Here is an 82,196-nt window from a genome sequence, read left to right on the forward strand (position 1 = left end):
CTTTCTGGTGGACGATACAGGACTCGAACCTGTGACCCCCTGCACGTCAAGAGCTATGGTAACTTTTTTCTAATATTTTTTACCTGTTTCTAGTGATTTTCGTTCCATTCCATTTGCTTTTTAGCACTTTCCGCTTGCAGGGTTTCCACGTGTTCCACGGCTGTCTGTGACTGGTTGTGTGGTCAGTTTCTTCGGCCATCGGAGGAGTAGACAACATGGCTTTTCTCGCCTCCGTGGTTTTAGCACACTGTTAACAAAGAGAAATAAGCAAACCTTTACGTCGGGTCTTTCGGCATGATCCATATACTACTGCCGTGGGTACGCTTCTCTTGAATGGTCAGACAAATAGCTCTCTAAAACAGATGGACATCAATTCAACGTCTTATCGTCTGTACTGACCAATTGAAATTGACGTTCTGTTTCTGGTAAAGGCTGTGCTTATCAGAGCAAAAAAGAAGTGCAGCCCATAGTAGTAGGAACATGGTGCAGGTTTGCTCTTTATATCTTTACATATACAGGTTCCTACAGATTACTTCAACTTCTTCTCTTCTTATCATTTCATGAAGCATTTCAACTTTTGATGCAATTCTAGCCCTATGCTTCAAGAATTTCACTCCCGGGACAAGTGAATATAATGATTCCAAAAAATCTATCTCCTTTTGATAAGCTGGAACTAAGCTCCCACTACCACTCCAATGGTTAGGTATCAGCCTCAGCTCACTGAACGTTTCATAATCCTGATTGTTATCCAAAAATACTTTTATCGCATTTCTTCGCATATCCTCGTCAAGTTCACAAACAAGCTCGAAAATGTTCACTATTTTATCAGACGACAAATTATCAATAATAATATGACTCAACCATTCTCGCTGATGCTCTTTAATAATAGTGTCATTTTCTGCTTGTGCCAGAACATTCATAAAAGCATACTTGATTTTCCAGCTATACATCTCACCTCCTGGAAAATGGTAAAAAATATAATCAAAATATTGCTTATAGTTTTCCGACTTCCATAAAACACCGTTTCTGTGATAATCAAAGTCTAAGTGTTTTTCTGCTCGTTCCCAAAAAACTTTTGAATACTCTTGAATCCAACTTTCTCCTAATGATAGGAATTCGATCAAGAAAACTCCTTTTAAATCTTCAAGTCTGCTCTCCTTTAGCATATAGAAATATATTTCTTGCAAAAGCCCCTTGTTGCTTTTGAATAACTCTAGCACCTCTCTAGGCGTGTAAACTTGATCGTGAAACAACAACTCAAAATATATCCCTACGATATAAGGACTATAATTACGTTTACCATAAATAATAGCACAAGCTCTAGGATAAATATCGGGCTCAATGTTTAAGAACTTATCCAAAAATCTTAGTCGTCTATACGTAGATGATTGTATGGACTGGTCAGAATCGCTATTCAAGAAATCCAAAAGTTCTTGCATCATCTCTGGGACAACTCTCTGGTCTGGCAAAGTTTCAAAGAAACTAAACAGCCATTCATTCTTCTGGGGGAAATCAGCTTGTTTAAGATAAGATAGCAGCTGACCAGAATCCATACTTCGGTTTAGTACTTCTAATACCAATTTTGGATGAATCGTAATATTTCCTCCATATTGAATGAAAGCCCCCATAAACTCTCGCATACAAGCTTCATCAAATTGCTGAATAATTAATTCAAAACCTTCATTGATACTATATATACCATGCTTTGCCGATATATCTGACACAATATTATTCATTTTTTGAATTAAGCTCGGAATATCAGACATCACAATATTCCTTCCATATTCCGATAGCAGTGCATTTCTCTTGCTTTCATACTCTTCATATTTCAGTCCAGAGGACAAATAATCGTTTTCTAGGATCTGATATAACCCCCACTCATCTGTCGTCAATAATTCAGCCCATTTTTTACCGTATTCCACATTCATCTTTTTGCCATTGGTCAATAGTCTTTGAACAGTTTTAAGATAGCATATTCGATCACATCGCAAGATAGATAATAGCTGCTCAATGTATTCGACTTCCCAAGACACAATATCATAATCAGGTTTTCCATGAAGATATCCAGCATACGAATCGAGGAATAGCAATACACGATCATTCCAACCTCGATCTGAAGCAAGCACTATCAACATTTTCCAGCATATACTTCGATATGCAATAACTCCGTCCGATTGTTTAATGTCCATATGATAGAACACAAGTTTATGCCCTCTTTCCATTTCAGTATGACGAAATGAAAAGCCCAATAAATAAGTAGCCCACTGAAAGCCAACCGCCATTGCAGTAGCATTTCCTTCTAAGACCTCACTAAATATGTAGTCAGATATTTTCTTTTGGTTCCAATACTCATACTTATAGGAAGACCTATCTATACCATAAGAATTTTCCAACCATTTATATCCCGAAACAAGGGTTTCCGCTGTTTTCGAACAGTATTGCAAAAGCATCTCTATAACATACTGGAGATAATCACTGCCCTCGTATCCTTCCAAATACTCTAATACAGATTCATCATAGCAGAAAACATTCTTAGAAAAATCTACAGTACAAGCATTAAATTCTTCTGAATTAATACTTTCTATTATCTCCTGGGCCAGAAGAAAAGCTTCCTCCGGTCTAAAAACATGAAAGTCCTTAACAAATTCATTGTAGCATGTGTCACGAGAAGCTTTTAGATTGTCCCAAACTTTCAGTATCTCTTGTTTACAATATGCTCTAGTTTCACTAGATTCAAATAGATTAAGAATTGTACAAATGCTCTTCATAACACCATTGCGAAAACACTTATAACCTGTTTCTAAAACACCAGAAAGAGGAATTAGTTTTTTCTCGAAAAAAACATAGTACAGCATATAGTTTGCCAAACACTGATCAGATAACGTTGCAACCTGATCTAGTTGAATTTCGACAACCTCCAGTTTAGACAAACATAATATTTTTTCCTTAAAGTTTTCAGAAGTGATTCCATAATAATCCAGCAAGTCTTGAAGCGCCGACATGTTGTTCAATACCACCGCATTTATAATCGATAAAACACCTGCAGTAAAGCAAAGATCTTTATCAATTCCCAAAGAACCGCTTACATACTTTTCATAATATGCATCATATAACTGCGAAACATCTTTGATTGCTGTCAAATTTTGTTTCTCAATGGCCAGTTTCCCAGCCATATATGCAATCCTTGGATTACCTTCCGCAATGCGGATAATTTGTTTAACATAATCTTCATTGTAGATTTCCAGATTATTAAGGAATCCTCTAATCTCATCATCTGTAAAAGCAGGTATTTCAATGGTTTGAGGAAATGCATACTCTTTAACTGCAGAAAGCACCTTCCCCTTGGCATAATCTCTGACGGTTACAATAACCTTCACTTCATAGCCAAGATGCCCCTTTGTTGTATATGCAAGAATTTGACTTATATCTGCCAATTCATTTGCATCATCAATAAAGAAAAGATACTTTCCTGGCTGTTCAGTAGCAGAAACTAAGTCATCATAAAGCCCCAAATTGTTATTTTTCACACATAACAATTTATATCCCTTAGTCAAAGCTACATCTCGAATTACTTCTAAAACTAGTCTCGTTTTTCCAACTCCTGCTTTACCAGTAACGACTACTATAGGCTCCTTATCTAAAGCACTAATGATCTTTTCCTTTTCATTCTCTCTATATTGAAAAACAGTATTCAGAGGTGCTGCCATGCCATTTGCATCATACTGAGCAACAAAATCATCAACCGATAGGATTTGATTGGTGTCGATGTTTAATCCTAGATAATCTTTTGCTAAGGAACGATAACGATTATGCACTTGATTTGCAAGCTCATCGATTCCCCAAATTGTTAATACTATTCCTTGAGCTTCACACAGGTCATGAAGTGCTTTGTCATCTCCCGCACTTAGGTTTGAGGATGTATGGCAACATATAATTTCTTCAATATCCTCTGTCTTTAGTCCCGTTTTGGAGGTATCTAAACACTTATCAATATCTTCCCTAAGTTTAGAAAAGATACTTGTCTTCTGAATCGTATATGCTACGAATACATATTTACCGTTTTCTTTTCGAAAATATGTGTCTGGATTTCCTATGGTAGTATTACCTGTACCTGACTCCATACCATAACCATGTACTTTTCCATATCCTTGTTTAGAGATCAAGGTATCACAAAACTCCTGAAACGGAGCTGGAGCCAACTCTAGGATTCTTCTTTTTATATCTGTAATCTTAGGCATTGCATTCACTCCTTTTTTAATTTATCGTCGATTATTCTCTGTTTTTTGTTATCTAAAGTGCACATTTAGGTCGATAGTGATTTTTCAAGGCCAATTTCATAATGTGTAATGGTGTTGAAAAACTGCAATTGCAAGGGTATATCTAAACCATCACCTGCGCAACCGAAATTTTTTTCTAAAATCTAAAGAGCTGCTTTCCGTAGTACACTTCTCCCACTCCCCTGCTATACAACCAGCTACCAGTCTCCCATGTAGCTAACACAGAAGTCACGAACCAACTGTAAAATTATTATAGTAAATGAGTTCAGGAAACACAAGGTATCGATGCATTTCGACATACTGTGAAGCACAAAAACATCTTTAATCCGTTGGAAGTATCCCCTGTCGTGTATATATCGCCCCTCAAAACAATTTCGATACACTGTTATCAAAGATAAGAATATCATTCCATTAAGCATTCCAGCCCGGCCCGTCGTTCATTCGGGCCGGGCTGCTCTGTGTTTTCAGTTGTTCCGCTCTGAACTGCCCCCCATACCCCAGGCCAGCCAACCACTAGATCAGCCCTATTTATGGGATTGTTGCAGCTGCGAAAATGACCCTTGTGTATCATCAAATGGCATAATATAATGATTTCTAGAGAATCGGAAACCGTCTTCCGGCACATTGAGAGACCCGCCAAGGACAGCCAGTCGGAAGGCGATTTTGCCGGACTGTTTGATGACTTCGATGTGAACAGCAACAAGCTGGGGGCCACGGTAGCTAAGCGAAATTAAAAACTGGTGAAGCTGTTAGTGGTCGTTTCCAACATAACCTTAGATCGGGTTCTCGGCCGTTGAATACGATGATAGAAATTGACAAGATTATTGCAAGAATCGAGGTGTAACTCCATGCAGGACAAAGAAAATAAGTTGATTCGTTCTTCCGCTGCAGAGTACCTGACCTTTGTAGCCGCTACCGGTGATACACAGCAGAGCTTTGAAATGCGGTACGAGGACGAAAACATCTGGCTGACACAAAAGATGATGGCGACGCTATATGATGTGACCATCCCCACCGTCAACGAACACATCAAAAAAATCTATAAAGATGGCGAGTTGACGGAGCAGGCAACTATTCGGAAATTCCAAACAGTTCAAACCGAGGGAACCAGGCAGGTTTCCCGTGAGCTTACTCACTATAATTTGCAGATGATCATTGCGGTGGGCTTCAAGGTCAACAATGAAAGAGCGGTCCAATTCCGCAAGTGGGCAAATGGAATCGTCAAGGATTACACCATCCAGGGCTGGGTGATGGACGAGGAACGCCTGAAAAACGGCGGAACAGTTCTGACCGAGAAGTACTTTGAGAAACAGCTGGAGAAAATCCGGGAAATCCGTCTTTCTGAGCGGAAGTTTTATCAAAAGATCACCGATATCTATGCCACTGCGCTGGACTATGACCCCAGCGCCAAAGCCACCCGCAGATTCTTTGCAGCAGTACAAAACAAGCTGCATTACAGCGTCCATGGGCAGACAGCGGCAGAGGTGGTCTACAACCGTGCGGATGCCGAGAAAGAGCATATGGGGCTGACAAACTGGGACGGATACCCCGATGGAAAAATCCATAAATCCGATGTGGTAGTGGCAAAAAACTACCTGACAGAAGAAGAGCTGCACCAGCTGTCACGGCTGGTATCCGCTTATCTGGATTTGGCGGAAATGCAGGCGGAACGGAAAATCCCCATGACCATGGCGGACTGGGAACAGCGTCTAAATGGGTTTTTGACCATGTGGGATCGGGACGTGTTGCAGGATGCAGGGAAAATCTCGGCGGAAATGGCGAAAATCCACGCAGAAACAGAGTTTGAGAAATACCGCATTGTGCAGGATCAGCTCTATACCAGTGATTTTGACCGCTTCATGCTGGAGCACGGTGAGGGAATCATGGAATAAGACGGTTGGAGGAACTGATTCAGCAGCTTTGCCCGGATGGGCGCAGTTCGTGCATATCGGCAGAGTTGTACCTTATCGCCGTTTACAGAACGATTTTAGTACACTGTTATCAAAGATAAGAAAACCTCGCAAAAAGCAGGAAGGCCCGGCCCGTGAATTGACACAGGCCGGGTTATTCCATTTAGTCAAATCCTTCGAAATAGCGATTTTGAGTCAAAAGAGAATAGAGATGTTTTTTCAGCTCTGCTTCCCCAAACCAGTCACACGCATCCAACAAATCTTCCTGAATATCCCCTACATAGGCGCTCTGAAATAGCTGGCGGGCCAGACGGTCATCATGTTTCAGTTGTTTCAAAAGAGGAACCTGAACAAACTGATTTCGGCACAGATCGCACATATCCCATCTCAACAGCTGCTCGGCCACCTCCGGTTCCTGGAGGTGGCTTCCTGCTGTGTCCAACAGCAGCTTCATCATCTGAACTGCGGTCTGGGGGTCGCTGTCACCGACTTCACATAGGAGATCCTGGGTGTCCATATCCTCCAGCTCCTCCGCCGTCCATCGCCGGACAGCATCGGGGAAGTCCGCAATCAGCAGATCCCGGCAGGCCCACTCGTTTTCGGAGAAGTCCCAGCGGCGCACCATATCCACCAATTCTGTGCGGGTAAAATGGCGTGGCGGAGGCGTGCTGTCCTCCACAGAGACGGTGAAACTCAACGTAATTTTGGGTGTACTTTTTTTGGGGGCCAGCTTGGCCTGTTCAGATGGAAACAGAGAGGAAATGTTCCCAAAATCCCCACACCAGCCACACTCCCAGCGGTTTCCCCGCACCATGACAGGACTGCCGCAGTGCGGACATCGGATTGTTGCCATACACAAGCCCCCTTTCTTTACCACCATTGTAACCGTTATCTCCCGACGTGGCAAGTGTGGTGCCGACAGACGAAAAAGAAATTTACCTTGATGTAGTTGCAATACGTCTACGCTCATGTCAGCGATGAAATGCGCCAGAGAGCCGCTGACCGCATCGACCGGGGCATTGCCGGGGTGGAGCCGCCCCTCAATCCCAAGCCCAACAGGCCAGCCACAGCCACCCCCTTCCAGGCGGTGAAAGGCAAATACCGCAAGCCGGGAACCGGCTGTGTGAGCCAGATCAACGATCACCTCTGGGAGGGACGCTACTCCCCCAAGGTCAACGGCAAGCGCATGGCCCGAAACATCTACGCCCCCACGGAGGCGGAGTGTGAGGAGAAGCTGGCAATACTGATCGCTGAAATGAAACAGGAACTGGCAGCGCTCAAAGCCAGGCGTCCGGCAGTCTAAAAGAAGAAGGCAGCCCCTCCGGAAGGATGGCTTCCGGAGGGGCTGCTTTTGATCTGTCTGTGACTAACCTGTGGTCAAAACGAATATGTGGTCAAAGCCCGTCCCGTGAACACCTCGAAAAAGTAAAGAAAAACCGCTGTTTTCTTGCGAAAACAGCGGTTTTTATGGTGGACGATACAGGACTCGAACCTGTGACCCCCTGCACGTCAAGCAGGTGCTCATACCAGCTGAGCTAATCGTCCATTGCTCGCGGGAACGAATGCTATTATACATAATACTCCCTTTCTTGTCAACACCTTTTTTTCATGTTATACTTTTTTTATTCTATCCCGAGGTGATCGTATGAAATACGCTCTGATAACCGGCGCCTCCGGCGGCATCGGCGCCGCCACGGCCCGGGCCTTCGCCCAGGCCGGGTACGGCGTGGCCATCCACGCCCACCGCAACGTGGACAAGCTCCACGCCCTGGCCCAGGAGCTCTCCGCCCTCTCCGTGCCCGTGTTGGAGGTGTGCGCCGACCTGTCCGATCCCGGCCAGGCCAAAAGCATGGTTGACAATGTGTTAGAAAAATTTTGTCAACTTGACATTTTGGTTTGTTGCTCTGGCCTGTCCCATGTGGGTCTGGTCACGGACATTGACCCCCAGCAGTGGAAAACCCTCTTCGGCGTCAACGTGGACGGCATGCACTACTGCTGCCAGGCCGTACTGCCCCACATGGTCCACCGCAAAGAGGGGTGCATCCTCACCGTTTCCTCCATGTGGGGCCAGGTGGGCGCCTCCTGTGAGGTGGCCTATTCCGCCACAAAAGGTGCCGTCATTGCCTACACCAAGGCGCTTGCACAGGAAGTTGGCCCTTCAAATATTCGGGTCAACTGCATCGCCCCCGGCGTCATCGCCACCGAGATGAACGCCCATTTATCCCCCGAAGATATGGCCGCTCTGGCTGACGAGACCCCCTTGGGCCGCATCGGAACGCCGGAGGAATGCGCCACCTGTGCCCTGTTTTTGGCCTCGGAAGGGGCCTCCTTTGTCACCGGTCAGGTGCTGGCTCCCAACGGCGGCCTGGTAATCTAAGACATTTTGTCGTCAGTATGCAATACAATGGCCGTCCCACGTGGACGGTCATTGTTCATTTTATAGGTTGACAATCTTGTGGCCCAGGTCTATAATTGTCAACAATCTTACCGATTCTCTTGCAGCGTGTTAAATCGGTAAAATGGGAGGTTGTTACAATGAAAAAGAAGCAGATTGCAGCGATGCTCATGGCAGGCGCCATGTGTATGGGTATGCTGGCCGGCTGCGGCAACAAGGACAATACAGGCAGCAGCGACTCCAACGTGTTCACCGTGGGTGTGGTGGGCCCCCTCACCGGAGACGCCGCCATTTACGGTACCAACGTGGTCAACGCCGCTCAGATTGCTGTGGATGAGATCAACGCCCTGGGCGGTGACATCCAGTTCCAGCTCATCTCCGCCGACGACGTCAACGACCCCGAGACCTCGGTGAACGCCTACAACCAGCTGATGGATAAGGGCATGCAGATGCTGGTGGGCACTGTCACCTCCAAGCCCGCCCTGTCCGTGTCTCCTCTGTCCAATGAGGACCGGGTGTTTACCCTCACCCCCTCCGCCTCCGGTGACGACGTCATCGAGGGCAACGATAACACCTATCAGGTGTGCTTCACCGACTCCAACCAGGGCAGCCGCTCCGCCCAGTACATCGACGAGCACTTTGACGACGCCAAGATCGCCATCATCTATAAAAATGACGATCCCTATTCCCAGGGCATCCGGGACACCTTCGCCGCCGAGGCCAAGACCCGGGGCATGGACGTGGTCTATGAGGGCACCTTCGACAGCTCCAGCCAGACCGACTTCAACGTGCAGCTCACCGGCGCTCAGTCCGCTGGAGCCGACCTGCTGTTCCTGCCCATCTACTACACCCCCGCCTCCGTCATTCTGACCCAGGCCAACGCCATGGGCTACGCCCCCACCTTCTTCGGTGTGGACGGTATGGACGGCATTTTGACCGCTGACGGCTTCGATGCCTCTCTGGCTGAGGGCGTGTATCTGCTGACTCCCTTCTCCGCCGACGCCCAGGACGAGGCCACCCAGAACTTCGTGGCCGAGTACAAAGAGCGTCACAACGGCGAGACCCCCAACCAGTTCGCCGCCGATGCCTATGACGCCGTGTACATCCTCTACGAAGCCATTAAGGCCTCCGGTGTCACCCCCGACATGTCCAACGAGGAGATCTGCGACGGCCTCATCCAGGCCATGGGCGATCTGTCTGTGGCGGGCCTGACCAGCGCCGGGTCTGAGATGACTTGGGACGACAACGGCGCCGTGTCCAAGGACCCCGCCGCCGTCATCATCAAGGACGGCACCTACGTCACTCCCTGACGCAACCATCCAATCCGAATAAAACACAGGGCAGGCTGCCGGGCTCCGGCAGCCACTCTGTATTTCTATCCCAGAAGCCGGCACGGAACCCCTTCCGTTCTGGCTCCTGGAATAGAGGAGAAAAAGAGAGGATCGAGAGCTTATGGAATTTCTATCATACCTGATCACCGGTATTAGTCTGGGCAGCATCTACGCCATCATCGCCCTGGGCTATACCATGGTGTATGGCATCGCCAAGATGCTCAACTTCGCCCACGGCGACGTCATCATGGTAGGCGGCTATGTGGCCTTCTACTCCATGACCTATGCCAGCGGCTCCCTGTTGGGGGATTCTCCCTCGGCGGTGGCCACCGGGCTATCCACGCTGGTGTGCGTGCTGCTGGCCATGGCCGTGTGCACGGTGCTGGGCATCGTCATTGAGGGCCTGGCCTACCGCCCCCTGCGAGAGGCGGGGAGCCTGGCGGTGCTCATCACCGCCATCGGCGTGAGCTACTTTTTGCAAAACGCCGCCCAGCTGCTCTTCGGGGCCAACCCCAAAAACTTCACCCCCGTCATCAGCGGACAGCTGACCTTGTTCGGCGGCCAGCTGCGCATCTCCTATGTGGCTCTGCTCACCGTGGCCGCCTGTATCGTCATCATGGTGTGTCTGACCCTGTTTACCAACCGCAGCAAGATGGGTAAAGCCATGCGGGCCTGCTCCGAGGACAAGGGCGCGGCTCAGCTCATGGGCATCCACGTCAACCGCACCATCTCCATGACCTTTGCCATCGGCTCTGCTCTGGCCGCCATCGCCGGGGTGCTGCTGTGCTCCTACTCCCCGGTGCTGCTGCCCACCACCGGCTCTATGCCCGGTATCAAGGCCTTTACCGCCGCCGTGTTCGGCGGCATCGGCTCCATCCCCGGGGCCTTCCTGGGCGGCATTCTGTTGGGCATCATTGAGTCCATGGCCCAGGCGTACATCTCCACCCAGCTGTCCAACGCCATCCTCTTCGCCGTGCTCATCGTGGTGCTGCTGGTGAAGCCCTCCGGCCTGCTGGGCAAGTACGTGCCTGAGAAAGTGTGAGGTGGCGGATATGAAAAACTACTTCAAAAACATGAAAGCCATCACCAAGGTGGACTACGCCACCTATCTGGGCGTCATCGCCGCCTTTGTGATCGTGACCCTGCTCCAGTCCGCTGGAATGCTCACCCGCTCCATGACCGGTATGCTGGTGCCCATCTGCTGCTACATCTGTATGGCGGTGTCTCTGAACCTCACCGTGGGCATTCTGGGTGAGCTGTCCCTGGGCCATGCAGGCTTTATGAGTGTGGGCGCCTTCTCCGGCGTCATCGTGTCCATGAGCCTCCAGAGTTCTGTACCCAACGAGCTGGTCCGGCTGGTGCTGGCTCTGGTGGTGGGCGCCATTCTGGCCGCTGTGGTGGGCTTTGTGGTGGGTATCCCGGTGCTGCGTCTCCGGGGCGACTACCTGGCCATTGTCACCCTGGCCTTTGGCGAAATCATCAAGGGCATCATCAACTGCCTGCTGGTGGGCTGGGATGAAAACGGGCTCCACATCGCCCTGAACATCGACGGCACCAAGACCATGGACAGCCTGCACCTGGAGGAAGGTGCCATTCAGATCATCAAGGGCGCCCAGGGTGCCGCCGGCAACCACCGCATTGCCACCTTTACCGCCGGCTTTGTGCTGGTGATGATCACCCTCATCATCGTGCTCAACCTGGTGCGCAGCCGCACCGGACGGGCGGTCATGGCCATCCGGGACAACCGCATTGCCGCCGAGAGCGTGGGCATCAACGTCACCAAATACAAGCTCATCGCCTTTGTCACCTCGGCCGCTCTGGCAGGCGCGGCCGGCGCGCTGTTCGGCCTGAACTACTCCAGCGTCAGCGCCGACCAGTTCGACTTCAACACCTCCATCCTGGTGCTGGTGTACGTGGTGCTGGGCGGTCTGGGCAACATCTGGGGCTCCATCATCGCCACCGTGGTGCTGTACGTCCTGCCCGAGGCCCTGCGTGAATTCTCCGACTACCGCATGTTGGCCTACGCCGTGGTCCTCATCCTGGTGATGCTGGCCACCAACAACGAACGCTTCAAGGCGGCTCTGAGCCGTGTGATTCCCAAGAGAAGAAAGGGGGCCGCCGTCAATGGCTAAAAAGGTATTTGAAAAAGGGAAAATGGTCCCGGTACCCAGCCACTCCATCATCCCTGAGCGTGACCTGTACAAGTCCCCCATTCTGGAGTGCAGCCACTTGGGCATCGACTTCGGCGGTCTGGCGGCGGTGAAGGACTTCAACATCACCGTGGGCCGCACCGAGATCGCCGGACTCATCGGCCCCAACGGCGCCGGCAAAACCACCGTGTTCAACCTGCTCACCAAGGTCTACCACCCCACCCGGGGCACCATTCTGGTGGACGGCATGGACACCGCCGGAAAGACTCCCGCCCAGGTCAACCGCATGGGCATCGCCCGTACCTTCCAGAATATCCGGCTGTTTAACAACCTGTCCGTGGAGGACAACGTGAAGATCGGCCTCCACAACCAGACCCGATACAATGCCCTGTCCGGCATCCTCCGCCTGCCCAACTACTGGAAACAGGAGAAAATGGCCCACGAGAGCGCCATGGAGCTGCTGTCCATCTTCGACATGCAGGATCTGGCGGGTCACAAGGCCGGTTCTCTCCCCTACGGTGCCCAGCGGCGGCTGGAGATCGTCCGGGCCCTGGCCACCAACCCCTCTCTGCTGCTGCTGGACGAGCCGGCGGCGGGCATGAACCCCTCCGAGACGGTGGAGCTGATGGAAAACATCGTGAAAATCCGTGACACCTTCCAAATCGCCATCATGCTCATCGAGCACGACATGAACCTGGTCATGGGCATCTGCGAGGGCATCTGTGTGCTCAACTTCGGCCAGATCATCGCCAAGGGCACCGCCGAGGAGATTCAGAACAACCCGGTGGTCATCGAGGCCTATCTGGGCAAGCAGAAGGAGGGCTAAGGACCATGCTGAAAGTCAACAACATCAACGTCTATTATGGCGCCATCCACGCCATTAAAGGGGTGTCCTTTGAGGTCAACGACGGCGAGATCGTCACCCTCATCGGCGCCAACGGGGCGGGTAAAACCACCACCTTGCAGACCGTCTCCGGCCTGCTCCACTCCCGCACCGGCTCCATTGAGTTTATGGGGGAGAACATCATGGGCCAGCCCGCCCACAAACTGGTGGGCAAGGGCCTGGCCCAGGTCCCCGAGGGACGCCGGGTCTTCCTCCAGATGACAGTGGAGGAGAACCTGGAGATGGGCGCTTACAGCCAGCCCAAGTCCTCGGTGGCAGGTGGGCTGGAACGGGCCTATGAGCTGTTCCCCCGCCTGAGTGAACGCCGCCGCCAGGTGGCGGGCACTCTGTCCGGCGGCGAGCAGCAGATGCTGGCCATGGGTCGAGCCCTCATGTCCAACCCCAAGCTGCTGATGCTGGACGAGCCGTCCATGGGTCTGGCCCCCATCCTGGTGGAACAGATCTTTGACATCATCCGCTCTCTCCACAAGGCGGGCACCACCATTTTGCTGGTGGAGCAGAACGCCCAGATGGCCCTGTCCGTGGCCGACCGGGCCTACGTACTGGAGACAGGCAAGATCGTCTCCACCGGCACGGGCGCCCAGCTGCTCAATGATGAATCCGTAAAGAAAGCTTACTTGGGCGGATAGCCCTCCGAAATATGCAAGCATATTTCGGAAAAAGTTGCAGCCCGCTGCATGCACCCTTGGGTCAAAGGACGACCCAAGGCCACACTGGCGGGCTGAGAGGTGTTTTTTCCGATGCACATGTCCCCGAAAAAAACGGATTTCAATTTATTTTCCCGCCCCCGGGCGGGAAAACTCTGCCGAGGGCTTTTTACCCATAAAAGATCATTTATTTTTCTTGGTAAACTTGTGTTTTTTCCCCATCTGAGACGATGCAGAACCGAACTGAAGTGACCCCCAAAAGTTAGACAATATTTTCTATCAAAAATTGCCCTTTACTTCCTCTCTGCTCCATGGTATAATTTGTTAAAGCATCCAAATTTATAGGGCGTATGAGGTGATTCCCATGTACAATTCCTACAGACACTTTTTAGAGCAGTTTGGAGTCATTTACAATCACAGAAAGGAGCACATTTATGAATAAAAGAGCATCCGTCGCAAGTAAAGTGATCGCCAGCCTTCTCTTGGCAGGAATGTTGGCCTCTCACGCCTTCGCCTACTCCACTCGGTCTATCAATACCGGAAGCTACACATACCGAGGTAACATCTACGATGTCGTTGTAGACGAAAAAGTGTTTTCATTTTCTCAATCCACCACCACAACCTTGACCTCTACTTATGAAACCACCGTCGATCCTAACACATCAGCACATAGTATAACTGCATATATTCAAATTGTATATAAAGGTCTCTTCGGGCTTTATAATGCGGCAGTAACGACATACAGCTGCACTGACACCAACATTTACAATAACCAGTCCTTTATGTCCACAAAGTCCTTCACTGGAAAGAATTCCGCCCCCCTAACTAGCCACACAGACTACTATTTCCGATACAATGTTCATGGCGGCACAAATGAATATTATAACCATCTCTTTGCTCAAGCTGGCTAATTTTTGTCATAAGGGGGTCTTTTCTCATGCCTGTCACCTATACATATTTGGGCCGTGGGCTGATTACCCACATGATCTGCGGGGTATTTCTCCTGTTCTTCTGTATACGAGAATATAAAAGAACCCAGAATCGGCTGCGGGTGGTCGGCATGGCCGCCTTAGTGTTAACTATGTACCAGGCTAGCTGTTCTGCGCTTCTCGGCTTCCCCCTTGGAATGGAGGATCCCCTGGCTCAATTCCCTAATTATTCCCAGGTCTTTTTCCCATACTTTAAGGAAAACCTACTCAGCCTCCTCGAGCATCCCAGTTATATGTTGGAAATTCAGGAGGCCAATCGGTTCTTCCTCCCTGCCCTTTTGCCCGGAGTTCTGCTGACCCTGATGTTACGACCTCCTAGAAGGATCACTCGTTTTCTCCTGTATACTGGAATATTCGTGGCCTACTACCTGGTACACTGGACCATCATCATTCTTCTTACCCGGACTTGGTACACGATTACCGGAATCGATTTGATTTATTTTGTCGTTGCTATGCTCATCGGTTGGTGTGTGGGGCGGCTCATTCTTCGCCTTTGGCCCGCTTTAGGGGAGCGTTTGGAGATTGGGTGCTGATATGACTCAAAGCATTCGTTGGACTTTGTACTTTTTCCGCCGAGAATGGCGCTTTCTTCTCCTTCTTCTGGTGACCCTCGCTGTCACCGTAACATCCATGCTGTTGCTGTTAACAGCTCTGGAAAATACCATCCAGGACTCCTCCGCTCTGGCCAAAGCGGAGCGGGTATGGAACTTGAATCTACTCCCCATCCCCCAACCCAGTCAGAGAAATCAGAAGTTGGACGAAGTGCTCTTTCATCAATCCTTTGGGACGGTAACATCCGTGTCCGATCTCTCTTTGTCCTCCCAGGCAACTATCGACCTCAGCCCGGAGACCTCCACCTCCTTCCAAGCTGTAGCCATTCTAGACAATACCCGTAGCGATATACTTACGGTGGATTCGGAACCTGCAACGCCAGAACTGGTCCAGGGTCGCTGGTTTTCCCAGGAGGAACTGGAGCACGGCGCCGCTGTGGTGGTACTGGGGGAGAACAGTTCTCTGGGCAAAGTCTATCCCCCGGATTCCACTATGTTCCTGGGCGGAGAATCTCTCCGGGTGGTGGGCCTCTGCCGCGGAACAGACCTCTATGCCCCCTATGCTTTGGCATTGCACAGCTCAGTTTTGGCCCTGAATGTCTCCACAGTCACCTTCCCGCATCCCCTATCCCATTCGGATCGACAAGCCTGGGTGAGTCTTCTGGTTTCTCTCGACGCAGCTCCCCAATGTCAGGCTGACGCCTTCTCCCAGATGGATATGAATAAACTGCTCACCGATTTCATCCTGTGTATACTACTTCTGTCCTGTTGTTTGCTGGTGTCCCATGAGCTGTTTGGTGAGTTGTTGCGGCGGAGAAGCTACGAGTTCATCATTTACCGCATCTGCGGCATTCCACCAGGCATGCTCCGCGTGAATTTTTGGCTACCTATCATCCTTCTGATCTTTGCCGGATATGGCGTGGGGGCCATTCTGTACCATGCCGCATACCCTCTGCGGGCGTGGCTGCATTTCTTCCAGCCCATAAGCCCGGTGTACGTTATCGCTGCCACTGCCGTGTATGTTCTGTCTCTGTCCATACTGGCATGGTTTTGGGGCCGTATCCTGCGCTGCGCAGCAGTGCTTCACAGGGGGTGAATGTATGTTTGGACAAATGTGGGCCAGCCTCATGGACCATCCTAGACATGCCCTAAAACTGATGATACAAATGGCACTGGTACTTGTCTCCTGCAATATTTTGACGGTGCGGCTGCTTCCCACGCTGCAAACGGCTTATTGGGCACAACGTATGGGAGTAAGCAACTTGATGTGGACCGATACGCCCGCAGCCGAGCCTCTAGAGAGCTTTCTTGACTGCGGCCAAGTGTTACAGTCCGACAGTTGCTACGACCCGGTCCTGGATCAGTCCGTCCTGTGTCAGCCCATATCTCAGGAAACGCTGGATTCCCTGTCACTCCCCTTTGTCTCTCAACTCCCGGCCACCCCCCAGAAAACGCAGGCCTATATTTCCCGTAGTTTGGCCCAGCAGTACCCCCTAGGCAGTCAGTTAGAGCTGGAGTTATGGGGGGTATCGGCCCAAACGCTGGAGGTGACAGTGGCCGGGGTTTTGGAGGGAGACTGGATGCCGGTACTCCCCTTCGCCATGGGGACGATCACCCCTGTGGAGCGTCAGCCAACCTCCATGCTGTTGGTATGTACCCCGGAGTCGGCATCCTGGTTTCAGCCTACGGGTATATACCTGTATCTGTCCCAAGAGGGGGGCGATGCTGCGCTGAACACCACAGGTACCGTCTTCACCGCCCAAGCTAGTCTGGACGAATATTTGCTGTCCTCCATGTTAGCTATGCACCGATCCATACTCATGTGTGGAGCCATGCTGTTGCTGTGTATCATCGGCTTTTCCGTGCAAATCTACCTTTCCATACACCGACAGCTCCGCACCTATGCCTTGTATTACCTCTGTGGGGCGAACTGGCGAAGCTGCATGCTCATACAGGCAGGAAGCGACCTGATCCTTGTCGCGGGTGCAGTTGCCGTATCCTGTCTCTTTCTCTCTTGGCGTCGTGCACTGCAAGGAACGACTATGGTAACATCCACGCTTTTGCTGCTCGCCCTGTTTGGCCTCCCCATGACACTGACATGGAGAAGCATGCATCGGCAGCAGCCCATTGATATCATCAGAAGGTGGCAAGAATGGCGCTGATACATCTGGAATCATTGACTAAAACATATGCTCCGAATACACAGGCCCAGGTGGAAGCTCTTCGGGGAATTTGTCTGGACATTTCGGAAGGAGAGTTCTGTGCCATCGTTGGAACCTCCGGCTCCGGAAAAAGTACGCTGCTGCATATTCTCGGCTGTTTGGATGTCCCCACCAGCGGCCGATACTATCTGGACAGTCAAGAGGTCTCCACCCTCAACGAACGCAAGCGGGCCAGGATTCGAAACCAGTACATCGGCATTGTCCTTCAGGAATTCGGACTTCTGCCCCAGCGGACCGTCATAGAAAATGTAGCCTTACCTCTATATTTCGACCAATCTGCCCACCTCTCTTATTCCCAGCGCAAACAACGGGTTCAGGAGGTACTAACCCAAGTAGGTTTGGAGTCCAAGCTCAACACGCTGGTCTCCCAGCTCTCCGGCGGACAGAAGCAGCGGGTGGCCATTGCCAGGGCCATCATCAATCACCCAAAGCTTCTCTTAGCCGATGAGCCCACCGGAGCCCTAGACCAGAAAACAGCAGGAGAGATTATGGAGTTGTTTTCCGCCCTGTCACACACCGGGGTCACCATTCTCTTGGTCACTCATGACAAGAACATTGCGCAGCAGTGCCGCCGGGTACTTCACATCGAAGACGGGCTGCTGGCAGATGCCGGACAACCATGAAAGAAGCCCATGCAGACCATGTCTATGGTCTGCATGGGCTTCGATTCTTTTCTCTCAAGCTGTAGCAACTACACTCCTACGCCATGGGCAGTTCCACCGAGAAGGTATTTACCCCCTGGCGGCTCTGGGCCCAGATGCGTCCCCCGTGGCCAGCTCCAGCATCTGCTCCAGCAGGGTGCGCATATGCCGGGCCATGCTCAGCACGTTGCCGCTCAGCCGCTCCCGGCTCTCCTCGTCCAGCCCCTGCTGCTGCATCAGCTCGGCATTGGTGGTGATGACGGTGAGAGGGGTTTTCAGCTCGTGGGAGGCATCGGCCACAAACTGTTTCTGCTCCTTCCACGCCTGTTCCACCGGGCGCACCGCCCACTTGGCCACGCTCTTGTTCTCCAAATCCGACTGGGTGAAGTAGTACATCATGGAAAAGATGACACAGAGCATAAGGGTGACGATGGTCATGTTAAGGTCGTGCACAGCGATGATGCCGTGGCAGCTGCTGCGGATGTGCCAACACCAGCTGTGACCGCCGCCCTGACCCGGGGTGTTCTCTCATATATCAAAACACTGACGCACAGTCCAAAATGGCGGACTGTGCGTCAGGCAATTCTATGAAGTTTTAGCGGCCCATGACAAAGAGGTTGGACTCGGTGGAGAAGTTGGAGGCGGAGAAGAGCACCAATACCTGGTCGATGTGGTTCTCCTCCACGTACTGCTGCACCGAGTTGAGGTTGTAGCGCACGTCAAACAGGTGCACTTCCTGCCAGCTCTGAGCCAGGAAGGGGGCCAGAGCGTCGGAGTAGGAATCCCGAATCACCAGCAGCTTGCCGCCCTGGGCCTGGGGATTTTCCAACACGGCCAGAGGCTTGTTGCCCCCCAGGAACATGGAGTACTTGTCCTTCTTCTCCAAATAACTCTTGTCGTACAGCACACCGGGCTCGGGCTGGCCCTTGGGATAGGCCGTCACGGTGATGCCCTCTTCGCTGACCCAGGTGTAGATCTCGTCGGGTTTCACCCAGCCCGCTCCGCTGGAGGAGTAGGTGGTGCCGTAGAAGGAGTCGCTCACTCGGGTGGGCTCCCCTTCCGGGGTCACCGTCTCCACGCCCATGGCCTGGTTCAGGGCCTCATAGCCCTGGAAGGCTCCGAAGAGGCTCCAGTGGTGGTCGGTGCGGTAGAACACATCGTCCCCGCTGAGGGCATCCCGCAGGTCAATGTAGGTCACATCCTCCCCGGTGAGGTCCATGGACTCCTGGATGGTGGACCCGTCGTCCACCAGGGGTGCCCGGTCGGGCAGCCGGTCGGCCCACACATAGCTCTTGTCGGGGATGAGGGCGAAGTACACGGGCACGTCCACATTGGCCCCCAGCTGGTTGACATAGCCCACCCGACGGGCCAGGTCCTCCGCGGAGGGCTTGGTGTACTGGGCAAAGAGGGTCTGTCCGTCGTCGGTGCCCAGATAGACCCCGTTGTTCTCCTGCTTGCCCACCAGCCGCTCGCACCAAGCCTTGAGCTGAATCCAGCCGTCCCGCAAGGGGAACTGGTCGATGACGTACTGCTCAAAGTCCTTCATAAACTCGCCGGACTTCAAGGTGGACAGCGTGGGGGCCTCGAACTTGGCCAGATAGCGGTTCTCCTGCTGGGAGAAGTCCCGGTCGGGGGAGATCAGAAGCGCCGCCCCAAAGCCAAAGATGAACACGCAGAAGAGAGCGGTAATGAATGCAGCATACTTTTTACTCACAGCGGTTCACCTCCTTAGAATCGGAAATAGAGGAAGGGATTGTAGGTGCCGTCCACCAGGTAGGCGGTGGCCACCACAAGGGCCAGGCACACCAGCACCGGCAGGGCGGGCTTCCACACCTTGGCGGGAATCTTGTGCCACACCTTGGCGGCCAAGGGAGTGGCGGCTACACAGGCAACGATCAGCATGGGCAGGTAGTTGAAGAGGTAGTACAGGGCATCCCCATTCACCAGACTCACGCCGATACCGAACATGGCCTTGAGATAGAGGCCCATGGCGGTGAAGTCCTCCACGGCGAAGATGGCCCAGCCCACCACCACGATGAAGATCCCGTAGAGGTGCGCCAGTGCGGCGGGGGCTTTTTTCAGGTACTTGCCCAGCCACAGCTTTTCCAGCATGATGAAGACGAAATAGTACAGACCCCAGATGAGGAAGTTCCAGCTGGCCCCGTGCCAGATGCCGGTGGCGGCCCACACGATGAGCAGGTTGAACATCAATCGGCCCTTGCCCACCCGGTTGCCGCCCAGGGGGATATACAGATAATCCCGGAACCAGTTGCCCAGGGAAATGTGCCACCGCCGCCAGAACTCGGTGGCGGATTTGGAGATATAGGGGTAGTTGAAGTTCTCCATAAACTCAAAGCCCAGCATCCGACCCAGGCCGATGGCCATGTCCGAATAACCGGAGAAGTCAAAGTACAGCTGGAGAGAGAAGGCAACAATGCCCAGCCATGCTCCCAGGGTGGTCAGCTCCGCCCCCGGTGTGGCCAGATACACGTCCCACAGCTTGCCCAGGTTGTTGGCCAGCAGCACCTTTTTGGCCAGACCCACGCAAAACCGCTGCACACCCAGGGCAAACCGCTCCACGGTGTGGTCCCGCTGCTCCAGCTGGGCATCCAAGTCCTTGTACTGGAGGATGGGGCCGGCGATGAGCTGAGGGAAGAGGGTGACAAAGGTACCGAAGGTGATGAGGTTCTTCTGCACCCGGGAGTCCCCCCGGTACACGTCAATGGTATAGCTCATGGTCTGGAAGGTATAGAAGGAGATGCCGATGGGCAGCTCCAGCCCCAGCTGGGGCATCACGTCCAGCCCCAGCCCCGCCAGGGAGCCGGCGATGAAATCCCAATACTTGAAAAAGCCCAGCAAAGCCAGGTTGAACACCACGGAAAGAGCCACAGCAATCTTGGCCCCCCGCTGGTTTTCCCTTTGTTTGCATCGGGTCACCACCAGGCCAAATACATAGTTGGCGGTGATGTTGACCAGCATGATGATGATATACACCGGCTCGCCCCAGCCGTAAAAAATCAGGTTTACCACCATCAGCACCAGATTTCTCCACTTCAAAGGAGAAATGTAGTACAAAAGCAGCACCATGGGCAGATATAAGAACAAAAAATAAGGGGTAGAGAATACCACGGCAGTCACCTCAGTTGACAAAATCGCTCTTTATAAGGTAACACGGGGTGCTGCCAAATGCAACACCCCGTGTGGGCCTGTTGGGTAGCCTGGCTAAATTTCTGCCAAATGCTCAAATTGTGAGGGCGCAACAGGCGGTTGACCGGAACAATTAGGCAAACAGGCCGTTGAACGCCTCCACGATGGCGTCCTTGTCCTCGCTGACGATCACGGCCACGTAGTTGCCCTTCTCCACGATCTCGGCGTTGTTCTGCCAGATCTCAATGGTCTCAGGGTAGAAGGTGCCGCCGTTGAGCATGTTGTCAATGCGGGCCTGGAAGATCTCCTTGACCTTGGCCACGTCATCGGCGTTCTTGGTCTGCACCAGCACCATCTCGGTGTTATTGATGCTCATCATGGACACGTAGGGCAGGCACTGCTCCAGGTCCAGGTCACTCAGGCCGGCGTAGCTGGTGTCCAGAATCTGCTTGCCCATGTCCTCGTTGGTGTCCAGCAGGGGGGGCATCAGCTGCTCGGAGACGTACTTCTCCGCAAAGGCGGCCAGGTCCACGGGCTCGGGAGTGGCGGTGGGCTTAGCGGCGGTGTTGCCGCAGGCAACCAGGGCGACGGCCATCATGGCGGCCATGGCAAGCGTCACGATCTTCTTCAACATGTTGCAGTTCTCCTTACTTTATATGGTTTCTAAATTTCTCTGGCGGGTCAGGCCTCCCTGTTCTCGCCGTACACTTGGACGCATGAGGCGGGCAAAAAGTTCCCTATCTGCACAAAATTTTTCACTTTCCATTTTCAGTAAGTATCTTGCAAGATGTAAAATCTTTATTTTTGTTAAATTTTATCAATAGTTAAAATATGTATTGTTAAAAAATCCACTATTTTATGCGATTTTCATAGTTTTTTCTTTGGCTCGAAAAAAAGTTATTTTTTTTGCTGTTTTCCCCATTTTTTCTCTTGTAATTTGGTTCATAAACGAATATAATGTCCATGGTTGAAGGAGGAGATTATGGTCAATATTGTTTTGGTGGAACCTGAAATTCCACAGAATTGCGGAAATATCGCTCGCACTTGTGCAGCCACCCGCTGCCATTTGCATTTGATCGAACCTCTGGGATTCGACATCAGTGAAAAAGCCGTGCGCCGGGCCGGACTGGATTACTGGCCTATGGTGGAGTTGACGGTATACCGCGATTTGGACGACTTTTTCTCCCAACATCCCCAGCCCGAGCTGTGGCTGGCCACCACAAAAGCGCCCCGGGACTACTCTGATGTGTCCTTTTCCGACGGTTGTTGGCTGTTTTTCGGCAAAGAGACCGCCGGACTACCCCAGTGGCTGCGGGAGCGCTACCGGGACCGCTGCATCCGCATCCCCATGCGGGAGGATGCCAGAAGCCTGAATCTGTCCAACTCGGTGGCCATCCTCACCTACGAGGCCTTGAAACAGCAAGGCTTTCCCGGCTTGTCCGGGAAAGGCTCGATGGCCAAGGCCGAGTAAGCCCGCCCCCGGCGGGCCGCCGCTGGTGCGGCGAAGCAGGACGGAATTCACTTCCGGCCTGCGCATATAAAATCCTCGGGGGTCCCCACAAAACAGGTTTTGTGGGGGTAGCCTGAAACAGCAGGGCTTCCCTGGTCTGTCTTGGACAGGCAGTATGGCTGAGGACGGATGATTTTTGTTCGCAATGGGATTGCGAAAGCGCAGGGTGTCCCCCACCCTGCAACCCAATTTTATATACCATTAAGGTAATATTTTCCCTGTTACTTTGAAAGGAGCCTGAACATGAACTACAACAAAAAGACTGTCAAGGATCTGGATGTAAAGGGCAAAAAGGTGCTGTGCCGCTGCGACTTCAACGTCCCCCAGGACAAGGCCACCGGTGCCATTACTGACGACAAGCGTATCGTGGCTGCTCTGCCCACTCTGAAGTACCTGCTGGAGCAGGGCGCTGCTGTCATCGCCTGCTCTCACCTGGGCAAGCCCAAGGGCGAGCGGAAGGAGTCCCTGACTCTGGCTCCTGTTGCCAAGCGCCTGAGCGAGCTGCTGGGCTGCGAGGTCATCTTCGCCAACGACACCATCGGTGAGGACGCCAAGGCCAAGGCCGCTGCTCTCCAGCCCGGTCAGATCATGCTGCTGGAGAACCTCCGCTTCGACATCCGCGAGGAGAAGAACGATCCTGAGTTCGCTAAGGCTCTGGCTGATATGGCCGACCTGTACGTGTCCGACGCTTTCGGCACCGTGCACCGCGCTCACGCCTCCACCGCTGGCGTGGCCGCTTACCTGCCCGCCGTGTCCGGCTTCCTGATCGAGAAGGAGCTGGAGATCATGGGCGGCGCTCTGGCCAACCCCAAGCGTCCCCTGGTTGCCATTCTGGGCGGCGCCAAGGTCTCTTCCAAGATCGGCGTCATCAACAACCTGCTGGACATCGCTGACACCATCATCATCGGCGGCGGCATGGCCTACACCTTCATCAAGGCTATGGGCGGCACCGTGGGCACCTCCCTGCTAGAGGAGGACCGTCTGGACTACTGCAAGGAGATGATGGCCAAGGCCAAGGAGAAGGGCGTGAAGTTCCTGCTGCCCGTGGACACTCTGTGTGCTGCTGAGTTCTCCGCTGACGCCACTCCCGAGCTGGTGGACACCATGGCCATTCCCGACGACCGCATGGGCATGGACATCGGCCCCAAGACCATCGCTCTGTTCTCCGACGCCGTGAAGGACGCCGGCACCGTGATCTGGAACGGCCCCATGGGCGTGTTCGAGTTCCCCGCTTTTGCTGAGGGCACCCGCGCTCTGGCCAAGGCTCTGGCCGAGACCAACGCCATCACCATCGTGGGCGGCGGCGACTCCGCTGCTGCTGTGGCTCAGCTGGGCTTCGCCGACAAAATGACCCACATCTCCACCGGCGGCGGCGCTTCTCTGGAGTTCCTGGAGGGCAAGGAGCTGCCCGGCGTGGCTTGCCTGCTGGACAAGTAATTAACAAAGCGTTGAGGATAGACGCATAGGGGAGCTAAACCCAAAGCGGATGGGCAAAGCCCAGGGGTGGCGCACTTACCACCCCGGGTTTGCCCGGAGTCGGCGGGTTTAGTGACCCGGCCATGCGTCCAATCCGAGCGTGACAAAAGAAGCGTTGAGGATAGACGCATAGGGGAGCTAAACCCAAAGCGGATGGGCAAAGCCCAGGGGTGGCGCACTTACCGCCCCGGGTTTGCCCGAAGTCGGCGGGTTTAGTGACCCGGCCATGCGTCCAATCCGAGCGTGACAATATGCTCGACCCCTATACAGAAAGGACGACTCAATCTTATGAACCTGAAATATCGTAAGACCATCATCGCCGGCAACTGGAAGATGAACAAGACCCTGTCCGAGACCCGCGCCTACGCCGAGGCCATCAAGCCCCAGCTGGGCAAGCACAAGTGGTGCGAAGTGGTGCTGTGTGTTCCCGCTGTGAACATCCCCGGCGCCGTGAAGCTGTTCAAGGACACCCGTCTGGCCATCGGCGGCGAGAACTGCCACTACGAGGCCTCCGGTGCTTTCACCGGTGAGGTCACCGTGGAGATGCTCAAGGAAGTGGGCGCCAAGTACGTCATCATCGGCCACTCCGAGCGCCGTCAGTACTACAACGAGACCGACCTGACCGTCAACAAGAAGGTCCACGCCGCCCTGGAGGCCGGTCTGCGTCCCATCGTGTGCGTGGGCGAGAGCCTGGAGCAGCGCGAGCTGGACGTCACCGAGGAGCTGATCACCTATCAGGTGAAGATCGCTCTGGCTGGCCTGACTGAGAGCCAGGTGCGCCGGGTGGTCATCGCCTACGAGCCCATCTGGGCCATCGGCACCGGCAAGACCGCCACTGCCGAGCAGGCTGGCGCTGTGTGCTCCCACATCCGCGGCGTGATCCGCAAGCTGTACGGCGCCCGCGTGGCCCGTGCTGTCACCATCCAGTACGGTGGCTCCATGAACGCCAAGAATGCCGCTGAGCTGCTGGCTCAGCCCGACATCGACGGCGGCCTCATCGGCGGCGCTGCCCTGAAGCCCGACGACTTCATGGCTATCATCAACGCTGCTAACCAGGAAGCGTAAGGATAGACGCATAGGGTCACTAAGCCCAGAGCGGATGGGCAAAGCCCAGGGGCGGCGCACTGACCGCACCGGGTTTGCCCGGAGTCGGCGGGCTTAGGGGCCCGGCCATGCGTCCAATCCGAGCGTGACATCACGTAAAAAGACGCATTGCCAAACAATTTGAAATAGTGAGGCTTAGTCATGAAAACTCCTACTACTCTCATCATCATGGACGGCTTCGGCATCTCCTCCTGCCAGAACAAGCCCGGAGACAACGCCATTGCCGCTGCCAAGACCCCCAATCTGGACAAGATTTTCGCTGAGAATCCCCGTTGCTGCCTGTCCGCCTCCGGCCTGGACGTGGGTCTGCCCGACGGCCAGATGGGTAACAGCGAGGTGGGCCACACCAACATCGGCGCTGGCCGCGTGGTGTTCCAGGACCTGCCCCGCATCTCTCTGGACATTGAGAAGGGTACCTTCTTCCAGAACACTGCCTACGTGGGTGCCATGGACGCCTGCAAGGAGAAGGGCACTGCCCTGCACCTGTACGGCCTGCTCAGCGACGGCGGCGTGCACTCCCACATCACCCACCTCTTCGCTCTGCTGAAGATGGCCAAGGAGCGTGGCCTGACCAAGGTCTATGTCCACTGCTTCCTGGACGGCCGTGACGTGCCCCCCTCCTCCGGCAAGAGCTACGTCGAGCAGCTCCAGGCCAAGATGAAGGAGCTGGGCGTGGGCCAGATCGCCACCGTCATGGGCCGTTTCTACGCCATGGACCGTGACAACCGCTGGGAGCGCGTGGAGCGCGCCTATCAGGCCATGGTCTACGGTGAGGCTCCCTTCTGCGCCGATGCCGCTCAGGCTGTGCAGGAGTCCTATGACAAGGGTGTCACCGACGAGTTCATGGAGCCCGTGGTGTGCACCAAGGGCGCCGAGATCGGCGAGGGCGACTCCATCATCTTCTACAACTACCGTCCTGACCGCGCTCGCGAGATCACCCGCAGCTTCGTGGACCCCGAGTTCACCGGCTTTGAGCGCAAGAAGGGCTTCTTCCACGTGCAGTACGTGTGCACCACCGAGTATGACGCCACCATGCCCAACGTGGTGGTGGCCTACCCCCGTGAGAAGCTGTCCAACATCTTCGGCGAGTATATCTCCCGCATGGGCCGCACCCAGCTGCGCATTGCTGAGACCGAGAAGTACGCTCACGTCACCTTCTTCTTCAACGGCGGCGTGGAGCAGACCTTCCCCGGCGAGGATCGCTGCCTGATCCCCTCCCCCAAGGTTGCTACCTACGACCTGCAGCCCGAGATGAGCGCTGCCGAGGTCACCGAGGAGTGCGTCAAGCGCATCGAGAGCGGCAAGTATGATGTCATCATCCTCAACTACGCCAACTGCGACATGGTGGGCCACACCGGCGTGTTTGATGCCGCTGTGAAGGCCGCCGAGGCCGTGGACACTGGCGTGGCCAAGGTTGTGGCTGCCACTGCTGCCATGGGCGGCGTGTCCATCATCACCGCCGACCACGGCAACGCCGAGCACATGCTGTCCGAGGACGGCACCCCCTTCACCGCCCACACCACCAACCTGGTGCCCTGCTGCCTGGTGGGTGCGGACGTGAAGCTGCGTGACGGCCGCCTGGCCGACCTGGCTCCCACCATGCTGGATCTCATGGGCCTGGAAAAGCCCGCTGAGATGACTGGTGAGACTCTGATCGTCCACTGAGCACCACTTTTGTGGTTATCCGGTGGGCAGTCCCTCTGGGGTCTGCCCACCTGAAGATAACATTCTCTACGATTTGAAAGGAGATTGATTCCCATGAAAAACATGATCGAAATCGTTGACGTCGTCGCTCGCGAAATTCTGGACTCCCGCGGCAACCCCACCGTTGAGGTTGAGGTGGTCCTGGAGGACAACACCGTGGGCCGTGCTGCTGTGCCCTCCGGTGCTTCCACTGGTATCTACGAGGCCTGCGAGCTGCGTGACGGCGACAAGAGCCGCTACATGGGCAAGGGTGTGGAGAAGGCTGTTGCCAACGTCAACACCGAGATTGCTGAGGCTCTGATCGGCATGAACGTTCTGGATCAGCCCGCCATTGATAAGGCCATGATCGACCTGGACGGCACCCCCAACAAGACCCGTCTGGGCGCCAACGCCATCCTGGGCGCTTCTCTGGCCTGCGCCAAGGCCGCTGCTCAGTCCCTGGGCACCAGCCTGTACAACTACATTGGCGGCGTGAACGCCAAGATCCTGCCCATGCCCATGATGAACATCCTCAACGGCGGCGCTCACGCCACCAACAACGTGGACATCCAGGAGTTCATGATCATGCCCGTGTCCGCTCCCTCCTTCCGTGAGGCTCTGCGCCGCTGCGCCGAGGTGTTCCACACCCTGAAGACCGTTCTGAAGGAGAATGGCACTCCCGCCGCTGGCGTGGGTGACGAGGGCGGCTACGCTCCCAACCTGAAGAAGGACGAGGACGCTCTGAAGGTGATCGTCCAGGCCATCGAGAAGGCCGGCTACAAGCCCGGCGAGGACTTCATGATCGCCATCGACGCCGCCGTGTCCGAGTGGTACAACGAGGAGACCGGCTGCTACGACCTGCCCAAGGCCAAGAAGACCATGACCAAGCAGCAGATGGTCAACATGTGGAAGAAGTTCGCCGACAACTACCCCATCATCTCCCTGGAGGACGGCATGGGCGAGAACGACTGGGAAGGCTGGGGCATGCTCACCAAGGCCATCGGCGACCGCGTCCAGCTGGTTGGCGACGACCTGTTCGTGACCAACGTGTCCCGTCTGTCCACCGGCATTGAGAAGAAGGTTGCCAACGCCATCCTGATCAAGGTCAACCAGATCGGCACCCTGACCGAGACCCTGGACGCCATCCAGATGGCTAACCGCGCTGGCTACACCGCCGTCGTCTCTCACCGTTCCGGCGAGACCGAGGACACCACCATCGCTGACATCTCCGTGGCTCTCAACGCTGGCCAGATCAAGACCGGCGCTCCCAGCCGCACCGACCGTGTTGCCAAGTACAATCAGCTGCTCCGCATCGAGGAGGAGCTGGGCGATGCCGCTCAGTACCTGGGCCGCGACGCTTTCTTCAACCTGCGCTAATCGGTCATTTCCAATGACGCAAAACCCCCGGCTCTCACATGAGAGCCGGGGGTTTTTAGCATGTCGAAAAAATGCCAGCATTTTTTCGAGGAAATGCAGCGGGCTGAGAAGTGTTTTTTCGATGCGCATGTCCTCGAAAAAAACAGGATTTCAATTTATTTTCCCATCTGCGGATGGGAAAACTCTGCCGAGGGCTAGTGACAGAGGGAACGCCCTCTTCTAAAGTCCCATTTATCGGACTTCCTCTGTGGTACACTTTCATCATCAAAGAAGAACGCCTGAACCCAGGCTTGAAAGGAAGTGTCCCGCCATGTATGAGCTGGAGTATGTCAGAGGTCATGTAGAAGTGTTTTTCAACGGAGAATTCTGCTTCTCCGCCGACAATCGGCGGGAAGCGGAAGCAGAGCTGGCCATGTTACAGAGATAAAAAAACAGCAGCGAGAATGACTTCTCGCTGCTGTTTTGATGTGTCGGATTAGTGGCCGAAGTAGTAGTCCCAGGGATCGAAGTAGCCGTCCTGCATGCTGGTAGTCTGCTGGGGGGCGGGGTCCTGCTGGGTCTGGCTGTTCTGGGTGTTGTTCTTCTCCTCGTCGAAGGTGATGTTGAGGGTCAGGGTCTCACCGGATCGGTACACCTCCAGGGTGGTGCTCTCGCCGGCCTTGAACTGGTTCTTGGCGGCGTTGAGCTCGGCCACGGTGGTCACAGCGGTGTCGCCCAGCTTGGTGATGATGTCGCCCTGCTTCAGGCCTGCGGTCTCGGAACAGGAACCCTCATTGACGGCATTGACGTACACACCGGAGGGCCAACCGAAGGCCTGGGCGTAGTCCTCGGTGACTTCCACAGCGGTGATGCCCATGGAGGGACGACCGGTGACATAGCCGTACTGGATGAAGTCCTGGATCATATCAATGACATCGTTGATGGGGATGGCAAAGCCGATGCCCTCAATGGAGGCGGAGCTGGTGTCGCCGTTGTTGGAGTACTTGGCGGAGGTGATGCCCACCACACGGCCATACTGGTCAAACAGGGGGCCACCGGAGTTACCGGAGTTGATGACACAGTCAGTCTGAATCATGTTGATGATGGTGCCGTCGCTCATAGTCACGGAACGGCCCACACCGGAGACATGACCGGAGGTCTGAGAGAAGGACAGGGTGCCCAGAGCGTTGCCGATGGTGGATACCTGCTGGCCCACCACCAGGGAGTCGGAGTCGCCCAGCACCACAGGCTTCAGGCCGCTGATGCCGTCCATCTTCAGCACGGCCACGTCGTTGGTCTCCTCGCCGCCGATGAGGGTGGCGTCGTACTCTTCGCCGTTGTTCAGGGTCACCTTGATGGCGTTGGCCCCGTCAATGACGTGGTAGTTGGTGACAATGTAGCCGTCCTCGGAGAGGATGAAGCCGGAGCCGCTGGAGGTGCCGGTGTACTGCTGCCAGCCCTGCTGCACCGTCACTTGGCAGGTGACGTTGACGCAGGAGTCGGCGTAGGAGGCGTAGATCTCCTCCAGGGTCATCTCCTTGACCCCGTCCGCCTGCTGCACATTCACCTGGGTGCCCTGGGTGGTGTTCTGGTAGATGGTGGTGCCATCGGAGCTGCCGCCGCCCAGTCTGTCATAGAGGGCAGCGCCACCCAGGCCTGCGCCGCCGCCCACCAGGGCACAGCACAGGACCAGAGCCACCGCCCGGCTGGCGCCCTTCTTCTTGGGGGGCTTGGGGGAGGGGTTGACGTGGAAGTTGGAACCGGTATCGTTGTTCTCGCCGTTGGGCGTCCAGCTATATCTGTAAGCTCCGTCGTCATTGGGGCCGCTGCCCTGAACGAACTTGGGGTTCTGATTCTGATTCTCACCGTTGAAGCCGTTGGAATCCAAAGGCTGGAACCCGTTGTCGAAGCCGTTCTGGTTGTTATTATTTTCTTCAAACATATGGATCGCTCCTTGTTTTTTGATCTGAACAAAGGGTACTAAATAATTATGTCCAGATTATGACATGAATTCAAATTGATTATAAACAAACGCAAAAAATTGGCAAGGGCCTGTTGCAGCAATGCTACTTCTCAAAAATGCAAGCATTTTTTCGAGGGGATGCAGCCCGCTGCATGCATAATCGGGTCAAAGGGCGACCCGATTCCACACTGGCGGGCTGAGAAGCGTTTTTTCGATGCGCATGTCCCCGAAAAAAACAGATTTCAATTTATTTTTCCATCTGCGGATGGAAAAACTCTGCCGAGGGCTTTTTTAACGTTGCAAGATAATCTGTCCTTCTTCCATTGACATATGGGTTTTTGAGCGTCTAAAGGGCCTGTTGCAGCGATGCTGCAACAGGCCCTTGTGGTACCTTATCTCCTATGTGGAGGAGGCCTTGAAGTACATCGAGGCCAATTACAGCGAGGCCGTCACCATCCAGGACCTGGCCAACTGGCTGGGCCTGGAGCGCACCTATCTGTATCGGCTGTTCAAGTCCATGGTGGGCATGTCCCCCCAGGCCTATCTTCTGGACGTGCGCATCCGCCAGGCCTGCACCCTGCTGACCCACTCGGATTTGACCATCACCAACATCGCCCGCTCGGTGGGGTATGAGGACTCCCTGTATTTTTCCCGCCTGTTCCGCCGCAAGAAGGGCCAGACCCCCAGCCAATACCGGAGCACCCACCAGAGCCCCGGATAGAATATCGAAAAAGGGCAAAAAATACTGCAACCGGTCTCCCAACTTGGGAGGCTGGTTGCAGTATTTGTCTCTTATTTCCGGTGTCCGCTTTTCAGGATGGCGGCCACGTCGGAGGCGGCGGCGGACAGGTCCGCCATGACGGGAGAGAAGATGCCCAGCTTGGTCAGGTTGATAAACACCAGCAGCAGCAGCGGGCCCACGATCATGCCCAGCACGCCCCCCAGGAGCATACCCACATAGATGCCCACCAGGGAGAGGATGGGGGACAGCCCCGTCTGATCGCCCAGAATCTTGGGCTCGCCCAGGCGGCGGAACAGGGCGATGATGCCCCAGATGACCATGAGCTGGGCGGCGTGGGTGTAGTTCCCGGTGATGATATCCACCACCGCCCAGGGCACCATGATGGTGCCGGAGCCGATGATGGGGATGAAGTCCAGCACCGCAAAGCCCAGGGCCAGCAACAGGCCGTAGGACTGCCCGATGAAGAAAAAGCCCAGGGAGAGGATGAGAAACACCACAAAGGAGATAATCAGCTGGCTCTTCAGATAGCCGCCGAAGGCCTCCATGAAGATGCGCCGCACCTCACCGCAGAAGCTGCGGGCGGGGGCAGGCACTCGGTCGGTGATGAAAAACCGCAGCCGGGGATAGTCGGCAGTGATGAAGTAGGTGGCCATCAAAAACACGATGGTGGCCACCACAAAGGAGGACACCTGGCCCACCAGGGAGGGGGCCCGGTCCGCCACCACCTTCAGCCAGCCGGATACGTCAATGTCCCGCACCCAGGTCTCCACCAGCTGGGCCAGCCGCTCTCCGGCGTTGTAGGCTCCCCCGGGGAGCAGGTCCCCGAAGCCACCCAGCCAGTCCACCACCTCGTCCAGGTTGATGAGCACGCTGTCCACAATGCCGCCCCAGTTCTGGAACAGGGCCTGCACCTGGTCCACAGCCATCCAGGTCAGCGCCCACAGCACGCCGCCCACCAGGCCGAATACCACAATGAGCAGCGTCATGGTGATGATCCCCCGGGAGATGGACAGCTTCTTTTGCAGCCAGCGCACCAGGGGATTGAGCATCCAGGAAAGAACCAGGGCCAGTACAAAGGGGCTCAGCCACGACAGCAGCGGCAGCACACCAAAACGCAGGGCCAGCAGGGCCAGCACCAACAGCACAGCCCGCACGCCCAAACGCAGCCACAGTTCCCCCCGCTGCTTCCAGGTCAGTTGAATGGGTTCCAAACACACCACTCCTCTCCACAGGCCCGCCGTCCGTCAGAGCCCATTTGATTACGGTTGCACAAATTTTACCTTGCAAGTCATGATTATACCCCCAGTCCGCCGCATTGACAACCCCAAACCCCTCAGGTATACTAATTTAATATGATTTTAATGGGAGGAATGATCGTGGATCGTATGAAATTTCAGAGAAGCCATGTGTCTATCTTTTTGTCCTACTACAAGCCACACCTGCACCTGTTTTTGCTGGATATGGCCTGTGCGTTGGGCATCGCCCTGATCGACCTGGCTTTCCCCTATCTGTCCCGGCTGTCCATGCAGGAGCTGCTGCCCCAGAACCTGTTTGGGGCCTTCTTCGGGGTCATGGGCTGTCTGCTGGCGGCCTATCTGCTGCGGGCGGGGATGTACTACATCGTCACCTATCTGGGCCATATGATGGGCGTGCTCATTGAGGCGGATATCCGCCGGGACCTGTTTGGACACATGCAAAATCTGTCCTTCTCCTTCTATGACAAAAACCGCACGGGCCAACTGATGAGCCGGGCCACCACCGACCTGTTCGAGATCACCGAGCTGGCCCACCACGGCCCTGAGGACCTGTTCATCTCAGTGATTACCTTGGGCGGCGCCTTCTGCCTGATGCTCACCATCCAGTGGAAGCTGGCCCTCATCGTCTTTGCCGTGGTGCCCCTGTTTGTGATCTTCACCATCTTCCAGCGTCGGCGGATGATGAAGGCCTCGGTGCAGGTCAAGCAGAACATGGCGGGCATCAACGGCCAGCTGGAGTCCTCCATCTCCGGCATGCGCACCGCCAAGGCCTTCGCCAACGAGGAGCAGGAGAATCGGAAGTTCCAGCAGTCCAACAACCAGTTCAAGGGAGCCAAGCGGGACTACTACAAGGCCATGGCCACCTATATGGCGGGGCTGGAGTTCGCCCTGCCCGCCATGAACGTGCTCACCATCACCGCTGGCGGCTGGTTCATCCTCCAGGGTGAGATGAACTACATTGACCTCATTACCTTCGCTCTGTATATCTCCACCTTCCTCACCCCCGTGCGCAAGCTGGCCGCCTTTGTGGAGCAGTTCCTCAACGGCATGGCAGGCTTCAAGCGATTTGTGGAGCTGATGCGGGTGGAGCCTGCGGTGCAGGACGCCCCCGACGCCGTGGACATGGACACCGCCCGTGGCGACATTCTGGTGGACGACGTGTCCTTCTCCTACGAGGACGGGGAGACCGTGCTGGACCACGTATCCATCCACATCCCTCAGGGGGAGACGGTGGCGGTGGTGGGCCCCTCCGGGGGCGGCAAGTCCACCCTGTGCCAGCTCATCCCCCGCTTCTATGACGTCACCGGGGGCCGCATTCTGGTGGACGGCATGGATGTGCGCCACCTCACCCAGCAGTCCCTGCGCCAGAACATCGGCATCGTCCAGCAGGACGTGTTTCTCTTTGCCGGCACCATCTACGACAACATCCGCTACGGCAAGCCCGACGCCACCCAGGAAGAGATCATGGAGGCGGCAAAGCGGGCGGAAATCTACGACGATATCATGGCCATGCCCGACGGCTTCCAGACCTACGTGGGCGAGCGGGGCGTGATGCTCTCCGGCGGCCAGAAGCAGCGGGTGTCCATCGCCCGGATTTTCCTGAAAAATCCCCCCATCCTCATCCTGGATGAGGCCACCTCTGCCCTGGACTCGGTGACCGAGGCCCGCATCCAAAGCGCCTTTGACGAGTTGGCCAAGGGCCGCACCACCCTCATCATCGCCCACCGCCTGTCCACCATCCGCAACGCCCACCGCATCATTGTGGTGGATGACAACCGGATTGTGGAGGAGGGCACCCACCAGGAGCTGCTCCAGAGCGGCGGGGAGTACGCCCAGCTGTACAACGCCCAGAAGAGTGTATCCGTATGAATAAGACCGAACTATTAAACAAATTTTCCAAGGACGGGGAGCAGCGCACCCAGCTGGCCCGGGTCCTGGACCAGATGCAGCGGGCCGACACCCGGTCCATCCCCTGCGCCACCCAGTTTCTCTCCCCCGCCCTGCGGGCCAGCGTGGAGCTGCTGCTGGACGCCTGCGGCCACCCCAAGCATCGGTTCTGCGGGGGCTACGAGGACGCCGAGCGCACCGTGTGCGTCTTTCTCCCCCACTGGCAGGAGGCGGAGGACTACGTGGCAGAGGAGGAGCTGGCGGCGGTGTCCGCCGCCTTCCCCCGCCAGGCCGATCTCACCCACCGGGACATTCTGGGGGGCCTCATGGGCATCGGCATCACCCGGGAGAAGCTGGGGGACATTCTCATGGGGGACCATGAGGCCCAGATCGTGTGCCTGCGGGAGGCCCTGCCCATTGTGCTCTCCCAGTTCAGCCAGGCCGGGCGGTATCCCCTGAAGCTCCAGGAGATCCCCCTGTCCCAGCTCTCCCCCGCCCCCCAGACTGTGAAGGAGATCCACGACACCGTGGCCACCCTGCGGCTAGACGCCGTGGTGGCCTCCGGGTTCTCCCTGTCCCGGTCCAAGGCGTCCCAACTCATCACCACCGGACGGGTGTCGGTGAACCACCTGGAGTGCCTGAAAACCGACCGTCTGGTGGAAGAGGGGGACGTGCTCACCTGCCGGGGGCTGGGTAAATGTGTGTTAGCTCAGGTGGGAGGCCAGTCCCGGAAGGGACGGGTCATCCTCACCTTGCACCGCTATCTATAATGCGGAAAGGAGGAACACCCCCATGACCGAAGAGAAGATTGCCCGCATCAACGAGCTGGCTCGCCGGGTCAAGGCCGGAGAGACCTTGTCTCCCGAAGAGCTGGAGGAACGGGCGGCCCTGCGGAAAGAGTACATCGACAGCGTGAAGGCCAGCCTGGTGGGAAACCTGGAGAACACCTATCTGGTGGACGAGAAGGGCAACAAAGTGAAGCTGCCCAAGAAAAAGTGAGCTATGACGACACCCCTCTGTGCATTTCCTTTGTTGCATTTTTCCCTAATTATGCTATAATCGACTTAGTAAGTTATCACTCTGTTTTAAGATTGTGTGGGAGATACTGTGACAAGGAATAGGATAGAAGGGTATCACGGCACAACCAAGGCCAATGCCATGGACATCTTATCTCAAAACCACTTTCGCAACAGCACAAAGAACAATGAATGGCTAGGTACTGGTGTATATTTTTTCGCCTACGCCGGGCACGCTAAGTGGTGGTGTTCCCACGCTCGTTTTGCAAATTGCGAGACAGTTATTTTACAGGCAATTCTGGAATATCGTCAGGAGCAACTGCTGGATTTAGATGACCCCTCTACCCTAGCAAAAGTGAATCTGTTTGTGAAAACAGCGTTAGAACATGCAAATGAGCTGGGCCTTTCTCTGGGGATTGTGGAGTTTTCCTCCTATTCCAAAGAGAAACGATGGAATTTCACCTGTAACCTAGTGCGTAAATTGATGCCTGAAATAGGAATGATTACAAAAACCTTTTTCCCAAATCACTCCACCCCCGAGCCAACTCGCTTTCCCTGCGCACAACGACAAATTTGTGTCTCTGACCATGGTATTATTATGTCTGTATCAGAATATAAGGAGGTGTCGTGTGATGAATCTGGATTTGGCCTTATCCCGCCTGAAATCTATGAGTTCACATGATTTGGAAGCCGCTATTCGCTCGGCTATGGAGGAATCCGGGATTCCTGTTGATCCAACTCCGTGTGCATTTCATTTTGTCCCCCTTTCCATGTCCGATTGCGAAGAGGTTACACATGCTTTGGCAGTTGAGCACTTATGTTCCAGCACTCAAAATTATCCCTATCAACAGCATGCGGACATGCTCTGGATTGCTGCGTAAAGCGAGGAGCTTATATGAATCACGAGACGTCAATTCAAAATTCTCAAAGTGTGTTGCATTTGAAACAGGTCTTTTTTGATCACCTGGAGTTTGTACGCACCGGATTTCCCCATGCTTCCCAACAGGATGTAAAGGTCAAAGTAGGGACGGCAATCAATAAGCAATCTGACAATCAATACCAGGTCTCTCTAAGCGTACACGCTGATCGGCCAGGTGAGTTTCAGTCCCATGTGCAAATCAGCGCACTGTGTGAGATTCAGGACGATGATATCCGGACTGAGACGATTCTAAAGAAAAATACCGTTGCCATCCTGTTCCCCTACGTGCGCTCTGCCTTCACATTGCTCACCGCACAGCCCGGGATGGAACCTGTGGTCCTCCCCGCTTTGAACATTAACGCTCTGATCGATGAGCTGGAGCAAAAAGAATCTTGATGTTCATTTATTTCTCTTCAAAATTTTATTTGCAAACTAAAAATTGCCGTCTGCTCACGCCGAGCAGACGGCAATTTTTTGGGTTTTATTACTCGGCCACGGCCACCACGTTGGTAGCACGCACGCCCTTAGCGCCGCGGGGATCGGGCTCGGTCTCGAAAGTGACCTTCTGGCCCTCCAGCAGCTTCTTGTAGCCCTCAGCCACGATGGCGGAGAAGTGCACGAACACGTCCTCGCTGCCGTCGTCGGGGGTGATGAAGCCATAGCCCTTCTCAGCGTTGAACCATTTGACAATACCGGTCATGTGGGATTCCTCCTGAATCAAAAATTGCGGTTTTGAGGCAAAAGAGAAGCCCATCCCTTTCATGTACGAAAAGGGTGGGCGCAACAGTTCATACATCAAAACAACGTGATTATTATAGCATTGCCTCCCCAGAGGTGTCAAGAATTTTCCTGTCGCACCCTGTCTGCTCCACCCCAACATTCTCCCCCTCCGGGGTGTTGACATTTCCCCTGTCCATCAGTAGAATGTTATCTGCTCGTTTGCGAATATTATATTAATGTAAGAAGGTCTGTATCTATGTCCGTCACTTACTTCGATTATGCCGCCACCACCCCCGTCTCGCCCCAGGCCATGGAGGCCGTGATGGAGGCCCTGCAACACTTTGGCAACCCCTCCTCCCGCCATCCTCTGGGCCGGGAGGCCGCCCAGGGGGTGAAGACCCACCGGGAGACGGTGGCCAAGGCTCTGGGCTGCTCCCCCCAGGAGGTGTATTTTACCTCCTGCGGCACCGAGGGCAACAACTGGGCCATCCGCCGGGGGGTGGAGCTCAACCGCCGGAAGGGCAAGCACATCATCACCACCGCCATCGAGCACGCCGCCGTGCTGGAGACCTGCCGGGACCTGGAGCGTCAGGGTTACGAGGTGACCTACCTCAAGCCGGACCGTGAGGGCCGCATCACCCCCCAGGACCTGGCCGCCGCCCTGCGCCCCGACACCGCCCTGGTGTCCATGATGCTGGTGAACAACGAGGTTGGTTCCGTCCTCCCGGTGGCCCAGTGTGTGAAGCTGGTGAAGGCCTATGACAAGACCATTCTGTTCCACTGCGACGCCGTCCAGGGCTTTTTGAAGGTACCCTACACCATGGCGTCCCTGGGGGCGGACTTTGTGTCGGTGAGCGGCCACAAGATCGGAGCCCCCAAGGGCATTGGCGCCCTGCTGGTGAAAAAAGGCGTCCGTCTCACTCCCTACCTCACCGGAGGCGGGCAGGAGAACGGCATGCGCTCGGGCACCGAGCCCACCGCCCAGATCGCCGGGTTTGCCGCCGCCTGCCAGGCCACCATGGCCCAGACCGGCCGCCTCCAGCGCACCGCCGCCATCAAGGCCTACACCCTCCAGAAGCTGCACGAGGCGCTGCCCCAGCTGGAGGTCATCACCCAGGGGGACACCCCCCACATCTGCGCCGTCACCCTGCCCGGGTATAAGAGCGAGGTGGTGGTGCGGGTGCTGGGGGATGCGGGCATCTGCATCTCCTCCGGCTCCGCCTGCCACAAAGGCAAGCCCAGCCACGTCTTTGCTGCCCTGGGGCTGCCCAAGCCCTGGCTGGACGGGGCGCTGCGCCTGTCCTTCTCCCCCGCCTCCACCCAGGAGGAGGCGGACCGACTGGTGGCCGCTTTGAAAGAGGCCGCCGCCACCCTGTTTACCACCCTGTCCTAATCTTATCGTACTGCGAGGTCTGTTATGCGTTCCTTCTTCCGACGGGAGCCGGGCTTTTACCGCCATCTGGTGGCCCTGGCCCTCCCCATTCTCATTCAAAACCTCATTACCAACTCCCTCGGCCTGGTGGACACCTTCATGGTGGGCACCCTGGGCGAAGGCCCTCTGGCGGGCGTCACTCTGGCCAACATCCCGGTGTTTGTCATCCAGCTGATGATGTTCGGCATCCAGAGCGGCTCGGCGGTGCTCATCAGCCAATACCGGGGCAAGGGAGACTATGCCTCCATCAACCGGGTCATTGGCATCGGCATGTATGTGGCCGGGGCCATCACCCTGGTCTTTGCCCTCATCACGGGCTTTGCCACCCAGCCCTTCATGAGCCTGTTCGGCAACGACCCCGACGTCATCGCCACCGCCGCCCGCTATGCCCGCATTGTGGGCTGGTCCTACTTCTTTGACAGCTTTGTCCAGGTGTATATCGGGGCACACCGGGCCATGGGCAAGCCCAACCGAGGCATGTATATCCTGGCGGTGTCCATGCTGGGCAACACCTTCCTCAACTGGGTGTTCATCTTCGGCAACCTGGGCGCTCCCCGCATGGCTGAGGAGGGTGCCGCCCTGGCCACCCTGCTGGCCCGTATTCTCTCCTGCTCCATTGCCGTGGTGTGGGCCATCCGGGACCGTGGCTTCCGCATCCAGCCCGCCCTCTTCTTCCGCCCCGGTCTGGAGATGACCCGGCGGTTTATCCGCTTCTCCACCCCTGTCATGTGCAACGAGACCTTCTGGGGCCTGGGCACCTCCCTGTTCCCCACCATCATGGGCCACATGGACGGGTCCAAGGAGATTCTGGCCGCCTACGCCATCGCCGGCAACATCACCAACCTGTGCACGGTGGGCGTGTTCGCCATCGGCGGCACCGCCGCCATCCTGGTGGGGCAGGAGATCGGCTCGGGGCGCACCGACCAGGTGTTCCGCCTGGGGGCGCTGCTGGATGTGCTGGCCTTCATCTTCGGGCTGGTGTCGGGAGGCGTGTTCCTGCTCATCCTCTACTTCATCATCGCCCCCTACCTCTACCCTCTCTTCCACCTGTCCGCCCAGGCCGGGGACATCTGCACCATGATGCTCACGGTGGTCTTCTGCTTTATGCCCCTGCGCTCCTTTGACACCACCAATATCGTGGGGGTGCTGCGAGGCGGCGGTGACGTGCGCATGGCCACCCTCATCGACCTCTCCCCCCTGTGGCTGGCCGCCATCCCCCTGGCCGCCCTGTCCGGCCTGGTGTTCCAGCTGGGCATCTTCTGGGTGTACCTGTCCATGATGAGTGAGAACATCATCAAGTGCATCTTCGGCCTGCGCCGATTCCTCAGCGCCCAGTGGATTCACGATGTGACCATCGTGTCCTTTGAAAAAGAATAACCAAGATATGAAAAAGCCGGAGTCAGGCGAAACCTGACTCCGGCGTTTTTGAGCCTATCAGCTGCGGCGACGGCGCAGGGCAACGGTGGCGGCAGCCAGCAGGCACACAGCGGCGGCCAGAGCCACCACGTAGCCCATCAGCTGGGCGTTGTCCCCGGTCTGGGGCACGCGCTCGGGCTTCTCGGTGGTCTGGGGCTTGTCGGTGGCCCCGGGCTTCTGAGAGGCCTCGGGGGTCTCAGAGGGCTGGGGATTCTCAGCGGTGAGGCCCTCATAGGCGGCCTTCAGGGCTTCGGCGGCGGCATCCACAGTGGCCTGGTCCTCCTCGGACAGGGTCTCGTCAGACATCACAGCCTGGGCGGCAGCCAGAGCGCTGCGGAAGGCGGCCACAGACTGGGCGGTGTAGCCCTCCAGGTCGGTATCCTGGTACTGATGGATGAGGTCCTCCAGGATGGACTTGTCGGCCTTGAAGCGCTGGGCCAGGATGGCACCCAGCAGCTCGTCCACCACGGGCTGGATGTCTCCGTCCATGGCGTCCTGGTCGGCGTACACGTCCTTGGCCTTGGCCAGAGCGTCCACCAACAGCTGCCAGTTGTCGGGCATGTACTTGTCGGCGTTGTCCACCATGCCGTCGGCCCGGGTGATGAGCAGCTCCAGCATGGTCTTGTCGCCACGGGTGAAGTCCAGCATGTGGATGGCCTCCACCAGCTGGTCAAAGGCGGCGTCCACCTGGGTCTGGGTGGCGGCGGGGTCGTCCAGAACCGCCTTGGCATTCTCCATGGCGGCCTCAAACTTGGCGGCCACGGTGGGAATCAGGTTGGAAGTGTCCTGCTCCAAGGCGTAGTGGTAGGCGTACTCCAGCAGGAACTTGTCGGCCTGGCCGGGCTGCTCCTCCTTCTCCAGAGCGGCCTTGGCCTGCTCCAGGGCATCGGTGGCGGCGGCAAGGTCGGCGGGAGTGGCGGCGCTGTTGAGCAGCAGGGTCTGGGCACTCGTCAGAGCGGCCTGGAAGGCGTCCCAGCTCTCCTGGGTGTAGCCGTCATTGGTGAGGGCGGCGCACTCCTCCACCAGCTGCTCCAGAGCGGCGCGGTTGGCGGGCACCAGGGCCATGGCGGCGGCCTCCAGCTCGGCCTGGGCAGCGCTGACCTCAGCGGCAGTGGCGGAAGTGCCCTTGTCCAGAATGGCCTGGGCGTTGGTGAGGGCGGCGTCATAGCGCTCCCAGCTGTCCTGGGTGTAGTCGGCAGCCTGGAGGTTTGCCTCCACCTGGGCGTCCACAGCGGCCTGGAGGCTGCTGTTGTCCACGGTCTGGCCGCCGTACTGCTGCATCAGACGGGCGTACTCCTCAGAGGTGATGCGGATGGGGGTGCCGTGGCGGGCACGGCTGGGCATCTTGAAGGCAGTGTCGGGCTGGGCAAACTCACCGGTGGTCAGGTCATCGGTGACCAGGGGGTAATAGCCAATGCCGCCAAACTGGTCCACCAGCAGGCAGTAAGCGCCGTTGTCCTGGTCATCCTGGTTGAACTGGAAGATGGTGGGTCCCTCCACCCATTGGTTGGCGTTGAGGGAGTCGGAGGGGATGTGGGTCCACTCGCCCAGCAGGGTGTCGGCCACTTCCACGTACACGGTCTTGGTCTTGGCGCCGTAGTCGTTGGTGGCGCCGCCCTCGTTCTTGGTGTAGCGGTAGTACTTGCCGTCCTCGGAAGAGCGGATGATGGTGGTGTCAATGGAGGACTCGTCCATGTCAATGAACACCTGGGGCTCGGTGAAGGTGTAGAAGTCCCGGGTCTTGGCGTAGTACAGCCGCTGCTTGGCGTAGCCGTCCTCCTCTACCTTGGAGGCCCAGTACACCACATACTCCCCGGTGAGGGGGTCATAGGTGGCCTCGGGGGCCCAGGTACATCCGGCGTCAATGCCAGCGCTGACGGTGACCATGCGCATGTCGGACCAGTTCACCAGGTCGGTGGACTCCCACACCATCAGGGCCTGGCTGCCAGCGGTCTGAGCAGCGCCCCAGCCGTTGCCGCCATTGATCTTCAGGTCAGTGGCGATGAGGTAGAACTTGTCCCCCTCGGGAGAGCGGATGATGAAGGGATCACGGACGCCCTTCTCGCCCTTGTCGGAGGTGAGCACGGGGTTGTTGCTGTTCAGGTCGGTCCAGTTCAGGCCGTCCTGGCTGGCGGCAAAGTAGATTTGCTCGCCGTCGGAGTAGCCCTCGCCAGCAAAGTAGGTGAAGAAGTAGTCGGTGTAGTCCTCCTCGCTGATTTTCTCAGGCGCGGCCTTCACGGTAAGGGCGATGTCCTTGGTGACGGTCTGGTCGGCCAGGGTCACCTGGGCGGTGACGGTGACCACGGTGTCACTGGCGGGACGGGTGACGGTGCCGGCGGGGGTGTCGTCATAGCCCTCCACGGTGGCGGGGATGGGCTCCACGTTGACGATGTCGGCCCGGTCAGTGGTCCAGGTGATGTCCAAGCCGTTGGAAGTGGTCTCAGGCAGGGTGATATTGCCCCGCACGTCGTCCTTGTTGGGGATGTCGATGGACTCCAGGGCCTCGGTGAGCTCCTGGTCCACGTCCAGAGGCATGACAGTGACCTTCAGCTCCACGGTGTAGCTCTCACCGTCCACCTGGAAGGACACGGGGATGGTGACCTTGGTCTCCTGGCCCACCACGGCGTGGACGGTGCCGTCGGCGGCGATGACATCGGTGTTATCCCAGGTGCCCCAGGTGAGGGTCACGTTGTCCAGCTTGGTGGGGAAGGTGAGGTCGTCGGTGACGGTGTCCAGGCTGGCGTTGTCCCCCTTGACCACGTCATACAAGTCAGCCATGACCATGTCTGCCTTGTCCTCCCCGGTGGGCAGAGAGGCCTCGATCTCAGACTTGCTCAGGGCGTAGGACCAGACCTTCACGTCGGAGATGTTGGCTTTGAGCAGGGAGTCCAGGGTGTACAGGGACTTGCCGATGTAACCCATCACGTCGCCCTCGGGGAGCACGTCCTGGATGGTCTTGTCCTGGGTGACGGTGGACACCCGCTCCCCGTCCAGATACAGGCTCAGGGTGCCGCCCCGGCCCACCAGGGTCACGGTGCCGAAGCCCTCCACGTGGCCCATACCGCTGTCCACCACGGGCAGGCGGGTCTCCTTCCAGGCGCTTCCGGTGCCGGTCTTGATGGCGGCCAGGAAGTTGCCGTTGCTCTCACAGGGGTTGACGAAGATGTAGTCCCCCACGTTCTTGTCGTTCCAGTTGCCGAAGCCGTCGCCGATGGTCAGCAGCCAGTGGGCGGCGTTGGTCTGGGTGGTGACAGTGGCCTGCATGGTGAAGTTCTCACTGTCCCCAATGGCCTCGGTGATGGAGGAGGGCAGGGTGGCATAGCCCGCCCCGTCCAGCTGCCACACGGTCTGATCGCCATAGGTGACGAAGTCGCCGTCCTGGGTGTCATACAGGGTGGCGTCGTTGCCGTTGCCGGACACGTCCACCAGGGTGTTGCCCTCGTGGGTCATGTCGTAGGCGGCCACCAGCTGGCCCTCGTTGCTGCCCGGCTCTCCGGCCAGCACGGTGACGGTGATGGTCTTCTCCACGCTCTCACCGTGGATGGTGATGGTCACAGGGATGGTGACGGTGACGTCCCCGTCCACCGAGGGGGTGACCACGCCGTCAGCGTCCACCACGTCGGGGTTGCTGCTCTCCCCCCAGGTGAGGGTGGCGCTGCCCACGGTGGTGGGGAAGTACAGATCACGGGTCACTTGATCGGCGGAGGAGTTGCCGCTGAGCACTTCCGCCATGATGTCGTCCATCATCAGATCGGCCAGCACCTCCACACCGGGCATGCTGGCTTGGACCTGCTCCTGGGTCAGGGCCTCGTCATAGACCTTCATGTCCACCACATCGGCGGTGAGCATGGGGTCGGGGGCGTAGAGGGACTTTCCGATGTAGCCCAACACATCCCCGTCGGGGATGACGTCGGCCAGGTTGTAGTCGTGGTCAATGGTGGAGATGGCCACGCCGTCCAGGTAGGTGGTGACGGTCTGGTCCTCGCTGACCACGGTGAGGGTGTGGTAGCCATCGCTCCAACCCACATTGGGCACGCTGCTGCGCTTCTCGCCGCCGGCGGCCTCGTTGCCCACCTTAATGCCCGTGAGGGTCTTTCCGGCATAGCTGCCCTGGTTGGACTTGGGGCCCACAAACAGATAGTTGCCAATGCGGCCATCGCCCCAGTTGCCCACGCCATCACCGATGACCCAGGCCCACTGAGCGGAGTTGCCCCCGTCCACAGACAGGGTGATCTCCACGGCGCAGTCGTTGTCCGTCTCCGAGACCAGCCCCTGGGGCAGGGTGGCGTACTGCTTGTTGGCAAAGTGCAGCACATTGGTGTCCCCGTAGGTGGAGAAATTCCCGTCTACGGTGTTGTACAACGTGGCGTGGTTGTCATTTCCTGACACGTCCAGCAGCTGATTGCCGCTGTGGGACATGTCATAGTGGGCAGTGGGCCCCACAGGCTCCGCCGCTCGCACCGTGCCCGAGAGGGGCACCAGCGACAGGGTCATCACCGCTGCCAGGGCCGCAGATGCCGGCCGTTTCCAGTTGGTCTTCATAGCTTCCTCCTTATTTGCCAAGATTGGTATGCTTATTGTACCATAATCTGTCCATTTTGCTCAAGGGAAAGCCGGTCAACTCCGTAAATTTGTACGTACTTTACAATACAATTTTTCCGTTCCTCCCGTCTTTTTCCAGACAACCTCCACTTTTCCCGTTGTTTTTGTACGGATAAGTTGTAAGATTCCGGTAAACAGGCCAGATTGGAAACTGTGATAATGTCAAATTTCCGCCGCTGCACACAAAATCGGCTGTGGCACGCCGCCCTTGACCTGCCACAGCCGATGATGTTCTCATTCCCCTTTGTACTTTTTCCGGGTGGCCAGGCCGCCCCGGATGTGTCGCTGGGCCTTGTTGACCTCCAGCACCACCTTCACCTGCTCATACAGTGGGCGGTTGAAGGTGGGCAGCCGCTCGGACAGGTCCTTGTGCACCGTGGATTTGCTCAAGCCGAATTTCTGGGCGGCACTGCGCACCGTGCCCTTCTCTTCGATGATGTACAGTGCCATCTCGCAGGCTCGCTCTTCCATGTTCCCTTTCAAACGGCAACACTCCCTCATGGTTCTCACACGAGCATATATATGTGAGGAGGGGAACAATTATGTGGTGCCCACGTCGCTGTGTACTTTGTGCAAAAACTTGTCAAACCCCCTTGCATTTTTCGTCATTTTATAGCATAATACACAATATAAATTCCTCCGTTCCCCTGTCTCTCCAGCTTCCCTCCGATCTGGCACGCCGCAGCGGGAACCGGCGGTGTTGTTTTCCTGTGAGAGAAAGGTGGATGTTCCATGAGAAGTTCCGGTATTTTGATGCCCATTTCCGCCCTGCCCTCCCCCTATGGCGTGGGTACGCTGGGTCAAAGCGCCCGGGATTTTGTCTCCTTCCTGGTGGAGTCCGGCCAGACCTACTGGCAGATTCTCCCCATCAGCCCCACCGGGTTTGGGGATTCCCCCTATCAGTCCTTCTCCTCCTTTGCCGGCAACCCCTACTTCATTGACCTGGACGATTTGGCCCAGGAGGGGCTGCTGCTGCCCGAGGAGTTTCAGTCCCTCACCTGGGGGGAGAGTCCCACCCAGGTGGACTACGGTCTCATTTACCGCCAGCGGTTCCCCATCCTCCGCCGGGCGGTATCTCGTCTGAGCATCAAGCGGCCCCAGGAGCTGGCCGACTTCTGCCGCACCCAGCAGGAGTGGCTGGAGCCCTACGCCCAGTTTATGGCCTTCAAAGATTCCTATGATGGGGCCCCCTGGTCCCAGTGGCCCGACCCCATCCGGCTGCGCCAGCCCCAGGCGGTGGAAGAGCTGGCGGGCGAGCTGGCCGACTCCATTCTCTTCTGGAAGGGGGTACAGTTCCTCTTCTTCGCCCAGTGGAAAGCCCTGAAAGAGTACGCCAACCGCCAGGGCATCTCCATCATCGGGGACCTGCCCATCTATGTGGCCTCGGACAGCGCTGACGTGTGGGCCAATCCCCAGCAATTCCAGCTGGACGAGAATCTGTGCCCCACCGAGGTGGCCGGGTGCCCCCCTGACGGCTTCTCCGAGGACGGACAGCTGTGGGGCAATCCCCTCTTCGACTGGGAGGGCATGGCGGAAAACCGCTATGAATGGTGGATGCGCCGGGTGGCCTTCCAGTTCACCATCTATGATGTGCTGCGCATTGACCACTTCCGGGGCTTTGACTCCTACTATGCCATCCCCGCCGGGGACAAAAACGCCCGCCGGGGCCGTTGGCGTCCCGGGCCGGGCATCGCCTTTTTCAACATTCTCAAGGAGACTCTGGGAGACCGGCCCATCATCGCCGAGGACCTGGGCTTCCTCACCCCCTCGGTGCACCAGATGCTGGCCGACACCGGGTACCCCGGCATGAAGGTGCTGGAATTTGCCTTTGACCACCGGGACAGCGGGCAAAACCTGTACCTGCCCCACAACTACCCCGTCAACTGCATTGCCTATGTGGGCACCCACGACAACGACACCGCCCTGGGTTGGACCCGCACCGCCGACCCGGACGACGTGGCTGCCGCCCGGGCCTACCTGAACCTCACCCCGGAAGAGGGGGAGAACTGGGGCATGATGCGGGGCATCTGGGCCAGCGCCGCCCGGTACACCATCGTACAGATGCAGGATGTGCTGGGCCTGGGCAGTGAGGGGCGCATCAATACCCCCTCCACCACCGGAGAGAACTGGCAGTGGCGGGCCACCCCCGGCTATCTCACCCAGGAGCTGGCCCATCGGCTGTACCGGATGACCAAGCTATATGGACGGTTGCGGCCATAAATTGCATAAAAAAGGAGCGTTCCAGGCGGAACGCTCCTTTTTTACGCAATTTATGTTACATCAGAAATACCAAACAGCCGATCATATTGCAGCAGCTGGTAGTCCTTGAGGAGCTGCTCATACTGGGTGGTCTCCCAGTGGCTGTAGGCCTTGCCCTGGGTGTCAATGTAGCCCACCGAGGTGAACACGGGCAGCAGCTGCTGCACCTCCTGAAGGAACTTGCCGTACAGGTCGGTCTCAATGCCCGCATATTCCAGCAGGTACTGGCCCAGGAAGTTGAGGCTGGTCTCCTGGGGCGCGTCCTCGGCCTCCAGGGGGCGGTTGGACCAGATGACAAAGGGCACCTGGAACTTGGCCATATACTGCTCCATGGTCATGTCCGCCTGGGCCACTCCGTAGGCTTTGTCCAGGAACTCCTGCTCCAGAGAGGGGGGATGGTCTCCGAACATGACGATGATGGTAGGCTCCTCATAGGTGGAGAAGTAGTCCACCAGCAGTTTGAAATACTCGTCGGTCTTGTTGGCCAGGGTCAGATACTGCTCCGCCCGGGGGTACTGGCCGGGGCAGTCGGTGAGGGTCACTTCGGTGGGGTAGTCCGGCTCCTCATAGCCGCCGTGGTTCTGATAGGTGACGTTGAAGAGGAACAGGGGCTCCCCGGGCTCCTTGTGTTCAAACTCCCAGATGATCTGCTGGAAGTCGGTGTAATCGCTGGGGTAGGCGTGCTCGATGAGCTCGGGCACATCCATGTCCTGGCGGAACTTCATCTCGTCAAACCCCAGCAGCGGATAGGCCTTATCCCGGTTCCAGGACTTCACCTCTCCGGGGTGGAAGGCCAGGGTGCGATAGCCCAAATCCCCCAACAGGGAAGCCATGGAGGGGGTCTCCTGGGTGATGTACTGCTGATAGGGGGCGCTGCCCGAGGGCAGGAAGGCCATGGAGTTGCCTGTGAGGAACTCAAACTCGCAAGCGCTGGTGCCAGCGCCGAACACGGAGGAATAGGCGTGGCCAAAGACGGCATTGTCCAGGGACTTGATGTAGTCCATGACGCTCTCGCTGAGAGACAGGTTGCCGTAGCTCTCAAAGTCCGCCCAAGACTCGTTCATAATGGCGATGACGTTGTACTTCTCCCCGGTCTGGGTGCTGCCCTGCTGGTCGGCGGGGCCCTCCACGTGGAAGGTCAGCCCCTCCCCCTGGGCGTCCTCCACCTGGCTGAGGACGTACTTCACGTCGTCAATGGTGGCGTTGGTGGGCTGCTCCACTTCCATGTACTTGGTGTTGTCAAAAAAGGCGCTGAGGGCTCCGTCGGTGCAGTAGCCCACCATCTGCTGCCAGGTGTAGGCTCCCACCTTCATCTGCTCCAGCACGGCGGGCTGGGCAAAGATGAACATCAGGCTCAGGCCAGCCACCACCCCCGCCACACGGGGCATGATGGTCTTTCCTGTGGGCCGGAACTTGCCCCAGGTTAAGTACTTGCGCAAGAGAATGGCCGCCACCAGCAGCACGCCCAGCCACAGGTACATGTCACGGGTCAAGCTCAGCTTGTAGCTGCCGGACACCGCTGCCGCCGTCTCCAGCGCGGAGAAGTCCCAGGGGAGAATGGGGGTACCCCGGAACAGATTGACAAAGTAGTTGGCCATGCCCCATAGGGCGGACAGCAGGTGCACCACCAAGCTGCTCATCACCGGGTACCCAGTGAAGGAACACAGCAGTCCGTACACCCCGGCCAACCACAGCCCGTTGGCCGCCACTGCCATGAGCTTGACGTCTACGAACTTGGTGCCCATGATCAGCTGCATGAGATAAAACGCCGTCACGGGGGTCAGCAGCATCACGGTGAGCAGAATCCCTCTCCTTTTCTTGTCCATTTCTTTCCATTCCATCACAATTTCTCCAGGTTCCTTTCCTTTTTGCATATTCACACAGACTATACACGAATTTTACACAAAAGTCAAATTGCAAAAGGGACAAAAAATTGCCGTAGACCCTGGAAGTCTACGGCAATTCTCCTTGGATTATGAATGATTTTCCACAATTTCACCAGCCCGGTAGGCGGCCACCAGGTCCTTGAGGTCCCGGATTTGCTCCAGCAGCTGACGGCCTACATCCGTCTGCCGAATCTTCATGCGCTGTTCCATGCGCTCGAAGATTTCCGAGCTGGAGGAGATATCCCAGTTCTCATGGATGGCCCGCTCCCGGCCTGCAAAGGGCTGGTGGGAGACCAGGCGCATGAAGTTGGAGTTGTAGATAAGGGTGTACCCGGCAATGCCGGTGGTCTTCTGGTAAGCCTTGCAGAACCCGCCGTCAATGACGATGAGCTTGCCGCCCCCCTTCACCGGGCTCTCCCCCTTCTTGGACTTCACCGGGATGTGTCCGTTGATGATGTGGGAGTGGGCCCCCTCCAGGCCGAACTCATGGAGGATTTTTTCACACACCTGGGGGTCGTGGTACAGGCGATAGTAGGCATTTTTCTGCTCGGTCCAGGTGGACTCGTCGGCAATGAACCGCCGCTCGAAGGTGGTCATGCGGTCCCGGCCAAAAATGGGGCTGTTACGCCCGGCCCACAAAAACCACAAAAAGTCCATGCCGAACTGCCGCTCCGGGGAGCCCACCTTATCATAATAGGCCCTGCGGGCGGCCAGGTCGGCAAAGTCCAGAAACTCCTTGCCCCCCAGGCTGTCGCAGCCGATGGAAAAGCGCATGAACTCTCCCTCTTCGGTCATGGGAATGCAGCCGTGGAACAGCAGGTTTCCGTTGAACACCTGGTACAGGCTGCCCTTGGAGTAGAGGAAGCGGACGTGGCGCTGGAGCTTCTCGCTGTGGCGGAAGGAGCGGGTGAGCTGGTTGATGAGCTTCTCCTCTTCCGGGGTGAGGGTGTAGGGGTCGGCGGGGTCCACGGTGGGGAAGTCGGTGTCCTCCATGGCGTAGGTCTTGCCGTCCACCACCACCGTCTTGTCCTCATAGTTGATCTTGTCCAGCAGCAGCCGATCGTCCATGCGGAAGCAGGGGTTGCGCATGATCTTCTGCCCCTCCAGCTTGAAGAGAATGATGGTAATGGCCTTGTACATCTGGGCGGCCAGGCGCTTGTCCCGCTCGTTGTAGTTCTCCTCGTCCTCCCGGCTGAGCTTGACCTCAAAGCGGCTGACGTCACAGTCCTTGTACACCTCGGCGGCGAACACGGACAGGGGGCGCAGGGAGATGCCGTACCCCGTCTCGATGACATCCAGGTTGTTGTAGCGCAGGGAGTTGACCAGCACGGTGGCCACCAGGGTACGGGAGCCGGAGGCGGCGCCCATCCACAGTACGTCGTGGTTGCCCCACTGGATGTCCACGCTGTGGTGGTCCATCAGGGCGTCCAGAATGATATCTGCACCGGGGCCCCGGTCGAAGATATCCCCCACAATGTGCAGGTGGTCCACGGCCAGGCGCTTGATGAGCTGGCACAGCTGCACCAGGAAGTTCCCCGCCCGGTCCAGCTCAATGATGGTGGAGATGATATTCTCGTAGTAGTCCCGCTTGTCGGTGTCCTCGTAGTGGGTGTGGATGAGCTCATCGATGATGTAGGCATACTCTTTGGGCATGGCCTTACGCACCTTGGAGCGGGTATACTTGGAGCTGACCAGACAGCAGATTTCAATGAGGCGGTGGAAGGTCAGGCGGTACCACTCCTCCATGTCCTCCTGGTTCATGCGGCTCTGGAGCTCCTCCAGCTTCTCCCGGGGGTAGTAGATGAGGGTGGCCAGCTGGTCCCGGTCCGCCTTGGACACGCTGGTGGCAAACAGCTGGTCAATCTTCTCCCGCACCACCCCGGAGGCGGAGTTGAGGATATGCTGGAAAGCCTCGTACTCCCCGTGGACATCCGAGATGAAGTGCTCGGTGCCCTTGGGGAGGATGAGAATGGCCTGGAGGTTGATGATTTCCGTGCTGGCGGCCTGGACCGTGGGGTACTGCTTGGCCAGCATGCGCAGATAGTGCAGGTTGTCCTGTTCGCTGCCGTGGGTACTGGTATCCTGGTTCATGTCATAACCTCCTAACTGGTGTGTATGGAGTCCCGGGCCTTAGATGCGGGCCACGCCGCTGTCCCGGGCCGCCTGGGCCACAGCGGCGGCCACGGCGGGGCACACCCGCTGGTCAAAGGGAGCGGGAATGATATAGTCGGGGGTGAGCTCCTCGTCGCTGACCAGCTGGGCTAGAGCACGGGCGGCGGCCAGCTTCATCTCCTCGTTGATATCGCTGGCTCGCACGTCGAAGGCGCCCCGGAACACGCCGGGGAAGGCCAGAACGTTGTTGATCTGGTTGGGGAAGTCGCTGCGGCCGGTGCCGATGACGGCGGCCCCAGCCTCCCGGGCCAGGTCGGGCATGATCTCGGGCACGGGGTTGGCCATGGGGAAGAGGATGGGGTTGGGAGCCATGGTCTTCACCATCTCGGGAGTGACCACGCCGGGGGAGGACACACCGATGAACAGGTCGGCACCCACCATCACGTCGGCCAGGGAGCCGGACTTGTCGGCCTTGTTGGACAGCTCCAGCAGGGCCTTCTTCTCGTCGTTGAGGTCGGTGCGGGCCGAGCAGATGGCGCCCTTGCGGTCACAGATGATGGCGTCGCCCAGACCCATGGACTTCAGCAGCTTGAAAATGGCAGTGCCAGCGGCGCCAGCGCCGGAGAACACGGCGGTGATGTCCTCAATCTTCTTGTTCACCAACTTCAGGGCGTTGATGAGGGCAGCGGCCACGATGATGGCGGTGCCGTGCTGGTCGTCGTGGAAGATGGGAATGTCGCACACTTCCTTGAGCTTGCGCTCGATCTCAAAGCAGCGGGGGGCGGAGATGTCCTCCAGGTTGATGCCGCCGAAGGAGCCTGCCAGCAGGGAAACGGTGTGGACGATCTCGTCCACGTCCTTGGAGCGGATGCACAGGGGCACGGCGTTGACGTCGCCGAAGGCCTTGAACAGCACGCACTTGCCCTCCATCACCGGCATACCGGCCTCGGGGCCGATGTCGCCCAGGCCCAGCACGGCGGTGCCGTCGGTGACCACCGCCACGGTGTTCCACCGTCCGGTGAGCTCGTAGCTCTTGCTGATATCCTTCTGAATCTCCAGGCAGGGCTGGGCCACGCCGGGGGTGTAAGCCAGGGACAGGGCCTGGCGGTCCTTGACCTCCATCTTGGGCACGGCGTCCAGCTTGCCCCGCCACTGATAGTGCAGTTTCAAAGATTCTGCTGCGTAATCCATATCTCTTAAACTCCTTTTTCCACTCTTCCATCTGGGATGGAAGGAATTGTTGTGCAATAGTGATATCATATCATACCATCTTGCAAAATAAAAGAGCCATGCCCACAGTTTTCACGGCTTCATCTTGTAATTCCATGCCAAACCCTGTATAATCGTTGAGAATATATAACGTCTGAAAGGATGTCCTTATCTATGAAGCTCGGTATTGTGGGTCTGCCCAACGTGGGCAAATCGACCCTGTTCAACGCCATCACCAACGCCGGTGCGGAGAGCGCCAACTACCCCTTCTGCACCATCGACCCCAACGTGGGCATCGTAGCCGTCCCCGATGCCCGTCTGGACTGGCTCAGTGAGTTCTACAAGCCTAAGAAGACCACCCCCGCTGTGGTGGAGTTCGTGGACATCGCCGGTCTGGTGAAGGGCGCCAGCCACGGCGAGGGTCTGGGCAACAAGTTCCTGGCCAACATCCGGGAGTGCGCCGCCATTGTCCACGTGGTGCGCTGCTTTGACGACGAGAACGTCATCCACGTGGAGGGCTCCACCAACCCCATCCGGGACATTGATATCATCGACCTGGAGCTCATCATGGCCGACGTGGAGATGGCCGACCGCCGCATTGACAAGGCCACCAAGGCCGCCAAGGCAGACAAGAAGTTCCTCCACGAGGCCGAGGTATTCCAGGGCCTGCGGGACTGGCTCAACGAGGGCAAGTCCGCCCGCAGCTACCTCAGCCAGGTGGACGAGGAGGACGCCGCCCTCATCGCCACCAGCGAGCTGTTGTCCCTCAAGCCTGTCATCTACGCCGCCAACCTGGACGAGGAGGGCTTCTCCCACCCCGACCAGGTGGAGTACTATCAGCAGGTGTCCCAGCGGGCTGCCGAGGAAGGGGCCCAGTGTATCCCCGTGTGCGCCCAGCTGGAGGCAGAGATCGCCCAGCTGGACGGCGAGGAGAAGGCCATGTTCCTGGAGGACCTGGGCATCGCCCAGTCCGGTCTGGACCGTCTCATTAACGCCAGCTACACCCTGCTGGGCCTCATCTCCTACCTCACCGCCGGTGAGGACGAGTGCCGTGCCTGGACCATCGTAAACGGCACCAAGGCCCCCCAGGCCGCCGGTAAGATTCACTCCGACTTCGAGCGGGGCTTCATCCGGGCCGAGACCGTGGCCTTTGAGGACCTGAAGGCCTGCGGCTCCATGGCCGCCGCCCGAGAGAAGGGCCTGATCCGCTCCGAGGGCAAGGACTATGTGGTCAAGGACGGAGACATCATTCTCTTCCGCTTCAATGTATAATCATTTCTCGAAAACGCAAGCGTTTTCGAGAGAGGATGCAGCCCGCTGCATGCATAATCGGGTCAAAGGACGACCCGATTCCACACTGGCGGGCTGAGAAGTGTTTTTTCCGAGGCGCATGTCCTCGAAAAAACAGATTTCAATTTTTTCCCGCCTGCGGGCGGAAAACTCTGCCGAGGGCTTTTGTCAATGCAAGATCGTCACAACTCCCTGCATGGTCTTTGGCTTTTTCCATGACAATCTCGGAGGGAACACCTTGTGTTCCCTCCCGGTGTTTTTTAAGTATGGACAACACAAAGAGAAAACGAGAAGGAGAGAAGCAGATGAAACAAACCAAATCCGACACGGTATTCCAGTGGAAGGGTATCCCCCCCACAGGACAGCTCATTCCCCTGGGACTCCAGCACGTGGTGGCTGCCGTGGTGGGCATCATCACCCCCGCCATCCTCATCTCCAACACCTGTAGCCTCAGCGAGGAGCAGAAGACCCTGATGATTCAGGTCTCCCTCATCCTCACCGCCCTGGCCACCCTCCTCCAGCTGTTCCCCATCTTCGGGCGCATCGGAGCGGGCCTGCCCGTCATTATGGGCATCAGCTTTGCCTACATCCCCACCCTCCAGGCCATCGGCGCGGAGTTCGGCATCGCCACCATCCTGGGCGCGGAGATCATCGGCGGCTGTGTGGCCATCGTCTTCGGCATCTTCGTCAAGTGGATTCGCCCCCTCTTCCCGCCCCTGGTCACCGGCACCGTCATCTTCACCATCGGTCTGTCCCTCTACCCCACCGCCGTGAAGTACATGGCTGGCGGGGCTGGCACCCCTGAGTTTGGCACTCCCAAGAGCTGGCTGGTGGCTCTCATCACCCTGGTGGTGGTCATCGCCCTGACCAACTTCACCAAGGGGCTGACCAAGCTGGGCGCCATCCTCATCGGCATGATCGTGGGCTACATCATCTCCATCCCTCTGGGTCTGGTGGATTTCTCCTCCATCGGCTCCGCCCAGTGGTTCGCCCTGCCCCAGTTCATGCCCTTTGAGATCAAGTTCGTGCCCTCCGCCGCCGTGTCCCTGAGCATTGTCTACGTGGTCAACGCCGTGCAGACCATCGGCGACCTCAGCTCCACCACCATGGGCGGTCTGGACCGTATGCCCACCGACCGTGAGCTGTCCGGCGGCATCATCGGTCAGGGCGTCATGAGCGTCTTGGGTGCCTTCTTCGGCGGCCTGCCCACCGCCACCTACAGCCAGAACGTGGGCATCGTCACCGTCAACCGGGTCATCAACCGGTCCGTGTTCGCCTTGGCCTCCGGTATCCTGCTGGTGGCGGGTCTGATGCCCAAGTTCGCCTCCCTGCTCACCACCATCCCCCAGAGCGTCATCGGCGGCGCCACCATCTCCGTGTTTGCCGCCATCACCATGACCGGTATCCGCATGATCACCCAGGGCGGCTTTACTCCCCGGAAGAGCGCCGTCATGGGTCTGTCTGTGGCTATGGGCGTGGGCATCACCCAGGTGTCCGGCTGCCTGTCCGGCGCTGGCTTCCCCGGCTGGGTGAACACCGTGTTCGGCTCCTCCTCCGTGGTGGTGGCCACCATTATGGCCATCCTCCTCAACCTCATCATTCCCAAGGAAGAGGAAATCCAGAAGTAAAAGTTTTGCCGCCCGGCACAGCGCCGGGCGGCAATCTTTTTTCTTATTTACTTCCGGTAGAACCAAAGCCGCCCTCGCCCCGGACGGTGTCGTCCAGCTCCTCCTGCTGGGTGAACTGGGCGGTGAGGTAGGGGGCAATGACCAGCTGGGCAATGCGGTCGCCGCACTCCACTGTGCGGGTCTCGCCGCTGTGGTTGTGCAGGGCCACCATCAGCTCGCCCCGGTAGTCGGCATCAATGACCCCCACCTTGTTGGCGGGCGCCAGCCCCTGCTTGGTGGCAAGGCCAGACCGGGCGTACACCAGGCCCACAAAGCCCTGAGGGATGGCCAGGGCCAGCCCGGTGTGAATGAGCACCGTCTGGCCGGGAGCCACGGTGACGGGGCCGTCGGTGACGGCATACAGGTCCGCCCCGGCCGCGTCCACACTGCCATAGGTGGGCATCTTGGCCCGGGGGTCTAAGAGTTTTACCGCAACAGATTGTGTCATAAGTGGAGTCCTCCATATACAATTTCATTTATCCTATCACAAAGGCCCGGACAGGTGCAAGTCTGTCCGGGCCTTCTTGTTATTTCTGTATGGGCTGGATGGTGTGCCCGCCCTTCCACTCCACCACCTGATGGGCCTTCAGGCTGGAAGGCACGTCGATGATGCGCTGGTTGGCAGAGCCTCGGAAGCGCAGGTTTAAGTCCTTGAGCTCCTCCACAAAGCGGCCATCCACCAGCACGTCGATGAGGGAGAGCATCTCGTCGGTGTGTTCGCACCGGGCCCGGCTGTCCTGCCACAGCTCCCCGTCCAGGGTGTAGCCGGAATAGCACCAGATTTCCTTGTCCGGATACTTCTCCTTCACCCGTCTCAGGAAGGGGAGCAGCACCGCCTGGTTGGCGGGCTCGAAGGGCTCGCCGCCCAGCAGGGACAGGCCCTTGAGATAAGAGGGAGCCAGAGCCTCCAGAATCTTGTCCTCCTCCACCTGGGTGAAGGGTTGTCCATAGCAGAAGTCCCAGGCCTCCTCATTGAAGCAGCCGGGGCAGTGGTGGGTGCAGCCGGAGACGAACAGGGACACCCGGACCCCGGGGCCGTTGGCCACGTCCGCCCACTTGATGGTAGCGTAATGCATCGCTTGTCCTCTCTTACAGGTGGAGCACCCGGGACTTGATCTCCTTGGTCTTGCCCACGTTCCAGAAGTTCTCGCCCAGGTAGCCGCAGGTGCGGCGGGTGACGTTCATCTTGTTGTGGTCCTTGTTGCCACAGCTGGGGCACTCCCACTGACCTTCGTCGTTGATTTGAATCTCCCCGTCGTAGCCGCACACCTGGCAGTAATCGCTCTTGGTGTTGAACTCGGCGTACTGGATGTTGTCGTAGATGTAGCGCACCACATCCTCCAGGGCCTCCAGGTTGTGGCGCATGTTGGGCACCTCCACATAGGAGATGGCGCCGCCGGAGGAGATTTTCTGGAACTGGCTCTCAAAGTGGAACTTGGAGAAGGCGTCCACATGCTCCCGCACGTCCACATGGTAGGAGTTGGTGTAGTAGCCCTTGTCGGTGACATCCTCGATGGTGCCGTACTTCTCCTGGTCGATGCGGGCAAAGCGGTAGCACAGGCTCTCGGCGGGAGTGCCGTACAGGGCAAAGCCCAGGCCGGTCTCCTTCTTCCACCGGTCGGTGGTCTCCCGCAGGTGGCGCATCACGCGCAGGGCAAACTCCTCGCCCTCGGGGGTGGTGTGGGAGCAGCCCTTGACCAGGCGGGTCAGCTCGTACAGGCCGATGTAGCCCAGGGACAGGGTGGAGTAACCGCCCTCCAGCAGCTTGTCGATGGTCTCGCCCTTCTCCAGACGGGCGATGGCGCCGTACTGCCAGTGGATGGGGGACACGTCGGAGTGGACCCCCTTCAGGGCGTTGTGGCGGCACATGAGGGCCTCATAGCACAGCTCCAGGCGCTGGTCCAGTTCCTTCCAGAACTTGTCCTCGTCGCCGCCGGAGACAATGCCGATCTGGGGCAGGTTAATGGACACCACGCCCTGGTTGAAGCGGCCCTCGAACTTGTAGTTGCCGTTCTCGTCCTTCCAGGGGGAGAGGAAGGAGCGGCAGCCCATGGGGGAGAACACGTTGCCCTCATAGTTCTCCTTCATCTTCTTGGCGGAGATGTAGTCGGGGTACATGCGCTTGGCCGAGCACTTCACCGCCAGGCGGGTGAGGTAGTCGTACTTGCCGCCCTTGAGGCAGTTGCACTCATCCAGCACGTACACCAGCTTGGGGAAGGCGGGGGTGATGTACACGCCCTTCTCGTTCTTGATGCCCTCCAGGCGCTGAGAAAGAATCTCCTCGATGATGGCGGCGTTCTCCTCCATATAGGGGTCGTTCTCCCGCAGCACCAGGAAGAGGGTGACAAAGGGAGACTGGCCGTTGGTGGTCATGAGGGTGTTGATCTGGTACTGGATGGTCTGCACGCCGCTCTTGAGCTCGTCCTTGGTGCGGGCCTTGGCGATCTTCTCCACGGTCTCGTCGTCCAGCTCGGGAGCGGCCTCCCGTGTGCGGCGCAGGTACTTCTCATAGGTCAGACGCAGATACTTGCCCAGGTGGCTCATCTCCACGGACTGGCCGCCGTACTGGTTGGAGGCGACACAGGCGATGATCTGGGTGACGATGGTGCAGGCCACCTGGAAGCTCTTGGGGGACTCGATGAGCTTGCCGTTGATCATGGTTCCGTTGTCCAGCATGTCCCCGATGTTCACCAGGCAGCAGTTGAAGATGTGCTGGACAAAGTAGTCGGCGTCGTGGAAGTGGAGCACGCCGTCGTCGTGGGCCTTGGAGATCTTCTCCGGCAGCAGCAGACGACGGGTCAGGTCCCGGCTCACCTCACCGGCGATGTAGTCGCGCTGGGTGGAGGCGATGGCGGTGTTCTTGTTGGAGTTCTCCTCGGCCAGGTCCTTGTTGTCGTTGCGGATCAGAGCCAGGATGGACTCATCAGTGGTGTTGGCCTTGCGCACCAGAGCGCGGGTATAGCGGTAGATGATATAAGCCTTGGCCAGCTCATACTTCTCCGCCTCCATCAGGCGCTTCTCCACCATATCTTGTATGTCTTCCACCAGCAGGCGCTTGCGGTCCTTGCTGGCTACGGAGTCGGCGATGGCTTCAATGGAGGCATCGTCCATGCGATAGGGTTCCTCCACCGCCAGATTGGCCTTCTGAATGGCCACGACAATCTTGCTGCGGTCAAAGTCTACAGTGGAGCCATCTCGCTTGATTACTTTCATTTGTAACGCCCTTTCTCCCGTTATTTTTATCCTAGGGCGCATCTGAAAACAAAGAAATCGACGAATTTTCCACAAGCAACGCACAGATACGAGGCAAGAAACGCAGGAATCCTGGATGGATTCCGAGTATTTTTAACGAAGTAGCTGGCGTTGATGGTTGGAAAAGTCAAGAATTTCGACTTTTCAGATCGCCCCTAAGCGGGACAAAGCGGCGGTCGCCCCAGGTGGGACAACACACCGTCGTCATCGCATTCTATGGAATTCAGCCGCCACATCCTCCAGGGAGTCCGGGATTTCCCCTGGTCGAGTGGCGCTTAGAAAGAATACCATATCTTGTGGCTGTTGTAAATAGCGGCTTTGATTATTTCGAAATATTGTGGAGTACGGAATTTATTTCCTTCTCTGCCTCTGGGGACCGTCCCGCCCCCATTGGCATAGAATGTGGTGCACCCTGGCGGTTTCCCATGAGGAAACCCCACCTTTGAAAGGAGCGAATCACATGAACCAGAATCTTTGGCCCACCCAGTCCTGGAACGGGTCTGTCACGGCGGAGGAGTTCGCCGCCCAACAGAATTCCAGCTGTTCCAAGGGCAGCTGTACCTGCAACACCTGCAATACCTGTAACCCCTGTCCCAATCCCTGTCCCGGCCAGACCACACCCATGATCTGCTGCTGCCAGCCCATGCCCACGCCCACCTGTCCCACCCCGCAGCCGGTGGAGGAGGGCTGCTGCTGCAAGCAGTCCTTCCGGGCGGCCCTCCAGCTTTTGTGCAACAGTCAGCTGGCCACCCTGCTGGACTTCAACCAGGCCGCCTTTGTCACCGATACCTACGTGGCAGGGGCCACCATCAACACCACTCCCGCAGGCACCACCCCTTCGGATAACCTGAACACCATGTCCGGGTCCTTCCGCCGCTTCTCCCCCTGCAACTGCGACCTGCTGGAGATCTCCGCCCTGGTGAATACGCCCCCGGAGACTAGCACCGGAGTCACCGCCACCCAGGTGCCCCTGTGCCAGCTCACCGCTGTGGCCCTGCAAACCGCCACCGCCCCCGCCTCCGGGGACATCACCTCTGACCAGGCCACCGCCAACAACTTCCAGACCATTCAGAAGATCCTGTCCCAGTGCCTCACCCCCTGCCCCAACCCCTGCGGGTGCTGCGCCTGTTCCTGCGCCTGCTCCGACGACGAGTGCTGCTGCGCCGCCGGGCTGCTGTCCACCCTGTCCCAGAGCAACCTCAGCCGCAAGGTCACCATCGTGGCCGGGCCTCTGGTGCTCCAGGGGGTCACCCTGCTGGGCACCGTGGGCAACGTGCTGGTGCTGTCCAACTCTGCCAACAACCGCATCTATTTTGTGTGCGTCAACCAGATTCAGTTCCTGGCCTGACCCACCGCACTTCCCCACGAGAGGGGCCGCCCCGGCCCCTCTCGTTAGTCTTGTGAAACTTTTCACCAATTTTCCAATCTTGCATTTACAAGCCCGGACTTTTGATGTATGCTATATGTGACTACCCATGAGATACAGAAGGAGGACTGTACAACATGAGAGGTGTAGAAACCCGTATTCAGGAGATTCGCCACCGCATTTTCCGCGAGGTGGCCCGCATGGCTTATCACACCGAGTGGCCGGTGGAGAAGCGCATTGAGGAGCTGCCCTACAAGATCATTCCCGGTGAGGTGGGCAACTACCGCAACGACGTATTTCTGGAGCGCGCCATCGTCGGCGAGCGCCTGCGTCTGGCCATGGGTCTGCCCTGCCGCGGCGCTGGGGAGCACGCCCCCCTGTCCGACAACATCGAGGCCGCTGCCAAGGACGAGACCTACTACACTCCCCCGCTGATCAACATCATCAAGTTTGCCTGTAACGGCTGCGCGGAGAAGCGGGTGCACGTCACCGACGGCTGCCAGGGCTGTCTGGCTCACCCCTGCGTGGAGGTGTGCCCCAAGGACGCCATCACCCTGGACCGCTTCAATGGCCGTTCCGTCATCGACCAGGACAAGTGCATCAAGTGCGGCCGCTGCGCCGACGTGTGCGAGTACAAGGCCATCATCGTCCAGGAGCGCCCCTGCGCCAAGGCCTGCGGCATGGACGCCATCCACACCGACGCCAACGGCAAGGCTGAGATCGACTACGACAAGTGCGTCTCCTGCGGCATGTGTCTGGTCAACTGCCCCTTCGGCGCCATCGCCGACAAGTCCCAGATCTTCCAGGTCATCCGCGCCATCCAGTCCGGTGAGCGGGTGTACGCCGCCGTGGCTCCCGCCTTCGTGGGCCAGTTCGGTCCCAAGGTCACTCCCGGCAAGCTGCGTGCTGCCATGAAGGCCCTGGGCTTTGCCGACGTGTTCGAGGTGGCCATCGGCGCCGACCTGTGCTCGGTGCAGGAGGCCGAGGACTTTGTCAACGAGGTGCCTGAGAAGCTGCCCTTCATGGCCACTTCCTGCTGCCCCGCCTGGTCTGTGATGGCCAAGAAGCTGTTCCCCCAGCACGCCGACAGCGTGTCCATGGCCCTGACCCCCATGGTGCTCACCGCCCGTCTCATTAAGCAGCAGCAGCCTGAGGGCAAGGTGGTCTTCATCGGCCCCTGCGCCGCCAAGAAGCTGGAGGCCATGCGCAAGAGCGTGCGCAGCGAGGTGGACTTCGTGCTGACCTACGAGGAGATGTCCGGCATCTTCGACGCCAAGCACCTGGACCTGGAGGCCATGGAAGAGGACCCCAACGGCGTCAACGACGCCTCCACCGACGGCCGCAACTTCGCTGTGGCTGGCGGCGTGGCCAAGGCTGTGGCCAACGTCATCGCCGAGCGCTATCCCGACCGTGAGGTGAAGATCGCCAGCGCCGACGGCCTGAAGGAGTGCCGCAAGCTGCTGACTCTGGCCGCTGCCGGCAAGTACAACGGCTACCTGCTGGAGGGCATGGCCTGTCCCGGCGGCTGTGTGGCCGGCGCCGGCACCATGCAGCCTGTGAAGAAGTCCCAGGCCACCGTTGGCATCTACGCCAAGCAGGCCGGACACACCACCGCCACCGGCACCGAGCACATCAAGGAGCTGGACAAGCTGGTGGACTAATTCCCCAAACCGTACATGAAACAAGCCTGTTGCATCCATTATGGTGCAACAGGCTTGCTTTTTTGTTTTGGAGAAATTGATCTTCTCCAATTTCTCAGGCGCAACCCAGCGCCCCCGCCGGGGACGCTCCGCTGGGAGCTGGCAGCGCACTTCCAAAGGCTCCCCTGTGTAAGGGGAGCTGTCAGCCGCAAGGCTGACTGAGAGGTTGACCGTCTAACCACCTGTGGATTAGGCTTGCCAGCCTGGCGGGGACGCTTCCCGCTGGGGGTTTCTTTTGAGCGGGCAAAAGAAACCAAAACCCGCTTAGGGCTTTCCCCCCTAAGGACCTCCCTTGGGGTACGGGGCTGGAACTGCGTCAATCCTATGGCCGGCCCTGGCCCCGGTGGGGTCACATAGATGGCCTGGCAAGTCTATAGAAAGCATTTCCTTCTCTGTGAGACGGTGCCTCTGTTTCCAGGGCCTTACCCCGGTGTGCGGCGTTCTCGCCGCCGGAAACCGGGCCCCCGATCGCTGGGAACAGCGGCTCACCAGGGTAAGGCCCAGGCGGTAGAAGTACTATCTACAGAGGAGCAGGCACGATTTACAGAATGTCTACGCCATCTATGTGACCCTATCAGGCCAAGGGCCGAAAAGAGGAGGACGCAGGGGCATCCAGTACCGCGGGGTGGATTCCACAAGGCGGGGGAAGGCCCCGCCTTTGGCGATTCTTTCCCCGATTTCTCATCGGGGAGAAATCGGGCCCAGCGGAGCGTCCCCGGCTGGGGCGCAGGTTTGTACCTGTGTCATTGAAATGGGTCAATCTCTCAACAAAAAAGGTGGAAGAACCTTCCATAGGCTCTTCCACCTCTCTTATTTTGCGTATTGGCTGCGCCCAATCTTGAACAGGTCATTGCCCTGGCTATCCACGGCCACGGTGAGGGGCAGATTCTCCACCTCCATGCGCTTGACCGACTCGCAGCCCAGCTCGTCAAAGGCGATGACCTGGGCGGTCTTGATGCACTTGGCAATAAGGGCCCCGGCGCCGCCCACGGCGGCAAAGTAGCACGCCCCGTTGCGCACAATGGCGTCCACCACCGGTTGGGCCCGCTCTCCCTTGCCAATCATGGCGGTGAGCCCTAAGTCCAGCAGCCGGGGGGCAAAGCCGTCCATCCGTCCGGCAGTGGTGGGGCCGCAGGCCCCTACTGCCATGCCCTGCTGGCCCGGGGTGGGTCCGGCGTAGTAGATAACGGCGCCTTTCAGCTCAAAGGGCAGGGGCTTGCCCTCGTCCAACAGCTGGAAGATGCGCTTGTGGGCGGCATCCCGGGCGGTATAGATGGTGCCAGACAGGAGCACCCGGTCCCCCGCTCTCAGCTCTCCCAGCACCTGGGGCAGCTGGTCCGTGGTCAGTACCTTGGTCTCACTCATGGCTCTCCACCTCTTCCGCCGCTTCGCTCTGGACCTCTTCCTCCTGCGCCTGGTCTCCCTGCTCGCCCTGTTCCTGGAGTCTCTGGGCGGCCTCGTCGGCCTGGTCGAACTGGACCCCCATCTCCCCCAGCTCTCGAATCTGCTGGAAGAGGCGGTCCATCTCGGTTCTCAGGTTGCTGTATCCGCTGAGGACCTGGTCCAGCCACTGGCGGGTGTCGGTTTGAATCTTCTCCGCCTTGGTCTTGGCCTGCTCAATGGTCTCCTGGGCCTTGTGGTGGGCGTCCAGCTCCACGGTGGCCACGTAGTCCTTGAGCTGGTCGTACTTCTGGGCCATGGGCTCCATCTCGTCCACCTGGCCATGGAGGCGGCCCAGCTCCAGCCGGGCGGCGGCCAGCTTGGTCTCGGTCTGGCTCAGCTCACCCCGCAGACGGGCCAGAGCCCGGGTGGACTCCTCCAGAGAAGCCCGCACCTTGGCCTCCTCGGCGGATACGCTGCCGTGGGCCTGGCGGAGGGCATCCATTTCCTGCTGAAGCCTGCGCTCGTTCTCCCGAGCGCGCTTCAGCTCGGCCTCCACCCCTGCCATCTCGCTGCGGTGCTGGGCGGCCAGCCGATCCATGTAGTGGAGCACATCTCCCCGGTGAAAGCCTGCCAGAGAGGTGCGAAATCGTTCAATTACGGGTTCCATGTCGGTTCCCCTTTCTCAAAAATTGGCCTATCCGCCCCCTTCCCGGAACAGACCCAGCCCTTCTTTGTGGATATTTTACCACAATCCCCCACATGTGACAATGTTTTTTCCCATTGCTCTTCCACCCTGTTGTATTTTCCTTCAAGCTAGGATATAATGGGCTAGACTTTTCGGAATATAGGAATTCAAGTGACAAGGAGTATACCATATGGGAAACATCTGGCATGATATGGACCCAAAGCGCATCTCTCCCGAGGACTTTATCGCGGTGATTGAGATCCCCCAGGGCAGCAAGAAAAAGTATGAGCTGGACAAGGCCACAGGTATGATCATCCTGGACCGCATCCTCCACACCTCCACCCACTACCCCGCCAACTACGGCTTCATCCCCCGCACCTACGGCGACGACGGGGACCCCCTGGACGTGCTGGTGCTGTGCTCGGAGGACCTGGACCCCCTGACTCTGGTCCGCTGCTACCCCATCGGCTACATCTCCATGCTGGACGGCGGCAAGCGGGACGAGAAGATCGTGGCCATCCCCTTCAACGACCCCACCTATAACACCACCAAGGACCTGTGCGACCTGCCCGCCCACAAGTTTGACGAGATGTCCCACTTCTTCTCGGTGTACAAGGCCCTGGAGGGCAAGGAGACCGTGGCCGGAGAGGTCAACGACCGGGCCGCCGCCGTGAAGATCATTGCCGAGGCCATCTCCAACTACCGGGACACGTTCTGCTGAGCCCGGCATATCATAATCATATCATAATATAGACGAGGGAGAACGATTTCATGGATAAAATCATTACCTTTGCCGTCCCCTGCTACAATTCAGCGGCCTACATGGACCACTGTGTGGAGACCCTGCTCAAAGGGGGCGAGGACATTGAGATCATCCTGGTGGACGACGGCTCCACCAAGGATAACACGCATGAGAAGTGCGACGAGTGGGCCGCCAAGTACCCGGACATCATCCGGGCCATCCACCAGGAAAACGGCGGACACGGCGAGGGCGTCAACCAGGGCATCCGCAACGCCCGCGGCCTATATTATAAGGTGGTGGACTCCGACGACTGGCTGGACGAGACCGCCCTGCACACGGTGATGGACCAGCTGCGCCAGTTTGCCCACATGCCCGCCCCGGTGGACATGGTGGTGGCCAACTACGTCTATGAGCACGTGGAGGACAACACCCGCAAGGCGGTAAACTATAAAAACGTGTTCCCCACCGGCCGCATCTTCACCTGGGACGAGATTCGCCACTTCCGCACCTCCCAGTACCTGCTGATGCACTCGGTGATCTACCGCACCCAGCTGCTGCGGGACTGTGGTCTGGAGCTGCCCAAGCACACCTTCTATGTGGATAACATCTTTGTCTACCAGCCCCTGCCCTACGTGAAGACCATCTACTACCTCAATGTGGACCTGTACCGCTACTTCATCGGCCGGGCGGACCAGAGCGTCAACGAGTCGGTGATGGCCGGGCGCATTGACCAGCAGGTGCGGGTCACCCGCCTGATGATTGCCGCCCACGATGTGCTGGCCATCAAGGCCAGTCAGCCCCGCCTGGGCCGGTATATGCTGGGCTATCTGTCCATGATGATGACGATTTCTTCCATTTTTGCCGTGATTGCCAACACTCCAGAGTCTCTGGGGATGCGCACCGAGCTGTGGGAGTATCTGCGGCAGAAGGACCCCGCCCTCTACCGCCGCTGCCGCTACCGCGCCACCAACGCCGCCACCAACATCCCCGGTTACCAGGGCCGAAAGTTGTCTGTTTCACTCTATCGCATGGCTCGAAAAATATACAAATTTAATTGATTCGTCAATCCCTGGGAGTAGAAGCTTCTATTTCCAGGGATTTTGCATAAATTACGCAATTATTTTCCTAGCAGGATGCTACCCCTTTTCTAGTTGCAATTTTACAGAAAGATGCTATACTGTAAGGCGTTGGGGTTCAGGCTGTACACAGCAAATCCATCCCCCAACGATAAGTTAGGAGGTTACTCATTTTGCCGGACGACCCATCTATATTGCCCAAGCTTCTGGTCCTCATTGTTCTGATCTTGGTCAACGCCTTTTTCGCAGCCGCCGAGATCGCCGTCATCTCCCTATCCGAAACCAAGCTGAAAAAGCAGGCGGAGGAAGGAGATAAGAAAGCCAAGAAGCTCCTGGCCTTAACCCAGGCGCCCGACCATTTCCTCTCCGCGATTCAAATCGCCATCACCCTGGCAGGCTTCCTGTCCTCCGCCTTTGCCGCCGACAGCTTTTCCGATCCCCTTGTGCATTGGCTGGTGGCCCGAGGCGTAACCCAGATTCCCGCCGGGACCCTGAACACCATCACCGTCATCATCATCACCATCATCCTCTCCTACTTCAGCCTGGTGCTGGGCGAACTGGTGCCCAAGCGCATCGCCATGAAGAAGACGGAGGCGGTGGCCCGGATGACCGTAGGCCCTGTGTGCGTCATCGCCACGGTGTGCCGCCCCATCATCTGGTTGCTGTCCAAGTCCACCAACGGGGTGCTGCGTCTGCTGCACATCGATCCCAAGGCCGATGAGGAAGAGGTGTCCGAGGACGAGATCCGTATGATGGTGGATTTGGGCGAGGAGCGCGGCACCATTGAAACCGCCGAGAAGGAGCTCATTGAGAACATCTTTGAGTTTAACAATTCCACCGCCGAGGATGTGATGGTCCACCGTACCGACATGGTGATGATCTGGGCCGGGGACACCCCCGAAGAGATCTTGAACACCATTCGGCAGTCCGGTCTGTCCCGCTTCCCCGTCTACGAGGAAGACGCCGACGACATTGTGGGTATCTTATCCACCCGGGTCTACCTGCTCAATACCCAGCAGGCACACCCCAAGCCCCTGCGGGAGCTGCTCTACCCCGCCTACTTCGTTCCTGAATCGGTGCGCACCGACGTGCTGTTCCGGGATATGCAGAGCAAAAAGGTCCACCTGGCCATTGTGGTGGACGAATACGGCGGGACCTCTGGTCTGGTGACCATGGAGGACCTGCTGGAAGAGATCGTGGGCAACATCTACGACGAGTTCGACCCCCAGGATGAGGCCGATCTGGTCCAGTTGGACGACAACCTCTGGCAAGTTTCCGGTTCCTGTGACCTGGACCAACTGGCGCAGGCTCTGGACATCACCTTCCCCGAGGACCAGGAGTTCGATACTCTGGGCGGCCTGGTCTTTGCCCAACTGTCTGTGATTCCCTCCGATGGCGAACAGCTGGAGCTGGACGCCTACGGGCTTCACATCAAGGTGCTCAACTTCACCGACCGACGGGTGGAGCTGGCCCAAGTCTCCAAGCTCCCTCCCCAAGAGGAGGAGGCCAAACAACACTGATTTTCAGTGCTTCTATTGTAGATGAGCAGGGCTCCTGGCCTTGTTTTTCTAATAGATCTTTTAGGTATGGTGCGCCACCCCGCACCATTCCCACCCTGTAAATGACAGAACGGAGGAAACATTTCTATGCGAAAGACAAAGATTATTTGTACCCTGGGCCCTGCTTCCGACAGCGAGGAGATGATTGAGAAGCTCATCCTCACCGGCATGAACGCCGCCCGCTTCAACTTCTCTCACGGCACCCACGAGTCCCACCTGGCTGTTCTCACCCGTGTGAAGAACGTCCGGGATCGTCTGGGCTGCCCCGTGGCCACCATTCTGGACACCAAGGGCCCTGAGATTCGCATTCGTTCTTTTGCCAACGGCAAGATCGAGCTGGCCGATGGCGATACCTTCACCCTGACCACCCGCGAGGTGGACGGCGACAACACCATCGTGTCCGTGACCTACCCCAACCTGCACAACGAGGTGTCCGTGGGCACCCACCTGCTCATTGACGACGGCCTGGTGGATATCGAGGTCACCGAAATCAAGGGTCAGGACATCATCTGCAACGTGGTCACCGGCGGCCCCCTGTCCAACAACAAGTCCATCAACATCCCCAACACCCACATCTCCCTGCCCGCTCTGACCGAGAAGGACAAGAGCGATCTGAAGTTCGCCGTGGAGAACGACTTCGACTTCGTTGCCGCCTCCTTTGTGCGTCAGGCCTCCGACGTGGAGGAGATCCGTGCCGTTCTGGACTCCCACGGCGGCCAGCACATCGGCATCATCGCCAAGATCGAAAACCAGGAGGGCGTGGACAATCTGGAGGAGATCCTCAAGGTTGCCGATGGCCTGATGGTGGCCCGTGGCGACCTGGGCGTGGAGATCCCCGCTCAGGATGTGCCCGTCATCCAGAAGCGCATGATCAAGGCCGCTATCGCCCAGGGCAAGCACGTGGTCACCGCCACCCAGATGCTGGACTCCATGATCCGCAATCCCCGTCCCACCCGTGCTGAGGTGTCCGACGTGGCCAACGCCGTGTTCGACGGCACCGGCTGCGTGATGCTCTCCGGTGAGACCGCCTCCGGCAAGCACCCCGTGGAGGCCCTGCAGACCATGGTGGACATCGTCACCACCGCTGAGAACTCCACCAATTACTGGAAGCGCTTCACCAAGTCCACCGTGGACCACACCGCTTCCATCACCGATGCCATCAGCCACACCGCCTGCCTGACCGCCATGGACCTGAAGGCCTCCGCCATCCTCACCGCCACCGAGACCGGCCACACTGCCCGTATGACCACCCGGTATCGTCCCGGCTGCCTGGTGGTCGCCCTGACCACCAACGAGCGTGTCCGCCGTCAGCTGGCCATCACCTGGGGCGTGGCTCCCTTCCTGTCCGGCACCGTGGACTCCACCGACCGTCTGTTCTCTCTGTGTGTGGAATCCGCCAAGAAGGAGGGCGTTGTCCAGGAGGGTGATACCGTGGTTATCACCGCTGGCGTGCCCATCGGCAAGAGCGGCTCTACCAACCTGATCAAGGCTCAGGTGGTAAAGTAATTTTATCTCGCCATACTATAGGGGGGACGGCTTTCACCGTCCCCCCTATCTGCTATTTTTTGAATTGTAAGGCCCCTCAATTCTTCACCAGGCAAAAGCCTCCCTCCGGGAGGGAGGTGGCACGGCCAAAGGCCGTGCCGGAGGGAGCCTGTAGCAAGGGCTAATGGGCTTTTGCCGCAATGGGCGAAATCTGCCAGAGCGGCCAGGGAATTTGGTGTAAGTCTGGACTCTCTGCAAACTTGCAACCCAGCCGCCCGCTTTCTCCCTCAGTCACCTCCGGTGACAGCTCCCTCCCGGAGGGAGCCGAAAGGGCACCCCCTCAAGTTCTTGCGCAAATTGAAAGATGTGCCCTACGCACCACATTTTTATCATTGATTGAAAAGGCGGGATGTTTTTGAACATTTTCGATATTATGGGCCCCATCATGGTGGGGCCGTCCAGCTCCCACACGGCAGGCGCCGCCCGCATGGGTCGGGTGGCCCGGCATCTGCTGGGCAGCCAGCCGGTGAAAGCGGACATTCAGCTCCACGGCTCCTTTGCCGCCACTGGCTCCGGCCACGGCACCGACCGGGCCATTGTGGCGGGGCTCTTGGACCTGGCCCCCGACCATCCGGGTATCCCCCACAGCTTTGAGCTGGCCCGTCAGGCGGGTATGGCGGTGTCCATCCGCCCGGTGGACCTGCCTGGAGCTCACCCCAACACCGCCGTGCTCCACCTCACCGACCAGCAGGGCCGCACCCTCACCGTCTCCGCCTCCTCGCTGGGCGGTGGCCGCATCCGGGTCAACGCCATTGACGGCATGGAGGCCTCCTTCTCCGGGGAGCTGCCCACCCTCATCATTCGCAACCAGGACCGGCCGGGCATCGTCTCCCAGGTCAGCCAGGTGCTCTCCGACCACATGGCCAACATCGCCACCATGCAGCTCTACCGGGACCGCCGGGGCGGTCTGGCGGTGATGGTGCTGGAGTGCGACAACCACCTCTCCCCCGCTTTGGTTGAAGAACTGTCCCGTCTGGACGGAGTGGAGCGGTGTACCTATCTCAACATGGAGGGCTGCTGATATGGCTTTTCAATCCGTCGAACATCTCATAGACTGCGCCCAGCACCAGCCCCTGTGGCAGGCGGTGCTGCTGGACGACTGCCAGGACCGGGACGTCACCCAGGAAGAGAGCTTCTCCCGCATGGAGGCCCTGTGGCAGGCTATGGTGGAGTCCGTGGAGAACTACGACCCCCAGCGCCGCTCTGCCTCCGGCTTGTCCGGCGGCCAGGGCGAGAAGATGGCCCAGGCTCAAAACACCCTGTGTGGGCCAGACATGCAGCAGGTCATCGCCACCGCCTTGAAAGTGGGCGAGCACAACGCCTGTATGGGCCGCATTGTGGCCGCCCCCACCGCCGGGGCCAGCGGGGTGATGCCCGCCGTCCTCCTCCCCCTGTGGAAGCGGGAAGGCCTGTCCACCCACACCATGGTGGAGTGCCTGTACGTGGCCGCCGGGTTCGGCCAGGTCATCGCCACCCGGGCCTCCATCTCTGGGGCCGAGGGCGGCTGTCAGGCGGAGATTGGCTCCGCCTCCGGCATGGCCGCCGCCGCTCTGGTCCACGCCCGGGGCGGCTGCGCCCAGCAGATGGCCGCCGCCTGCGCCATGGCCCTGCAAAACGTGCTGGGCCTGGTGTGCGACCCGGTGGCGGGTCTGGTGGAAGTGCCCTGTGTGAAGCGCAACGTCATGGGCGCGGTCAACGCCATGGCCTGCGCCGACATGGCTCTGGCGGGCATCGTGGGCGCCATTCCCTGCGACCAGGTCATTGACGCCATGGACGCTGTGGGCCGCACCCTCCCCTCCGCACTGCGGGAGACCGGCAAGGGCGGCTTGGCCGCCACCCCCGCCGGATGGGCCATTGCCCAGCAGCAGATTACCCCCGCCCCCTGAGCAATTACAGCTTCTTCAGGTCCCCAATGACCCCCTGAATCATACTCTCCGGCACCCAGCTGGAGAGAAAGGCGGCCAGCTGCTCCAAGGTCACGGTGCGGGCCGCCCCCTTCACCGGGTGCTTGGACAGCATGGGGATTTTCCGCTGGAACACGCTGCGGCTGCGGGGATTATCCCACAGCTCTCCCAATGTAATCTGATTGTTGCGCAAGTCCATGTTTGATCACCTCACTCCCATCCTATGCGCCACACCCCCCACCTTTGACAGGAGGAATTGTCATGTCGAAACGCCATCGTTCCCCCGGCCCCAAGACACACCCCTTTGAGCGAAAGGGACTGCTGTACACGGTGTACTTTGTGCTGCGCGTGCTGGTGGTCCTCATGCTGGTGGCCGCCGTATTCAATCAAAACTACGAAAATGTGGCCCTGTGTGTCCTCACCCTGGTGCTGTTCATGCTCCCCTCCGCCTTCGAGCGGCGGCTGCGCATTGAACTGCCGGACACTCTGGAGATCATCATTCTGCTGTTTATCTTCGCCGCGGAGATTCTGGGCGAAATTCAGGACTACTACATCACCTTCCCCTACTGGGACACCATGCTCCACACCACCAACGGCTTTTTGTGCGCCGCCATTGGCTTTGCCCTGGTGGACATTCTCAACCGCACCGAACGGGTCTCTCTGAACTTGAGCCCCTTCTACATGGCAGTGGTGGCCTTCTGCTTCTCCATGACCGTGGGGGTGATGTGGGAGTTCTTCGAGTTCGCCATGGACCACTTCCTCCACTTTGACATGCAGAAAGACACCATCTTGAACGCCTTTTCCACCGTGAATCTGGACCCCAACCACGGCACCACTGCCATCATGGTGGACGGCATCCAAGACGTGATTTTGGTGATGGAGGACGGCACCCAGCGCGCCTTGGGGCTGGGCGGATACCTGGACATCGGCCTCATTGACACCATGGCTGACCTGTTCGTCAATTTCATCGGTGCTGTCATCTTCTCCATCATCGGCTTTTTCTATGTCAAGGGCCGTGGTCGCAGCCGCTTCGCCCCTCGGTTCATCCCCCAGGTCCTCCCCGAAGAAACCTCCTCCCAGGAGGAATAATCCCCCTGCATTTGGTGCATACTGCTCTTGGAATCTAAAACCAGGAGGTCAATGTCATGTACGAACAACCCAATCCCAGCATCAAATGCACCGTCTCCAGCTGTGCTCACCACAAGAACCAGTCCTGCACCCTCAACGAGATTCAGGTGGGCTGCTGCCAGAACAAGGTGGGCTGCTGCCAGGACACCGAGTGTGCGTCCTTCCAGCTGGGGACCACCAACAGCTGCCATTAAAAACTGGCGGGAAAAGGCATAGCCTTTCCCCACCGGTTTTGCACCCTGCTGCGCGCAAAGTTTGGCTGCAAAGAGCGCAGCCAAATTCACACTTGCAGGGTGAGAAGTATGTTCTCCCAGGCACATGTCCTGGGAGAACATGAATTCCAATTGCTTTCCCCGCCTGCGGGCGGGGAAACTCTGCGAAGCTAAGTCCTGGATGTGAACACACATCCAGGGCTTTTTTACATATCACCAAAATTTCATTTACATCACCACACTATTTCGGTAGAGTGTAAAATTTTTGTCCCGCTGCATTTTAGTCATTGACAAACGGAGGGAAAGGGTCTATCATGGCTTTAATAGTCTAAAGCAAATAGTTGTCAACTGCGACGATCAGGCCAGTAACCCCCTTGTCGGCAGCCCAGAGAGAAGGCGTTTGGTGCAAGTCCTTCCTGCTGTGGGTGTGGTGAATCTCCCCTGGAAGCAGTCCGGCTGAACTCTCTGAGAGAAAGTAGGCAGGATCGGCCCCCGCCGTTATCGGGATCAAGTGCCCCCTGAGTGGGGGAATTTAGGTGGTACCGCGGAGCGCAGCTTCGTCCTAATGGAGGATGAAGTTGCGTTCTTTTTCTATCCAAAGGAGGGTTTAGCATGTTAATGAGGGGTTCTCAAATTGTGATGGAGTGTCTGCTGGAGCAGGGCGTGGACACGGTGTTCGGCTATCCGGGAGGTACCATTCTCAACATTTACGATGAGTTTGAGCTCCACGGCTACAAGGACAAAATTCACCACTACCTCACCTCCCATGAGCAGGGAGCCAGCCATGCCGCCGACGGCTACGCCCGGTCCACCGGAAAGGTGGGTGTATGCTTTGCCACCTCCGGCCCCGGCGCCACCAACCTGGTCACCGGCATTGCCACCGCCTACTACGACTCCTCCCCGGTGGTGTTCATCACCTGCAACGTCAGCGAGAACCTCATCGGCAAGGACTCCTTCCAGGAGGTGGACATCACCGGTATCACCATGCCCATCACCAAGTGCAACTACCTGGTCAAGGACGTGGGTCAGCTGGCCGACGTCATCCGGGAGGCCTTCGCCATCGCCCGCTCCGGCCGGCCCGGCCCGGTGCTGGTGGATATCGCCAAGAACGTCACCGCCGCCACGGCGGACTACCAATACCTGCCCGTGTCCGAGCACCCCAACCACGGCCGCCTGGCCAACCTGATGCGGCGCACCGGCCGAGACCTGGGCACGCCGGAGCCGGACCACGGGGACATTCAGAAGCTGCTGGATTTGATTGCCCAGGCAGAACGCCCCATGGTACTGGTGGGAGGCGGCGTCATCCGCTCCCGGGGCGCCGTACCCGAGTTCCGCAAGTTCATTGAGACCCTGGACGCCCCGGTGGGCTCCACCATCATGGGCGGCGGCGCCTGTCCCGGCGACCACCCCCTGTTCACCGGCATGGTGGGTATGCACGGCTCCCACGCCTCCAACATCGCCACCACCGAGTGCGATCTGCTCATTGCCATCGGCTGCCGCTTCTCGGACCGGGTGGCCACCGACCCCGCCATCTTCGCCAAACAGGCCAAAATCGTACATATCGACATTGACCGGGCGGAGATCGACAAAAACGTCCTCACCTACCACCACATCATCGGAGACGCCCGGCGTGTGCTGGAGCTGCTCAACGCCCAGCTTCCCCCCCACGACTACACCCAGTGGAAGGCCCAGGTGTTCTCCCGCAAGGAGCTGCCCCTGAAAAAGGACGATGTGCTCCACGCCCACGAGGTGCTGGAGACCATCCAGGACCTCACCGACGGCAAGGCCATCATCGCCACCGACGTGGGCCAGCATCAGATGTGGTCCTGTCAATACTACCACTTCTCCCGCCCCGGCCAGCTGCTCACCAGCGGCGGCTTCGGCACCATGGGCTTCGGCCTGGGGGCCGCCATGGGAGCCAAGGTGGGCAACCCGGACCAGATCGTGGTCCACTGCACCGGAGACGGCTGCTTCCGCATGAACTGCCACGAGCTGGCCACCTTAGAGCACTACCACATCCCGGTGATCACCGTTATCTTCAACAACGGCACTCTGGGCATGGTTCGCCAGTGGCAGAACCTCATTTACAACAAGCGATTCTCCCAGACCGACCTGGACCGCGGCCCCGACTTTGTCAAGCTGGCCGAGGCCTACGGCCTCAAGGGCTTCCGGGCCGGAACCCAGGCGGAATTTGAAGAGGCCTTCCGTCAGGCCCTTCAGGCCGGCTGCGGCTGCGTCATCGACTGTGCCATCCGCATGGATGCCATGGTCCACCCCATGGTCAGTGCCGGTACCCCCGTCACCGACTTCATCTTGGACTGAGAGGAGGGCCACTATGAACAATCCCGTTACCCGACACACCCTGTCTGTACTGGTGGAAAACACCCCCGGCGTCCTCTCCCAGGTCTCCCGGCTCTTCTCCCGCAAGGGGTACAACATCGAGTCTCTGGCCGTGGGCACCACCGACGACCCCGAGGTGTCCCGTATCACCATTGAGGTGACCTGTGACAACCTGATGATTGAACAGATCATCAACCAACTGCGCAAGCTCTTCTGTGTCTACTCCGTGCGGCTGCTCCCCCCCGCCTCCTCCATTCGGAGGGAGCTGGTGCTCATCAAGGTCAAGGCCGAGGGCCGGGACGTGCGCAACGAGGTGATTCAGATCGCCAACATCTTCCGTGCCACCATCATCGACGTGTCCACCAAGAGCCTGACCCTGGCGGTCATCGGCCAGGAGTCCAAGGACGACGCTCTGGAAAAGCTCTTGTGTGAGTTCGGCATCCTCGAGCTGGTGCGCACCGGTATGGTGGCTTTGGAGCGCGGCGAGGCCACCATCAACGACAACGACGACAACAAAGAGACCGACGAATTTGATCTTGGTAAAAATGTGCTCTAATTTTACATATTCAACCTTCAAAGGAGTGTTTTATCATGGCTAAGATGTACTACGAAAAGGATTGCGACCTCAACTACCTCACTGGCAAGAAGATTGCCATCGTGGGCTACGGCTCCCAGGGCCACGCCCACGCCATGAATCTGCGTGATTCCGGCTGTGACGTGATCATCGGCCTGTACAAGGGCGGCAAGAGCTGGCCCGTGGCAGAGAAGGACGGCTTCACCGTCATGGAGACCGCCGAGGCCACCAAGATTGCCGATATCATCATGATCCTCATCAACGACGAGCGTCAGGCCGATATGTATAAGAAGGACATCGCCCCCTACCTCACCGCTGGCAAGGCTCTGGCCTTCGCCCACGGCTTCAACATCCACTACGGCCAGATCAAGCCCCCCGCCGACGTGGACGTGTTCATGATCGCCCCCAAGGGCCCCGGCCACACCGTCCGCTCCCAGTTCGTGGCGGGCAAGGGCGTGCCCTGCCTCATCGCCGTGGAGCAGGATGCCACCGGCAACGCCTATCAGATCGGCCTGGCCTATGCCGCTGGCATCGGCGGCGCCCGTGGCGGCGTGATGGAGACCACCTTCGCCGACGAGACCGAGACCGACCTGTTCGGTGAGCAGGCCGTGCTGTGCGGCGGCGTGGTGGAGCTGATGCGCCTGGGCTTTGAGACCCTGGTGGAGGCCGGTTACGCCCCTGAGAACGCCTACTTCGAGTGCATCCACGAGATGAAGCTGATCATCGACCTCATTAACAAGGGCGGCGTGGCCATGATGAACTACTCCATCTCCGACACCGCCGAGTATGGCGAGTACGTCTCCGGCCCCCGTGTCCTGCCCTATGAGCAGACCAAGGCCAACATGAAGGCCGTGCTCACTGACATCCAGAACGGCAAGTTCGCCGGCAACTGGATTGCCGAGAATAAGAATGGCCGCACCTTCTTCAACGCCTCCCGCCGCCAGCTGGCCCGCCACCCCATGGAGACCGTGGGCGCCGAGCTGCGTAAGAACATGCTGTGGGGCGACGACGCCGATCCCGACACCGCTTCCAACTAAAGTACATGTAAAACAGCGGCCTGACCCCCTAGGGCCAGGCCGCTGTTACTTCTCTTTTTGTTCCTCTGCCCTGGAATATCCCTGCCAGCCTGGCAGGGACGCTCCGCTGGGGTCTCTTTCTCAGCGATGAGAAAGAGACGAAAGAATCGCCAAAGGCGGGGCCTTCCCCCGCCTTGTGGAATCCACCCCGCGGTACTGGGTGGATGTGCGTCTTTCTCTGTTCGGCCCTTGGCCCGGTGGGGTCACATAGATGGCGTGGAGATTCTACCGAACGTACCTGCTTCTCTGTGTGGTTGTCCTTCTGTTGCCAGGGCCTTACCCTGGTGTGCAACTGTTCCCAGTTGCCGGAAGCCTAGCTGACGGCGGCGGGAACGCCGCTTCTCCAGGGTAGGCCCGGATATAGAAACCGCCCGGCTATAGGGCCAGCTGCCCAAGGTGGCCTGGTGTGGTGGCAGTACAAGGTGCCACAGCAAGGGTAACGGGCCGAACGTAGTCTTGACGCAGTTCCAGCCTCGTACCCCAGGGGGGTACTTAGGGGGGAACGCCCTAAGCGGGTTTTGGTTCCTTTTGCCCGTTCAAAAGGAACCCCCAGCGGGAAGCGTCCCCGCCAGGCTGGCAAGCCTGTACCCAAGGACAAATAGAACAGCACTCCCGCCATCTGCCGGATGGCTCACCCCTTCCTCTATCTATGGGAAGTTTTCCATACAAAAACTACTCAAAGGAGTTTTCCCTATGCGCTCTGATGTTGTGAAAAAAGGCATCCCCGCCGCCCCCAACCGCTCTCTGCTCTACGCCCTGGGCTACACCAAGGAGGAGCTGGAGCGGCCTCTCATCGGCGTGGTATGCTCCTATAACGAGATCGTCCCCGGCCACATGAACCTGGACAAGATCGCCGAAGCCGTCAAAGCCGGTGTCCGGGCCGCCGGAGGTACCCCCGTAGAGGTGCCCGCCATCGCCGTGTGCGATGGCATCGCCATGGGCCACGTGGGCATGAAGTACTCCCTGGTCACCCGGGACCTCATTGCCGACTCCACCGAGGCCCTGGCCATGGCCCACCAGTTCGACGGCCTGGTGATGATCCCCAACTGTGATAAGAACGTCCCCGGCCTGCTCATGGCAGCTGCCCGGGTGAACATCCCCACCATTTTCTGCTCCGGCGGCCCCATGCTGGCGGGCAAGCTGCCCGACGGTCGCCGCACCTGCCTGTCCCACATGTTTGAAGCCGTGGGCGCCTACTACGCCGACAAGCTGGACGAGGCCGGGGTGGAGGAGTACGAGAACGCCGCCTGCCCCACCTGCGGCTCCTGCTCCGGCATGTACACCGCCAACTCCATGAACTGCCTCACCGAGGCCATCGGCATGGGCCTCAGAGGCAACGGCACCATCCCCGCCGTGTGGTCCGCCCGTCTGCGTCTGGCCAAGCACGCCGGTATGCAGGTGATGGAACTGGTGAAGCGAGACATCAAGCCCCGGGATATCATGACCCCCGCAGCCTTCCACAACGCCGAGACTGTGGACATGGCCCTGGGCTGCTCCACCAACACCATGCTCCACCTGCCCGCCATCGCCCACGAGTGCGGCATTGAGCTGGATTTGGACATGTCCAACCAGATTTCTGCCAACACCCCCAACCTGTGCCACCTGGCCCCCGCCGGGGAGAGCTACATGGAGGACTTGGAGCAGGCAGGCGGCGTGTACGCCGTCATGGCCGAGCTGACCAAGAAGGGCCTTCTCAACACCGACGTGATGACCGTCACCGGCAAGACCATGGGTGAGAACCTGGCGGGCGTTGTGAACCGGGACCCGGAGACCATCCGCCCCATCGACCACCCCTACTCTGCCGACGGCGGCATCGCCGTCCTGAAGGGCAACCTGGCCCCCGAGGGCTGCGTGGTCAAGCGCTCCGCCGTGGCCCCTGAGATGATGACCCACCAGGGCCCCGCCCGGGTCTTTGACTGCGAGGACGACGCCATTGAGGCCATCTACGCCGGGAAGATCGTCCCCGGCGACGTGGTGGTCATCCGCTATGAGGGCCCCAAGGGTGGCCCCGGTATGCGGGAGATGCTCAATCCCACCTCTGCCATTGTAGGCATGGGCCTGGGCTCCTCGGTGGCCCTCATCACCGATGGCCGCTTCTCCGGTGCCACCCGTGGCGCTGCCATCGGCCACGTGTGCCCCGAGGCCGCGCAGGGCGGCCCCATCGCCCTGGTGGAGGACGGCGACCTCATCACCGTGGATATTACGGGCTGCGCCATCACCCTCCACGTGGACGAGGAGACCCTGGCCGCTCGAAAGGCCGCCTGGGTGTGCCCGCCTCCCAAGGTGACCACCGGTTATCTGGCCCGGTACGCCAAGCTGGTGACCTCCGCCAGCCGGGGCGCTGTGCTGGAGTAAGCAGCGTTTCTCTCTTCCATAATGTCAAACATGCCCGGCGCATCCTGAGGGAGCGCCGGGCATGTTCTTTCATTCCATTTCCAGATTTGGGTTGATGCGCCAGACATAGGCATCAAATTGTGGCACCGTAAAGTCGATTTCTCCGTGTGATGTGGGATAAATCATGCCCTTGCTGATGAGTTGTGCCCGGATGGGGGAGATGGAGGACACCGACTTATTCATCAGTTTCGCCACATTGGCAATGGTACAGGGGAGCTTGCCGCACTTGACCATAGCAGCGATAAATGCCTTTTCCCGTGGGGTACACCGCTGGTAGCGCACAGCGAAAAATCCCTTGTCCAGCAGCTCCCAGAACTTCGGCTCAGCCTCTTGGACATCCTCCAAGGTAATAGTGGGCTTGTCCGGAGTGACTTGCCACACAGAACTGCACATCTGCTGGATGAAATACGGATAGCCCCCTGTCTGGGCTATGATATGCTCCACAGCGGCGCTGTCATACGCCACCTCAAAGTCCTCCGCAGGCACCGTAATCGCTGCGGCAGCCTCCTCCGGTTTCAGCGGTCCCACTACTTCATACTGAAACAGCCGCTCGGCATAGGAGCACGCCTCCCCCACCTCCTGTAAAATCTTAGGAAGGCCCGCACAAAAGGCCATAATGGGCAGTCGCAGCTGATTGCAGCGGTGTAGGGCCACGATGAGACCCGCAATTTCCTCTCGTCTCAGATATTGCATCTCGTCAATAAACAGACAAATGGTGTCTCCGGAACTCTGAGCGGCCTTGCCCAGCTGGGTCATCAGATCGGTCAGGTCGTTGGAATACACCCCACTGACAAACCCCGCCTCGGGGTCCACCCCAAAGGCAACTTCCCCCTCCTCCAGCTTATACTGGATGCGAAACGCCTTCAGGAGGGCAAGAAACCTGCGGGCAAAATCCTTTGCCGTGGTCTGAAAGCTCACCTCGTGGGCAATGCGTTGTAGAGAGACCAGCAGATTCTGGGTGAATTTCCCATCCGAATCCGCCTCGATGTGGTCAAATAAAATCCCATAGCCCTCCGCACTGTTCTCGATGGTGTTGAGGAGAACGGTTTTTCCCACTCCACGTAATCCATAATAAATCATGGACTGCTGGGGATATCTTTTTTGAAGCGCCAGCAAGCTCTGCTCCGCATGGGAGATTAGCCCCTCACGCCCCGCCAAATACGAGGGCATGAATCCGGCCCCTGGCGTATAGGGATTCGAATGCGTCATGGTAAACCTCCTTCGCCACCGTAGCGATACGAATCTATTGCAAAATATACGGTTTTTTTCGCCCTGTGTTTCCTTGTTCTTCCTGAGTATAGTATACCCCTTGGGGTATGTCTCTGTCAATGGACGTTCCTCGCAAAAAGGCTGCAACAGGCACCTTCCGGGTGTCTGTTGCAGCCTTTTACACGATATTTCGCCATACGCCCCAGAGCAGAAGCACCACGGCCATGCCGCTCCACACCAGGGTCTCCCAGCGGGCGGTGGGGACGCTGCCCCGGCGGACATACACCACGGCACGATAGCCCAGCAGCCCCCCCAGAAGGGGCAGCAAAAGGAGCAGGACCGGATTGGCCTTCCAGGCCCCGGAAACGTCCAGCCGCAACAGGGCCAGACACATGCGGGTCACACCACACCCGGGACATTGTAGCCCGGTGATGGCGTGGAAGGGACAGGGAATGGACAGGTGGGTCAAGTTGACCCACAGGGCATACCCTATCCCTACCGCCGCCACCAGCAACAGCCCGGTGAGCAGGCGGCGCAGTCGCTGTCCAGGGGTCATGGTCAGACGTTGGGGGTGTACTTGTTCAGCTCGTTCTGGATGAGAGCCAGGGTGACCAAGCTAAACCCAAAAATATTGAGCACCAGGAAGATGATGGGGAAGGAACCAGGGGCCACGCCGTGGTCGGCACGGGCTGCATCCAGCTTTTCGCCCATGCTCCATGCCCAGTACAGGCCGTAAATACCACAGGTGATCAGGCTGAACACCAGAGACAACCCGCCGGAGGTTCCGGGGCGGTTGGTAACTCGGCCCACATCGTCGGTGGCCACCACGAACCAGTACATCCCGTAAATGCCGCAGGTGATGATGGACAGGACAATACACTTGGCAATGCTTCTGTTTTGACTCATGTCGATCTCTCCTTTCTCTTGCCCTCAGCATACCATAGCCCAGGTGGTTTGTCTATAAAAATCGCCCGTCAGAGGAGCTCTGACGGGCGGTATTTTCTGGGTGTTTGGACCAAATTTTCGTGCTTTAGCCCTGCTTCAGCGCCTGGGCCAGCTGGTCGGGGCAGGAGGTGGGCTTGGAGCCACAGTGGATGCCCTCCATGCGGGAGATGGCCTCCTCACAGGTCATGCCCACCAACAGGGAGGAAATACCCTGGAGGTTTCCGTTGCAGCCGCCCACCACGCGCACGGCCTTGATGACGTCGTTGTCCACGTCAATTTCCATCTCACGGGAGCAGACGCCCCGGGGGATATAGTGAATGGTTTTCATAGTCATATTCTCCTTCCTGGTGCATAGGCTTGTCTGGGGCGTATCTGAAAACAAAGGAATCGACGAATTTTCCACTAGCAACAGACAGATACAAGGCAAAAAACGCAGGAATCCTGGATGGATTCCCAGGATTTTTAACGCAGTAGCTGGCGTTGATGGTTGGACAAGTCAAGAATTCCGGCTTTTCAGATCGCCCTCAGGTCACAGAACGATCAGGCCATAGCGGTTGCTCAGTTCCCGCAGCTCCTCGGCGTCCAAGTCGCCGGTGCCGTCATAAAAGGCCCGGCCCTGGTAGTAGCGCAGGGCCTGCTCCAGCAGCTGAGGCACGTCCGACCACAGGCACAGGGCCTTGTTGACGGCGTACTGGTGCTCGGCGAAGATGTCCACGTCATCCTGCTCCAGAATGGAGATCTTCACCGCGCCCACCGGGTCGTCCTCCGCCTCAATGATGTCCTCCAGCAGCTTGGGGGTGCACTCCAGCTCCTCTCCCACGTCCACCGTGCGGGTGACAAAGCAGGGGGAGGTGCCGGTGGCACAGGGGATGACGTCGGGGTCCTTTTCCTGCACCACATAGGGGTAGGTCACCACGTCCCCGTCCACCACGTAAAACAGCGGCACACTGGCATAGCGGGACAGCTCTTCCAGCTGCTCCAGGGCCAGCTCCTTGGGACAGTTGAGGCCAAAGGCGGCGGCGCCCATGCCCTCTGCCACAAACAGGGCGGCCAGCATATGCACCCGGGTGGCGGACTCGCCCTCCTCGTTGCAGGACCAGGACACCCACAGGGGGCCGTAGCCCAGCTCTCGGGCGGCCAGAATGGCGGCCCGGCACTCGGCCATGCCGATCATGCAGTTGATGTGTACAGGGCCCTGTCCCGCCCCCAGCTGGGCACGGTACTCCTCTACCAGGTGGTCAAATTCCGCCTCTCCGGCGGGTGGCACGTCCAGCCCCAGAGGGCCGACACGCCGCTGAAATATGGGAACCGCTGCATCCATGTGTTCCATGTTGTACTCCTTCATTTTGGTTGGGTCTCAGTGTTGCTTGCGCAGTCTTTCTAAGGGGGTAGTATATCAAATTCTGTCGTCCATGGCAAGGGCATCCCCCAACAAAAGGGGGAGCAGAGGCTCGAACAAGACACCCTCCCGCACTTCGGTGCCCAGGGCGGCGGTGTAGGAGGCACAGCGGGTGATGAAGTGGGCCGCTCGGCTCACACCCCGCTCCAGGCTCTCCCCCATCACCAGGCTGCCCGTGAGCACGGCGGCAAACAGGTCCCCGGTACCCGGGTACTCCCCGGGCGCCCGCACCGCCACAGTGGTGCCGCTGGCTCCCGTGGTGTGGTCAAACCACACCGCTCCGGTATAGCCCGGCTCGGGGGTCACTCCAGTGACCACCACCGACCGCTGTCCCTGGCCGGACAGCTCCACGGCCAGGTCTTCCCCCCGCTGGTCCAGCAGAGCATCGGGAGCCAGACCCAGGAGAATGGCCGCCTCGGTGAGGTTGGGGGTGATCACCTGGGCCTTCTGGCACAGGTCCCCCATGGCCTGGGCCATCTCGGTGGTGATGGAGGTATACAGCTTGCCGTGGTCTCCCAGCACCGGGTCCACCACCACCTGGGTATTCTCCCCGGAAAGCCGCTCCACCGCCTCCATGGCCTGGTGGATTTGGGCGGCGCTGGCCATGTATCCGGTGTAAATGCCGTCAAAGCGCAGGCCCAGCTCCTCCCAGTGGCGCAGGGTGCCGTCCACCTGCCCGGTGAGGTCGGTGCGCTGGACGGGACCAAAGCCGCCGGTATGGGTGGAGAGCACCGTCCCCGGCAGGGGACAGCACTGCATGCCCATCACCGACAGCACCGGGAGAATCACCGCCAGGGAACACCGCCCATAGCAGGACAGATCGTGTATGGCCGCTACCTTTCGCATTTGCATCTACCTCATCTTCGTTTTACACACCATTATACCCTCCCCACTGGGGAGTGGCAACGGGCTTTCTTTACAAACTCGCCCGCCCTTGCTATACTGGAAAAAAGCAAAAACCACAGATTCTAAGGAGGATTTCCATGAAACAGCTCGCTTGTTTTCTCACAGCCGGCGCCATGCTCCTCACCCTGTGCG

The 82,196-nt window shown here is 58.1% G+C and carries 70 protein-coding genes, 1 tRNA gene, 1 pseudogene and 1 other annotated feature; of the genes and pseudogenes, 45 read left to right on the top strand and 27 right to left on the bottom strand.

The window, feature by feature from the left end; translation table 11 throughout:
• Positions 1-506: 506 nt before the first annotated feature.
• Positions 507-4,238: an ATP-binding protein gene (locus E0L15_RS02155; protein WP_168124408.1), complete on the bottom strand. Its 3,732-nt coding sequence runs from the start codon at positions 4,236-4,238 to the stop codon at positions 507-509.
• A gap of 644 nt (positions 4,239-4,882) precedes the next feature.
• On the opposite strand from E0L15_RS02155, the pseudogene E0L15_RS02160 reads away from it, so the two are divergent.
• Together E0L15_RS02160 and E0L15_RS02165 are read left to right on the top strand one after the other, a co-directional pair.
• Positions 4,883-5,008: pseudogene (locus E0L15_RS02160) on the top strand (type I restriction endonuclease); the annotation flags it as partial.
• Positions 5,009-5,125: 117 nt separating this feature from the next.
• Positions 5,126-6,169, top strand: coding sequence for a virulence RhuM family protein (locus E0L15_RS02165; protein WP_206020532.1), 1,044 nt, complete (start codon positions 5,126-5,128; stop codon positions 6,167-6,169).
• A 181-nt stretch (positions 6,170-6,350) separates the two neighbouring features.
• Here the strand turns inward: E0L15_RS02165 and E0L15_RS02170 are convergent, their stop codons facing one another.
• On the bottom strand, positions 6,351-7,142 hold the full coding sequence (locus E0L15_RS02170; RefSeq protein ID WP_206020533.1) for a hypothetical protein: 792 nt from the start codon (positions 7,140-7,142) through the stop codon (positions 6,351-6,353).
• On the opposite strand from E0L15_RS02170, the gene E0L15_RS02175 reads away from it, so the two are divergent.
• Complete coding sequence (locus E0L15_RS02175; RefSeq protein WP_243155357.1) at positions 7,137-7,490, top strand: hypothetical protein; 354 nt, start codon at positions 7,137-7,139, stop codon at positions 7,488-7,490. The genes E0L15_RS02170 and E0L15_RS02175 overlap by 6 nt on opposite strands.
• A gap of 165 nt (positions 7,491-7,655) precedes the next feature.
• Here E0L15_RS02175 and E0L15_RS02180 read toward each other — a convergent pair.
• Positions 7,656-7,732, bottom strand: a tRNA-Val gene (locus E0L15_RS02180).
• A gap of 100 nt (positions 7,733-7,832) precedes the next feature.
• On the opposite strand from E0L15_RS02180, the gene fabG reads away from it, so the two are divergent.
• The 11 genes from fabG (at position 7,833) to E0L15_RS02235 (ending at position 17,999) form a co-directional block, all read left to right on the top strand.
• Positions 7,833-8,564: a 3-oxoacyl-ACP reductase FabG gene (gene fabG / locus E0L15_RS02185; RefSeq protein ID WP_168124410.1), complete on the top strand. Its 732-nt coding sequence runs from the start codon at positions 7,833-7,835 to the stop codon at positions 8,562-8,564.
• Positions 8,565-8,722: 158 nt separating this feature from the next.
• Entirely contained in the window at positions 8,723-9,892 is a 1,170-nt protein-coding gene (locus tag E0L15_RS02190) for an ABC transporter substrate-binding protein (protein ID WP_168124411.1), read from the top strand.
• 142 nt (positions 9,893-10,034) lie between these two features.
• Positions 10,035-10,955 (top strand): branched-chain amino acid ABC transporter permease, encoded by a 921-nt coding sequence (locus E0L15_RS02195; RefSeq protein WP_087232669.1) that lies wholly within the window; start codon positions 10,035-10,037, stop codon positions 10,953-10,955.
• 10 nt (positions 10,956-10,965) lie between these two features.
• Positions 10,966-12,045 carry a branched-chain amino acid ABC transporter permease gene (locus tag E0L15_RS02200; RefSeq protein WP_168124412.1) on the top strand — a complete coding sequence of 360 codons (1,080 nt, stop codon included), beginning with the start codon at positions 10,966-10,968 and terminating at the stop codon, positions 12,043-12,045.
• A gap of 22 nt (positions 12,046-12,067) precedes the next feature.
• On the top strand, positions 12,068-12,889 hold the full coding sequence (locus tag E0L15_RS02205) for an ABC transporter ATP-binding protein (RefSeq protein ID WP_243155359.1): 822 nt from the start codon (positions 12,068-12,070) through the stop codon (positions 12,887-12,889).
• A gap of 5 nt (positions 12,890-12,894) precedes the next feature.
• Complete coding sequence (locus E0L15_RS02210; protein WP_168124414.1) at positions 12,895-13,596, top strand: ABC transporter ATP-binding protein; 702 nt, start codon at positions 12,895-12,897, stop codon at positions 13,594-13,596.
• A 452-nt stretch (positions 13,597-14,048) separates the two neighbouring features.
• Positions 14,049-14,525, top strand: coding sequence for a hypothetical protein (locus tag E0L15_RS02215; protein WP_168124415.1), 477 nt, complete (start codon positions 14,049-14,051; stop codon positions 14,523-14,525).
• 26 nt (positions 14,526-14,551) lie between these two features.
• Positions 14,552-15,136, top strand: a complete 585-nt coding sequence (locus E0L15_RS02220; protein WP_168124416.1) for a hypothetical protein — start codon at positions 14,552-14,554, stop codon at positions 15,134-15,136.
• A 1-nt stretch (position 15,137) separates the two neighbouring features.
• A complete protein-coding gene (locus E0L15_RS02225) occupies positions 15,138-16,250 on the top strand; it encodes an ABC transporter permease (protein WP_168124417.1) in 1,113 nt (370 codons plus the stop codon).
• Positions 16,251-16,254: 4 nt separating this feature from the next.
• On the top strand, positions 16,255-17,316 hold the full coding sequence (locus E0L15_RS02230) for a hypothetical protein (RefSeq protein WP_168124418.1): 1,062 nt from the start codon (positions 16,255-16,257) through the stop codon (positions 17,314-17,316).
• A complete protein-coding gene (locus tag E0L15_RS02235) occupies positions 17,307-17,999 on the top strand; it encodes an ABC transporter ATP-binding protein (protein ID WP_087232647.1) in 693 nt (230 codons plus the stop codon). The genes E0L15_RS02230 and E0L15_RS02235 overlap by 10 nt, the downstream gene beginning before the upstream one ends.
• Positions 18,000-18,107: 108 nt before the next feature.
• On the opposite strand, the gene E0L15_RS02240 is transcribed toward E0L15_RS02235, so the two are convergent.
• The 4 genes from E0L15_RS02240 to E0L15_RS02255 all read right to left on the bottom strand — a co-directional run bounded on the left by E0L15_RS02240 (position 18,108) and on the right by E0L15_RS02255 (position 21,798).
• Positions 18,108-18,455, bottom strand: coding sequence for a histidine kinase dimerization/phospho-acceptor domain-containing protein (locus tag E0L15_RS02240; protein ID WP_168124419.1), 348 nt, complete (start codon positions 18,453-18,455; stop codon positions 18,108-18,110).
• Positions 18,456-18,612: 157 nt separating this feature from the next.
• Positions 18,613-19,731 carry a DHHW family protein gene (locus tag E0L15_RS02245; protein WP_168124420.1) on the bottom strand — a complete coding sequence of 373 codons (1,119 nt, stop codon included), beginning with the start codon at positions 19,729-19,731 and terminating at the stop codon, positions 18,613-18,615.
• Between the two features lie 14 nt (positions 19,732-19,745).
• Positions 19,746-21,146, bottom strand: coding sequence for an MBOAT family protein (locus tag E0L15_RS02250; protein WP_168124448.1), 1,401 nt, complete (start codon positions 21,144-21,146; stop codon positions 19,746-19,748).
• Between the two features lie 151 nt (positions 21,147-21,297).
• Positions 21,298-21,798, bottom strand: coding sequence for a DUF4358 domain-containing protein (locus E0L15_RS02255; RefSeq protein WP_168124421.1), 501 nt, complete (start codon positions 21,796-21,798; stop codon positions 21,298-21,300).
• A gap of 348 nt (positions 21,799-22,146) precedes the next feature.
• On the opposite strand from E0L15_RS02255, the gene E0L15_RS02260 reads away from it, so the two are divergent.
• The 5 genes from E0L15_RS02260 (at position 22,147) to eno (ending at position 28,314) form a co-directional block, all read left to right on the top strand.
• Positions 22,147-22,635, top strand: coding sequence for a tRNA (cytidine(34)-2'-O)-methyltransferase (locus tag E0L15_RS02260; RefSeq protein WP_204210533.1), 489 nt, complete (start codon positions 22,147-22,149; stop codon positions 22,633-22,635).
• A 282-nt stretch (positions 22,636-22,917) separates the two neighbouring features.
• Positions 22,918-24,111, top strand: coding sequence for a phosphoglycerate kinase (locus tag E0L15_RS02265; protein ID WP_168124422.1), 1,194 nt, complete (start codon positions 22,918-22,920; stop codon positions 24,109-24,111).
• Between the two features lie 327 nt (positions 24,112-24,438).
• Positions 24,439-25,215 (top strand): triose-phosphate isomerase, encoded by a 777-nt coding sequence (tpiA, locus tag E0L15_RS02270; RefSeq protein WP_087232630.1) that lies wholly within the window; start codon positions 24,439-24,441, stop codon positions 25,213-25,215.
• A 180-nt stretch (positions 25,216-25,395) separates the two neighbouring features.
• On the top strand, positions 25,396-26,919 hold the full coding sequence (gene gpmI, locus E0L15_RS02275) for a 2,3-bisphosphoglycerate-independent phosphoglycerate mutase (RefSeq protein WP_168124423.1): 1,524 nt from the start codon (positions 25,396-25,398) through the stop codon (positions 26,917-26,919).
• Between the two features lie 93 nt (positions 26,920-27,012).
• Positions 27,013-28,314 (top strand): phosphopyruvate hydratase, encoded by a 1,302-nt coding sequence (gene eno, locus E0L15_RS02280; protein ID WP_087232624.1) that lies wholly within the window; start codon positions 27,013-27,015, stop codon positions 28,312-28,314.
• 475 nt (positions 28,315-28,789) lie between these two features.
• On the opposite strand, the gene E0L15_RS02285 is transcribed toward eno, so the two are convergent.
• On the bottom strand, positions 28,790-30,235 hold the full coding sequence (locus E0L15_RS02285; protein ID WP_168124424.1) for a trypsin-like peptidase domain-containing protein: 1,446 nt from the start codon (positions 30,233-30,235) through the stop codon (positions 28,790-28,792).
• 436 nt (positions 30,236-30,671) lie between these two features.
• Between E0L15_RS02285 and E0L15_RS02290 the strand changes: the two genes are divergently transcribed.
• Positions 30,672-30,977, top strand: a complete 306-nt coding sequence (locus tag E0L15_RS02290; RefSeq protein WP_243155358.1) for an AraC family transcriptional regulator — start codon at positions 30,672-30,674, stop codon at positions 30,975-30,977.
• 71 nt (positions 30,978-31,048) lie between these two features.
• Here E0L15_RS02290 and ytvI read toward each other — a convergent pair whose 3' ends face one another.
• A complete protein-coding gene (ytvI, locus tag E0L15_RS02295; RefSeq protein WP_168124425.1) occupies positions 31,049-32,209 on the bottom strand; it encodes a sporulation integral membrane protein YtvI in 1,161 nt (386 codons plus the stop codon).
• A gap of 174 nt (positions 32,210-32,383) precedes the next feature.
• Between ytvI and E0L15_RS02300 the strand changes: the two genes are divergently transcribed.
• The 6 genes from E0L15_RS02300 to E0L15_RS02325 all read left to right on the top strand — a co-directional run bounded on the left by E0L15_RS02300 (position 32,384) and on the right by E0L15_RS02325 (position 36,472).
• The gene (locus E0L15_RS02300; RefSeq protein ID WP_168124450.1) at positions 32,384-34,123 is read left to right on the top strand and encodes an ABC transporter ATP-binding protein; all 1,740 of its coding nucleotides are present in this window, start codon (positions 32,384-32,386) and stop codon (positions 34,121-34,123) included.
• Entirely contained in the window at positions 34,120-34,911 is a 792-nt protein-coding gene (locus tag E0L15_RS02305) for a YlmH/Sll1252 family protein (protein ID WP_168124426.1), read from the top strand. Before E0L15_RS02300 ends, E0L15_RS02305 begins: the two co-directional genes overlap by 4 nt.
• Positions 34,912-34,933: 22 nt before the next feature.
• Positions 34,934-35,140: a DUF896 domain-containing protein gene (locus E0L15_RS02310; protein ID WP_087369873.1), complete on the top strand. Its 207-nt coding sequence runs from the start codon at positions 34,934-34,936 to the stop codon at positions 35,138-35,140.
• A gap of 159 nt (positions 35,141-35,299) precedes the next feature.
• Positions 35,300-35,839 carry a hypothetical protein gene (locus E0L15_RS02315; RefSeq protein ID WP_087369875.1) on the top strand — a complete coding sequence of 180 codons (540 nt, stop codon included), beginning with the start codon at positions 35,300-35,302 and terminating at the stop codon, positions 35,837-35,839.
• Positions 35,790-36,038: a hypothetical protein gene (locus E0L15_RS02320; RefSeq protein WP_158096636.1), complete on the top strand. Its 249-nt coding sequence runs from the start codon at positions 35,790-35,792 to the stop codon at positions 36,036-36,038. The genes E0L15_RS02315 and E0L15_RS02320 overlap by 50 nt, the downstream gene beginning before the upstream one ends.
• Before the next feature lie 14 nt (positions 36,039-36,052).
• Positions 36,053-36,472 (top strand): protein-export chaperone SecB, encoded by a 420-nt coding sequence (locus tag E0L15_RS02325; protein WP_158099780.1) that lies wholly within the window; start codon positions 36,053-36,055, stop codon positions 36,470-36,472.
• 88 nt (positions 36,473-36,560) lie between these two features.
• Here the strand turns inward: E0L15_RS02325 and E0L15_RS02330 are convergent, their stop codons facing one another.
• A complete protein-coding gene (locus E0L15_RS02330) occupies positions 36,561-36,776 on the bottom strand; it encodes a cold-shock protein (protein WP_087232605.1) in 216 nt (71 codons plus the stop codon).
• Between the two features lie 276 nt (positions 36,777-37,052).
• Here E0L15_RS02330 and E0L15_RS02335 point away from each other — a divergent pair, with 276 nt between their 5' ends.
• Positions 37,053-38,189: a cysteine desulfurase family protein gene (locus tag E0L15_RS02335; protein ID WP_168124427.1), complete on the top strand. Its 1,137-nt coding sequence runs from the start codon at positions 37,053-37,055 to the stop codon at positions 38,187-38,189.
• Between the two features lie 24 nt (positions 38,190-38,213).
• On the top strand, positions 38,214-39,605 hold the full coding sequence (locus tag E0L15_RS02340) for an MATE family efflux transporter (RefSeq protein ID WP_168124428.1): 1,392 nt from the start codon (positions 38,214-38,216) through the stop codon (positions 39,603-39,605).
• Between the two features lie 57 nt (positions 39,606-39,662).
• Here the strand turns inward: E0L15_RS02340 and E0L15_RS02345 are convergent, their stop codons facing one another.
• Together E0L15_RS02345 and spoIIID are read right to left on the bottom strand one after the other, a co-directional pair.
• On the bottom strand, positions 39,663-44,186 hold the full coding sequence (locus E0L15_RS02345; RefSeq protein ID WP_168124429.1) for an immunoglobulin-like domain-containing protein: 4,524 nt from the start codon (positions 44,184-44,186) through the stop codon (positions 39,663-39,665).
• 294 nt (positions 44,187-44,480) lie between these two features.
• The gene (spoIIID, locus tag E0L15_RS02350; protein ID WP_087232593.1) at positions 44,481-44,729 is read right to left on the bottom strand and encodes a sporulation transcriptional regulator SpoIIID; all 249 of its coding nucleotides are present in this window, start codon (positions 44,727-44,729) and stop codon (positions 44,481-44,483) included.
• A gap of 249 nt (positions 44,730-44,978) precedes the next feature.
• Between spoIIID and malQ the strand changes: the two genes are divergently transcribed.
• Positions 44,979-46,466 carry a 4-alpha-glucanotransferase gene (gene malQ / locus E0L15_RS02355; RefSeq protein ID WP_168124430.1) on the top strand — a complete coding sequence of 496 codons (1,488 nt, stop codon included), beginning with the start codon at positions 44,979-44,981 and terminating at the stop codon, positions 46,464-46,466.
• Positions 46,467-46,516: 50 nt separating this feature from the next.
• Here malQ and E0L15_RS02360 read toward each other — a convergent pair whose 3' ends face one another.
• From E0L15_RS02360 to E0L15_RS02370, 3 genes are all read right to left on the bottom strand, one after another.
• Positions 46,517-48,346 carry an LTA synthase family protein gene (locus E0L15_RS02360; RefSeq protein WP_168124431.1) on the bottom strand — a complete coding sequence of 610 codons (1,830 nt, stop codon included), beginning with the start codon at positions 48,344-48,346 and terminating at the stop codon, positions 46,517-46,519.
• 132 nt (positions 48,347-48,478) lie between these two features.
• Positions 48,479-50,482, bottom strand: a complete 2,004-nt coding sequence (locus tag E0L15_RS02365; protein ID WP_168124432.1) for a fructose-1,6-bisphosphatase — start codon at positions 50,480-50,482, stop codon at positions 48,479-48,481.
• Between the two features lie 39 nt (positions 50,483-50,521).
• Positions 50,522-51,694 (bottom strand): NADP-dependent malic enzyme, encoded by a 1,173-nt coding sequence (locus tag E0L15_RS02370; RefSeq protein ID WP_168124433.1) that lies wholly within the window; start codon positions 51,692-51,694, stop codon positions 50,522-50,524.
• Positions 51,695-51,886: 192 nt separating this feature from the next.
• Here E0L15_RS02370 and ychF point away from each other — a divergent pair, with 192 nt between their 5' ends.
• Entirely contained in the window at positions 51,887-52,984 is a 1,098-nt protein-coding gene (ychF, locus tag E0L15_RS02375) for a redox-regulated ATPase YchF (RefSeq protein ID WP_087369893.1), read from the top strand.
• A 323-nt stretch (positions 52,985-53,307) separates the two neighbouring features.
• Positions 53,308-54,630, top strand: coding sequence for a solute carrier family 23 protein (locus E0L15_RS02380; RefSeq protein WP_168124434.1), 1,323 nt, complete (start codon positions 53,308-53,310; stop codon positions 54,628-54,630).
• A gap of 43 nt (positions 54,631-54,673) precedes the next feature.
• Here the strand turns inward: E0L15_RS02380 and dut are convergent, their stop codons facing one another.
• The 3 genes from dut to nrdD all read right to left on the bottom strand — a co-directional run bounded on the left by dut (position 54,674) and on the right by nrdD (position 57,882).
• Positions 54,674-55,117, bottom strand: coding sequence for a dUTP diphosphatase (dut, locus tag E0L15_RS02385; protein WP_168124435.1), 444 nt, complete (start codon positions 55,115-55,117; stop codon positions 54,674-54,676).
• Positions 55,118-55,196: 79 nt separating this feature from the next.
• Positions 55,197-55,745, bottom strand: coding sequence for an anaerobic ribonucleoside-triphosphate reductase activating protein (gene nrdG / locus E0L15_RS02390; protein ID WP_168124436.1), 549 nt, complete (start codon positions 55,743-55,745; stop codon positions 55,197-55,199).
• A gap of 13 nt (positions 55,746-55,758) precedes the next feature.
• Positions 55,759-57,882, bottom strand: a complete 2,124-nt coding sequence (gene nrdD / locus E0L15_RS02395; protein WP_168124437.1) for an anaerobic ribonucleoside-triphosphate reductase — start codon at positions 57,880-57,882, stop codon at positions 55,759-55,761.
• Between the two features lie 499 nt (positions 57,883-58,381).
• On the opposite strand from nrdD, the gene E0L15_RS02400 reads away from it, so the two are divergent.
• A complete protein-coding gene (locus tag E0L15_RS02400) occupies positions 58,382-59,269 on the top strand; it encodes a CotA family spore coat protein (protein ID WP_087391780.1) in 888 nt (295 codons plus the stop codon).
• A gap of 155 nt (positions 59,270-59,424) precedes the next feature.
• On the top strand, positions 59,425-60,948 hold the full coding sequence (locus E0L15_RS02405; protein WP_087234505.1) for a 4Fe-4S dicluster domain-containing protein: 1,524 nt from the start codon (positions 59,425-59,427) through the stop codon (positions 60,946-60,948).
• Positions 60,949-61,797: 849 nt separating this feature from the next.
• On the opposite strand, the gene E0L15_RS02410 is transcribed toward E0L15_RS02405, so the two are convergent.
• On the bottom strand, positions 61,798-62,352 hold the full coding sequence (locus E0L15_RS02410; protein ID WP_087373029.1) for a Fe-S-containing hydro-lyase: 555 nt from the start codon (positions 62,350-62,352) through the stop codon (positions 61,798-61,800).
• A complete protein-coding gene (locus tag E0L15_RS02415) occupies positions 62,345-63,037 on the bottom strand; it encodes a hypothetical protein (protein ID WP_168124438.1) in 693 nt (230 codons plus the stop codon). The genes E0L15_RS02410 and E0L15_RS02415 overlap by 8 nt, the downstream gene beginning before the upstream one ends.
• A gap of 208 nt (positions 63,038-63,245) precedes the next feature.
• Between E0L15_RS02415 and E0L15_RS02420 the strand changes: the two genes are divergently transcribed.
• From E0L15_RS02420 to sdaAA, 6 genes are all read left to right on the top strand, one after another.
• A complete protein-coding gene (locus tag E0L15_RS02420; protein WP_087234024.1) occupies positions 63,246-63,776 on the top strand; it encodes an inorganic diphosphatase in 531 nt (176 codons plus the stop codon).
• Between the two features lie 50 nt (positions 63,777-63,826).
• On the top strand, positions 63,827-64,855 hold the full coding sequence (locus tag E0L15_RS02425) for a glycosyltransferase family A protein (RefSeq protein ID WP_087234026.1): 1,029 nt from the start codon (positions 63,827-63,829) through the stop codon (positions 64,853-64,855).
• A 191-nt stretch (positions 64,856-65,046) separates the two neighbouring features.
• Positions 65,047-66,393 carry a hemolysin family protein gene (locus tag E0L15_RS02430; RefSeq protein WP_168124439.1) on the top strand — a complete coding sequence of 449 codons (1,347 nt, stop codon included), beginning with the start codon at positions 65,047-65,049 and terminating at the stop codon, positions 66,391-66,393.
• A 126-nt stretch (positions 66,394-66,519) separates the two neighbouring features.
• Entirely contained in the window at positions 66,520-67,938 is a 1,419-nt protein-coding gene (gene pyk / locus E0L15_RS02435) for a pyruvate kinase (RefSeq protein WP_206020534.1), read from the top strand.
• 394 nt (positions 67,939-68,332) lie between these two features.
• The gene (gene sdaAB, locus E0L15_RS02440) at positions 68,333-68,998 is read left to right on the top strand and encodes an L-serine ammonia-lyase, iron-sulfur-dependent subunit beta (RefSeq protein ID WP_168124440.1); all 666 of its coding nucleotides are present in this window, start codon (positions 68,333-68,335) and stop codon (positions 68,996-68,998) included.
• A gap of 1 nt (position 68,999) precedes the next feature.
• Positions 69,000-69,863: an L-serine ammonia-lyase, iron-sulfur-dependent, subunit alpha gene (sdaAA, locus tag E0L15_RS02445; RefSeq protein WP_168124441.1), complete on the top strand. Its 864-nt coding sequence runs from the start codon at positions 69,000-69,002 to the stop codon at positions 69,861-69,863.
• Positions 69,864-69,867: 4 nt separating this feature from the next.
• Here sdaAA and E0L15_RS02450 read toward each other — a convergent pair whose 3' ends face one another.
• Positions 69,868-70,080 (bottom strand): hypothetical protein, encoded by a 213-nt coding sequence (locus E0L15_RS02450; RefSeq protein WP_087234034.1) that lies wholly within the window; start codon positions 70,078-70,080, stop codon positions 69,868-69,870.
• A 62-nt stretch (positions 70,081-70,142) separates the two neighbouring features.
• Between E0L15_RS02450 and E0L15_RS02455 the strand changes: the two genes are divergently transcribed.
• From E0L15_RS02455 to ilvD, 6 genes are all read left to right on the top strand, one after another.
• Positions 70,143-70,970: a hypothetical protein gene (locus tag E0L15_RS02455; protein ID WP_168124442.1), complete on the top strand. Its 828-nt coding sequence runs from the start codon at positions 70,143-70,145 to the stop codon at positions 70,968-70,970.
• 56 nt (positions 70,971-71,026) lie between these two features.
• Positions 71,027-71,203, top strand: coding sequence for a DUF1540 domain-containing protein (locus E0L15_RS02460; protein ID WP_087234038.1), 177 nt, complete (start codon positions 71,027-71,029; stop codon positions 71,201-71,203).
• Between the two features lie 362 nt (positions 71,204-71,565).
• Positions 71,566-71,789, top strand: a binding site (T-box leader).
• Between the two features lie 44 nt (positions 71,790-71,833).
• The gene (gene ilvB / locus E0L15_RS02465) at positions 71,834-73,543 is read left to right on the top strand and encodes a biosynthetic-type acetolactate synthase large subunit (protein ID WP_087234040.1); all 1,710 of its coding nucleotides are present in this window, start codon (positions 71,834-71,836) and stop codon (positions 73,541-73,543) included.
• Positions 73,544-73,556: 13 nt separating this feature from the next.
• The gene (gene ilvN, locus E0L15_RS02470) at positions 73,557-74,117 is read left to right on the top strand and encodes an acetolactate synthase small subunit (protein ID WP_087234042.1); all 561 of its coding nucleotides are present in this window, start codon (positions 73,557-73,559) and stop codon (positions 74,115-74,117) included.
• A 35-nt stretch (positions 74,118-74,152) separates the two neighbouring features.
• Positions 74,153-75,172 (top strand): ketol-acid reductoisomerase, encoded by a 1,020-nt coding sequence (ilvC, locus tag E0L15_RS02475; RefSeq protein ID WP_168124443.1) that lies wholly within the window; start codon positions 74,153-74,155, stop codon positions 75,170-75,172.
• Between the two features lie 732 nt (positions 75,173-75,904).
• Positions 75,905-77,566, top strand: coding sequence for a dihydroxy-acid dehydratase (ilvD, locus tag E0L15_RS02480; protein WP_168124444.1), 1,662 nt, complete (start codon positions 75,905-75,907; stop codon positions 77,564-77,566).
• Positions 77,567-77,635: 69 nt separating this feature from the next.
• Here ilvD and E0L15_RS02485 read toward each other — a convergent pair whose 3' ends face one another.
• The 6 genes from E0L15_RS02485 to E0L15_RS02510 all read right to left on the bottom strand — a co-directional run bounded on the left by E0L15_RS02485 (position 77,636) and on the right by E0L15_RS02510 (position 82,004).
• On the bottom strand, positions 77,636-78,814 hold the full coding sequence (locus tag E0L15_RS02485; RefSeq protein ID WP_168124445.1) for an ATP-binding protein: 1,179 nt from the start codon (positions 78,812-78,814) through the stop codon (positions 77,636-77,638).
• 178 nt (positions 78,815-78,992) lie between these two features.
• On the bottom strand, positions 78,993-79,370 hold the full coding sequence (locus tag E0L15_RS02490; protein ID WP_168124446.1) for a DUF2752 domain-containing protein: 378 nt from the start codon (positions 79,368-79,370) through the stop codon (positions 78,993-78,995).
• A gap of 2 nt (positions 79,371-79,372) precedes the next feature.
• Complete coding sequence (locus tag E0L15_RS02495; RefSeq protein ID WP_087372999.1) at positions 79,373-79,720, bottom strand: DUF4234 domain-containing protein; 348 nt, start codon at positions 79,718-79,720, stop codon at positions 79,373-79,375.
• A gap of 124 nt (positions 79,721-79,844) precedes the next feature.
• Positions 79,845-80,087: a TIGR03905 family TSCPD domain-containing protein gene (locus tag E0L15_RS02500; RefSeq protein ID WP_087234056.1), complete on the bottom strand. Its 243-nt coding sequence runs from the start codon at positions 80,085-80,087 to the stop codon at positions 79,845-79,847.
• A gap of 201 nt (positions 80,088-80,288) precedes the next feature.
• Positions 80,289-81,089, bottom strand: a complete 801-nt coding sequence (locus E0L15_RS02505) for a homocysteine S-methyltransferase family protein (protein ID WP_143482380.1) — start codon at positions 81,087-81,089, stop codon at positions 80,289-80,291.
• Between the two features lie 66 nt (positions 81,090-81,155).
• On the bottom strand, positions 81,156-82,004 hold the full coding sequence (locus tag E0L15_RS02510; RefSeq protein ID WP_168124447.1) for a pyridoxamine kinase: 849 nt from the start codon (positions 82,002-82,004) through the stop codon (positions 81,156-81,158).
• Between the last annotated feature and the right edge of the window lie 192 nt (positions 82,005-82,196).

This window comes from Pseudoflavonifractor sp. SW1122, from assembly GCF_012027765.1.
GTDB classification, from domain to species: Bacteria; Bacillota; Clostridia; order Oscillospirales; family Oscillospiraceae; genus Enterenecus; species Enterenecus faecium.

Bases quoted from the DNA above. Each gene is read 5' to 3' on its own strand.
- E0L15_RS02155 (WP_168124408.1), bottom strand. From the start codon at position 4,238: ATGCCTAAGATTACAGATATAAAAAGAAGAATCCTAGAGTTGGCTCCA.
- E0L15_RS02165 (WP_206020532.1), top strand. From the start codon at position 5,126: ATGCAGGACAAAGAAAATAAGTTGATTCGTTCTTCCGCTGCAGAGTAC.
- fabG (WP_168124410.1), top strand. From the start codon at position 7,833: ATGAAATACGCTCTGATAACCGGCGCCTCCGGCGGCATCGGCGCCGCC.
- E0L15_RS02190 (WP_168124411.1), top strand. From the start codon at position 8,723: ATGAAAAAGAAGCAGATTGCAGCGATGCTCATGGCAGGCGCCATGTGT.
- E0L15_RS02195 (WP_087232669.1), top strand. From the start codon at position 10,035: ATGGAATTTCTATCATACCTGATCACCGGTATTAGTCTGGGCAGCATC.
- E0L15_RS02200 (WP_168124412.1), top strand. From the start codon at position 10,966: ATGAAAAACTACTTCAAAAACATGAAAGCCATCACCAAGGTGGACTAC.
- E0L15_RS02205 (WP_243155359.1), top strand. From the start codon at position 12,068: ATGGTCCCGGTACCCAGCCACTCCATCATCCCTGAGCGTGACCTGTAC.
- E0L15_RS02210 (WP_168124414.1), top strand. From the start codon at position 12,895: ATGCTGAAAGTCAACAACATCAACGTCTATTATGGCGCCATCCACGCC.
- E0L15_RS02215 (WP_168124415.1), top strand. From the start codon at position 14,049: ATGAATAAAAGAGCATCCGTCGCAAGTAAAGTGATCGCCAGCCTTCTC.
- E0L15_RS02220 (WP_168124416.1), top strand. From the start codon at position 14,552: ATGCCTGTCACCTATACATATTTGGGCCGTGGGCTGATTACCCACATG.
- E0L15_RS02225 (WP_168124417.1), top strand. From the start codon at position 15,138: ATGACTCAAAGCATTCGTTGGACTTTGTACTTTTTCCGCCGAGAATGG.
- E0L15_RS02230 (WP_168124418.1), top strand. From the start codon at position 16,255: ATGTTTGGACAAATGTGGGCCAGCCTCATGGACCATCCTAGACATGCC.
- E0L15_RS02235 (WP_087232647.1), top strand. From the start codon at position 17,307: ATGGCGCTGATACATCTGGAATCATTGACTAAAACATATGCTCCGAAT.
- E0L15_RS02240 (WP_168124419.1), bottom strand. From the start codon at position 18,455: ATGACCATCGTCACCCTTATGCTCTGTGTCATCTTTTCCATGATGTAC.
- E0L15_RS02255 (WP_168124421.1), bottom strand. From the start codon at position 21,798: ATGTTGAAGAAGATCGTGACGCTTGCCATGGCCGCCATGATGGCCGTC.
- E0L15_RS02260 (WP_204210533.1), top strand. From the start codon at position 22,147: ATGGTCAATATTGTTTTGGTGGAACCTGAAATTCCACAGAATTGCGGA.
- E0L15_RS02265 (WP_168124422.1), top strand. From the start codon at position 22,918: ATGAACTACAACAAAAAGACTGTCAAGGATCTGGATGTAAAGGGCAAA.
- tpiA (WP_087232630.1), top strand. From the start codon at position 24,439: ATGAACCTGAAATATCGTAAGACCATCATCGCCGGCAACTGGAAGATG.
- gpmI (WP_168124423.1), top strand. From the start codon at position 25,396: ATGAAAACTCCTACTACTCTCATCATCATGGACGGCTTCGGCATCTCC.
- eno (WP_087232624.1), top strand. From the start codon at position 27,013: ATGAAAAACATGATCGAAATCGTTGACGTCGTCGCTCGCGAAATTCTG.
- E0L15_RS02285 (WP_168124424.1), bottom strand. From the start codon at position 30,235: ATGTTTGAAGAAAATAATAACAACCAGAACGGCTTCGACAACGGGTTC.
- E0L15_RS02300 (WP_168124450.1), top strand. From the start codon at position 32,384: ATGAAATTTCAGAGAAGCCATGTGTCTATCTTTTTGTCCTACTACAAG.
- E0L15_RS02305 (WP_168124426.1), top strand. From the start codon at position 34,120: ATGAATAAGACCGAACTATTAAACAAATTTTCCAAGGACGGGGAGCAG.
- E0L15_RS02310 (WP_087369873.1), top strand. From the start codon at position 34,934: ATGACCGAAGAGAAGATTGCCCGCATCAACGAGCTGGCTCGCCGGGTC.
- E0L15_RS02315 (WP_087369875.1), top strand. From the start codon at position 35,300: ATGGACATCTTATCTCAAAACCACTTTCGCAACAGCACAAAGAACAAT.
- E0L15_RS02320 (WP_158096636.1), top strand. From the start codon at position 35,790: ATGAATCTGGATTTGGCCTTATCCCGCCTGAAATCTATGAGTTCACAT.
- E0L15_RS02325 (WP_158099780.1), top strand. From the start codon at position 36,053: ATGAATCACGAGACGTCAATTCAAAATTCTCAAAGTGTGTTGCATTTG.
- E0L15_RS02330 (WP_087232605.1), bottom strand. From the start codon at position 36,776: ATGACCGGTATTGTCAAATGGTTCAACGCTGAGAAGGGCTATGGCTTC.
- E0L15_RS02335 (WP_168124427.1), top strand. From the start codon at position 37,053: ATGTCCGTCACTTACTTCGATTATGCCGCCACCACCCCCGTCTCGCCC.
- E0L15_RS02340 (WP_168124428.1), top strand. From the start codon at position 38,214: ATGCGTTCCTTCTTCCGACGGGAGCCGGGCTTTTACCGCCATCTGGTG.
- E0L15_RS02345 (WP_168124429.1), bottom strand. From the start codon at position 44,186: ATGAAGACCAACTGGAAACGGCCGGCATCTGCGGCCCTGGCAGCGGTG.
- malQ (WP_168124430.1), top strand. From the start codon at position 44,979: ATGAGAAGTTCCGGTATTTTGATGCCCATTTCCGCCCTGCCCTCCCCC.
- E0L15_RS02360 (WP_168124431.1), bottom strand. From the start codon at position 48,346: ATGGAATGGAAAGAAATGGACAAGAAAAGGAGAGGGATTCTGCTCACC.
- E0L15_RS02365 (WP_168124432.1), bottom strand. From the start codon at position 50,482: ATGAACCAGGATACCAGTACCCACGGCAGCGAACAGGACAACCTGCAC.
- E0L15_RS02370 (WP_168124433.1), bottom strand. From the start codon at position 51,694: ATGGATTACGCAGCAGAATCTTTGAAACTGCACTATCAGTGGCGGGGC.
- ychF (WP_087369893.1), top strand. From the start codon at position 51,887: ATGAAGCTCGGTATTGTGGGTCTGCCCAACGTGGGCAAATCGACCCTG.
- E0L15_RS02380 (WP_168124434.1), top strand. From the start codon at position 53,308: ATGAAACAAACCAAATCCGACACGGTATTCCAGTGGAAGGGTATCCCC.
- dut (WP_168124435.1), bottom strand. From the start codon at position 55,117: ATGACACAATCTGTTGCGGTAAAACTCTTAGACCCCCGGGCCAAGATG.
- nrdG (WP_168124436.1), bottom strand. From the start codon at position 55,745: ATGCATTACGCTACCATCAAGTGGGCGGACGTGGCCAACGGCCCCGGG.
- nrdD (WP_168124437.1), bottom strand. From the start codon at position 57,882: ATGAAAGTAATCAAGCGAGATGGCTCCACTGTAGACTTTGACCGCAGC.
- E0L15_RS02400 (WP_087391780.1), top strand. From the start codon at position 58,382: ATGAACCAGAATCTTTGGCCCACCCAGTCCTGGAACGGGTCTGTCACG.
- E0L15_RS02405 (WP_087234505.1), top strand. From the start codon at position 59,425: ATGAGAGGTGTAGAAACCCGTATTCAGGAGATTCGCCACCGCATTTTC.
- E0L15_RS02410 (WP_087373029.1), bottom strand. From the start codon at position 62,352: ATGAGTGAGACCAAGGTACTGACCACGGACCAGCTGCCCCAGGTGCTG.
- E0L15_RS02415 (WP_168124438.1), bottom strand. From the start codon at position 63,037: ATGGAACCCGTAATTGAACGATTTCGCACCTCTCTGGCAGGCTTTCAC.
- E0L15_RS02420 (WP_087234024.1), top strand. From the start codon at position 63,246: ATGGGAAACATCTGGCATGATATGGACCCAAAGCGCATCTCTCCCGAG.
- E0L15_RS02425 (WP_087234026.1), top strand. From the start codon at position 63,827: ATGGATAAAATCATTACCTTTGCCGTCCCCTGCTACAATTCAGCGGCC.
- pyk (WP_206020534.1), top strand. From the start codon at position 66,520: ATGCGAAAGACAAAGATTATTTGTACCCTGGGCCCTGCTTCCGACAGC.
- sdaAA (WP_168124441.1), top strand. From the start codon at position 69,000: ATGGCTTTTCAATCCGTCGAACATCTCATAGACTGCGCCCAGCACCAG.
- E0L15_RS02450 (WP_087234034.1), bottom strand. From the start codon at position 70,080: ATGGACTTGCGCAACAATCAGATTACATTGGGAGAGCTGTGGGATAAT.
- E0L15_RS02455 (WP_168124442.1), top strand. From the start codon at position 70,143: ATGTCGAAACGCCATCGTTCCCCCGGCCCCAAGACACACCCCTTTGAG.
- E0L15_RS02460 (WP_087234038.1), top strand. From the start codon at position 71,027: ATGTACGAACAACCCAATCCCAGCATCAAATGCACCGTCTCCAGCTGT.
- ilvB (WP_087234040.1), top strand. From the start codon at position 71,834: ATGTTAATGAGGGGTTCTCAAATTGTGATGGAGTGTCTGCTGGAGCAG.
- ilvN (WP_087234042.1), top strand. From the start codon at position 73,557: ATGAACAATCCCGTTACCCGACACACCCTGTCTGTACTGGTGGAAAAC.
- ilvC (WP_168124443.1), top strand. From the start codon at position 74,153: ATGGCTAAGATGTACTACGAAAAGGATTGCGACCTCAACTACCTCACT.
- ilvD (WP_168124444.1), top strand. From the start codon at position 75,905: ATGCGCTCTGATGTTGTGAAAAAAGGCATCCCCGCCGCCCCCAACCGC.
- E0L15_RS02485 (WP_168124445.1), bottom strand. From the start codon at position 78,814: ATGACGCATTCGAATCCCTATACGCCAGGGGCCGGATTCATGCCCTCG.
- E0L15_RS02490 (WP_168124446.1), bottom strand. From the start codon at position 79,370: ATGACCCCTGGACAGCGACTGCGCCGCCTGCTCACCGGGCTGTTGCTG.
- E0L15_RS02495 (WP_087372999.1), bottom strand. From the start codon at position 79,720: ATGAGTCAAAACAGAAGCATTGCCAAGTGTATTGTCCTGTCCATCATC.
- E0L15_RS02500 (WP_087234056.1), bottom strand. From the start codon at position 80,087: ATGAAAACCATTCACTATATCCCCCGGGGCGTCTGCTCCCGTGAGATG.
- E0L15_RS02505 (WP_143482380.1), bottom strand. From the start codon at position 81,089: ATGGAACACATGGATGCAGCGGTTCCCATATTTCAGCGGCGTGTCGGC.
- E0L15_RS02510 (WP_168124447.1), bottom strand. From the start codon at position 82,004: ATGCGAAAGGTAGCGGCCATACACGATCTGTCCTGCTATGGGCGGTGT.